At 38.7% G+C, this 115,343-nt stretch carries 110 protein-coding genes, 2 pseudogenes and 1 other annotated feature (2 of these 113 cut by a window edge); of the genes and pseudogenes, 48 read left to right on the top strand and 64 right to left on the bottom strand.

The genetic code is table 11. The annotated features are described in order from the left end of the window. Positions 1-678 carry the 3' end of a DNA repair protein RadA gene (radA, locus tag HWV03_RS10945; protein WP_211679767.1) on the top strand. It extends 717 nt beyond the left edge of the window, so 678 of the gene's 1,395 nt are visible here — the last part of the coding sequence; its start codon lies beyond the left edge, outside the window; the stop codon is at positions 676-678. A 190-nt stretch (positions 679-868) separates the two neighbouring features. Here the strand turns inward: radA and HWV03_RS10940 are convergent, their stop codons facing one another. Genes HWV03_RS10940 through HWV03_RS10920 form a run of 5 tightly spaced genes read right to left on the bottom strand, consistent with a single transcriptional unit; the run spans position 869 to position 3,518 of the window. Continuing rightward, positions 869-1,111 carry a DUF2492 family protein gene (locus HWV03_RS10940; protein WP_211679765.1) on the bottom strand — a complete coding sequence of 81 codons (243 nt, stop codon included), beginning with the start codon at positions 1,109-1,111 and terminating at the stop codon, positions 869-871. A gap of 14 nt (positions 1,112-1,125) precedes the next feature. Then, positions 1,126-1,560, bottom strand: coding sequence for a YcgN family cysteine cluster protein (locus HWV03_RS10935; protein ID WP_211675486.1), 435 nt, complete (start codon positions 1,558-1,560; stop codon positions 1,126-1,128). An 11-nt stretch (positions 1,561-1,571) separates the two neighbouring features. Beyond that, positions 1,572-2,243 carry a fumarylacetoacetate hydrolase family protein gene (locus tag HWV03_RS10930; RefSeq protein ID WP_211679763.1) on the bottom strand — a complete coding sequence of 224 codons (672 nt, stop codon included), beginning with the start codon at positions 2,241-2,243 and terminating at the stop codon, positions 1,572-1,574. A 2-nt stretch (positions 2,244-2,245) separates the two neighbouring features. After that, the gene (locus HWV03_RS10925; protein ID WP_211679761.1) at positions 2,246-3,208 is read right to left on the bottom strand and encodes a lytic murein transglycosylase; all 963 of its coding nucleotides are present in this window, start codon (positions 3,206-3,208) and stop codon (positions 2,246-2,248) included. Between the two features lie 31 nt (positions 3,209-3,239). Continuing rightward, complete coding sequence (locus HWV03_RS10920) at positions 3,240-3,518, bottom strand: YcgL domain-containing protein (protein WP_211675480.1); 279 nt, start codon at positions 3,516-3,518, stop codon at positions 3,240-3,242. Positions 3,519-3,646: 128 nt separating this feature from the next. Between HWV03_RS10920 and minC the strand changes: the two genes are divergently transcribed. From minC to minE, 3 genes are read left to right on the top strand one after another with little or no spacing between them, the layout of a single operon-like run. Further along, a complete protein-coding gene (gene minC, locus HWV03_RS10915) occupies positions 3,647-4,363 on the top strand; it encodes a septum site-determining protein MinC (RefSeq protein WP_211679759.1) in 717 nt (238 codons plus the stop codon). A 15-nt stretch (positions 4,364-4,378) separates the two neighbouring features. Further along, positions 4,379-5,188, top strand: a complete 810-nt coding sequence (minD, locus tag HWV03_RS10910) for a septum site-determining protein MinD (protein WP_211675478.1) — start codon at positions 4,379-4,381, stop codon at positions 5,186-5,188. Beyond that, complete coding sequence (minE, locus tag HWV03_RS10905; RefSeq protein WP_211679757.1) at positions 5,189-5,455, top strand: cell division topological specificity factor MinE; 267 nt, start codon at positions 5,189-5,191, stop codon at positions 5,453-5,455. Between the two features lie 46 nt (positions 5,456-5,501). Here the strand turns inward: minE and rnd are convergent, their stop codons facing one another. From rnd to HWV03_RS10880, 5 genes are all read right to left on the bottom strand, one after another. After that, the gene (rnd, locus tag HWV03_RS10900) at positions 5,502-6,632 is read right to left on the bottom strand and encodes a ribonuclease D (RefSeq protein ID WP_211679755.1); all 1,131 of its coding nucleotides are present in this window, start codon (positions 6,630-6,632) and stop codon (positions 5,502-5,504) included. Between the two features lie 108 nt (positions 6,633-6,740). Then, complete coding sequence (gene fadD / locus HWV03_RS10895; RefSeq protein ID WP_211679753.1) at positions 6,741-8,399, bottom strand: long-chain-fatty-acid--CoA ligase FadD; 1,659 nt, start codon at positions 8,397-8,399, stop codon at positions 6,741-6,743. 224 nt (positions 8,400-8,623) lie between these two features. Then, entirely contained in the window at positions 8,624-9,493 is an 870-nt protein-coding gene (locus HWV03_RS10890) for an alpha/beta fold hydrolase (protein WP_211679751.1), read from the bottom strand. Positions 9,494-9,499: 6 nt separating this feature from the next. Further along, the gene (tsaB, locus tag HWV03_RS10885; RefSeq protein WP_211675468.1) at positions 9,500-10,204 is read right to left on the bottom strand and encodes a tRNA (adenosine(37)-N6)-threonylcarbamoyltransferase complex dimerization subunit type 1 TsaB; all 705 of its coding nucleotides are present in this window, start codon (positions 10,202-10,204) and stop codon (positions 9,500-9,502) included. Between the two features lie 12 nt (positions 10,205-10,216). Further along, positions 10,217-12,127 carry an ATP-dependent DNA helicase gene (locus tag HWV03_RS10880; protein WP_211679749.1) on the bottom strand — a complete coding sequence of 637 codons (1,911 nt, stop codon included), beginning with the start codon at positions 12,125-12,127 and terminating at the stop codon, positions 10,217-10,219. A gap of 342 nt (positions 12,128-12,469) precedes the next feature. Between HWV03_RS10880 and HWV03_RS10875 the strand changes: the two genes are divergently transcribed. Then, positions 12,470-13,573, top strand: a complete 1,104-nt coding sequence (locus tag HWV03_RS10875; RefSeq protein ID WP_211679747.1) for a phosphoribosylaminoimidazolesuccinocarboxamide synthase — start codon at positions 12,470-12,472, stop codon at positions 13,571-13,573. A 119-nt stretch (positions 13,574-13,692) separates the two neighbouring features. On the opposite strand, the gene HWV03_RS10870 is transcribed toward HWV03_RS10875, so the two are convergent. Further along, on the bottom strand, positions 13,693-15,309 hold the full coding sequence (locus HWV03_RS10870) for an NAD(P)/FAD-dependent oxidoreductase (RefSeq protein ID WP_211679745.1): 1,617 nt from the start codon (positions 15,307-15,309) through the stop codon (positions 13,693-13,695). Between the two features lie 223 nt (positions 15,310-15,532). Between HWV03_RS10870 and fdxA the strand changes: the two genes are divergently transcribed. Further along, complete coding sequence (gene fdxA / locus HWV03_RS10865) at positions 15,533-15,856, top strand: ferredoxin FdxA (protein ID WP_211675445.1); 324 nt, start codon at positions 15,533-15,535, stop codon at positions 15,854-15,856. Positions 15,857-16,070: 214 nt separating this feature from the next. After that, positions 16,071-16,514, top strand: coding sequence for a hypothetical protein (locus HWV03_RS10860; RefSeq protein ID WP_211679743.1), 444 nt, complete (start codon positions 16,071-16,073; stop codon positions 16,512-16,514). Positions 16,515-16,571: 57 nt separating this feature from the next. Here the strand turns inward: HWV03_RS10860 and HWV03_RS10855 are convergent, their stop codons facing one another. The 10 genes from HWV03_RS10855 to HWV03_RS10810 all read right to left on the bottom strand — a co-directional run bounded on the left by HWV03_RS10855 (position 16,572) and on the right by HWV03_RS10810 (position 23,902). Further along, positions 16,572-17,417 (bottom strand): MBL fold metallo-hydrolase, encoded by an 846-nt coding sequence (locus tag HWV03_RS10855; protein WP_211679741.1) that lies wholly within the window; start codon positions 17,415-17,417, stop codon positions 16,572-16,574. A 428-nt stretch (positions 17,418-17,845) separates the two neighbouring features. Further along, on the bottom strand, positions 17,846-18,673 hold the full coding sequence (locus HWV03_RS10850) for a hypothetical protein (protein ID WP_211679739.1): 828 nt from the start codon (positions 18,671-18,673) through the stop codon (positions 17,846-17,848). 248 nt (positions 18,674-18,921) lie between these two features. Beyond that, on the bottom strand, positions 18,922-20,166 hold the full coding sequence (locus tag HWV03_RS10845) for an MFS transporter (protein ID WP_211679737.1): 1,245 nt from the start codon (positions 20,164-20,166) through the stop codon (positions 18,922-18,924). 40 nt (positions 20,167-20,206) lie between these two features. Further along, a complete protein-coding gene (locus tag HWV03_RS10840; RefSeq protein ID WP_211679735.1) occupies positions 20,207-20,662 on the bottom strand; it encodes a GNAT family N-acetyltransferase in 456 nt (151 codons plus the stop codon). A gap of 61 nt (positions 20,663-20,723) precedes the next feature. Then, positions 20,724-21,242 (bottom strand): GNAT family N-acetyltransferase, encoded by a 519-nt coding sequence (locus tag HWV03_RS10835; protein WP_211679733.1) that lies wholly within the window; start codon positions 21,240-21,242, stop codon positions 20,724-20,726. A 173-nt stretch (positions 21,243-21,415) separates the two neighbouring features. Further along, the gene (locus HWV03_RS10830) at positions 21,416-21,829 is read right to left on the bottom strand and encodes a GNAT family N-acetyltransferase (RefSeq protein WP_211679731.1); all 414 of its coding nucleotides are present in this window, start codon (positions 21,827-21,829) and stop codon (positions 21,416-21,418) included. A 49-nt stretch (positions 21,830-21,878) separates the two neighbouring features. Then, a complete protein-coding gene (locus HWV03_RS10825) occupies positions 21,879-22,025 on the bottom strand; it encodes a hypothetical protein (RefSeq protein ID WP_211679729.1) in 147 nt (48 codons plus the stop codon). Between the two features lie 183 nt (positions 22,026-22,208). Then, positions 22,209-22,841, bottom strand: a complete 633-nt coding sequence (locus tag HWV03_RS10820) for a LysE family translocator (protein WP_211679727.1) — start codon at positions 22,839-22,841, stop codon at positions 22,209-22,211. A 117-nt stretch (positions 22,842-22,958) separates the two neighbouring features. Continuing rightward, a complete protein-coding gene (locus tag HWV03_RS10815; RefSeq protein WP_211679725.1) occupies positions 22,959-23,399 on the bottom strand; it encodes a GNAT family N-acetyltransferase in 441 nt (146 codons plus the stop codon). Between the two features lie 98 nt (positions 23,400-23,497). Continuing rightward, a complete protein-coding gene (locus HWV03_RS10810) occupies positions 23,498-23,902 on the bottom strand; it encodes a GFA family protein (RefSeq protein WP_211679723.1) in 405 nt (134 codons plus the stop codon). Positions 23,903-24,032: 130 nt separating this feature from the next. Here HWV03_RS10810 and HWV03_RS10805 point away from each other — a divergent pair. Further along, positions 24,033-24,224, top strand: a pseudogene (locus HWV03_RS10805) (IS110 family transposase); the annotation flags it as partial. 114 nt (positions 24,225-24,338) lie between these two features. Here the strand turns inward: HWV03_RS10805 and HWV03_RS10800 are convergent. After that, entirely contained in the window at positions 24,339-24,734 is a 396-nt protein-coding gene (locus HWV03_RS10800; protein WP_211679719.1) for a hypothetical protein, read from the bottom strand. A gap of 219 nt (positions 24,735-24,953) precedes the next feature. On the opposite strand from HWV03_RS10800, the pseudogene HWV03_RS22770 reads away from it, so the two are divergent. Beyond that, positions 24,954-25,210 (top strand): annotated as a pseudogene (locus tag HWV03_RS22770) (IS110 family transposase); the annotation flags it as partial. Positions 25,211-25,342: 132 nt separating this feature from the next. Here HWV03_RS22770 and HWV03_RS10795 read toward each other — a convergent pair. Next, entirely contained in the window at positions 25,343-26,194 is an 852-nt protein-coding gene (locus HWV03_RS10795; protein ID WP_211679717.1) for a PhzF family phenazine biosynthesis protein, read from the bottom strand. Between the two features lie 491 nt (positions 26,195-26,685). Next, positions 26,686-26,805: a sequence feature (His leader region), on the top strand. A gap of 37 nt (positions 26,806-26,842) precedes the next feature. Between HWV03_RS10795 and hisG the strand changes: the two genes are divergently transcribed. The 7 genes from hisG to hisIE are packed head-to-tail and all read left to right on the top strand — an operon-like array spanning position 26,843 to position 33,259. Beyond that, positions 26,843-27,754, top strand: a complete 912-nt coding sequence (hisG, locus tag HWV03_RS10790; protein ID WP_211679714.1) for an ATP phosphoribosyltransferase — start codon at positions 26,843-26,845, stop codon at positions 27,752-27,754. Positions 27,755-27,793: 39 nt separating this feature from the next. After that, a complete protein-coding gene (gene hisD / locus HWV03_RS10785) occupies positions 27,794-29,089 on the top strand; it encodes a histidinol dehydrogenase (RefSeq protein WP_211679711.1) in 1,296 nt (431 codons plus the stop codon). Next, complete coding sequence (gene hisC, locus HWV03_RS10780; protein WP_211679709.1) at positions 29,086-30,153, top strand: histidinol-phosphate transaminase; 1,068 nt, start codon at positions 29,086-29,088, stop codon at positions 30,151-30,153. Before hisD ends, hisC begins: the two co-directional genes overlap by 4 nt. Before the next feature lie 44 nt (positions 30,154-30,197). After that, positions 30,198-31,271, top strand: a complete 1,074-nt coding sequence (gene hisB / locus HWV03_RS10775; RefSeq protein WP_211679707.1) for a bifunctional histidinol-phosphatase/imidazoleglycerol-phosphate dehydratase HisB — start codon at positions 30,198-30,200, stop codon at positions 31,269-31,271. After that, a complete protein-coding gene (gene hisH / locus HWV03_RS10770; protein ID WP_211679705.1) occupies positions 31,271-31,873 on the top strand; it encodes an imidazole glycerol phosphate synthase subunit HisH in 603 nt (200 codons plus the stop codon). The genes hisB and hisH overlap by 1 nt, the downstream gene beginning before the upstream one ends. A 1-nt stretch (position 31,874) precedes the next feature. Continuing rightward, on the top strand, positions 31,875-32,648 hold the full coding sequence (hisF, locus tag HWV03_RS10765; protein WP_211679703.1) for an imidazole glycerol phosphate synthase subunit HisF: 774 nt from the start codon (positions 31,875-31,877) through the stop codon (positions 32,646-32,648). Then, on the top strand, positions 32,645-33,259 hold the full coding sequence (gene hisIE, locus HWV03_RS10760) for a bifunctional phosphoribosyl-AMP cyclohydrolase/phosphoribosyl-ATP diphosphatase HisIE (protein WP_045110493.1): 615 nt from the start codon (positions 32,645-32,647) through the stop codon (positions 33,257-33,259). Before hisF ends, hisIE begins: the two co-directional genes overlap by 4 nt. Before the next feature lie 144 nt (positions 33,260-33,403). Here the strand turns inward: hisIE and rsd are convergent, their stop codons facing one another. Together rsd and HWV03_RS10750 are read right to left on the bottom strand one after the other, a co-directional pair. Then, positions 33,404-33,877, bottom strand: coding sequence for a sigma D regulator (gene rsd / locus HWV03_RS10755; protein ID WP_211679701.1), 474 nt, complete (start codon positions 33,875-33,877; stop codon positions 33,404-33,406). Between the two features lie 279 nt (positions 33,878-34,156). Next, the gene (locus HWV03_RS10750) at positions 34,157-34,801 is read right to left on the bottom strand and encodes a lysophospholipid acyltransferase family protein (protein ID WP_255547163.1); all 645 of its coding nucleotides are present in this window, start codon (positions 34,799-34,801) and stop codon (positions 34,157-34,159) included. 349 nt (positions 34,802-35,150) lie between these two features. Between HWV03_RS10750 and HWV03_RS10745 the strand changes: the two genes are divergently transcribed. The 6 genes from HWV03_RS10745 to cydC all read left to right on the top strand — a co-directional run bounded on the left by HWV03_RS10745 (position 35,151) and on the right by cydC (position 42,255). Continuing rightward, positions 35,151-35,714: a GbsR/MarR family transcriptional regulator gene (locus tag HWV03_RS10745; RefSeq protein WP_211679699.1), complete on the top strand. Its 564-nt coding sequence runs from the start codon at positions 35,151-35,153 to the stop codon at positions 35,712-35,714. 20 nt (positions 35,715-35,734) lie between these two features. Further along, positions 35,735-37,324 carry a cytochrome ubiquinol oxidase subunit I gene (locus HWV03_RS10740; protein ID WP_211679697.1) on the top strand — a complete coding sequence of 530 codons (1,590 nt, stop codon included), beginning with the start codon at positions 35,735-35,737 and terminating at the stop codon, positions 37,322-37,324. Between the two features lie 11 nt (positions 37,325-37,335). Then, positions 37,336-38,475, top strand: coding sequence for a cytochrome d ubiquinol oxidase subunit II (gene cydB, locus HWV03_RS10735; protein ID WP_211679695.1), 1,140 nt, complete (start codon positions 37,336-37,338; stop codon positions 38,473-38,475). A 10-nt stretch (positions 38,476-38,485) separates the two neighbouring features. Next, a complete protein-coding gene (gene cydX / locus HWV03_RS10730) occupies positions 38,486-38,620 on the top strand; it encodes a cytochrome bd-I oxidase subunit CydX (protein ID WP_211679693.1) in 135 nt (44 codons plus the stop codon). A gap of 123 nt (positions 38,621-38,743) precedes the next feature. Beyond that, complete coding sequence (cydD, locus tag HWV03_RS10725; protein WP_211679691.1) at positions 38,744-40,495, top strand: thiol reductant ABC exporter subunit CydD; 1,752 nt, start codon at positions 38,744-38,746, stop codon at positions 40,493-40,495. Then, on the top strand, positions 40,492-42,255 hold the full coding sequence (gene cydC / locus HWV03_RS10720; RefSeq protein WP_211679689.1) for a thiol reductant ABC exporter subunit CydC: 1,764 nt from the start codon (positions 40,492-40,494) through the stop codon (positions 42,253-42,255). Before cydD ends, cydC begins: the two co-directional genes overlap by 4 nt. 81 nt (positions 42,256-42,336) lie before the next feature. Here cydC and HWV03_RS10715 read toward each other — a convergent pair whose 3' ends face one another. From HWV03_RS10715 to HWV03_RS10695, 5 genes are all read right to left on the bottom strand, one after another. Then, positions 42,337-42,822 carry a DUF1499 domain-containing protein gene (locus HWV03_RS10715; RefSeq protein WP_211679688.1) on the bottom strand — a complete coding sequence of 162 codons (486 nt, stop codon included), beginning with the start codon at positions 42,820-42,822 and terminating at the stop codon, positions 42,337-42,339. A gap of 125 nt (positions 42,823-42,947) precedes the next feature. Then, positions 42,948-45,245, bottom strand: a complete 2,298-nt coding sequence (locus tag HWV03_RS10710) for a GumC family protein (RefSeq protein ID WP_211679687.1) — start codon at positions 45,243-45,245, stop codon at positions 42,948-42,950. Continuing rightward, positions 45,245-45,760, bottom strand: coding sequence for a polysaccharide biosynthesis/export family protein (locus HWV03_RS10705; RefSeq protein ID WP_211679686.1), 516 nt, complete (start codon positions 45,758-45,760; stop codon positions 45,245-45,247). The genes HWV03_RS10710 and HWV03_RS10705 overlap by 1 nt, the downstream gene beginning before the upstream one ends. Before the next feature lie 11 nt (positions 45,761-45,771). Beyond that, positions 45,772-46,980 carry an outer membrane beta-barrel protein gene (locus HWV03_RS10700; RefSeq protein ID WP_211679685.1) on the bottom strand — a complete coding sequence of 403 codons (1,209 nt, stop codon included), beginning with the start codon at positions 46,978-46,980 and terminating at the stop codon, positions 45,772-45,774. 59 nt (positions 46,981-47,039) lie between these two features. Then, positions 47,040-48,434: an undecaprenyl-phosphate glucose phosphotransferase gene (locus HWV03_RS10695; protein ID WP_211679684.1), complete on the bottom strand. Its 1,395-nt coding sequence runs from the start codon at positions 48,432-48,434 to the stop codon at positions 47,040-47,042. A gap of 346 nt (positions 48,435-48,780) precedes the next feature. On the opposite strand from HWV03_RS10695, the gene HWV03_RS10690 reads away from it, so the two are divergent. Then, the gene (locus HWV03_RS10690) at positions 48,781-49,797 is read left to right on the top strand and encodes an acyltransferase family protein (protein WP_211679683.1); all 1,017 of its coding nucleotides are present in this window, start codon (positions 48,781-48,783) and stop codon (positions 49,795-49,797) included. Positions 49,798-49,803: 6 nt separating this feature from the next. Here HWV03_RS10690 and HWV03_RS10685 read toward each other — a convergent pair whose 3' ends face one another. After that, positions 49,804-51,255 (bottom strand): oligosaccharide flippase family protein, encoded by a 1,452-nt coding sequence (locus HWV03_RS10685; protein WP_211679682.1) that lies wholly within the window; start codon positions 51,253-51,255, stop codon positions 49,804-49,806. A gap of 34 nt (positions 51,256-51,289) precedes the next feature. Beyond that, positions 51,290-52,549, bottom strand: a complete 1,260-nt coding sequence (locus HWV03_RS10680; protein WP_211679681.1) for an O-antigen ligase family protein — start codon at positions 52,547-52,549, stop codon at positions 51,290-51,292. 187 nt (positions 52,550-52,736) lie between these two features. Between HWV03_RS10680 and HWV03_RS10675 the strand changes: the two genes are divergently transcribed. Further along, positions 52,737-53,828 (top strand): right-handed parallel beta-helix repeat-containing protein, encoded by a 1,092-nt coding sequence (locus HWV03_RS10675; protein ID WP_211679680.1) that lies wholly within the window; start codon positions 52,737-52,739, stop codon positions 53,826-53,828. 62 nt (positions 53,829-53,890) lie between these two features. Here HWV03_RS10675 and HWV03_RS10670 read toward each other — a convergent pair whose 3' ends face one another. Beyond that, the gene (locus HWV03_RS10670; RefSeq protein ID WP_211679679.1) at positions 53,891-54,439 is read right to left on the bottom strand and encodes a DUF882 domain-containing protein; all 549 of its coding nucleotides are present in this window, start codon (positions 54,437-54,439) and stop codon (positions 53,891-53,893) included. 70 nt (positions 54,440-54,509) lie between these two features. Further along, a complete protein-coding gene (locus HWV03_RS10665; protein WP_255547162.1) occupies positions 54,510-55,823 on the bottom strand; it encodes a L,D-transpeptidase family protein in 1,314 nt (437 codons plus the stop codon). Positions 55,824-55,934: 111 nt separating this feature from the next. On the opposite strand from HWV03_RS10665, the gene HWV03_RS10660 reads away from it, so the two are divergent. The 3 genes from HWV03_RS10660 (at position 55,935) to HWV03_RS10650 (ending at position 58,084) form a co-directional block, all read left to right on the top strand. Next, on the top strand, positions 55,935-56,402 hold the full coding sequence (locus tag HWV03_RS10660; RefSeq protein ID WP_446724899.1) for a YaiI/YqxD family protein: 468 nt from the start codon (positions 55,935-55,937) through the stop codon (positions 56,400-56,402). A gap of 32 nt (positions 56,403-56,434) precedes the next feature. Beyond that, complete coding sequence (locus HWV03_RS10655; RefSeq protein ID WP_211679678.1) at positions 56,435-56,908, top strand: LabA-like NYN domain-containing protein; 474 nt, start codon at positions 56,435-56,437, stop codon at positions 56,906-56,908. 267 nt (positions 56,909-57,175) lie between these two features. Continuing rightward, on the top strand, positions 57,176-58,084 hold the full coding sequence (locus HWV03_RS10650) for a TIGR01777 family oxidoreductase (protein WP_211679677.1): 909 nt from the start codon (positions 57,176-57,178) through the stop codon (positions 58,082-58,084). A 21-nt stretch (positions 58,085-58,105) separates the two neighbouring features. On the opposite strand, the gene HWV03_RS10645 is transcribed toward HWV03_RS10650, so the two are convergent. Both HWV03_RS10645 and HWV03_RS10640 read right to left on the bottom strand, forming a co-directional pair. Then, the gene (locus tag HWV03_RS10645; RefSeq protein WP_211679676.1) at positions 58,106-58,450 is read right to left on the bottom strand and encodes a hypothetical protein; all 345 of its coding nucleotides are present in this window, start codon (positions 58,448-58,450) and stop codon (positions 58,106-58,108) included. A gap of 8 nt (positions 58,451-58,458) precedes the next feature. After that, complete coding sequence (locus HWV03_RS10640) at positions 58,459-60,042, bottom strand: ComEC/Rec2 family competence protein (RefSeq protein ID WP_255547161.1); 1,584 nt, start codon at positions 60,040-60,042, stop codon at positions 58,459-58,461. Positions 60,043-60,070: 28 nt separating this feature from the next. Between HWV03_RS10640 and HWV03_RS10635 the strand changes: the two genes are divergently transcribed. Then, positions 60,071-60,589, top strand: a complete 519-nt coding sequence (locus tag HWV03_RS10635; protein WP_211675368.1) for a DUF2062 domain-containing protein — start codon at positions 60,071-60,073, stop codon at positions 60,587-60,589. Between the two features lie 464 nt (positions 60,590-61,053). Here HWV03_RS10635 and lolE read toward each other — a convergent pair whose 3' ends face one another. The 3 genes from lolE to HWV03_RS10620 are packed head-to-tail and all read right to left on the bottom strand — an operon-like array spanning position 61,054 to position 64,239. Continuing rightward, positions 61,054-62,301 carry a lipoprotein-releasing ABC transporter permease subunit LolE gene (lolE, locus tag HWV03_RS10630; protein WP_211675366.1) on the bottom strand — a complete coding sequence of 416 codons (1,248 nt, stop codon included), beginning with the start codon at positions 62,299-62,301 and terminating at the stop codon, positions 61,054-61,056. Further along, entirely contained in the window at positions 62,301-63,020 is a 720-nt protein-coding gene (gene lolD / locus HWV03_RS10625) for a lipoprotein-releasing ABC transporter ATP-binding protein LolD (protein ID WP_211679675.1), read from the bottom strand. Before lolD ends, lolE begins: the two co-directional genes overlap by 1 nt. Then, positions 63,013-64,239 carry a lipoprotein-releasing ABC transporter permease subunit gene (locus HWV03_RS10620; RefSeq protein ID WP_211679674.1) on the bottom strand — a complete coding sequence of 409 codons (1,227 nt, stop codon included), beginning with the start codon at positions 64,237-64,239 and terminating at the stop codon, positions 63,013-63,015. The genes lolD and HWV03_RS10620 overlap by 8 nt, the downstream gene beginning before the upstream one ends. A gap of 218 nt (positions 64,240-64,457) precedes the next feature. Here HWV03_RS10620 and HWV03_RS10615 point away from each other — a divergent pair, with 218 nt between their 5' ends. The 3 genes from HWV03_RS10615 to HWV03_RS10605 are packed head-to-tail and all read left to right on the top strand — an operon-like array spanning position 64,458 to position 69,844. Further along, entirely contained in the window at positions 64,458-65,057 is a 600-nt protein-coding gene (locus HWV03_RS10615) for a hypothetical protein (RefSeq protein ID WP_211679673.1), read from the top strand. A gap of 48 nt (positions 65,058-65,105) precedes the next feature. Further along, positions 65,106-68,582, top strand: coding sequence for a transcription-repair coupling factor (mfd, locus tag HWV03_RS10610; RefSeq protein ID WP_211679672.1), 3,477 nt, complete (start codon positions 65,106-65,108; stop codon positions 68,580-68,582). Further along, the gene (locus tag HWV03_RS10605) at positions 68,579-69,844 is read left to right on the top strand and encodes a CsiV family protein (RefSeq protein ID WP_211679671.1); all 1,266 of its coding nucleotides are present in this window, start codon (positions 68,579-68,581) and stop codon (positions 69,842-69,844) included. Before mfd ends, HWV03_RS10605 begins: the two co-directional genes overlap by 4 nt. 10 nt (positions 69,845-69,854) lie before the next feature. Here HWV03_RS10605 and HWV03_RS10600 read toward each other — a convergent pair whose 3' ends face one another. The 6 genes from HWV03_RS10600 to HWV03_RS22580 are packed head-to-tail and all read right to left on the bottom strand — an operon-like array spanning position 69,855 to position 76,633. Then, the gene (locus HWV03_RS10600) at positions 69,855-71,711 is read right to left on the bottom strand and encodes a sugar transferase (protein ID WP_211679670.1); all 1,857 of its coding nucleotides are present in this window, start codon (positions 71,709-71,711) and stop codon (positions 69,855-69,857) included. Positions 71,712-71,714: 3 nt separating this feature from the next. After that, positions 71,715-72,776: a glycosyltransferase gene (locus tag HWV03_RS10595; RefSeq protein WP_211679669.1), complete on the bottom strand. Its 1,062-nt coding sequence runs from the start codon at positions 72,774-72,776 to the stop codon at positions 71,715-71,717. Next, positions 72,760-74,229: a capsule biosynthesis protein gene (locus HWV03_RS10590; RefSeq protein WP_211679668.1), complete on the bottom strand. Its 1,470-nt coding sequence runs from the start codon at positions 74,227-74,229 to the stop codon at positions 72,760-72,762. The genes HWV03_RS10595 and HWV03_RS10590 overlap by 17 nt, the downstream gene beginning before the upstream one ends. A 2-nt stretch (positions 74,230-74,231) precedes the next feature. Next, positions 74,232-74,717 carry a hypothetical protein gene (locus HWV03_RS10585; protein WP_211679667.1) on the bottom strand — a complete coding sequence of 162 codons (486 nt, stop codon included), beginning with the start codon at positions 74,715-74,717 and terminating at the stop codon, positions 74,232-74,234. A 21-nt stretch (positions 74,718-74,738) separates the two neighbouring features. After that, positions 74,739-75,932: a glycosyltransferase gene (locus HWV03_RS10580; protein WP_211679666.1), complete on the bottom strand. Its 1,194-nt coding sequence runs from the start codon at positions 75,930-75,932 to the stop codon at positions 74,739-74,741. Then, entirely contained in the window at positions 75,929-76,633 is a 705-nt protein-coding gene (locus HWV03_RS22580; protein WP_255547160.1) for an acyltransferase, read from the bottom strand. The genes HWV03_RS10580 and HWV03_RS22580 overlap by 4 nt, the downstream gene beginning before the upstream one ends. A 195-nt stretch (positions 76,634-76,828) precedes the next feature. Between HWV03_RS22580 and HWV03_RS10570 the strand changes: the two genes are divergently transcribed. Continuing rightward, positions 76,829-77,770, top strand: a complete 942-nt coding sequence (locus HWV03_RS10570; RefSeq protein ID WP_211679665.1) for a glycosyltransferase family 2 protein — start codon at positions 76,829-76,831, stop codon at positions 77,768-77,770. Positions 77,771-77,839: 69 nt separating this feature from the next. Here HWV03_RS10570 and HWV03_RS10565 read toward each other — a convergent pair whose 3' ends face one another. Continuing rightward, positions 77,840-78,601, bottom strand: coding sequence for a Nif3-like dinuclear metal center hexameric protein (locus HWV03_RS10565; protein ID WP_211679664.1), 762 nt, complete (start codon positions 78,599-78,601; stop codon positions 77,840-77,842). Between the two features lie 76 nt (positions 78,602-78,677). Between HWV03_RS10565 and HWV03_RS10560 the strand changes: the two genes are divergently transcribed. Further along, the gene (locus tag HWV03_RS10560; protein WP_211679663.1) at positions 78,678-79,595 is read left to right on the top strand and encodes a DUF1853 family protein; all 918 of its coding nucleotides are present in this window, start codon (positions 78,678-78,680) and stop codon (positions 79,593-79,595) included. Here HWV03_RS10560 and fabV read toward each other — a convergent pair. Then, complete coding sequence (gene fabV, locus HWV03_RS10555) at positions 79,582-80,787, bottom strand: enoyl-ACP reductase FabV (RefSeq protein WP_211679662.1); 1,206 nt, start codon at positions 80,785-80,787, stop codon at positions 79,582-79,584. The two genes, HWV03_RS10560 and fabV, sit on opposite strands and share 14 nt — an antisense overlap. Before the next feature lie 266 nt (positions 80,788-81,053). Here fabV and HWV03_RS10550 point away from each other — a divergent pair, with 266 nt between their 5' ends. From HWV03_RS10550 to HWV03_RS10535, 4 genes are all read left to right on the top strand, one after another. Then, positions 81,054-81,710, top strand: coding sequence for a pyrimidine 5'-nucleotidase (locus HWV03_RS10550; RefSeq protein WP_211679661.1), 657 nt, complete (start codon positions 81,054-81,056; stop codon positions 81,708-81,710). Positions 81,711-81,864: 154 nt separating this feature from the next. Beyond that, positions 81,865-84,297, top strand: a complete 2,433-nt coding sequence (locus HWV03_RS10545; protein ID WP_211679660.1) for a YgiQ family radical SAM protein — start codon at positions 81,865-81,867, stop codon at positions 84,295-84,297. A gap of 223 nt (positions 84,298-84,520) precedes the next feature. Further along, positions 84,521-85,039 (top strand): aminoacyl-tRNA deacylase, encoded by a 519-nt coding sequence (locus HWV03_RS10540; RefSeq protein ID WP_255547159.1) that lies wholly within the window; start codon positions 84,521-84,523, stop codon positions 85,037-85,039. A gap of 46 nt (positions 85,040-85,085) precedes the next feature. Further along, positions 85,086-85,367, top strand: coding sequence for a hypothetical protein (locus HWV03_RS10535; protein ID WP_211675332.1), 282 nt, complete (start codon positions 85,086-85,088; stop codon positions 85,365-85,367). Positions 85,368-85,374: 7 nt separating this feature from the next. Here the strand turns inward: HWV03_RS10535 and HWV03_RS10530 are convergent, their stop codons facing one another. Beyond that, positions 85,375-85,683: a carboxymuconolactone decarboxylase family protein gene (locus HWV03_RS10530; RefSeq protein ID WP_211679659.1), complete on the bottom strand. Its 309-nt coding sequence runs from the start codon at positions 85,681-85,683 to the stop codon at positions 85,375-85,377. A 147-nt stretch (positions 85,684-85,830) separates the two neighbouring features. Continuing rightward, complete coding sequence (gene mog / locus HWV03_RS10525) at positions 85,831-86,364, bottom strand: molybdopterin adenylyltransferase (protein WP_211679658.1); 534 nt, start codon at positions 86,362-86,364, stop codon at positions 85,831-85,833. Between the two features lie 249 nt (positions 86,365-86,613). Between mog and dcuC the strand changes: the two genes are divergently transcribed. After that, the gene (gene dcuC / locus HWV03_RS10520) at positions 86,614-87,981 is read left to right on the top strand and encodes an anaerobic C4-dicarboxylate transporter DcuC (RefSeq protein WP_211679657.1); all 1,368 of its coding nucleotides are present in this window, start codon (positions 86,614-86,616) and stop codon (positions 87,979-87,981) included. Positions 87,982-88,065: 84 nt separating this feature from the next. Here the strand turns inward: dcuC and HWV03_RS10515 are convergent, their stop codons facing one another. After that, complete coding sequence (locus HWV03_RS10515; RefSeq protein ID WP_211679656.1) at positions 88,066-88,485, bottom strand: cupin domain-containing protein; 420 nt, start codon at positions 88,483-88,485, stop codon at positions 88,066-88,068. Between the two features lie 158 nt (positions 88,486-88,643). On the opposite strand from HWV03_RS10515, the gene HWV03_RS10510 reads away from it, so the two are divergent. Both HWV03_RS10510 and HWV03_RS10505 read left to right on the top strand, forming a co-directional pair. Beyond that, on the top strand, positions 88,644-89,309 hold the full coding sequence (locus HWV03_RS10510) for an HAD family hydrolase (protein WP_211679655.1): 666 nt from the start codon (positions 88,644-88,646) through the stop codon (positions 89,307-89,309). 94 nt (positions 89,310-89,403) lie between these two features. After that, positions 89,404-89,568 (top strand): hypothetical protein, encoded by a 165-nt coding sequence (locus HWV03_RS10505; protein WP_211679654.1) that lies wholly within the window; start codon positions 89,404-89,406, stop codon positions 89,566-89,568. A gap of 19 nt (positions 89,569-89,587) precedes the next feature. On the opposite strand, the gene HWV03_RS10500 is transcribed toward HWV03_RS10505, so the two are convergent. From HWV03_RS10500 to HWV03_RS10490, 3 genes are all read right to left on the bottom strand, one after another. Continuing rightward, the gene (locus HWV03_RS10500) at positions 89,588-89,887 is read right to left on the bottom strand and encodes a hypothetical protein (protein WP_211679653.1); all 300 of its coding nucleotides are present in this window, start codon (positions 89,885-89,887) and stop codon (positions 89,588-89,590) included. A gap of 229 nt (positions 89,888-90,116) precedes the next feature. Continuing rightward, a complete protein-coding gene (locus tag HWV03_RS10495; RefSeq protein WP_211679652.1) occupies positions 90,117-91,274 on the bottom strand; it encodes an iron-containing alcohol dehydrogenase in 1,158 nt (385 codons plus the stop codon). A gap of 15 nt (positions 91,275-91,289) precedes the next feature. Next, positions 91,290-91,985: a type 1 glutamine amidotransferase domain-containing protein gene (locus HWV03_RS10490; protein ID WP_211679651.1), complete on the bottom strand. Its 696-nt coding sequence runs from the start codon at positions 91,983-91,985 to the stop codon at positions 91,290-91,292. 170 nt (positions 91,986-92,155) lie between these two features. On the opposite strand from HWV03_RS10490, the gene HWV03_RS10485 reads away from it, so the two are divergent. Both HWV03_RS10485 and HWV03_RS10480 read left to right on the top strand, forming a co-directional pair. Beyond that, on the top strand, positions 92,156-93,085 hold the full coding sequence (locus tag HWV03_RS10485) for a LysR family transcriptional regulator (protein WP_211679650.1): 930 nt from the start codon (positions 92,156-92,158) through the stop codon (positions 93,083-93,085). A gap of 86 nt (positions 93,086-93,171) precedes the next feature. Next, complete coding sequence (locus tag HWV03_RS10480) at positions 93,172-93,555, top strand: hypothetical protein (RefSeq protein ID WP_211679649.1); 384 nt, start codon at positions 93,172-93,174, stop codon at positions 93,553-93,555. A gap of 94 nt (positions 93,556-93,649) precedes the next feature. Here HWV03_RS10480 and HWV03_RS10475 read toward each other — a convergent pair whose 3' ends face one another. From HWV03_RS10475 to HWV03_RS10465, 3 genes are all read right to left on the bottom strand, one after another. Beyond that, positions 93,650-94,510 (bottom strand): PA4780 family RIO1-like protein kinase, encoded by an 861-nt coding sequence (locus HWV03_RS10475; RefSeq protein WP_211679648.1) that lies wholly within the window; start codon positions 94,508-94,510, stop codon positions 93,650-93,652. 182 nt (positions 94,511-94,692) lie between these two features. Then, positions 94,693-96,795 (bottom strand): 3-hydroxyacyl-CoA dehydrogenase NAD-binding domain-containing protein, encoded by a 2,103-nt coding sequence (locus tag HWV03_RS10470; RefSeq protein ID WP_211679647.1) that lies wholly within the window; start codon positions 96,793-96,795, stop codon positions 94,693-94,695. Positions 96,796-96,798: 3 nt separating this feature from the next. Next, positions 96,799-98,013, bottom strand: coding sequence for an acetyl-CoA C-acetyltransferase (locus tag HWV03_RS10465; RefSeq protein ID WP_211679646.1), 1,215 nt, complete (start codon positions 98,011-98,013; stop codon positions 96,799-96,801). A gap of 200 nt (positions 98,014-98,213) precedes the next feature. On the opposite strand from HWV03_RS10465, the gene HWV03_RS10460 reads away from it, so the two are divergent. From HWV03_RS10460 to HWV03_RS22765, 6 genes are all read left to right on the top strand, one after another. After that, positions 98,214-99,929 (top strand): DEAD/DEAH box helicase, encoded by a 1,716-nt coding sequence (locus HWV03_RS10460; RefSeq protein ID WP_211679645.1) that lies wholly within the window; start codon positions 98,214-98,216, stop codon positions 99,927-99,929. A 298-nt stretch (positions 99,930-100,227) separates the two neighbouring features. After that, entirely contained in the window at positions 100,228-101,337 is a 1,110-nt protein-coding gene (locus HWV03_RS10455; RefSeq protein ID WP_211679644.1) for an efflux RND transporter periplasmic adaptor subunit, read from the top strand. A gap of 12 nt (positions 101,338-101,349) precedes the next feature. Then, entirely contained in the window at positions 101,350-104,478 is a 3,129-nt protein-coding gene (locus HWV03_RS10450; protein ID WP_211679643.1) for a multidrug efflux RND transporter permease subunit, read from the top strand. Between the two features lie 179 nt (positions 104,479-104,657). Next, positions 104,658-105,212: a molybdopterin-guanine dinucleotide biosynthesis protein B gene (gene mobB / locus HWV03_RS10445; RefSeq protein ID WP_211679642.1), complete on the top strand. Its 555-nt coding sequence runs from the start codon at positions 104,658-104,660 to the stop codon at positions 105,210-105,212. Positions 105,213-105,292: 80 nt separating this feature from the next. Next, positions 105,293-105,742 carry a pilin gene (locus HWV03_RS10440; RefSeq protein ID WP_211679641.1) on the top strand — a complete coding sequence of 150 codons (450 nt, stop codon included), beginning with the start codon at positions 105,293-105,295 and terminating at the stop codon, positions 105,740-105,742. A gap of 340 nt (positions 105,743-106,082) precedes the next feature. After that, complete coding sequence (locus HWV03_RS22765; protein ID WP_446724902.1) at positions 106,083-106,706, top strand: sterol desaturase family protein; 624 nt, start codon at positions 106,083-106,085, stop codon at positions 106,704-106,706. Between the two features lie 8 nt (positions 106,707-106,714). Here the strand turns inward: HWV03_RS22765 and HWV03_RS10430 are convergent, their stop codons facing one another. The 8 genes in view from HWV03_RS10430 to HWV03_RS10395 are tightly spaced (at most 27 nt apart) and all read right to left on the bottom strand, a layout consistent with a single transcriptional unit that may run on beyond the window. Next, positions 106,715-107,110 carry a tetratricopeptide repeat protein gene (locus tag HWV03_RS10430; protein ID WP_211679639.1) on the bottom strand — a complete coding sequence of 132 codons (396 nt, stop codon included), beginning with the start codon at positions 107,108-107,110 and terminating at the stop codon, positions 106,715-106,717. A gap of 27 nt (positions 107,111-107,137) precedes the next feature. Next, positions 107,138-108,754, bottom strand: coding sequence for a type II secretion system protein GspD (locus HWV03_RS10425; RefSeq protein WP_211679638.1), 1,617 nt, complete (start codon positions 108,752-108,754; stop codon positions 107,138-107,140). A 5-nt stretch (positions 108,755-108,759) separates the two neighbouring features. Then, complete coding sequence (locus tag HWV03_RS10420; protein ID WP_211679637.1) at positions 108,760-109,362, bottom strand: hypothetical protein; 603 nt, start codon at positions 109,360-109,362, stop codon at positions 108,760-108,762. Position 109,363: 1 nt separating this feature from the next. Continuing rightward, the gene (locus tag HWV03_RS10415) at positions 109,364-110,578 is read right to left on the bottom strand and encodes a type II secretion system F family protein (RefSeq protein WP_211679636.1); all 1,215 of its coding nucleotides are present in this window, start codon (positions 110,576-110,578) and stop codon (positions 109,364-109,366) included. After that, the gene (locus tag HWV03_RS10410; RefSeq protein ID WP_211679635.1) at positions 110,578-112,254 is read right to left on the bottom strand and encodes a GspE/PulE family protein; all 1,677 of its coding nucleotides are present in this window, start codon (positions 112,252-112,254) and stop codon (positions 110,578-110,580) included. The genes HWV03_RS10415 and HWV03_RS10410 overlap by 1 nt, the downstream gene beginning before the upstream one ends. Next, on the bottom strand, positions 112,255-113,343 hold the full coding sequence (locus tag HWV03_RS10405; RefSeq protein WP_211679634.1) for a type IV pilus twitching motility protein PilT: 1,089 nt from the start codon (positions 113,341-113,343) through the stop codon (positions 112,255-112,257). Between the two features lie 3 nt (positions 113,344-113,346). Beyond that, on the bottom strand, positions 113,347-113,988 hold the full coding sequence (locus HWV03_RS10400; RefSeq protein WP_211679633.1) for a hypothetical protein: 642 nt from the start codon (positions 113,986-113,988) through the stop codon (positions 113,347-113,349). Beyond that, a protein-coding gene (locus tag HWV03_RS10395) for a hypothetical protein (protein WP_211679632.1) crosses the window boundary here: on the bottom strand, positions 113,985-115,343 show its 3' portion. 423 nt of this gene lie beyond the right edge of the window; only the last 1,359 of its 1,782 coding nucleotides appear in the window; the start codon falls outside the window, past its right edge — the gene reads right to left on this strand; its stop codon occupies positions 113,985-113,987. Before HWV03_RS10395 ends, HWV03_RS10400 begins: the two co-directional genes overlap by 4 nt.

The raw sequence follows: 115,343 nt of genomic DNA, 5'->3' as shown, positions 1-115,343 counted from the left end.
CATATTGTTGATACCCTGCTCCATATTGAGGTTAACGACAGTATTATTCGTACAATACGTGCAAGTAAAAACCGTTTTGGTGATGTAGACCAAGTCGGTATCTTCCAAATGCACAGTAAAGGTATGCTCTCTGTCGATAATCCAAGTAAGTTGTTCCTATCTGGTGCCGACGAGCACGTAGCAGGCTCTGCAATTACTTGTATTCGTGACGGTAATCGTAATTTATTACTTGAAGTACAATGTTTAGTCTCTGAATGTGAGGCAGAAAATCAACAACGCGTGAGTATTGGTCTTAGTTTTAATCGATTAAAAATGATTACCGCAGTGCTACGTAAACATGGACGAATTAAGCTGTTCCATGATGTTTATGTCAACTTAGTTGGTGGTTTAAAGCTACCTGAAACAGATACAAGCGCTGACTTAGCCATTGCTGCATCATTAATTAGCTCTCTGAACGATAAAGATATGTCTCGTAAACACTGTTTTATGGGCGAAATCTCGTTAAGTGGTGAAGTTAGACCCATTAATGGCGGTGTTCCGCGCGTTAACGAAGCAATTAAACACGGTTTTGATGTGATCTATATACCGAAAGCAAATTACCACAAATCAATGGAAAATAATGGTGCGAAGATAATACAAATCGAGAAGATTGGTGATCTTTTAGAAGCTCTTAATTAATTACCCTGTTCAACTTTGTATAATTTAACGTTATAGCATTACTTAAGTTGTAGCGTTAAATTAAAGTCTGCGCTTATTTAGAATATAGAAACACTCCTGCATGATGGTCTAAGTCATTACCAGAGTTATTTAAAACGATAATGTTTTCTCTGACTTTGAGAGATTCAGAGGCTAAAAAGCCCCTGAATCATTATTTGTTTTTACACCCACAACTCGTTTCAGCAACTAAAACATTGTATCTCTCAACAATGCGACCTTTCGTCATCATGTTTGCTAGTATTTGTGTTTTATCCATGCCTTTTATTTTGCATGTATGAAATAAATCTTGAGGAAATTGCTTACCTATAAGATTTAATAGTTCAGCCTCTTTCATACCCTGTGACTGCGCAGCTAATAGCGCTACGATTTCTCTACCATGAATAGATTCGCTCATCTTATCCTCAATAATTACAGTTTAAACGTTATGATATGGTCTTCTAAGTCACCTGCTTGTGATTCAGCAACGGCTTTACCACGAATTGAATAACCTAATTTATGCATCTCAGATTGACTACCTGTAATTAGCGGGTGCCATTCAGGAATATCACTCCCTTCAAGTAAACGCTTGTAAGCACAAGTTTCAGGTAACCAATGGAATGCATCTATATCATCTAATGTCACCTTAAAACAATCTGAAACATACTTAAAACGTTTCTCGTACTTCTTACAGCGACATGATTTGGTATTTAATAATTCACAAGCAACATTGGTGAAATGTATTTCATCCGTTTCATCTTCGATAATCTTATGCAAACAACATTTTCCGCAACCATCACAAAGTGACTCCCACTCTGTATCAGACATTTTAGCTAGTGTTTTAGTCTGCCAAAATTTTTCTACCATTTCATTAATCTCTAAATAATCTCGCAGCCGAACTTATAACGGTTTGCTAGCGTTAATGCAAGTTTATCTCCGCTATTTAGCACGCCGACGCCTGCAGGTGTACCTGTGAGCACAATATCACCGGGTAGCAGTGTAAAACAGTCCGTAATTTCAGAGAGCAATGACTCTATTGAACGCATCATTTTAGCAGTACTGCCCTGCTGCCGAGTTATATTATTAATGATTAAACTAAATTCTAGCTGATTCAGATCATGAAATTCATTAATTGGAATAAATCTTGATATCGGGCATGAATAATCAAAGGCTTTAGCCCGTTCCCACGGCTGTCCTTTGTTTTTGAGCTTTGATTGTAAGTCCCTTAATGTTAAATCAAGGCCAAGCCCTACTCCCCATATCATTTCTGTGATATTTATATCATCACCACGTTGAATTGGTGAATTTATCAATAAAGCGACTTCAAGTTCATTATGACATTCACCAAGTCCTGCTGGTAATAGTAATGGCTCATCAAGACTAACAAGTGCTGTAGCGGGTTTCATGAACAATAATGCTTGTTCGGGAACTTCGTTATCAAGTTCACGAATGTGGTCGAGGTAGTTTCGACCGATACAAACAACCTTACCTGTGGGTAAGTCTAACGTATTATCACTGATGCTCTGATGCTGATAAAGGGAGTAGCTCATTTTCAATCCTTGAATTTTATTGCATCAGACAAGTGTGCAACAGAAGTAGCAAAATAATCAGAACGATTCCAACGCATAATGCTTTTGTAGTTGTTATAGACTAAATAAATACGACCATCTTCACCGTCAGGCATAATAAGAGATGCATCTAAATCCACTTTAGGCAGGTTATTCCCTTCATAAGTTCGTATGCCCAGTGACTGCCATTCATTTAATTTCTTTGTTAACTTAAGGCCAGAAACTTGAGCATCATAATTATCAGGCAACAGAACTTGTCTACCCCAAGTATAAGTGTCATCCCACTTTGCTTGTTTTAGGTAGTTTGCAGCAGAAGCCAAAGCATCGGCTGTATTGTTCCAAATATCCTTTTTGCCGTCTTTGTTATAATCAACCGCATACGCATTAAATGAAGATGGCATGAATTGAACCTGCCCCATAGCACCGGCCCAGGACCCTTTCATATCAGCGGGCGTAATGTGTCCTTCATCAATAATCTTTAATGCAGCGAAGAATTCTTTTTTGAAAAATGTTTCACGTCTGCCATCATAGGCCAGTGTCGCAAGTGCAGACAATGTTGAGAAGTTTCCGGTGTAATTACCAAAGTTTGTTTCAACTCCCCAGAGCGCGACAATAAATCTTGGTTGAACACCAAAATCTTTTCCTATTCTTTCTAATAATTCTTTGTTTTCTTCGTATAACTTACGCGCCTTCGCTATTTTCCATTCAGGAACAGCTCTAGGTATATACGCATCCAGTGTTATTTTTTTGCGTTCTGGCTGCGCTTTGTCATGTACGATTGTTTTTTTTCTATAGTTAATAGTACTAAATGCATCATTAATCGTTTGTTCACTGAGGCCTAATAATTCGGATTCAGTGCGTAAGGTCGATAAATATTCATCAAATGTCGGTTTGGCATACACAGATGTTGAACTTAAAGCTAATAACACTAGTCCTGCTAATTTCATTTTATTTCCTTATGTACCCTTTAATGACGTGCTATTTGTTTTCATCACGCCATTTTTTATATTCATCTAAATGATTTACAGGCGGTGGTGGCATCTGTAAATAAAAGCCCGTTGTTGTTAAGTTATCTAATACTTTCTTTGTATCAGCAAATGGCAACTTTCGTGTTTCAGTCAAATTCATCGTGACAACTAACTTAGGTTGACCAAACATACCTAATAAAGTTTCAGGAACTTGGCTAAAATCGTCACGGCGGGAAATAAATAAATACATCTCTTCTTTTTTATTAGTTTTATAAATTGAACACAGCATTGTTTTTCTCTTTAGTTATGAACTTGCCTATTTTGCAAGTAAAATATAACATGGCATAATGAATTATCTAAGTGCTATAACAACAAATGCAAAAACAGGCATGAAAACTAAGCAACCAGGGAAAAATGATGGCAGATCAGTCAATAAAATTTAAAGGGACTAGCTTTACACTTTCAGTAATTCATATCGAGAATGATGCTGCAATGGCTAATCTTCATTCCTTTATTGCCGACAAAGTATGCCAAGCACCTGCATTCTTTAAATCTGCACCGGTTGTTGTTAACGTGGCGAACTTAGCCGACGATATCGACTTTCAAGCTATCGAACATGTCATCACCAATAATGGGATGAATCTTGTCGGTATTGAGGGTTGCAAAACGGCGGAACAAAAACTAAGTGTTCGGGAGGCTGGTCTTTCCGTTATATCGAATACAGCTAAAAAGAATACAAGCACATTTGTATCAACGTCAAAAATAAAACCAGAAATTCAGACAGTTATTGTTGAAAAATCTGTAACTAAGACCATAGTTCATAAAGGGCAGATACGATCTGGGCAACAAATTTATGCTCAAGATGCTTCTTTAACCGTTTTGGGCAATATTAGTGCAGGTGCTGAAGTTATTGCAGATGGTTCAATTCATATATATGGTGCATTACGTGGCCGTGCAATAGCTGGTGCTAAAGGTGACGGTAGCGCACAAATTTTTTGTAACAAATTAGACCCAGAATTATTATCAATTAATGGTACTTATATTTTAAGTGATGCCGTGCAGTCAGAATTTTTAAATGCTCGAGCGCAAATCAATTGTATTAATAACAAATTAGAAATTACAAAGTTCGATTAAATTCAAGGAATTAAAATGGCTGAGATTATTGTCGTAACATCCGGTAAAGGTGGTGTAGGTAAGACGACTACAAGCGCCGCTATTGCAACTGGATTAGCAATGCGAGGGAAAAGAACTGTTGTTATCGATTTCGATATCGGTTTACGTAATTTAGACTTAATCATGGGCTGTGAACGCCGTGTGGTTTATGACTTTGTTAATGTAATCAACGGTGAAGCAAACCTGTCGCAAGCTTTAATTAAAGATAAACGCGTAGCGAACCTGAATATTCTACCCGCTTCGCAAACACGTGATAAAGATGCACTCACAAAAGAAGGCGTTGGTAAAGTATTAGACCAACTTGCTGAAAATCATGATTACATTATTTGCGATTCACCTGCAGGAATCGAAGCAGGCGCTATGATGGCATTATACTTTGCAGATGTCGCGGTTATTACCACAAACCCTGAAGTCTCGTCAGTGCGCGATTCAGACCGTATTATCGGTATGCTACAAAGCCGCTCTCGTCGTGCCGAACAAGGTCTAGAACCGATTAAAGAACATTTGCTTATTACTCGCTACGTACCAGAACGCGTTGCACGTGGTGATATGTTAAGTGTTGAAAACATCACTGAAATTTTAGCCGTACCGCTTGCAGGTGTCATCCCTGAATCGGCAGCCGTATTGAAAGCATCCAACTGTGGCCAACCTGTGATCCTTGACACAGAAAGTGATGCAGGACAAGCATATGCAGATACTGTTTCTAGAATTTTAGGTGAAGAGCGCGAATTTCGTTTTCTTGACGTAGAAAAGAAAGGCTTTTTAAGCAGAATTTTTGGAGGTTAAATGTCGTTACTTGATTATTTTCGCACATCAAAACCGGATGTGTCATCTGCTAATTTAGCGAAAGACCGCTTACAAATAATTGTTGCACATGAACGTAACATACGTGACAGCACGCCAGATTATTTACCACAGTTAAAACTGGATATACTTGAAGTCATCAAAAAGTATGTAGCTGTAACATCAGATCAGGTTAATGTTCAACTTGACCAAAGAGACAACAATCTTTCAGTTTTAGAACTGAACGTGACTCTATCTGAAGACCAGTAAGCATTTAAGCAAGTGTACAACATTCATGTACACTTGCTATTACTTATTACTTATTAGCCATTAAACCTTCAAACAAGTTATTACCGATCAGTTCTGCACGCCAATCACTTAACAACACAGGCTTACTACCGATAGCACGCTCCTCCTCTGTCAATTTCCAGACCCAGTTTAATAATTCATTAATAATTTTCTTTGAGCCAATTAATTCTGCTGGAATATTCGTTTTATCGGCAACGATAGCAATCTTATTACGTATTCCTTGTACTATTTTTTTATAGCCCGGATAATCAGAAATTCGCGTTAACTGTTCAGGCAACTCTTCATCTGAAAGGCTTTGAGCTTGTTTAACAAGATCGATGATCTGTTTACCGTGACGCTTAATCTCGATAGGAAGTAGCCCTAACTTATTTAGATCTCGTAATGATTTAGGCTGCTGTTTCGCGACTTCCAGAAGGTGGGCTTCTTTAACCACAAAATTGACAGCCATATCACGGTTAACCGCATTGCTCTCACGCCACTCGCCCAGCGCTTGTAAGATTGCAAGCTCACGAGGTGATAAAAAAGATGCATTTTTGAATTGTTTATAGACTGTTTTAGGATTCTTATTGATCATTTTTCTGCGACGTAAATTATCTAACTCTTGCAAATAAAAATCATAATAGCCTAGTTCATCAAGTTTGGATTTTAATTCATGCCAGCATGGCAGCAAATGATACACATCAGCAGCGGCATAACTTAGCTGCTTAGCTGTTAATGGACGTGCTAACCAGTTAGAACGAGACTCACCTTTATCTAACGTGATATTTTGAAATTCAGAAACTAAACCTCCAAAACCGAGAGAAGAACCTAGTCCACAAAATGCAGCTGCAATTTGGGTATCATGGAAAAAATCGGGAAATTTATTTGCAACCGTCATGAATACATCAAGATCTTCAGAACAAGCGTGAAGAACAACAGGTTGACGATCGAGGAGTTGCCATAATGCGCTAAGGTCATCAATAGCGAGTGGATCGACTAAATACGTTTCAGTACCATTATATAACTGAAACAATCCTAAGATTGGGTAATAAGTACGCTGTCTGATAAATTCAGTGTCGATAGCTAAAATTTCAACTTCCGCACATTGAGCTATCATCTTCTGCAATGTTATTTGATCTTCAACTAAAATATATTCCACTTATAACCTCAAAAAAAAGCCACTTTCTTACAATTTAGAAAGTGGCTTAATTTTAGCGAAATATATTACCAATGATAAGTGTTTTATTACTTTAAATTAGATCTAGTACTAATCGCGTAATTCACGGCGTAAAATTTTACCTACGTTACTCTTAGGTAATTCATCACGGAATTCAATAATACGAGGAATTTTATACGCAGTAAGGTGCTCACGACAATGCGCAACAATCTCTTCTTTCGAAATTTCACCTTTCTTTACAACGAAGATTTTAACTGTTTCGCCTGATGACTCATGAGGAACACCAATAGCAGCGGCTTCAAGAATGTTGTCATTTAACGTTAGTACGTCTTCAATTTCGTTAGGGAATACGTTAAAGCCTGACACAAGGATCATATCTTTTTTACGGTCAACTATGTAGAAGAAACCATCTTCATCCATACGTGCGATATCACCTGTGTTTAACCAGCCATCGGCAGTAATCACTTCGGCTGTCTCTTGTGGACGCTGCCAATAACCCTGCATGACTTGAGGACCACGAACTTGCATCTCACCAACTGCGCCAGGTTTTGTTAAAACGCCACCGTCTTCATCAATGATACGAACATCCGTCGATGATACAGGTAAACCGATTGAGCCATTGTATTCATGCAGATCGTAAGGATTTACAGTTACAAGTGGTGAACATTCAGTTAAACCATAACCTTCAAGTAAGTGATTACCAGTTATCTTCTTCCATTTGTCCGCAACAGAACGTTGAACAGCCATACCGCCACCGACTGAAAGCTTCAATGCAGAAAAATCAATCTTTGCGAATGTTTCATCATTAACAAGCGCATTAAATAAGGTATTTACACCAGTAATTGCAGTCGGTTTATGGTCGTCAATTTCTTTAATTAACGCAGGAAGATCGCGAGGGTTTGTAATAAGAATATTCTTACCACCACTCAAGAAGAACAACAAACCATTCACTGTTAAGGCAAATACATGATATAGCGGTAATGCTGTAATAACGGTTTCAGTTCCACGGTCAATAATACTACCGTATGCACCTTCTGCCTGTAATACATTTGCAAGCATATTTTTGTGCGTTAATACTGCACCTTTAGATACACCTGTAGTACCACCTGTATACTGAAGAAAGGCAATATCATCAAAGCCAGTTTCAACTTTGGTAAACTTCATTGAACGACCTTTATTCAACACACGATTGAATGGGATCGCATTTGGTAAGTTGAACTTAGGAACCATTTTCTTCACGTACTTAACAACTAAGTTTGTGATAGTACCTTTAACAGGTGAGAACAGATCTCCCAACTGCGTCAAAATTACATGTTCAACTGGTGAGTCTTTAATCACCTTTTCCAAAACGCTTGCAAAGTTTGAGATAATAACAATTGCTTTGGCACCAGAATCGTTTAACTGATGTTTTAATTCACGCGGTGTATATAAAGGATTTACATTAACAATCACCAAACCCGCACGCAATACACCAAATAAGGCAATTGGGTATTGAAGTAAGTTTGGCATCATTAACGCGACACGGTCGCCTTTATTTAATTTAAGCTCGTTTTGAAGGTAAGCTGCAAAAGCACGAGATTTTTCTTCGATTTCACCATAAGTTAATGAACAACCCATATTTACATATGCAGGGTTGTTACCAAATTGTTGAACTGTTTGATCGAATATATCGTTCAAAGAACGAAATGAACCAAAGTCAATTTCTGCGGGGACATTTTCCGGGTATCTATTTAACCAAACCTTTTCCACCTTACCACTCCTTTTTATTTAACTTATTAATTTAACAAAACGACTAAGTATTATTAATCCATTTATAATATTTAGCCGCTATTGATGAAATTATTTATTGTGAACAGATCTTAATTGATTAACACTCAATTAACAAATGAAATATCTATATTAGACGCTTATTTAAATCTTCATTATTTAGAATTAGATAATATAAACTCTATTTTTATCGATTAAATAAACTATTATTTTAATTTATCAACAAATTTAACGATCGCACTTGCAGTTTCGACAGCATTATCCATATGAACATGATGCCCACCGGTAAGTGTCAAAATATCAAAATTTTCTTTATTAAATATGTCTAACTTCAATTTCTCAACAATTAAAGGATAACCTTTATCACCAACAATAATCAGGCACCTTGTTGATATAGATGATAAAACATCAATAACCTGAGGCTCTGTCAACCTAACCAAAGATCGCAGTTTTAGCTTAGGATCAGATCGCCATGTTATTTTTTCTGTATTAATAATTAAATTTCTTCTACATATCAATACAGCATTTTGCTCCGTCAAATCAGAAACAAAACAACGTGCTTTAACGACTTTTTCCAATGTGAAAGCATTAGCACCACAAGTAACACTTTGGTGGTAATTATAACGACTTTCTATCCCTTTGCGCAATAGGTTTACTGTTTGTTCAGCTTCTGCTGAAATTGCGCCCAACCCTTCGATTAGTATCAAACGATTAACAAGTTCTGGAAATGTCGCTGCAAAAATGGAACTTATCATTGCGCCCATTGAGTGCCCAACTATACTGACGATGCCCCAATGCTGTGTTTTAATTATTTGATAAAGATCCTCTACCCATTCAATGAAATTGTAATGACCTCTCTTATGATCAGAATGACCATGACCGGGTAAATCTATCGCAATCAATTGATAGGGTAATGAGCCATCATCTAAATTACACTTTAGTTCTTCAACAAGAGGAATAAAGCTTGCAGCATTGTCTAACCACCCATGAACAGCCAGTAAAATAGGTTTAGACTTATCACCATAGCGTAAACCAGCAATAGTTTTACCATTGACCTCTATACTAAAGCTATTCATTAGAATTTACTCTCTACCCGGTAGTTTTTTCCAGGTTACTGTATCGCGAACATAAACAGGCATAGCATCTTCAACTGAAACCGCATTCCCTTGTTCGAATTCAGCCGCTGCAATAATGAGCATATCTTGTGAACTTGGGAACTGTATACCTTCACATGCTGTTAGTTGAGCAACGCTTAAATCAGCAAGTTGTTCAGCATAGGTAGACCAACCCGTTCCAAGCGTATGGAATGCAGTTTCTGATTTATTAAAATCAGCCAATAGCTGATCTGGCGTAACTACAATTTCTTTATCAACTAATGTCATTACGCCAGCTCCATTGAGCTTGTAATGAGCAAAGTATATTTCGCCCATACGTGCATCAATTGCCGGTAATACGTCAGTTACATTGTGTAAACGATGAGCACCTTGCGCCATCGCTGCCAGGGTTGAAATTGGTAGCATTGGTAAATCAGCACCAAATGCTAAACCTTGCGCAATCCCCGTCCCAATACGAACACCGGTAAAGCTGCCTGGTCCACGACCAAATGCGAGTGCATCTAAATCTTTTAATTTAACCCCTGCTTCAGTCAATAAGCTATCGACCATAGGCAATATACGCTTAGTGTGCTCGCGTGGGCTTTCTAGCTCTCTCACTAATACTTGGCCGTTGATGCTCAATGCGGCAGAACAATTTTCTGTTGATGTATCTAGTGCTAAAATATTACTCATAAAATTCACTTTCTAATTGTTAGTTTTCTTAATAAAAGATAAAACGCTATTTATATCTCTGGTTCGTGGCATATCGGGTAAGCTATTGATAAACGTTGCGCCATATCCACGAGAGACGATACGTGTATCACAAATAATAACACATCCCGTGTCTTTGACATCACGGATTAAACGCCCTACTCCTTGCTTTAAATTAATAACAGCCTTTGGTATTTGCAATGCAGAGAAAGGATCTTCTCCTTTACGCTGGCAATCTTCAATACGCGCTTGTAAAAGGGGATCATCTGGTGACGCAAAAGGCAATTTATCAATAATAACACAGCTTAATGTTTGCCCACGTACATCGATACCTTCCCAGAACGAGTATGTCCCAATCAGTAACGCATTACCGTGCTCAATAAATTGGTCGAGTAAGACTTGTTTATTATCTTGTCCTTGGACAAAGATCGGCATAGTCAGCTGTTGTTGTAATAAACTCGCTACTTGCCTAATCATGTAATGACTTGTGCATAAGAAAAAACAGCGACCTTTATTGGCTATAATAATAGGTGCTAATTTTTCAACCAGTATACGGGCTATATTTGGATCATTTGGCTCAGGTATATTACGCGGTACGCACAACATTGCCTGGTTGTGATAATCAAATGGGCTTGCTAGAATTAACTCTTTCGCATCTGCGAGTCCCATTTGTTGGCGATAATGTGAGAAACCATTATCGACAGCTAATGTCGCAGAAGTAAAAATCCAGGTTGATTTGCTTTTTTCTTGTTCAGCGCTAAAACGTTCTGCAATATTAAGTGGCGTTATATTTAAAGTAAAGTTTCGCTTAGTGCATTCATACCAATAGCTCTCGCCGGTATTATTAACCGCCATTATTTGTTGAAATGTTGCTTTAATTTCCACCACGCGATCAAAGCATTGATCGACAAGTTCCGTTCGACCAAGATTAAGCTTGATCACTTCATATATGAAGTCGAGTTGATCTTGAAAGCGTATAATCGTTTTCATTACCGCTTGTTGAGTGAATAAATGCCGCCAATTTCCACGTCCAGATTCCATCGAAAAACTCAATCTTAAATCTTGCGTAGCATTCGCTAAACCATTCGCAGCTTTAGTTACTTGTATTGAGTCCTTAAGATCTGTTCGCCCTAAATACTGCACATCTTTACAAAGTGCTTGTATCTGTTTACTGGTGATTCTTTTACCAAAATACTCTGAAGCAATATCTGGTACTTGGTGAGCTTCATCAAAAACAATCACATCAGCGTCTGGTAAGAGTCGACCAAACCCTGAGTCTTTAACATTCAAATCAGCAAAGTATAAATGATGATTAACAACCACTACATCCGCTTCAAGCGCCTTACGGCGCGCTTTGACTAAAAAACAATCGTCATAGTCAGGACAATCTCGCCCTAAGCAATTATCATTAGTAGAGGTAACTAAGGGTAAAATTTCAGCGTCGTCTTTAAGACCCGGCACTGAACTCATATCACCGCTAATAGTGATATTGGACCAACCCTTTACTTTAACATAATCACTTAATATAGTTTGATTTTGATATTGAGTTTCTCGCCCTAAACGAGCTAAACGGTCTGTACACAAATAGTTATTACGTCCTTTTAGTAGTGCCGTTTTAGCTTTGCTATTTAATGCATCAATAATAAAGGGTAAATCGCGATTGAATAATTGCTCTTGAAGATTTTTACTACCCGTACTTATAATTGTTGTTTTATCATTAATCAATGCTGGTATTAGATAGGCAAACGTTTTACCAGTCCCCGTTTCAGCTTCAACGATTAAACTTCCCTTGTTTGTGATCACTGAATTAATGGCTTTTGCCATATCTATTTGTGGTTGACGAGCGGTATAGCCATCGATGACCTTGGCTAAAGCGCCACCCGATAAAAAATATTGCTCTATCACAAACAAGTTTCCATATAGTTTTATAAGACAGCATTTAATATCATCACTCGTCGTAATAATCAAATTGATGTTTTATAAAATCGAGTTTATGGTTATTTTTCGACCCTATTTTAGAAAGTCACCTCCTTATAGTTTGTTCTTTTTAACAAAATTAATCAGTAATAGTGGCATCACTCTCCACATCTGGTAAAATCGCCGTCAAATCGACAGCAACACCTCGAATCTAGCTAAATTAGTCCAAAGTAACTTGGAAGAGCCTTCAGGGAAAATGAAAGAAACTCTTCCAAGTTACTTAGGTGTAAGTTTTATTTAAACGATTAAACTCAATAAGGATAGTTAACAATGAGTCTTGCTGATAAAGTATTAGCTGTAAACAATGATTTACCGATCCGTACAGATAAACCTGTTCACAGCGGTAAAGTGCGTTCTGTTTACTGGTTAACTGAAGCTGACAGTCGTCGCTTGATCGAAGAAAAAGGTTACGATGTAGCGGCGGATGCACCACTTGCAATTATGGTTATTAGTGACCGTATCTCTGCCTTTGAATGCATTTGGCACGGTGAAGGCGGCATGCGCGGTGTACCTGGGAAAGGTGCGGCGTTAAACGCAATTTCAAACCATTGGTTTAAGTCTTTCCGTGAAAACGGTTTAGCTGATAGCCATATTCTTGATATCCCTCACCCATTCATTTGGATCGTTCAAAAAGCCAGACCAGTAATGATTGAAGCTATTTGCCGCCAATACATCACAGGTTCTATGTGGCGCGCTTATAGTCAAGGCGAGCGTAATTTCTGTGGTATTGAACTACCTGAAGGTTTAACTAAAGACCAAAAATTACCAGAGCTACTCATTACACCGTCAACTAAAGGTATTTTAGAAGGCATTCCAGGTGTTCCAGCTGTCGATGATGTTAATATCACTCGCAAAAACATTTCAGATAACTACGAAGCATTTAACTTCAAATCGCCTGATGATATTACTTACTACGAAAAGTTACTAAAAGAAGGCTTTAACGTAATCAGTGATGCATTAGCGGATGTTGACCAAATGTTTGTTGATACTAAATTCGAATTTGGCTATGTAACAGACAGTAAAGGTCAAGACAAGCTTATCTATATGGATGAAGTTGGTACACCGGATTCATCACGTATTTGGGATGCAGCCGCTTTCCGTGAAGGTGATGTGGTTGAAAACTCAAAAGAAGGTTTCCGTCAGTTATTACTTAACCACTTCCCTGAGCCAGATATTTTACTCAATAAAAACAGAATGGATGAACGTTTAGCGCTTGCTGAACATAATGTATTACCGACATCTGTATTAATGTCTGTTTCTGAAACTTATTTGAATATCGCAGAGAAGATCACTGGCGAAAAGATTATTTTATCTGATAATCCGAAAGCTGAAATCATTGAAATATTACGTAACGATTATAATCTTATCGACTAATACCTGCGGGTATCAAATCGCAGATTGATTAAAACGTTAAAATGAAAAAGGAGAGCTAATTAGCTCTCCTTTTTTAATACCGATTTTCTAAAACTTATTTAAACTCACTAAATAAGTAATTAAGCTTCTTTTACAAGCATAGAAAGCGCCATTGCTTCCGCTACTTTAATGCCATCTATGCCCGCAGATAAAATGCCACCAGCATAACCAGCACCTTCACCAGCAGGATATAAGCCTTTCGTGCTAACACTTTGGAAATCACGACCACGTTTAATACTTACAGGCGATGATGTACGAGTTTCAACACCCGTTAGTGTTGCGTCTTTCGAAGAGAAACCTTTAATTTTCTTTTCAAAAGCAGGAATGGCTTCACGAATAGCTGCAACAGCAAACGGAGGAAGAGTTTTGCTTAAGTCTGTGAATTTAAGACCTGGCTTGTATGAAGGAACCACATCACCAAACTCACCTTCGCCACGACCAGTAAGGAAATCACCTACAGTTTGTCCTGGAGCGTCGTAGTTGCTACCACCAATAACAAACGCATTTCTTTCCCACTTACGCTGTAAGTCTATACCTGCCAATGGGTTACCTGGGTAATCTTCTGGTGTGATACCAACAACGATAGCGCTGTTCGCATTCATTTCATTTCGTGAATATTGGCTCATACCATTGGTAACAACGTGACCCTCTTCTGACGTTGCAGCAACAACAGTGCCGCCTGGACACATGCAGAAGCTATAAACTGAACGGCCATTCTTACAATGATGAACAAGTTTATAATCGGCTGAACCTAGTAGTGGGTTACCCGCATTTTTACCGAATCGAGCTTTATCTATTGCTGATTGTTTATGTTCAATACGGAAACCTATTGAGAAAGGTTTAGCTTCTAGATAAACACCACGTTTTTGTAGCATTTCGAATGTATCACGCGCACTGTGGCCAATAGCCAGAGAAACATGGTTTGTTTCAATAATTTCGCCACCAGCAAGTTCAACGCCTGTAACTTGATCATTTTCAATTAAAATATCATCAACACGAGCACTAAAACGAATTTCACCGCCTAGCGCAATGATATCTTTTCGCATACGCTCAATCATAGTAACCAGTTTAAATGTGCCAATGTGTGGCTTACTTAAATACATGATCTCTTCAGGTGCGCCTGCTTTAACAAATTCAGTTAAGATCTTACGAGCATGAAATTTAGGATCTTTAACTTGGCTATACAGTTTGCCGTCAGAGAATGTCCCCGCACCGCCTTCACCAAATTGAACATTCGATTCAGGGTTTAATTCACGCTTACGCCAAAATCCGAATGTATCCTTCGTTCTTTCACGAACTTCTTTACCACGTTCAAGTACAATTGGTTTTAATCCCATTTGAGCAAGAATTAGCGCAGTAAATAAACCACATGGGCCAAAGCCAATGACAACAGGACGCTGCTCTAGCTCTTCTGTTTTTTCAGCAACAAATTTGTATTCCATATCAGGGGTAATACGAACATGTTGATCTTTTTCAAACTTAGCCAGAAGCGTTTGCTCATCTACGCTATCAGCCAACGTAATATCTAATGTGTACATTAAGATAATCACATCACGTTTACGTGCATCATAACCACGACGAAAAACAGTATATTCAATCAATTGTTCAGGTTGAAGTGACAATCTCTGTAAAATATATTCATTAATAGCTTGATCATCATGATCTAGCGGAAGTTTTACATCGGTTAAACGTAACATAGAAAATTATCCAAATATCAAAGTGCATCGCGCTGTTAGAGCACTAGCCAGAAAACTAAAATCTTAGGGCGGGTATTTTACGTTATTATTAATAAATATGCATTTTATTATTTGAAATTAGGTTGTTTTTCAAGCCTCTTTTACTGCCTTTATAGGATGTTAATTGCTTTTAAGTCGTGCTTACGTATAATGCCAGCACTTTGAAAATTGAGGAACAAGCATCATGGCTTTTGTCGTAACCGAAAACTGTATTAAATGTAAACATGGTGATTGTGTCCCTGTATGCCCTGCTGATGCCTTTCATGAAGGACCAAACTTTTTAGTCATAAATCCGATAGCCTGTATTGATTGTGGACTTTGCGTACCAGAATGTCCTGTCGATGCAATTTTCCAAGAAGATGAAGTGCCTGAAGATCAAGAGATATTTATCGAATTAAATGAAGAGCTCTCTGAACTATGGCCTGTAATCACGGATAAATGCGAGCCACCAGCAGATGCTGACGTATGGGATGGCGTCGAAAATAAGCTGTCCTTACTCGAGCGCTAATAATTGCTATACCCTATCATGTAACCCAAATCCATCTATTCTAACCTTATGAAAATAGTGTACCCAGTAAATTAGGTATATAAGGACAAAAAATCCAGCTAACTGATGTTGAATCACATTTTTCAATCTTAGTCATATAATCAATAGGTTAGGAGTTATTCTTCGTGATACATTCAGCACGTTAGATATTCTCACTAAAATTAAGGATGATTAAATGGCTGATATTTACAAAAGTGATTCAGGTTACTCAGAAATGGTTGGGGTCTTTGAAACTGCACATTCTACTAGTTACAGTGGCAAATGGGGCAAAGTGTACAAAGGTTCAACCGAAGTTGGACAATGCGAAAGTCAATCAACAACAGGTTACAGTGCTAGATGGGGAAAAGTGTACAAAGATTCAAACGAAGTTGGAAAATGGGAAAATGAATCAACAACAGGTTACAGTGCTAAATGGCACAAAATTTATGATGTTTTTGGTCAAGAAGTAGGTCGATACGAATGTGCGAGCTCTACTAGCTATAGTGCTAAGTGGGGCAAGGTGTATAAAGGTAATAATCCACATTCTTTACAAGAAGTCGGTGTGATTAAAAACGCTAAAGATGATGATGAAGCTTTACAAACAGCAGCTGCGGCCTTGTTATTAGGTCTTTTAGATTGATACTATAGTCCTTCCCCTCTTCATAATTTATGGAGAGGGTCTCAGCGGCCTGTTAAGTCAAATAATTACGCGGCGTCCTGTTGGGAAGTACTCAAGGGCATCACCAAGCACACCTTTTAATATTTCATAGGCTTTCATACCTGTACAATGGCCAGTATAGAGCTTATCTATTGGATAAGTGAGCATGGTTTCACCAATTGCCTCTATGTCTTTCTTTGTTCCGCCAATACTATTAAATAAAGGTAGTCCGACCAAATGAAATCCACCGACAACAGCCTTAACTCTCGTGTTTGGAAACAATTCAATAGCGGTTTCAATCATATTGAGCACCCCACTATGAGCACAACCAGTAAATATTATAAGACCATCATCTTCTTTGATGACTAAGAGTAACTCATGGTCAAATGTGTCGGGTTTACAGCCATCACATGAATCAGTAAAGAGATATTTATTACCTTTTGGCTGTTCATACTTACGACTCAGACTTGTAATAATAAAAATATTTGGCCGTATCTCAGTAGTTTTATTAATGAAGCTGAATCGACCACTAGCCTTGTTTAATAATGCTTTATCAATACCCACATTACTTTTGAAACCAAACGCTTTGAAACTATAATCAGTTTCTGTACATTCGCGGAAATAGACCTGAGCCTGAGAATTTCGGTCAAGGAAATGAGTGACGCCATTACAGTGATCATGATGACGGTGCGAAATAATTGCAGTATCAACATCTTCCATCTTAATGCCTAATAAAATGGCATTATCACAAAAGGCTTTACTGCTACCAGCATCAAACAGAATTTCTTGCCCCATCGTTTTTATATGAAAAGATAACCCTCTTTCAACCGTAAGGTCTGTTCTATCATCTAATCGAGTATTATCAATTAACGCTGTCAGTATCATATTGACTTCCTAAACCATTGTTTAGTTAAGTCTACTATACCTGAATTTTCAGGTGCCATTATTTACACTAGTTTATTAATGTTACTAACTACTTAACAGCCATTTCACCACTCAGATAAAAGCCCTCTTTAATGCTTTAATAATATGAGATACCGTCGCATGGGGGAAGCGCTTTGTATTATATCTAATCAAGGCTTGCCTTCCTATTGAGCTCGCGTGAGCAGTTGTGATATGACAAATCTATCCCATTCCTTACATGATAAAATGTATGGCGAAGTGTCAATATGAATGAGTAGAATCTCTAACGCAGAAAGGGGCAGAATCGAGTTAAAGTTATTGTACTAAGGCGCATATGGACGCCCCCCTGCTTTATAACCATACAGAGTTAGCTATCAATGTTTGATAAGGAAGAATTGCAGCCTTTGACATCACCAACCTAGTGGGAAGCTAATATAAGCGCGGATCACCATATCGTTATCCCAAGCCAATATCGCTTGATAATCAGGTGCACTCGCGGGTTTATTATCATAAGGATCTAAATTATATTTTTTGTACACGGCACTGATAATAGTGCTGCTCTTTTTAATCCAATCAGTTGTATTATAAACTAGGCTAAACGCATATTGATTTTCAAGCCAGGCATCGCCATCATGCCATTGTTGCGCTGATGCGTTCATTTCCAGCTTTTCCCTTAAAGCAAAGCGCACATCCGCACTGAGTGACATTGCCCCGCTTTTATTTTGCAAATCCTCTCGAGCGTAACCACGTTGTTTCGGCGCATCATCATCTATTTCTAAGAAGTAATAACCCGTTAAAAACGCCGAGGCTACAGACAAAGAAGGTGAGTCGTACTGGAGATTAATTCCCGGCATCAACTTAAACTCTTGCTCTACTGCACTTACTGTATTGCACCTCCCCTTGATGTCTATTAACCAATTAACCGATGCGTCTTTAGAAAGCTGCGCGAGTAAGGCTTTACTTAACAACTTAAATTGATACCAAATAGGAATATGGTCTTGATCAAGCTCATCCTTATCTCGATCAATAAAAGCATCAACACTTCCAGTTAACAGAATCTCATTCTCTGTTGTGTGTAATACGACAAGTCCAACCCCAGCACCGAACGTATGCGAGCTTTCCTGAGCGACGAAAAAATCATGCACACCTGCATTCATTTTCCAGTCGGCGGCATAAAGCTGAGTTGTAAAGGGGCATGTCAGGATGAATAAACGGGTACACAATGTTGTATTAAACATCTTAGTTATCACCATTTAGTTATTTTATCTGCTAAGTGTAGGCGAATAAGATTAAATTAGATGGTTTACAGGACTATTACTGTCGGTACACATAGGTAGGATTTTAACAAGTGACTCACTTAAAGCTTGTAGTGCTATGTAGTGGCTAAGTAATACTGTTCCACGCTCAGATATGATCTATACGACGAAAAGCAATACCATAAGTCTTTACAATATTGCCTAATAAAATTGATGACCTTGATTGCTTGTTATGAATATTTTTCAATAGCAACTACAGGACCCTGCTTGTTTTTGATTGTCATTACATAAAGCCCAATAGCAGCAACAATTGAAATTGCGATCACACTATACCAAGTAAAACGGTAACCATAATTATCGATAAAGTAACCGATAACGATAAAACTTGGCATAACCAAAACACTTCGGAGCGTAATCAGTACACCTTGGATTCGCCCTCGATGACGAGATGGAGAGTTATTAGCTAAATATATGCCCTCTTTCGTCAACAGCAGGACTTCACCGGCAGATAGAAATAACCAAGCGAGAAAATGCACGGGAATATTTGGGAACAGCATTACTAGCATATATCCAAATGCAAACATAAAACCTGCATATGCCAAGCTGATTGTTTCAGCTTTATTTGCCGTAAACTTCATTAACATTGGCGTAATAAATACAACTAATACACACGCATAGGTCATTAGCTGCCCAAATACAATGGGCCCCTCGTCTCCAAATATATGGCTCAAATATAGCGGGCTTGCCATCGTCATTTGATTTAATGAGTACCACAATAATCCGCAAAGGAAAGTGAAAAACAATAGTCTTGGTCTTGCCCTCAGGACAGACCAGACAGAGCCAGAAACAGGTTTTTCTAACTCACTTTCCTTTATAGGTTCAGTTTCAGGTTGTACCTGAATAAACATAGCCACAATCAAAACGCCAAACAATGCGGCGAAACCATTACCAAAGAATATCCATTCGGTATAATTCCAGAATAAATACCCCGCCATAATTGGACCTAAAGCTGAACCAAAATTATAGGCTAGATAGCTCAACGACATGACCGCATCACGATTATTCGCATTTGATAGATCTGCGACTAAAGCGTTACTTGCTGGTAATGCCAAACCAATAAAGAAATAAGCACCAAATAAAAATGCTGGCACCAATACAGGAGCATCAGAAAAGAAACCACAGAAAATGAGTAATAGAGCCCCTATAAACTCACCGAAAACCATGACCAGTTTATACCCTAATATATCCGATAACTTCCCACCTAAAAAACTACCCAAAAGATAAGTCCCAGTAACCCCCATAGCTAGAGAGCCTGCGACCGTAGCTGAATAACCCAACTTATCTGTTAAAAATAAAACTAAAAAGGGAATGATAAAATTACCCATTCCTAAAATCATTCTTGCGACCGCTAGATAATAGATATTTTTCGGTAAACCACGATAAATCGAAATCGCTGACAAAAACTTCTGAATCATGAAACGCCTAAAATATTTGGAAAATGTTTTCATTCCGTTTTTAAACTCTGGTTATGCTAAAGGGCAAGCTTGAACTTAAGGTAAGCTCCATTTCTATTAACCCATTCACGTCTACGGTTTGAGTAAACTTCTTTTCTTTATATAGTTTGACGGCTGGGTTTTCACTAAAAACGCGAAGAAGTAACTTTGTCGATTTATGCTGCCTTGCATGTTCAACAATAATATCGAGACTTTTACTTCCAATTCCCTTTCCTTGAAATTCTGGACTTAACTGTAAATCTCGTAGAAAAGTGGTTGATTCGTTATAACTAAAACGAACAACACCAACACGAAGTCCATCCGCGAATATGTCAAAATTATCCAATTGGGCCCAGTTATTTTTATACAAATTGCTATCCCAAACGATATTCCGAGTTAAATAATAACGAGACATATTGGACTGAGTTAGTGACTCTGCATATTTCATCTCAGAAGCACTTTTAAACTGGATATCCATACTTACCCCTTGAGAACACATAGACATTAAGACGCTCTAATCCGCTGTATTCAAGCGTTTGTTAGGCAACATTAGTACACAATTTCAATCTCATTGGTTGAACAGACAGCACTGATATTTCTCGGAGCCTTTCTAATGACCCACAAGGCTCAAACCCAATCGTTTTATATAGATGAACAGCGGCCATATTGGTCGTTGTTACTGCTAAAGAAATATAATCCAAACCACAGTTTTTTGTCCATTCGATGATTTTGTTAAGCAATAATCGACCAACACCTTGACCACGAACACGAGAAGAAACCCACATTTGATAGATATGGGCTGTTTTATCGCTCGGACTGTGAAGCATTCCCCAAGCTAGACCTATTGCAACACCATTTAGCTCTGCAATAAGTGGCCGTGCATATTTCGCCCGATTATCAGGATCAAGACGAGAAACCCACTCTTCATTAGGAAACTGAACCTCATGTTCATAACTACTGCCAAACGAATCTGGCGAGTCTTGTAGAGATAAGAGGCGGAGTTCTTTATAAATTGCCCAGTCTTCCTTATTTAGAACTCTTATATTCAGACTACTCATGTCTATCCTTTGATGCCTAATGCCCAAATAATGGGCTGAAATATATAGCGAAACGTAACCAACTGTTACGTGCCCTCGTTTATTTTCTTGTTATGTGTCGGTTAACGCCATATGGATTAACGGGAAAGGATTACCTTGCCCATCTAATGGCGAACGACCGATAACGCTAAAACCTAAATGAGCGATTTGGTGAGGAATGAAAGCGATGAATCTAAAGGGTAGTTCTCCAACACCATTTGGCATTTGTACCCATGCTTTTCATAAAAGGGTTTGGCTTGGAAGCTTAATGTATCAACAAGTGCTGACTTACACCCTTCTGATTTTGCATACTCTTCAATAAGATGAAGAAGCTCGCTACCGACTTGCTTACCTCTCATGGAATCATCAACCCAAAGGAATTTAATAAGTAACCAATTCCCCCAAAGGTCAGCGACAATGCCACCCATTTTTTTGTCCCCCTCTACGGCGTAGTAGCTAACCTTTGACTTGATAATACCGCCCAAAAATGGAGTGTTATGCTTGATTAAACCACAACGGATCTCATTGATATCATTATCTGATGGCTCTATATCTAATTTATATTCCATATACTACCTAAACTCGAATTGATTGGTTGTGCCTGTGCTAAGACGTGCTCTACAAAGGCTGACTTTTTAAGCGGTACTCAGATGCCTCAATATGCTCAATAACTGCATCAGGAAACAACGTCAGTATCTCCCGGAGGTATCGCTGAAACTGCTCTTCACAAGATACCTGATATTCTTCAGCACGATAAAACTTCATGGCATCTCCTGAAAGACATAGACATAATGACTCCCCACTAGATGCTAGGTGGGTATATTTTAACTAGTTCCATGAATCTACTCCGTGACGCCTAACGTCCACTTAAGCTGACAAAATAGTTGGCTAAAATAGTACAACGAAGTGAAACATAGACAACTGTCTTTGTTCCGTTGTAAGTTATTGTTATATTTCATTTTCCACAGATGCCATTTTTACTCCTGCAAAAATAAGCATCATTCCAGCAGAACGATTAATAAATTTAATAATCGCAGGTTTTACACCAACACTGATTGATTTGAACCCCAAATATCCATAAAAAGAGTAGCAAAAAAGATCTAAAATAAGCGTAATTAAACATAGTAATGCTAACTGAGGCAGGATTGGATTAGATATGTCAATAAACTGGGGTAGCAACGCCGAAAAATATAAAAGAGCCTTAGGGTTAGATAACTCTAAAACAAAGCCTTTTAAAAACACTTTATATCCACTGCCTTTTTTATTACTGGATGTATTTATACTCAAAGGTCCCGCATGGCTGAAAATAACAGTGAAACCAAGATATAGAAGATATGCAACGCCCATCCATTTTATTATAGAAAAAAGAGTATGCGAGGCAATTAAAAGCGCCGCGATTCCGGTTGCTGACAAAACGAAAAATACAACGTTTGCAGTGGCAATACCTAAAATTACTAAAAAAGACCTCTTAAACCCATTAGATACAGATTCGGCTGTTACTGCAATTGCCGCAGGTCCAGGCGAAAGTACAACTACAAATGTAGTTACGAGAAAAAGCATTAGTGTTTCAAATGGAATCATCAGATCTTCCTTGATAGATGTAAATATAACGCCCTAATACTGAGCAAATATCAGTTGGTTAAAATACGCGACGAAGGAGCAAAAACCAACTGTATTTTGTCTTTGTTTAACAGTTTGTTAAGTGTTGTATGCATAAAAATGCCAATTACTCTTACTAGCATCCATTGAGTCGTAAAGCTTTTGTGCGACCTCATTATCTGGAGCTGTTACCCATTGAAGCCTTGACGCATTATTTTCAGATGCGTATTTATGACAATGTTCTACTAGTTTTCTACCGACTCCCTTACCTCGTAAGCCCGACACAGTATATAAATCATTTAATACAGCAACCTTGGAAATAATACTTGAAGCGTAAGAAAAATATACTGTAGCAAAACCAACCACGATACCATTATCACGATAAATAAACTGACAACCCGCAGGGTTAGACTCGCCAAATTGAGAGAAAAACACTTCATTTTTAAAATCTGAAATATCAGCGACATTGTAAAACTCTTGATAAGCACGAATCAAAGGTAATACTTCCATAATATTATTTTTAGATACAATTTCGATCACACTGAACCTCGTAGATAGATGAAGACACTTAACTCTTTTGTAATCAGTTTATTTTGTCGTACGGAGCACCGGTAAATAAATCTGCGTTCACAAACTTGTTATGTATAGTTCGGAAACTGTTTATGCTTCTCAAGATCATCATTAATTTCATGCCAAGGAGCCTTTGAATCTGTAAACATATGCGACCTAGCTTTAAACCCTGGATCAAAATCTAAACTTCCAGCTGAAATCCATATCGATTTTTCTAATTTGTGTTCAAATATTATTTTAGAACCACAGTTTGAACAAAACGAACGTCGTACATTTTCAGAGGATTGAAAATAGCTTAAACATTCACTCCCTTTAATAATATTAAATGAACTGGTTGAGAATGCTGCGAAGGCAGAAAATGGAGACCCGTGAATTTTTTGACATATACTGCAATGGCAATAACCAATATATTTTGGTTTCTCTAGAACTTCAAAATGTATATTCCCACAGCAACAACTTCCCGTCATTTTCATTCTTTAATCCTCATAATTTATTCCACATAGACATAATTACTCCCACGAGGTGCTAGCCTCCAACTTCGTGGGTTAGTTTTTAAAACCAGAGCCATAATATATTTGTTACAAAATATTAATGGAGACTAGCATGAGTAAACATAACATAGTTTTTATTGGCATGGACACACGCAAATTATTTATTGAGGTCGCTTATATTGAAGATGTGCGGGGCGTCAAAAAAATTAACCTAGGCAAGAATACACCAACTAAACAATCGGTTACAAAATTGGCTCGTCGGTTCGAATCAAAATATCCACATGCAACCCTACACTTCGTTTATGTGCTTAGACTCTGGGATTTGGCAATTAATAGTGGTTAAAAAAAAGTATAAACCGGAGTAAATAAAAAGTTGTATTACACAATTTTTTATTTAGCTCTGAGGTTTACATTGTCATTAACTCTCTTTGTTCGTTGATGTGTTTTGCTCGAAATCAATGAACTCAAAAGTGATATATGGAATAAAAATCAATAAACTTGATATAAAAGCAAGGTTATATATACCAGTAAATTGTTCACTCGAAAACGCTATATATCCGAATGAAATTGCTGATAAACAGCTGCTTAAACTTGACATCGCAGGCCATAATCCTCTTGGTTTTTCATTACCTAAAAGCATAGTATCATCAATACTAAACAGTAAAGCTAATATGAAAGTGATAGGAGTAATTATATATAGCAAACACTCACGCTGAAGTGATGGCATTAAACTCATCAATATATATGATATAAAGCCGAGTAGTGCTCCAAGCCCGCTCACAATAGATAGTTTATTCTTTATACATAACTGCATATTACTTTCCTTTATTATCTTTGTATTTGATTGATTGGTTCTAATGTTGCCGTATAGATATTAAAAATACTAATAAAGATCAAAAAACAGTAATAAAACCAAACTAAATAACTAACAAAAGCTTATTTAAATGTTTGTATTAGCTATAAATTAGAAATCTAGCATTGTATTTTTCTTGTTAATTGCTTAGACATAATGACTCCTACAAGGTGCTAGCCTCCAACTTCGTGGAGCAGTGGTGGCAGTCGTAAGTTCGGATCTATCACCAAGAGTGGTAATTGCTGGTCGAAGGGGCACACCTATCGTTTTGCAGCAAACATATCCAAAGAGCTGTAACTTCGACAGGAAGACCTAGGTAAAACCATTGTTGATATCGCATGGAAAGTACAGCTTAGGCTGTGGCGTCGAGGCAACACGATAACGTGATTATCACGGCAATACCGCGGGAGATGATTGCCTATATCAGGGCGATATAGCATGAAATAGTGCTGACACCCGTAGAGCCTAAATTAAGGGTATCGAGAGGGCCTGCATGATAAAATTGTTGAGTTAGCGTATAGGATCAAGCATCGGGTGTGGCACAATCACCGACGGCTTATACCTAAAAACTATACAAAACTTATGTTTGCAACCTTAATAACTTCACCTGATATCCAAATGTTGGATATTGAATTTTCTTTAGTTTCCACAAAAGCTTCTATTTGACTAGGCCTTCCTAAAAAGCGACCTTGTGATATGAGTACCGGCTGCTCTGAAGGCGATAATAAATGTTTAGTCAGGTATGCGGCAGCTGGTCCAGCAGCGCTCCCTGTTGCAATATCTTCTACGGCACCATCATTATCCCACGTTCTACCTTCGAAATTGATTATATCAAAAACATATACAAACTTTGCTCCAAAGCTTTCTAATAACAATTCAAAATCAGAGACCAAAATTTTTGCATTGTCTATACCACTAGATATTGGAACAATTAGATAAGGTAGCCCTGTTGAAATCACTTCTAATGGATAATTAGCCACGTTTTTTTGTGTTAAATTTAAAGCTAAAAGAACCTTTTCTTTTTCGTCATTATTTAGTGTACGAATAAATTCAGGCTTTCCTTGTGCCATAGACGCATAGAAATATTTAGCAGTCTTTTTAGTTTTTACATTAATAGATTTTTTGTTTAAATCTATTTTCCACTCTCTTGGATTACAGTCGCCTGACTCTTCATGTAAATGGGCAGCTAAACCGATAATGGGATGACCAGCAAAATCTAATTCTTCCTCTACAGTAAATATCCTTGCTCTAACGGATAGCTCATCGTCATTTACTGAAACAAATATTGATTCAAATTGGCGCATCTCTTGTGTTAGTGAAAGCATTTTATGATCATCTAATGAGTCGTAATCATAAAATATTGTCAATCCATTACCAGAAAGCTTCTCTTTAGCAAAAACATCCACTAGTTTACACTTCATAATTTATCACTTATTCCTTTAAGATTGAAAAGAGCTCTCAAAGAGTAACCCTAACAGTTTGTTATACAGAATCCCGTATAACATGAAATCCAGTTTAATTTAATTATTATAAACAGTACCAAATATACTATTAATTACAAATAGATAATGGAAAATAGCGGTTTTAAATCAAATAAAACCAGGTCACAGACCTTATCGTGAAATTTATCCACAACAACGTATATGGGAAATTGATATGAGTGACGGCGCTAAAGCGGTTGGTTTGATCCTACGATTGAATATGCACACAAGTCCCTATATTGCCTAATTAAGATAATGCAATAAATAAGTACTTTTAATACTAAATAGCAGTAATGGAAGATAATTTATAAATAATTCGCCAAAAAGCATTGCAATTTTATCCTAGATTGTTATTGTGAACTCAACCACACTTATTAGTAACAATATACTAACTGGAAAAACATTATGAATAACAACCTGAAAGTAAACGTGCATCACCATCATCATATTTGATTAGCTTTCAGGCTGTTGACTGGAGGTGTATGCATGCAAACTTCCGGAACTCATTTAGAAAAACCCTCGGAAGATTGAACTTCCGGGGGTTTTTTCGTTTATAGACAATTATTTTGACAAGGTTAAAGGATTACTATGTTAGAAATCAAAAATGAACAACCAAGACTAAGAATCGCAATTCAAAAATCAGGCCGTCTTAGCACTGAATCCCAAAACCTACTTAAAGCAATGGGCCTTAAAATTAACATGCGCGAACAACGTCTGATCGCACACTGTGAAAACATGCCCGTTGACCTTCTACGTGTACGTGATGACGATATTCCCGGTTTAATCATGGACGGCGTCGCTGACCTTGGTTTCATTGGTGAAAACGAACTAGAAGAAAAAGAACTAGAACGTAAACGTCTTGGTGAACCCGCTGAATACAAACTGCTTAAACGCATGACATTTGGTGGTTGCCGCTTATCTATTGCTGCAACAGAAGAGTTTGACTACCAAGGCCCGCACTCACTAGAAGGGTTACGTATTGCAACATCATACCCTGAACTACTAAAACGCTACTTAGATAAAGAAGGCGTTAATTTTAAATCAGTCATGCTCAATGGTTCAGTTGAAGTTGCTCCTCGTGCTGGTATTGCAGATGCGATTTGTGACCTAGTATCAACCGGTGCAACACTTGAAGCTAACGGCCTGAAAGAAGTGCAAGACATCTTCCACTCTAAAGCCGTGCTAATCCAAGCAAAAGCAGCCTTATCTGAAGAGAAGCAAGCATTGGTTGATCGTTTGATGGTACGTGCTCAAGGTGTAATGCAAGCAAAAGAAAGTAAATACATCATGCTACACGCACCAAAATCACAACTCGATGCGGTAATAGCCCTACTTCCAGGTGCAGAAAACCCTACTGTATTACCACTTGCATCGACTGACGATACAGTTGCAGTACACTTGGTAAGTACCGAAAAGTTATTCTGGGAAACAATGGAAGAACTTAAACAGTTAGGCGCAAGTTCAATTTTAGTATTACCAATTGAGAAAATGCTCGGTTAGTAGCAAGCATGCATAAGCAATGTTAAGGGAGGATCAAGCATGAAGACAGTAGTATGGGATCAACTTAGTCAAGTAGAACAATCAGCATTATTAATGCGACCTGCAATATCAAACTCGGCAAAAATAGGTGACATTGTTACCGATATAATTGCCCAAGTAAGAAATGAAGGTGATACCGCATTAAAAGCATTAACCGCAAAACTTGATAAAGTTGAAACGGATTGTTTACGTGTGACAACGGCAGAAATTGAAGCTGCAAGTCAACGCGTAGACGATGAAACTAAACAAGCTATCAAACAAGCACAGCAACACATTCATCTTTTTCATGAAGCGCAAGTACAAGATACGGTTTGTGTAGAAACGATGCCTGGTGTTATGTGTGAAATGCATACGGTTGCGCTTGATGCTGTTGGTTTATATATCCCAGGCGGCACAGCCCCACTACCATCAACTGTACTTATGCTTGCTACACCGGCTAACATTGCAAATTGTGAACGTATTGTATTAACAACACCACCACCGATTGCCGATGAAATTTTATTTTCCGCCCAATTATGCGGTGTCACCGAAATTTATACACTTGGTGGTGCACAAGCAATCGCAGCCCTAGCCTACGGATCTGAATCTATACTAAAAGTAGATAAGATCTTTGGCCCTGGCAATGCTTTTGTTACGGAAGCTAAACGCCAAGTAAGCATGGATATTAAAGGGGCTGCTATTGATATGCCCGCAGGACCATCGGAGGTATTGGTGATTGCCGATGCTGACGCTGACGCTGGTTTTATCGCAGCTGACTTACTTTCACAAGCTGAACACGGTCCCGATTCACAATCCATACTGGTTGTATCATCGAGCAAGTTAGCGGCAGAAGTTGCTCAAGAAGTTCAGCAACAATTAGCGTGTTTGTCTCGACAGGAGATAGCTGTACAGTCTATTGCATCAAGTTTAATTATTGTGACCAATGATATAGACACATCAATTGCAATTAGTAACCTCTATGCACCAGAGCATTTAATTGTTCAAACTGAGAATGCACGTAGTCTGTTGCCGAAACTGAAACATGCGGGTTCAATTTTCTTAGGTGCTTGGTCACCAGAGTCTGTCGGTGATTATGCAAGTGGTACTAACCATGTATTACCAACCTATGGTTACACCAAAACCTATTCAAGTTTAGGTCTTGCAGATTTTACTAAACGCTTCACTGTTCAGGAGTTAACCCAAGATGGTCTCAAGAGCTTGGCGAAGACGGTCACTTGTCTGGCTGATGCAGAAGGACTCGACGCACACAAACGTGCCGTCACAATCAGAATCGATCGTTTGGGAGCAACGCTATGAGCAAAAAATTAACGCAACTCGCAAGAAAGAGCGTACAAGAACTAACGCCATACCTATCAGCTCGTAGAATCGGTGGTACAGGTGATATTTGGTTAAATGCCAATGAAGCCCCTGATTCAGGCCACTATTCATTAGACTGTAGTCGCTTAAATCGCTATCCCGAGTTTCAACCCGCATCAGTAATTAATGGTTATGCCGAATACGCGGGGGTAACACCAGAACAAATTATCACTACACGTGGTGCTGATGAAGCGATTGAACTGCTGATTCGTACTTTCTGTGAGCCAGGTAAAGATAGTATTCTCATTAATCCACCCACTTATGGCATGTATGAAATCAGTGCTGAAACGTGTGGTGTAAATATCATAAGACAGGATCTAGATGCGAATTTCGACCCTGATTATGATGCGATTAAAGCACAGCTAGACACGGTAAATGTTGTGTTCTTGTGTGCACCAAATAACCCAACGGGTAATCTACTTAGTACAGACCACTTAACTGATTTATTGAACGCAGCAAAAGATAAAGCCATTATCGTATGCGATGAAGCTTATATCGAATTTTGCCCCGAAGCATCACAAGTATCATTGTTGCAAGACTTCGATAACCTTGTCATTTTAAGAACACTATCAAAAGCATTCGCGTTAGCATCATTACGCTGCGGTTTTGCATTAGCCAGTAAAACCGTTATTGGTTTACTGTCAAAAGTAATTGCACCTTATCCAGTACCTGAGCCTGTGGCACAAATTGCCACTCAAGCGTTAACAGAATCAGGCATTAGTACGATGCAAGCCCGCGTAACTCAGCTGAATGGTATGCGCAGTGCATTTATCGACGAGTTAAATCAGTTGCAGGGGGTAACAAAAGTATTCCCAGCCACAGGTAACTATGTATTAATACAATTTAGCGATAGCCAAAAAGTGTTTAGCTTATTAGGCGAACAAGGTATTGTATTAAGAGATTTTAGTTCCAAAGTAAGATTAGAAAACTGTATTCGAATCACCTTAGGCAGCGCGGCTGAAATGCACAATACATTAGCCGCTTTAAAGTCCGTACTCTCTTAATATAAGAGCATTAAAAAATAAAAATACACAAGCAGGAGCCCGATGTGAGCAAGGAAAAATTCTTATTTATTGATCGCGATGGTACATTGATTGATGAACCAATTAGCGATAAGCAAGTCGACAGTTTAGAGAAGCTAAAATTTGAACCTCTAGTGATCCCAGCACTACTTAAATTACAAGCTGCGGGTTTCACACTGGTTATTGTGTCTAACCAAGATGGTCTCGGTAGTGATAGCTATCCACAACGTGATTTTGATATTCCACAAAATGCCATGATGGAGTTGTTTGCTTCACAAGGGGTTAAATTCGAGTCAGTATTACTCTGCCCTCACTTTACCGAAGATAACTGCAGTTGCCGTAAGCCACATTTAGGCATGGTAAAAGAATACTTACAGTCAGGTCGTATCGATTTTGCTAATTCATATGTTATTGGTGATCGTATCACTGATATCCAACTTGCCGAAAACATGGGCATTGAAGGGATTTTCTATAACAGAGATAACTTGAATTGGCCGATGATCGAACAGAAAATACTGAATAAAGGTAACCGCGTGGCGAGTGTAACCCGCACCACGAAAGAAACTAATATTCAAGTTGATGTCGACCTCGACAGCCAAGGCGGTAATAGTATTGATACCGGTATGGGGTTCTTTGATCATATGCTAGATCAAATTGCTACTCATGGCGGTTTTCAACTAAAACTGAGTGTAGCGGGAGATCTGCACATTGATGATCACCATACCGTTGAAGACACAGCACTGGCGTTAGGTAATGCGATCAATCAAGCATTAGGCGACAAACGTGGTATTGGCCGCTTTGGTTTTGTATTGCCAATGGACGAATGCGAAGCATCTTGTTCTCTGGATCTATCAGGCCGTGCTTACTTGCAGTTTAGTGGTGACTTCCCTCGCGATCATATCGGCGAATTTGCAACCGAAATGGTACCGCACTTCTTCCGCTCTTTAAGTGATGGCATGGCGGCAACCCTGCACCTTAAGGTCGAAGGTAAAAATACCCATCACCTTGTTGAAAGTCTATTTAAAGTATTTGGCCGGACACTGCGTCAATGCATTAAAGTCGAAGGCGATGTACTACCAAGTTCGAAAGGAGTGCTTTAATGGATCAAGCAAATAGCAAGGTTGTTATTATCGATACGGGTTGTGCCAACCTCTCGTCGGTAAGATTTGCCGTTGAACGTCTTGGTTATACAGTAACGGTAAGTCGTGAATCCGACGTATTACGCAACGCGGATAAATTATTCTTACCCGGTGTTGGTACTGCGCAAGAAGCGATGAAAAACTTAGCTGACCGCGAACTCATTGAGTTAGTAAAAAGCCTCACTCAACCTGTGTTAGGCATTTGCCTTGGTATGCAGTTACTGGCTGAATTCTCGGCTGAAGATGATGTTGTAACGCTTGGCTTAATTAATGGCACTATTGACTCAATGCCAAATGAAGGTGTTCGACTGCCTCATATGGGCTGGAATCAAATAATACCGCAACAAGATCATCCGTTATTCAAGGATATTCCAAGTGGCAGTTATTTCTATTTTGTACACAGTTATGCGCTTGCCGTTGGCAGTGACACGATTGCAACCTGTACGCACGGCTCACCGTTTACTGCTGCCGTGCACAGAGATAATTTCTACGGAGTGCAATTCCACCCAGAGCGTTCAAGTAAAGCGGGTGCACAATTAATCAAGAATTTCCTGGAGATGTAATATGTTAGCAAAACGCATAATACCGTGTTTAGATGTTAAAGATGGTAAGGTCGTCAAAGGGGTTAAATTCCGTAACCATGAATTGATTGGCGACATAGTTCCACTTGCTAAACGTTACGCTGAAGAAGGCGCTGATGAATTAGTATTTTATGATATTACAGCCAGTGCTGACGAACGAGTTGTCGATAAAAGTTGGGTTAGCCGCGTTGCAGAAGTAATTGATATTCCTTTCTGTGTTGCTGGTGGAATAAAAAGTGAAGAAGATGCAGCGCGTATTTTAGAGTTTGGTGCTGACAAAGTATCAATCAACTCCCCTGCACTTGCAGATCCAAGCTTAATTAACCGCCTTGCAGCCAAATTTGGTGTGCAATGCATTGTGATTGGTATCGACAGTTATTTCGATGAAGACACCCAAGAGTACAAGGTATACCAGTTCACAGGCGATGAAACACGCACGCAAGTGACTAAATGGACAACCTTTGAATGGATCAAAGAAGTTCAGAAACGTGGCGCTGGTGAGATTGTGCTTAATGTAATGAACCAAGACGGTGTTCGTGGCGGTTATGACACTGTGCAATTGTCAAAAGCCCGAAAAATTTGTAACGTGCCATTAATTGCATCTGGCGGAGCCGGTGAAATGACTCACTTTAACAGCGTATTTAAAGATGCCGACGTTGATGGCGCATTAGCTGCAAGTGTATTTCATAAGCAAGTCATCAATATTGGTGAATTAAAAGAATATCTACGAGATCAAGATGTGGAGATCAGAACATGATAACAAACGAACAAATTAACCAACTTGATTGGAAAAAAGTAGATGGTTTAATGCCGGCAATCATTCAAGACTCAGTATCAGGTGAAGTACTGATGCTGGGCTATATGAATGAAGAAGCTTTAACGACAACACGCGAATTAGGTAAGGTGACATTTTTTAGCCGTACTAAACAACGTTTATGGACAAAAGGGGAATCTTCTGAGAACTATTTATTAGTGCAAGAGATCACCAAAGATTGTGATAACGATGCATTACTTATTACCGCTAAACCTTGTGGTCCTACTTGCCACCTTGGCACTGAAAGCTGCTTTGTAACAGAAAACAAACCTGCACTTACTTTTATCGCACAGCTGGATAAAGTATTGGAACAACGTAAGACAGCGGATCCAGAAGAAAGCTATACGGCAAGTTTATTTGCCCGTGGCACGAAACGCTGCGCACAGAAAGTGGGTGAAGAAGGTGTTGAAGTTGCTTTGGCTGCCGTTGCAAAAGATCGTGACGAATTAGTGAATGAAAGCTCAGATCTCCTATATCACCTACTCGTACTGCTACAAAAAGAAGATGTGCCACTGACTGAAGTGGTTCAGTGTCTAGAAAATCGTCATAAATAACGTTTAAACCGACACTAAATAGGTATTTAATCGACCTGAATCAGTTAAAACTCAGGATTTTACGAGCCTTGAGTTTTAACTGTATATTTAAACAGTACTTTTAATTACCGCCAAAGGCAGCCGTAATACAACAATTATTTTTTATTAAGCCGTTTGTGTCACTTGCTCAAATAAAGCAGCAATCAATTTATTCTCTAACTCAAAACGTTGATCAAGACCTCCCATAAGTATCGCTAAATCACTATCTAATTCATTCAATAGTAAATCAGATAGTTCTGAATATTTATCAGTAAAGTATAAGAGAATAGAAGTTGTCTCACTGATCTGAAGCATAATTAGTTGAAGCTCTTCAGGACATAATTTACCGTTCATTTCATATCGTGCAATCAGAGCGTCATAAATTTCAAAGTGCCCCATCGAAATATAATCAACTAATGTATTGCAAAACTCTTCAATTGCAAAACTAGTCGGTAAAGTTCGCTTATCTTGACTAAATGGCGGTAATCCTGCAATTTTATAGTAATTAACGATCAGATTATGGCGCCTAGATAGTAAAAAATCTATAAGTTCGTTCTTCCCTTCCCATTGCAGAACTGCCTTTTTATTTCTAGTTAACATTTAAATACCCCTTTATAAGTAGCTGATTAGTAAACCTATTACAGAAATGACGATCAATCAACTAACAGTATTTAGAAATATGATTTAAATCCTGTAATTCAGGTTAAAAGCTAAATGTACCGAGGAGGAGGTTACAACGAATCAAACATCATTAGAGTCATGATTATTACGGTGGAAGCTGTCATAATGGCCACGAATATTGTAGTGGCCATTCTTTTATAACGCGTTAGCTGTTAATGATTATGCGTAATGGAAGAAGAAAATATCAGTAACCAATATTCATTTAAATTTAGCTAAGCAATACTTCTCTTTAAATTTCGGTGTAACACCTTTAAATACCATATCAATTGCCGCTAGATCTTTTTCAATATTCCCAGTGACCTTTATCACATCACCTATGGTTACGCGCTTATTCTTATAATCTAAACGGTACAAAATAATTGGCACATTTGCTTCTAGCGCAATGTAATAAAACCCTGAACGCCAAAAATCTTGATATTTCCGAGTGCCTTCAGGCGACATCGCATATAGAAACTGCTCTTGAGTATTAAAAATATCAACAACACTCTGAACCATATTGGTCGACTTTGAACGCTCAATCGGCACTCCACCTAAAAAAGTCAGTATATTTTTAAATGGCCAACAAAACATCTCTGATTTTCCTGCCCACTGCACATTCACTTTATTAGCAAATCGCGCGCCCATCAATAACGGAAAATCCCAATTAGACGTATGTGGAGCATAGGCAATGACTGCTTTTTTATATTCGTGTGGGATCGGCTCGCAATACCAGCCCGTTAAATCAAGTACTTTTCTTGCACACGCACTAAAAAACGAATTCTGAGAACTATCCGTACTTATGCTTTTATCGTTTTGGCTATGTACAGGTTCTACTGGGGGTGTACTTTCATTATTTATTGGCATTATTTAATCCTTTACGCACAATTTATATACAGTCGATTGATTCACATAAGAACAGTTGAATATCAGGATAAATAACATAGATATTAACCTTATGTAAATTAACTTAATTTAAAATACTTTATAGCTGCATTAAGTTAGTCTAAATCACAATCACTTACTCGAAAAACACAGGGTGTCATTAAATGCTGTTTATAACAAGTCTTTGATAAATCTAATCCTCTATATAGCGTTTTGATATAAATCAACAAAACTTTACACTTATAAACGTATTTATACAGAATTTGACCTTGATCAAATACAACTAGTGATTTAAACTTTCAGAAATTTCTGAAAGTTCGTTAGGTAGCATGTGAATATCTCCGCACAAAACCAATCTTTTGTTTATCACTTCGGTGAAATGGGCAGTCGTTGGGGCTTTAACCGTACGGTTGGCCAAATGTATGCGCTTCTTGTTATTACAGAAGAGCCTGTCAGCGCAAATGATCTTGCCAGTGGCTTAAATATTTCTCGTGGCAATGTAAGTATGGGCATTAAAGAACTGCAATCATGGCAGTTAATTCAAGTTAGCCACATTCCTGGTGATCGTAAAGAGTACTACAGTGCCATTGGCAGCATTTGGGATATGGCCAATACTGTATTCAAAGAACGCCGTAAGCGTGAAATTGATCCAACGCTCTCTTTACTTCGCACTTCTTTACTAGAGAAGCCTACCGATACTGGTGATGAGTACGCTCAAAGTAAAATGCAAGAGATCCATGACCTACTGGAAATGGTCACTGAGTGGGCAGCAGAATTACAACGGCTTAACCCAGAACAACTCAGTAGATTAATGAAGTTGGGTGCTGGCGTATCCAAAATGTTATCTGTAAAAGAGCAATTGTTTCCAAATAAAAAAAAATCTGATTCTAATTAATCTCGAGGGGTATTACAACAATGATTAATGAAACCTTAGTAGAGTTTTCTCGTTGGCAATTCGCCATCACAGCTCTATTCCACTTCCTTTTTGTACCATTAACAATCGGTATGACTTGGATCCTGTTTATCATGGAAGCGGTATACGTGATGACAGGACGTATTATCTACCGTGATATGACTAAATTCTGGGGTAAACTCTTTGCTATTAACTTCGCGATCGGGGTCGCGACGGGTTTAACAATGGAGTTTGAATTCGGTACCAACTGGTCATATTACTCTCATTATGTAGGTGATGTCTTCGGTGCACCGCTAGCGATCGAAGGTTTGATGGCCTTCTTCCTCGAATCTACCTTTGTTGGCATGTTCTTACTCGGTTGGGATAGATTAAGTAAGCGACAGCATTTAGCTGCTACTTTCTTAATGGCAATCGGTACTAACCTATCTGCAATGTGGATCCTTGTTGCGAACGGTTGGATGCAAAACCCTATAGGAAGCGAATTTAACTACGCAACCATGCGTATGGAAATGGTTAGTTTTTCTGAACTTGTTTTCAACCCTGTTGCACAAGTTAAATTCATTCACACTGTCGCGGCTGGTTATGTAGCTGGCGCTATGTTTGTAATGAGTATCAGTAGTTACTACTTGCTTAAAGGGCGCGACGTTGCATTTGCAAAACGTTCATTCTCTGTAGCCTGTGGTTTCGGTGTTGCAGCCATCTGCTCAGTGTTGTTACTGGGTGATGAATCTGGTTATGAAGTCGGTGAAGTGCAGCGTGTGAAGCTTGCCGCCATTGAGGCAGAGTTCCATACTGAACCCGCACCTGCCGCGTTTACGTTAGTTGGTTTACCCAATGAAGAAACGATGGAAACAGATTACGCGATCAAGATTCCTTATGCGCTCGGTATTATCGCAACACGTTCTTTAGACGGTCAAGTGACAGGTATCAGTGATCTTAAAAAAGAACATGAAGCACGTATCCGTGAAGGTATGATCGCTTATGACTACTTACAAAAGCTGCGTGGTGGTGAAGAAACGCCTGAAAACATTGCCCGTTTTAATGAGTACAAAGACGACTTAGGCTATGGTCTATTGTTAAAACGTTACTCTGAGAATGTCATTGACGCAACTGAAGAACAAATTCAGATGGCCGTTGAAGATTCTATCCCACCTGTTGCGCCAATATTTTGGGCATTCCGCATGATGGTTGGTAGTGGCGTTGTTATGTTTGGCCTATTCATCTTAGCCTTCTACTTTAACGCACGTCGTCAAATTGAGCAGAAGCGTTGGTTATTAAAAGCAATTCTATTTGCCCTACCATTACCTTGGATTGCAATTGAAACAGGCTGGTTCGTTGCCGAAGTAGGTCGTCAACCTTGGGCTATCAGTGAGATTTTACCAACGTTCATGGCGACTTCAAGCCACGAAGCAAGTTCAGTACTCTTTACGATGATTTCATTCATTGCTGTTTATGCCATTTTGTTCGTTATTGAAATGTGGTTAATGATCAAGTTTGCGAAAATTGGTCCAAGCGCGCTACACACTGGCCGTTACCATTTCGAAAAAGAACAGCAACAAGCATCACCACAATTACGTCAAGACAAATACTAAGGGCTTAGATTATGTTTGATTATGAAAGCTTAAAACTTATCTGGTGGTTAATCATCGGTGTTTTACTCATCGGTTTTGCAGTGACCGATGGGATGGATATGGGCGTGGGTGGCTTACTGCCCTTCGTTGCAAAAGATGATACTGAACGCCGTGTTGTGATCAATACGATTGCCGCTCACTGGGACGGTAACCAAGTATGGTTGATTACTGTGGGAGCGTCGTTATTCGCGGCATGGCCAATGGTATATGCGACCGCATTTAGTGGTTTCTATTTTGCCATGATGCTAACACTTTTCTGCTTATTCTTACGCCCACTTGGCTTTGATTATCGCAGTAAGATTGATTCACCAAAATGGCGCTATAACTGGGATAAAGCCTTATTCGTTGGCAGCATGGTCCCGACATTAGTGTTCGGTATTGCGTTTGGTAATTTATTGCAAGGTGTACCATTTAACTTTGATGAATTTATGCGTGTTACGTATACAGGTTCATTCTTTGCTTTATTCAACCCGTTTGCGCTACTTAGTGGTGTAGTCAGTGTTTCTATGGTGTTGATGCACGGTGGAACTTGGTTATCAATGCGTACAGATGAACATGTTGCCGCTCGTTCAGCAAAAGCTGCACAGATATTTGCAGCTGTACTTGTTGTTAGCTTTAGCCTTGCAGGTCTAATGATTGCCACTTCAATTGATGGTTTTATCATTCAAAGCACGATAGACCCATCTGCCCTTGCACAGCCAACAACAAAAGTTGTAACAACAGTAACTGGCGCTTGGTTAAATAACTTTAATGCATATCCTGTACTTTGGTTATTACCAACAACCGGTATTGTTATGGCTATTGTCGCGGGCTTACTTGCACGCTTCAAGCCGGGTGGCCTAGCGTTTACTGCAAGTGCATTATCAATTGCCGGTGTAATTTTCACTATGGGTGTATCTATGTTCCCATTTGTTATGCCTTCAAGTAGCACACCAAATCACAGCTTAACATTATGGGATGCGGTATCGAGTGAAGGTACGTTAAACTTAATGTTGATGGTTGTTGCAGTATTCTTACCTATTATTCTTTGTTACACCATCTGGTGCTATAGCAAGATGTGGAGAACGGTAACTCGTTCAGAAATTGAAAATAATAATCATTCATCTTATTAAGGAGTAAACCATGTGGTATTTCAGTTGGATTCTAGGTGTTTTGCTGGCTGTTTCGCTCGGTATCATTAATGTAATGTGGTACGAAATGGAACAACACACGGATAACATCGCAAAAGATCAGGACGATAAAAAGAATAAAAAGTAACTAAGCATAATTAAAGTTATAAAAAGTAAGGATTAAGCTCTGCGCCCAAGGACGGGCGTCTGTTTCTAAACCTCCAATTTCAGGGTCTATTCTTTCAATATTCCTCCAATTTCAGGCTACCCAATGACAGAATCAGTAAAAACAGATTACACACAAAAAGAACTTCTAACTTGGCTAAAAAGCCAGCGACCCCACGCCCAAGGTCGTTTAAGCAGAGCGATTGCATTAGGCTCGTTGAATGGCATATTAATGATCGTTCAAATGGCTATTTTAGCTGGTATCATCAACGAAATTATATTCTCAAACAAAGCTATCGCAGAAATAAAACCATTATTATTTGGCTTAGTTGCCATCATCATTATTCGTACTATATTCGGCTATATCAGTGAGCGATACAGTCGCCATGCAGCCATGCTAATCAAAGTGTCAATTAGACAACAGTTGTTGCAGCACTTGTTCGCAATGGGTCCCGCAAAAACACAAACTATCGGCAGCGCTAAAATAGCCCAACTGCTGCATCAAGGTGTTGACTCACTCGAAGATTACTTCTCCGGTTACTTACCTATTGTCGCTTATTGTTCGGTGATCCCAAGCGCTATTTTATTTGCCGTATTCCCGATGGATTGGCGTTCTGGTTTAGTCTTAATGTTAACAGCACCAATGGTACCGATGTTTATGATCATCATTGGCCATAAAGCGCATGATTTAAACCAAAAACATTGGACTAAACTACTGCGCATGAGCAGCCATTTTCTTGATATTATTCAAGGGCTGACTCAGCTTAAAATATTCAACGCATCGCGCCAAGAAATGGCTGCAGTAAAAACCATTAGTGAAGACTATGGTAACCAAACCATGGGGATCTTAAAGGTCGCCTTTCTTTCTTCATTCATGTTAGAGTTTTTGGCCTCTATTGCCATTGCGCTTGTTGCTGTGATCTTAGGTTTTAGACTTTATTATGGTGGTGTTGATTATTTATTAGCGCTGTGGGTATTGTTACTGGCCCCGGAATTCTATTTACCATTTAGACAATTAGGTACTCAGTATCACGCCAAAATGGCGGGGGTTACCGCAGCCCAAGATATGCTACAAATTCTCAGTACACCAATTAAAGAAAACCAAACTGAAACGCAGTTTAAAGCACCTTTCGATATCACCTTAGCAGATGTTAACTTCACCTACTCGGGTCGTAAAAACACGCTTAAAAATATTAACTTAACACTATCTAATCACGGTTTATATGCTGTTATTGGCGAAAGTGGCGCGGGTAAGTCAACGCTGATCGATACCATCTTAGGTTTTAATACCCCTGATAGTGGTTCAATGACGATCAACGGTACTAAACACACATCCGCAGAGCGTGATGCTTGGTTAAATCATTGTGGTTGGATCGCACAACAAGGCCACGTTTTCTACGGCAGTCTTGGTTTCAATATTGCGTTAACAGAAGACTATGACGACGCTAAAATACAACAAGTATTAACCAGTGTCGGCCTTGCTGATTTCGTATCGCAATTAAAAGACGGGTTAAATACCCATGTTGGTGAAGGTGGTGTTGGTATTTCTGGTGGTCAATCTCAACGGTTAGCATTAGCACGCGCATTTTACCACCAGCCGGATGTACTCATTCTTGATGAGCCAAGCAGCCATTTAGATAAAGATACGGAACAAATTGTCAGTGATAGCATCGCTGAATATGCAAAACAGCATTTGGTTATTGTTATTGCCCATCGTTTACATACCGTGATTGACGCGAAACAGATCATTGTATTAGAACAAGGTCAAATTATCGAACAAGGTAGCCACACAGAATTACTTGAGCTAAATGGCAGCTATGCAAATACTGTTAACATCGATATGGAGATAAGCGTATGAATCCATTAGTTAGATTAATGAGACTCCTTAAACCACAACTCCCTTTAATGTTACTTGGTACCTTCTTATCTATTATTACCGTGATGGCTAATATTGGCTTACTCGCGATTTCCGGTTGGTTCATTACTATCATGGCCATTGCAGGACTGTCTGGTGTAACAGCTAACTATTTCACGCCTGCCGCCATTATCCGTTTTTTAGCCATCGTACGTACAGCAGGTCGATATGCTGAACGTTTGTTAACTCACCGTGCAACATTTAATACTCTTGCTGCATTACGTTACTATTTTTATACACGCTTAGAGCCTTTATTGCCCTACTACCGTGTTAACTTTAAGTCAGCAGATATCCTTGCTCGTTTGCAGCAAGACATCGATGAACTTGATAACTTTTACTTAAGAGTGTTACTACCGGCATTACTTGCTATTTGTAGTATTCCACTTGTTGGCTTAGGGGTGAGTTTTATTTCATCCGATCTCGCGTTTGTTATTGTCGGTGCATTAATTCTTGTCGGTTTTGTTTTACCAATATTCATTTTATTATTAAGTAAAAAACGCGCACAACAACAAGCAAAACTTTCGAGTGAGCTAAAAGTTGAATTAGTCGACGGCATGGCATCAATGCGTGAATTATTGGTTTATCAAATATCACTGCAATATCAAAAGTCGATTCATCGTGTGTCTGGAAACTATCACCGCGCTGAATTACATTTACACCGCCTGCATGCATTAGCCACTGCTTTAACATTTTTAGCCATTAATACAACCGTGTTGGCAAGTATATATCTACTCGTACCTCTGGTACAAACTGGCGATTTAAAACCGGAATTTGTTGCCAGCGCTGCGTTACTTATTCTAGTCTGTTTCGAAACAGTCATTAATATGCCCCTCGCCTGCCAGATTTTACCTAAAGTGCATGACAGTGCCGCTCGCTTGTTCGAGATTATTGATAAACCTATCCCCGATTTAGGTGGTGATAGATTAGTAACAACAGGTCCAATTAAGTTTAATGATTTGAGTTTCACTTATCCTGATGGCCATGACTGTGTATTAAAAGATATTGACCTTACCATTCAACAAGGTGAGAAAGTTGCGATTATCGGTGCCAGTGGTGCGGGTAAATCAACCTTAGTAAATCTATTAATGGGATTCTGGCCTGTTCCCCCATCGAACAATACACCAAATTCAGATATGGTCAGTAAGTTAAAGCCTGGTATCACCATTAATGACATTGACTTAAATGAGTTGAATACAGAATCATTACGTGAACACATTGCATTAATGAGCCAAAACAGCCATCTTTTTCATGCAACGATTGGGGATAACCTTCGCTTAGCAAACCCGAAAGTAACAGAATCACAAATGCGTGGTGTATGTCAGGTTGTGGGGTTAATCGATTTTATTGATGAACTAGAAAATGGGTTTAGCACTTGGTTAGGAGAAACAGGTTCTGGTTTATCCGGTGGTCAAAAGCAACGTTTATGTTTAGCGCAAGTGTTATTACGAAATGCAAAGGTACTCGTTCTCGATGAGCCAACCAAAGGACTTGATCGTCATAGTGAAAGAACAATCATAACAAGCCTATTTGAGCAGCTTGAGCAATCACGACAAAGTTTACTTCTAATCACGCACAAACCATTAATGTTACAAAAAATGGATAAAATCATCGTTATGGATGCAGGGACGATCGTTGCACAAGGGGATCATAAAACCTTAATGGAAACCAATGATTATTACCGAAAACTGCTAAATTACTTCTAAGCACAGTTCATTAATATGTTATAGCAACAACCTATTAATCAAACAAAAATGGGTAATACAATTAAATGTATTACCCATTAATCAAATTGGCTTAGGCGCCTCACTGACTAACCCTCTATCATTCAACGTCTTATATAAATCATCAACACGCTGCTTATTTACACCAAAGTCTGACTTACCTAATCGCGATGCTGACCTAACCGCAATGATGCCATCTTTTAAACGAAGATGAAGTTCAAAGTCATCGACAAATCGCATTAAAGTACTCGTACTTTCGACATAAATATAATCGGTCGTTTCTATCATAATTTCCATATTGTGTTGCGCTTGTAAATAGACTTTAATTTCAGACCAAACCCGCTCAGCGTTCACTTCTAATTTGAAAGCTGGCACATAATGACTTTCGTCTAGACTGTCACTTGATACGCAATTCGGTGATTCAGGGCAAGCAGCCAACTTTGAGTTAACAACACCAAGGTTATCAGGCGGAGTGCCTGAACAAGCGGCCAGTAATACACTCCAAGTCAGGACGAATGTAGAACGAGTGAACATGCGAGAGGTGAACATTTTAATCCTTGTAGACTAATTTATAATTTACACCATTTAACCATAAATTGAATAAACAGCAAACACGTCATATTTATCCAAGTGCTTGCTGTAAATATTAACTCACTGATTAAGATTGGGATAAACTATGACTTAGTCGGTTTTTCTGCATAATCATTATCACTGTAATAACCGTAATAATATTCAGAATCAGCAACACCATCGGTATTAACGTGGTTCATCACAATCCCGACTAAATTGGCGTCTACTTTAGCAAGACGACGAATGCCGTTTTGCACTAATCTTACTCGTGTCGCTTCGCTTTTAATGACATAAATAATCGCGTCTGTGTGTAAAGATATAATCAATGAATCACTGACAGCTTGAATCGGTGGCGTATCAATAACTATCCGATCATAAGATTGTCTGAGGCTTTCCAATAATTGCTTAAAACGTTTTGAGGATAGTAATTCTTGCGCATTCTTCGGTGTTGGGCCGCACGTCATTACATGAACACCCGAGGCTGGATCCACGGTAATACAATCAGATAAATTAGCATTACCCGTTATCACTTGTGCAAGTCCAGGTTTATCTTTTGGAATACGAAAGTTCTTTGCCAAACTTGGTTTACGCATATCAGCATCTATCAGTACTGTTTTTTCGATCTGAGCTAACGAGAACGCAATATTTGTCGCGGTTGTAGACTTACCTTCATTAGGTTGAGATGAAATGATCCCAATCACTTGATTAACCCGCAGACCCTGTGCAAGTAGGAAACTCGTGCGTAATGTCCGCACTGATTCAGAAAACTGGCGGCCATCGTCATTAAAAAAATAATGTAAATCTAAATCTTGATTTCGTTTTCTAGCAACCTTGGGTAATACACCTAACACAGGTAGTCCAAGCTTAGTTTCTATATCTCCCACAGAGTTGAAGTTGTCGGTAAAATATTCTTTAATGAGTAAATAAGTGATATGTAATAATACCGTTAATATAAATACAATAATAACTACTATTTTAGTACTTAACGTAACCGGTTTATTTGGTGCTTTAGCTCTGTCAGTAAAACGTGCTACAGCTGCATTAAAATCACTCGTTAGCGCCGTTTCTTTAGAGCGTTCTAGAAACGTATTATATAATTTCCGGTTACTTTCTACGTCTCGCACTAACTTTTGATATTCATTATCTTTACCGATAACATCTTGAAATTGATTCTGAATATTACTGTATTGCCTTTCTAATGCCGAAACATTACTTTTCTTGGTTTTTAGTTCTCTCTCCAAACCTCTTACTAATTTAGAAATTTGTGTTGTCAGATGCTTGTTCACCGTATAGAGCTCTGATTTTGCTGCAATAAGATCGGGATGCTTACTACCATAAATTTGTGATAATTCCGAAACTTTTAATTTAGCTTTTACCTTTAAACTTTTGATACTTTGAATGACCGGGTGTGATGTAATCTCTGGTATTGACTCTAATCTCTCCAGGTTTTTAACCCCAAATTCATTAATCGCACGAACAATACTCCGTAGCTGATTCACCTCATTCTTAGCTTCAACTAATTGATAAGACGTTTGCTCAAGTTCATTACTCACTAAACCGGTTAATCCTCGTCCACCTCGATCTTGTAAATCAATGATATTTTCATCTTTACGATATGCTTGTAATAGCGTTTCAGATTTATCAAGACTCTGGCGTAAACCCTCAAGTCTTTTTGTTAACCAGTGAGCTGCATTTTTATTAATAGATGATTTTATCTCAAGGTCTTGTGCTATATACGCCTCGCCGACAGCATTGGCAATCATTGCAGCAAGTGCGGGATCTTCACTCTCAAATGAAAGCTTAACAAGCTGTGTTTTTCTAATTGGCGTCACGGTTAAACGTTTTGAAAACTGCCTTAAACGCGAAATTTTCACTTGTTGACTTTCAAGTTCTTGATTACCTATATCTGTCGCTGATTGTGGTACGCCACTGATATAACCCGCACCAATGTTCTCCGCAAATTCACTATCAATATTCATAATAAATGATTTAAGCAGAGGTGAAGCATCAAGAATATACGCGACGGCTATATCACGCCAACTCTCACGTTTTTGAAATGATGGTTGCTGTTGTAAATTTAAGCGGTCAAATACAGTTTCCGCAATTGATCCCGATTTAAGAATCTCAAACTGAGTTAGATAATACTCTTTTCTATTTGAATCAAGACCTTGCACTGAATCAAACGAAACAGCTTGCGCTTGATTTGCTTCGATTAATAACGTGGCAGAAGCGCGGTATAGCGGTTGTTCTTTTGATAAATACAACGCGGCACAGAGAGAGACAAAGACAGACAGTAAAAGAATTCGCCATTTATAGCGCTGGATAACATGCCAATGTGGTGAAGGTAGCACAATGTCTTTATTGACCGACGATTTATTGAGACTCTGTTCAAGTTTATCCATTAGAAAAACCTTTGCTTAATCAAAATGGTATCACCAGCATTAACTTTATACGTTAAGCTTGCGTTTATTTGCGTGTTTTTATTCTTTTCTTTAAATAAATATATTTTTTGTTTTGATGCGCGTTCAGTTAGTCCGCCAGCCAACGCTATCGCTTGGTTTACCGTTAAACCAGGCTGATATGAATAACCTCCAGGTTTATTAACTTCACCGTGTATATAAAAAGGTCGGTACTCAACGACATGAACATAAACATTTGGATTAACGAGGTAATCTCCTTTCAAACCGTTATAAATCAATTGTTCAACTTGCTTAACCGTTAGACCTGTTACCTTTATTTCGCCAAAAAACGGATAATTAATTTGACCACTATTACTCAGTAACGTCTCTACCGTCAGATTTTTTTGTCCGAAAACTTTAATTTCGACCTTATCACCAGGCCCTAAAATATAAGATCCCTTTGCCAATACAGGTGTTTGTATTAAGAGCAATAATATACAAAAAAAGATACTTTTCATTACACTGTCCTTTAAAGCGTCAATGTTAAACTAGCGCCGACAACATTTTTATCATATTCAAATATCGTATTTGTTGAAGTATTTCTATCCCAAAGTCCAAATAGGGTGATGGCAATATTATCGGTAAAGTCATAGTTAAATTTAATCTTGTAACCGTCCGTATCATCAACTCGAGATATACCACTGTAATCGTCTGTGAATTTATAAACCCCTACAGATGAATAAAAATACGATGTCCAGTTATGCTTCCAATCAAGCTTGTACTTTGTTTCAAGCACATAATCTCCATCAACATCAGGGTCTTTCGTTGTTTGAGACGTTGACAACGTAATTTTTGAATAAGTCAGCGGACGCCAAACACCACCAATATTCCAGCTAAAACCCGTAAAGTCTTTACGGCCTTTATCATCAAATTCTTTTGCTTGTCCACCCAATTTAATGAACCCATGGACGACGGAAGATGCTTTCCACTGCATACCTAACAATGCAGTATATACATCGGAATCGCGATTTAGATCCCCAGGTTTGTTATAATCATAACCAATAGTTTCGGCATTTATTTCAATAAATACATCGGTATGTGCTCTTGTAGAATAGAAAAATATTGAGCCCAATAACAATGAGTCGTGATTACTTCTTCGGGTAATAGTTTCAAAGTTAGAATATTCTTTTTCGTAAAATTTTGCGTTAAATGCAAGGCGCCCTTTTGTTTGCAAGGCGCCATATTCATATTTTGCAGACAGCGTCTTTTTACCATATGTAATAGGTTCGTTAGTTAATTCATAATTCAGCTCTGTCAAACCACTGCCGCGCGGTTCCGCTAACCATTCAGCTTTAAGGTTTATGTCTAGACGGTGCGTGTCACTGGGTTCTAAATGCACATTAAAACCCAACAATCCGTCCATATAATTATCAGCAGAGCTTGCTTCATAGATACCTTTTTCAGCTTTAGCATCAAGGCTAAAGTAATTAATACCATCATCAAGTTTTAAATTTATCATCGGAATAACTGTGATGATAGAGCTACTTGTGCCGTTATTTTGTTGCTTATAAATATTATCATCTTCTACAATACTCACTTCCAATGACGGTTTTACAAATAGCCCACCATCAGTAATGTATGTATCTTGGGTGTATGCAACAGCCCCTCCACTCAACAAAACTAAGCCTAAGCCTAAGCCTAAGCCTAAGCAATAGTAGTTATCTTTGAATGCTTTCATTCTGGCTCACCTCGTAGGTTGATATACCGAGTTTTGTTCATACTTTACCTCTCAAATAGCTAATATGTGTTCTCGCTTTTTAAGCAGGTCAATACAGTTAAAAGCATAATTTTGAAATCAAACCAAATTGACCATTGCAAAATATAATAAAGATCAAACTCAATACGTTTCTGCATTTTATCTAATGTATCAGTTTCCCCTCGCCACCCACTGACTTGGGCCCAACCGGTAATACCAGGTTTAACATGATGTCTTAACATGTAAAATTGAATGAGTTTACGATATTCTTCATTGTGTGATACAGCATGAGGCCGAGGGCCAACAACTGACATGTCTCCCATCAGTACATTAAAGAATTGCGGGATCTCATCAAGGGAACTGCGACGTAAAAAACCACCGAAAGGGGTAACACGTTTATCGCCTCTTGTTGCCTGTGTTAGCTTCCCGTCAGATTCCATTACTGACATACTTCTGAATTTGTATACAGTAATTTTGTCACCGTGTAGTCCATAACGACTTTGCTTGAACAATACTGGACCAGGGGATGTAAACTTTAACGTTATTGCGATAGCAAGATACACAGGGGAAAGTACTATTATGGCGATTAGACTTACTAAAATATCTTCAAATCGTTTTAACCAAACTTTGGCACCTAAATAAGGGGATTCAAAAATACTTAGCGCATCAACTTTACCAATATGGGTAACACGGCCATGCATAACATCAGAGAGCATAAATGCGGGTAAAACATAAACATCGACAGTTGTGTCTGATAATAAGTTAATAATTTCTGCGATACGTTTCTCGGCTGAAATAGGTAAAGCAATGAACAAAACGTCAATTGAGCCATTTTTAGCTTCAAAAATACCCGCAGAGATACTACTCACTACCGTCATGCCTTTAGGTAAACGTTCTGCGTTTCTATCATCAAAGAAACCCACAAAATCAAACCCAAGTTCATCACAATGACGGATCTCATGATATAAATTAGCCCCTGTTGACGTTGCCCCTAATATAGCCATTTTTCGTAAGTTTATGCCCAATTTACAGCGTACAACAGACCATTGATACTTCAATACTCGCCACGTAAAACAACACAAAAATGCCACAAAGTACCAGACATTTAAGACATAACTCGGAAACTCAAAGGATGCTTCCAGCCATGTACCAATACCAAACAATATTAAAAATGAAGATATAAACACAGCAACGACAGTCATCAGGACTGCAATAAACCTGCCTACACGCCATGATTGATATAAATTAAGCGCTTCTGCAATATATAAAAAAACGACGGCAGTCGTTAACGCTATAATTATATATTCTTGTGTCATTCGAAGGTTATAGCTGTGAATTACAATAAAAAAAGAAAACGTAACACAACTTAAATCTAAGAAGCGATAAACAAAAGAATAATTGGCAGTACTTACCTTAAATGTATTAATAGGTTTCAAAATACGATTCCTTAACAAATTTAAAGTAGTCACATTTTGAAAATGAACTACCGAGCTAAATAAATAATTCGCTCATCCAATGAATATGTCATTGATAATCCATTAATTATTTTCTTCAATGAAGATAGTAGCATTAAGTTTAAAATACTAATTAAGCATCTCACTAAATATAGCAGCGATTTTTTTTATGGCAGTAGCATATATCACTTTTTAGAAGAATATATGTAACATCAGCAGCCTGGGTGCAGCATAATAATTCAGAAATAAAAGATAAAGCAGTCGATAACTTTATATAATCAGTGACTCAGCTATAATCCTAAATCCGGTATTAAGAAAAAGATTTAATATGTTTATAACTTCTTTTCACTACTTTCGAGGCTTTGCCATATTAATTATCATCGCAGGACATGTCCATGTAGGTAATAGTGAAGCGGATTATCCAATATTCACAAACCTAGTTTCAGGGTCTACTGCTTTATTTGTATTCATTAGTGGTTATTTATTTCAACATTTACAAAGAGGTGTGTTTAACTATCCCTTGTATTTAAATAAGAAGTTTAAATATGTAATTCTGCCATATTTAATCTGCTCCAGCCCTGCTGTTATTAACATAGCAATGACTGGTAATTTTCACCCACTCCTAGGAAATGTAACGACTATCGAAGGCAGTGCAATAAATATATTAACAGGTAGGCATGTTACTGCGTATTGGTACGTCCCCTTTGCTGTATTGCTATTCATGAGCGCACCAATTATAGTGAAGTTCTCATCATTAAAACATAGTATGCAATTATCAATACTCTTTATATTTTCAATTATCGCAGTCTATGCTCACCGCCCTATAGGCGGACTCAATCCGTTTCATTCTTTCCTCTATTACATCCCATTTTATTTATTTGGAATTTATGCGGTGGTAAATCGACACCTAATTTCAAAAATAAAGAAATACAATATTATTTTTTTCATAACAACGGTACTACTCGCTTATTTTCAAGTTAACGTCATGGATGTAATTGGTAGTAGCCATAAAGACTTATTTACATTCTCAGGCATTGATATTATGTATCTACAAAAGGTTTTTTTATTGTTGTTTGTGATGACATCGTTAGACTTAATTGAAAATAAAAATGTTAAACCTCTTTCCTTCTTTGCTAATATATCTTTTTCACTCTATTTCATTCATGGTTATGTATTAATATTGTTGGCACGTTTATCTATCAACGACATATTGTTAAATTATGGTTTCAATGAAATTAGCGCGATGCTTATAAAGTTCACTCTTGTAGTTGCAATAAGTTCGTTATTATCTATTAGTATCATTAAACTATTAGGGAAACGAAGCCGGTATTTTATCGGAAGTTAATATATATTATAAATAGTCATTTAAAAACAACCTTACTTTTCTTCTTATAATAAAAACGAATAGAAATATTAAAGCCAACGGCACGATTACATTCGCGATATTATAAAAACTGTCAGCATAATTAAAACTATCAGGCTTTATGCTTTCTGTTTGATCAAAAAAAATATTGAGTAAACTAGTTAACACAAAAGAAGATAAAATAATGAAAGGCTTCAACCTTTTGACCTTAAATACAAAGCGATGTAATACATAGAAACATTGTATGTAGTTGAGGATAAAAGCTGCCACTAGACTGGAACACAATACGGTCATATCCCCGATATAAACACCGAATATAATGGCAGACACATTAACAATCGATGAAAATATACCACAATAAAACATATGTTTTGTAGCTCCCATCGCTTGGTACAAGCCTCCAGTAGAACTTAAAACCATTTGCACAGGGATTGATAAGGCTAATATTTTCAATAGCTCACTCACTGCTAACCACTGAGAACCAAATAGAATGAAGATAATATCGTTTGCATACCAAAACATGATTGTAGCCGTCAGTATCCCCAAAAAAGACAATTTATAGGCCAATTGGTAGTAAGCAGTAAAAATTATATCAGGCTGACTTTTATATCGTGTCAGTACGGGTTGAAGTGCAGGTGTGATCGCAAAAGTAAATAATTGCAATGGATAACGCATAATTTGGTATGTTTTTTCATAGAAACCAACGGTCGTAACACCAAAATATTTCGCCACTAATAAAGTATCTAAATTTCGCGAGAAAAAATTAAGGATATTAAATCCAAGTTGAAATTTAGCTATCGCAAACAAGGGTATAATACTTGATATTTTGATGCCTATTTTGGCTTTACCTATTTCAGTATTATTTGAAAAACGATGATAAAAAATGAAACGTCCTATTGGCGTAACTAATATTTTTATCGCTAAGGCTACAACCCCTAGCCCCATAAAATAAAGTAGAATACAAACCATTAGTGCAATTAACTCTGCCATTATTTCTGCTTTCCCAATAATAATAAATTGGGTGTCCTTTTGTAACGATGCCAATGGCAGCATTGAAATTGCAGAAAAAAAGACACTCAAGGCTAAAACATATGTGAGTAAATTGACATTCATTAACTCAAGCCAATTCGCTAGAACAGGCGTAATATAAATAAATAATAATGACAACATAAGACCAATGATTAATGTCGCACTAAAGATACCATCACGCTCTTCATCATTAATCGAGTCTTTGTGTATAATTGCAGGCCCAAGACCTGATGTGGCTAACAGTTGAAAGAATAAAATAAGAACTTGTAACGCAGCTAACGTACCAAAGTCATTGGGAGTGAATAATCTTGCTAAAATAGCCAGAGATGTGATTTGTAGGATATAAAGTGAATACTTGCCTATCAGACTATGAAGAATACCTTTGTTTAATTCGTTATTTATTTTACTCATAATGAGATAAACCTATCACTAAGTGAATAATCGGTCACTCAGCACCGTGAATTACTTCATGCTCATTGATAACTTCATCCCTAATCATATAAACACCAGATGAAATAACAATCATCACCATCAAAAACCACGCCATATTAGCGTCCCTAAATATACTGGACTCTGTTACATTTTGTAAAATGGGGATGATTAATGCCGTATGGATAAAGACACTATTCGATTTCAGCATTGAGAGCACAAAAAATATAAAGATAAGCGATGAACCAACAACGCCAAACTGTAGAAGTAATTGCAAGTAACCATTATGAGCCGATGATATATATTGTAAAAAGCTATATTTATCATCTAATACAAAGGGGATTACACCTACTTCAAAGTAACTACCGTAGCCATAACCAAGTGTCATTTTGTCAAAAAACTCAAGATCATAATACAATGAGTCCCAAATAATACCCCGGCCAGTAAAGAAATCTGCATCAACATATAATGCAATATGCTGATAATCATTCATGTGATAACTGACGCCTGGTATAAAAATAAACACCGAAAAAAACGTAATCGCGAGTATCGACATTACTACTTTTATTTTAAAAATACTAAGTTGAATTAATATAAAATATGTCATACATAATACAATACTCGTCTTACTTTGGGTAATTAATAAAAACGCAAATAAAATAACAAGTAAAACGTTGATAAAACGACTATTTACATCAAAAGACTTAATCCACATATAGCTAATAACAATCAGCACAGCTAAATTGACGCCCATCGTATTCTTGGACTTAAAATAGCCTGCCAAATTTAAACCATCATTAAATCCGGCGCCTTTAAAAATAGAAAAAATGATCATTAAAATACAGATGACGATCGCGACTTTAAGATTAACATCAATACTTTTGTGATAAAATGAAAAGCAAAATGCAATTGATACAGACGCACAAAATACCATTTGAAATATAGCTCGCTTCATTGTTATTAACGGATAACTTGACCAACTAGCACTCAGCAAAGCAATGAAACAGATGACTAGTAAAATAGAAAGCTTGTTTATCAACACCAACTTAAGATTATTGAATTCTTTATTTATAAAAAACCGAAACGAAAAAAACAAGAACAGAGAAATCCAAAAAAGTTGTTTAAATATATTACTCTCTGCAAGACTACCAGTAACCACGTCTAATTCATGATCCATCATACTAATCTTACTTGTAAAATCAGGTGTGAAAACACCTAAACAATACAATAACATAAACAACAAACCATATTTTTCAAGCCAAATAAGCACATTCATACAGAACCAACTAGGACGTTATATCTAAAGCAAGAGTAGATAAATACATTTAAGGAGACAGATATCAATTATTTCAGCATAAATATGATATTAGACGTTAGGTATGATTTTGGCATCAAACTAAAGCCAATGTGCAGCTAATACACTATTATTAACACAGTTACATTACCGATAAACAAGGTTCTGTATGACATATAAGGTAATCAATAAGCAAAATAATATCGTCATTATTTTTATAATGGCTGTATTCATCAACACAGCTAAAGCTGAATCAAATCCCACGACACGTAAGTGCACAAAAATAATTTCAAATGAAAAATTAGCAAATCTCATCCCTACGTATAAAAATATCAATAACGCCTTAGAAAAGTATGTAGACGGTGATGTCATATGCCTAGCGGACGGCGAGCAGCCAGCGATAACAATTGAAAATTTTGATAGTGGAAGCAAGCCGTTAATAATACGCCCATGGCATTATTTAAGAACAAAAATAAAAAACAGGCATTATACTGGCACTGGAATAACAATAAAAAACTCACAAGGAATAATTATTAAAGGGTTAATCATAACAGGAGGCTTAACTGCAATTTTGGTGCAAGATTCATCAAACATATCAATTCTATCAAATAAGGTATTTAACACGGGTAACCAAGCTATATCGATAAAACCACGCCATCATGGTGGTAGCCATTATTTAGTTAAAGATAACGTGATTTTTAACACCGGACTTTTAAACCCACGCTATGGTGAAGGATTATATATTGGCGATGGTTCGTATACTGAAGATAAGAGCAGATTGAAAATACAGTACACTGTTGATGACGTTATAATAAAAAACAACATAATTCATCATACTAGAAATGAAGCTATTGATGTAAAAGCAAACGCATACAATGTTAAAATAATCAGTAATAGCATCAACGATATAAACTTAAAATTCAACGCTGCGATCACCATAGCAACTGAGTCATCCTTTGCTGAGCTAGGAGGCTATGAGATAATTGATAATGTAATTACAAATGTCGTTAACCGTTCTGGTTACCGACCTATTGGTATTGCGGTCGGACACGGTGATACGCTAATTAAAAACAACTTGATTATCGATAATAATGATAATGATAATTTTCTTGCGACTTGTCTGTTTACTACATTTCTAAATCCAAAATTAAATAAAGTAACATTAGAGAATAATCAATTAATTGGTACGGGAACTCCGTTTTCTGCAGGGTGTAGAGGCGGAACAAATGATAACGCGAAGGCAGTTGTCCTATTCAAATAAAATAACTGCCTATCGACACTCCTTTCACGATTAATTCGGTTACGCCGATTTGTAAAACAAAACTACCAAATTCTAACAGGACCTGTATCAACATGTACAAAACCCGACTTAGGGTAATAACCTACCCCACCTAATTTTAATGAGATAGCAGCTTCACGTAAATGAAGTAATTTAACATCTGGGATAGCAATATCAATAGCCATGCCTCGCATATGGTAGCTATTGGTTGCTACTTCATTGCTCTTACCCGCTAACATCTGGTTAGTTTTAGGTGAACGATAACCAGAAATAACATGGAACTCTTCTGATACATTCAGTGTTCTGTTTAATCTATAGAGTAGGTCGTATAAACGCTTGTCCATAGGTACAGACAAGTTTTGCCTATGATCACGTAATAAATGGCTGAAACTTTGAAGTGTATCTTCTTGATACAAGCCATCTATCCAGTAATTACCTTGGTCATGCTCTCCCGTGTGTATGTTGTAAAAACCGAGTTCTCTCATGCCTAACACACCTTGACTTGCTTGAACTTTAACTGGTGCAACAGAGTACGCCGCTAACCCCCCAAGACTTAATAACACTTTTCTACGTGTTGGACATTCTATTGACACTACACCACCACCGATCACTTTTTGTACAGAAACAGGGGAATCTATATGCTAGGAAGTATTAAATCAAGTTTTATTTCTGTAATGCATATATATCATCGCGAAATTGGCTTAATCCACTGTCGTCAATCCATGCTGTCCAATACACCAAGTGAACCGGTAGTGCATCATTCAAAGGGAACCATTTTGTTATATCTCGACTGAACCTTAGTTTTGACCACAACGACTTATTATCGACTAAACTATGTGCAATCCAATTAGCCAATTCATCCACTTTTTCGATACGAATACAGCCGGAAGACAGCGCTCGATTCGAATGACTAAACAATTTAGGATTGGTTGTATCATGTAGATAAACACTGAAGTTATTAGGAAAATAGAATTTATAACGACCTAACGTATTCTTTACACCAGGCATTTGCTCAAGTCGATATGGAAATAGACCATTTGCTAGCATTTCCCATTCTTCAGGTGACTTTTCAACTCTTTGATTTTGATAATTGTAAACACTAAAATCGCGCTGATTAAAGAAATCACCATTGAGTTTTACTTTTGGCAGTAGATCATCTTCTAAAATACTGCGGGGTACACGCCAGATTGGATTTATCACCATACTTTTAATTTCACTGGTCAGTATCGGGGTTGGTTTTTTAGGTTTACCGACGATAACACGTGAGCGCAGTGCAATTTCACCATTATCACTCAGTAATAATTCGTAAGCAGGTATATTAACTAGGAGATAACGAGCGCCAAGATTAGCCATGAAGTTAATCTTTCGTTGCATATTATGAGTGAGTAATTCTGCTCTACGATGAGGATTTAAATTTAACCACTTTAATGTATTTGGACCAATTATAGCGTCAGGGTTAAGGCCGTGTCGACGCTGAAAACTGCGCACTGCACTGGCTACTTTATCTGTATAAAGATCTGACAATTCTAACGATTCATCACTATCGCCAAGTAATATTAATCGTGAATGTATATCATAAATCACCGCGTCACGATCACCAACACGTAATAACCTTGATATCTTGATTTCATCCCACGTATATTGCGAGGAGAGCCTACTGAGATAGGTTGCACGACTCAAAAATTGCAGTTCTGTTTTAGACATAGGCACAAAGATATTACCACTCATAAAAGGCAATACACTGTGCGGTTGTAACTTACGGTGATTTACAACCGCATACCGATCACTTATGATTTCATTTGTACTTTTTGATTCATTAAAATTGGGCCCTACAATCGAGATCTGATGTAACGGCAAAGCAGATAAAGAATGGTAATAGACTAACAACATTACGAATAGCTGCGATAATGTTATTTTATTTTTAAGCCCACGTCGAAGTACATATTTTAATCCCTTAAAGGGATACCTTTTAAACATGGTAATCCCTCCACTGAATATAATTAAGTATGGTAAATAAATACCAACTGACCAACAATTTTGGTTGTTAATACGCTAAAATAAAGTTTATTAAACTAACGAGAAGGTTATATGCAAAACAATATTACAATTTGGGTTGACGCAGATGCTTGTCCGATCCCAATGAAAGAAATACTTTTTCGTGCAGCAGTTCGCGTTAAAGCGCCATTAGTATTAGTTGCCAATCATTGGATACGAGTCCCTGCCTCTCCTTATATTTCGATGACACAAGTACCTGCTGGTTTTGATGTTGCTGATGATCACATTGTCTTAAAAGTAGCGAAGGATGATCTCGTTATTACCTCTGATATACCACTTGCAGCAGAAGTCATCGAAAAAGGCGCACATGTAATCACCTCTCGTGGCGAAAAATATACATTAAGTAATATTCGTCAACGTCTTAATATGAGGGACTTTATGGATACGATACGAGCAAGTGGTGAAATGACTGGTGGTCCAGCGGCTTTAGGAGCAAAAGATAAACAGGCGTTTGGTAATGCTCTTGACCAATATCTTGCTAAGTATGCGAATAAATCATAACTCTCATTAATATCGAACCCTAGGAATCATTTGTGCAAAAAATTGCTGTGTTTGTTGATGTTCAAAATATCTATTACACCACTCGCCAAACTTATGGTCGCCAGTTTAATTACCGAAAACTCTGGCAACATTTATTATTACAGGGCGACGTAGTAACAGCGTATGCTTATGCCATAGATAAAGGTGATGATCAGCAACGTAAATTCCAAGATGCACTCAAACATATCGGTTTTGACGTGAAGCTTAAACCATTTATCCAACGCAGTGATGGTTCGGCAAAAGGTGACTGGGATGTTGGGATCACAATCGATGTACTACAAGTCGCAGAATCGGTCGATACTGTTGTCCTGCTCTCTGGAGATGGTGACTTTTCTATCCTGCTTGATACGATAAAAACCCGTCATCAAGTGAGAACTGAAGTTTATGGTGTGCCCGCCTTAACCGCGAATGCTTTAATCAATAGCGCAACCGTATTCAATCCTATTTATGATGATTTTTTATTGTAACATCGGGGTAAATTTTCGAACATCTATTTAATTACTCACAATGAGTGCCATTGTGTTATTTACATTTTTCGACATGTTTAGTGCTAGATTTTATATTTGTAGATTTATTGGCGTGCATTAAACATGAATACCAAATACATTAAAGCAGTAAAAAGCAAATTAAACGCTAATCCTAGCTTGATTTTTGTTAAACCAAAGTCTAACAATTTTATAAAATAGGCCAAAATGGCCTACACTGAAAGTAGCATAACGAACTGAGTAACAAGCATGCATATATTGATAACGGGTGGCACCGGCTTTATTGGCCAAGCATTTGTTAATACTTTCCAAGCTGATTATGACTTTACTGTATTAACCCGTGATATTAGCAATGCACAAAATATCTTTTCACATATTTCTTCGGACAGCATCAAGTTCATCTCGGAGTTACATGAGTTACCCAGTGCAATCCATATCGATGCAGTGATCAATTTGGCTGGTTCCCCTATTATGGATAAAATGTGGAGTGCAAAGCACAAACATGTTTTAGAGTCGAGCCGCTGGGAAATAACACAACATCTGGTTGATTTTATTACCACAAAGACGATCACACCCGACGTCTTTATCAGTGGTTCAGCCGTTGGCGTTTATGGTCGACAAGGTGATAGCAGCATAGATGAAAAACACCTCAATCATTATCCTGAATATGCGAGCAAGCTATGTGAACATTGGGAGGAAATAGCCCGTACGTGCTGCCCGTCGACCCGCACTGTTATATTACGCACGGGTATTGTATTAGGTAAAGATAAAGGAGCATTACAAAAAATGGCATTGCCTTTTAAATTAGGACTTGGCGGTCCAATAGGAAAAGGTCATCAATACATGTCATGGATACATATTGACGACATGGTTGCTGCAATTAATTATTTATTACAACATGAATCAGCCAGTGGCGCCTTTAACCTTACCTCACCAAACCCGGTGACGAATACTGATTTTGCCCAAAAATTAGCCGCTTGCTTTGGTAAAAAGGCGCGTTTAACGACACCAGCGCTTCTTTTACGATTATTACTGGGCGAACGAGCCGACCTCCTTGTGTATGGTCAACGCGTATTGCCAACTCGATTACTCGATGCTGGTTTTACGTTTAGTTTTGATGTACTAGATCAAGCGTTTTCAGCTATCTATGATGCATGATTGGCTAAATATTGATGAAATTTATTCATGCCCAAGTTTTCTTGCTAATCTAATTGCATCCAATATATTAACAAGCCATACGCAGAGCAACACAATGGTTGCAAGGTGCATGTTTTGTGTATCTATAGATGCCGCCTGCTGTGTAACTAACTGGTTAATATTTAGCAAATCGATATTACCACCTGATAACATCACTTGATCTACAATTAATTGCGTCTGCGTTATAGTGATATCCATAATGTAATACAGTGGTAGCGCTGCTGCAACGGCAAAGACAGCCGCCGCCATATACTTCTTTAACCACAAATGCCCAGCTCCTGGAAATAAGAACGCGGATAATAGGCCTGCTTTAAGGGTTTTATTCATAACATCTCCTAACTCAATATGTAGCTATAACAAACTAAGGGTAATAATAACAAGGATAAAGAATGAAATGTCACTTGTAACGGTTTAAATAGTAAACCAGCCATCAATAATATGAAAATTAGCAACAAACAGTTATAAAAGACCGTATTTAATTCCGCTCCAACATCAATCCAAATAACGTCATTAAACGTCAATTTAACCCATATCTCCTGAATAATATTCAAGAATGTATTAACAGTGCTCATGAATACACGACTAATCATCGGCATGACAGGCAATAGTATGACTGCAAACAACAATGCCGGTAATATTAATACACTAAATACGGGTATGAAAATCAGATTTACGACAGCAGACAACCAACTAAACCCTGAAAAAACAGCAATTTGAATGGGAAGCAAGAGTAATGTTAGCAACATCTGGTTACAACATACGATTGTCAATTTACGGTAACCATTCTTTAACGCCTGTTTAATTGGGCTCTCATCCCTGATTTCAGTCTTTTTTTGATAAATCCAAACTAACATAAATACGGCAGCCATTGCTGAAAATGATAGCCAAAAACTAATCGAAAATGCCATTAAAGGATCAAGTAGTAAGGTAACTAAGAGCATTGTTGCGAACAATTGAAATAGTGTCACTTTGTAATATTGAATGCGATATAAACAATGTATACACAGTAAAACAATAGCCCGTAGCGCAGGTAATGAAAAACCCGCAATCCATGCATAAAAGATGGCTGCAACAAGACTTATCGATAAACTAATCACAAGATTATAAGGGGGCTCAAATAACCTCAATAATCGCCGTGAGCAGAGATAACAAAACCCAAAAATAAGCCCAATGTGCAAACCTGATATTGCAACTAAGTGGCCAATACCGAGTAATTTAAACTGAGTCCAAAGGGCATTATTGATATAACTGCGATCACCAAATGTTAATGCGTACAACATAGGGTTTGCATTAATCGGTGATACCGATTTAAACATCTGATACAAGTCACCACGTAAATTTAATTGAGGTCGAATCACCTCCCCCTTTTCAATTAACCCTATATATTGAATATGCCGAGATAACAATCTAGATTTAAAGGAAGGGAAAGCATTATCATCCGCCTGAGTCCTTGGCTTAATTAATCGTACTTTAAACCGCCATACTTGACCGATACCCAGTTCCCCTGGATAGTAGTATTCTGGACTTGGCCACTTCAAGGCAAGTTTAGGTTGTATAAAAGACAACACTGTATTATTGATCTCGATAACCTTTACATCAAACGAAAGTAGGTTTTTTTTATTTACTAATGTTATTACCTCAGCTGTTATGATATTGTCTTGTGCAGCTTCCACTTGTGGTGGTTTGTGTCGCGATGTCGTATTATTAAATAACGTATTCGCTTCATTTATTACGCTATTTTTATACAAAATGGACCAGCCCAATGTAACAAACAGAAGAACTAATATAGTTGGTACTTTCACATAAACAAGGATAAAGACCGCGACCGTCATTATCGTTAGAAATTGAATACGTTCAAGATCAACAAAGAACATACTTATTAATATGGTAATGGAAAGTAGTATGGCCTTAACGGTCATTCATTACCCCTGAGAATTGATTAGAATTATGCCTAAGAATTTAATTAAGAAATATCTCCCAAACCCAGAATCAATCAAAGAACATAAGCACCTTAAGATCTTTGGTGATCTGTTACACAACCCAAACCTCTGGCACCTAAATCGCCGCTCTGCAGCTGGTGCTTTCGCTGTCGGTCTTTTTATGGCGTTTGTTCCCGTGCCTTTTCAGATGCTATTAGCCGCTGGTTTTGCCATTTTATTCCGTGTAAATTTACCATTATCAGTAGCGCTCGTATGGTTATCAAACCCCATTACCATGCCACCAATGTTTTTTGCCACTTATGAGTTAGGTGCATGGATATTGCAAGAACCAGTCCATCCATTCTCATTCGAACTAACAATAGACTGGTTAATGCAGGCGATAAACTTATATGGTCCTGCATTTCTACTTGGCTGTTTTGTATCCGGCACACTCTTTTCTATTGCTGGTTATTTTAGTATCCGCTGGTTATGGCGTTGGAAAATTATTAATGCTTGGAAGAAACGTAAAGCATCACGCACAAAATAAGTGTTAAAAATGAGAAGGCCACATCACTTAATCAGTAATGTGGCCTTTTTTATTCTTACCTATTTCTATAAACTGCCAACAAGACAGAATTGTACGGGTTGCCCGTAATCACCTTCATCCCAAGAGCTAGGAGCACTGACACAGAGTCAAACTCTTCTATCTATATCTCTTCATCCGATGCTCTTCCAGAACAGACCATTTGTACTATAAGAAGTACGATACCAATACACTATCAACACAGAACGGTGGCGGTATTACATAATTAAGCCCTCACTATTTACCCGATACTGGCTAGTATTAATGTACATGGTAGTACAAATCTGATATTCATATCGTCCTCAAATATGGAGAGTTAGAACAACCTATTGTGGGTTTATCAATTAAGCATGAATTCGAGACAAAAAAATACACCTCTCGAGGAAGTGCATCCAATTACTTGTTGGTGTATAGCGAATTTTATTTAACTACTTGTTTCCGAGTTCACGCGCAGGCTGTACCGAACACGCTTTATTTGCAGGGTAGATAGTTGCGAGTACACTCATAGCCATTGCAACACCACCGACCACCAGCACGTCATTTACTGCAAGCTGAGATGGTAGAAAGTCGATAAAGTATATATCACCTGATAAAAATTCATGACCTATTAAGCCTTCAATAAATTTGATAATCACAGTTAAATTTTCTGAGATTAAAATACCCAGTATCGTCCCTGAAACAACACCAAGAATACCGTTAATACCGCCGTGCACGATGAAGATCAAACGTAATAACGTATTTGACGCCCCCATCGTTTTTAAAATGGCAATATCTGCTCGCTTATCATTAACTGCCATCACTAATGTGGTCACAATATTAAAACAAGCCACGGCAATAACTAAAATTAAAATTACGTACATCAAACTTTTAACCATCTGAATATCTTGATATAAGAACCCCTGACTTGTCATCCAACTGCGAATGTACAAGTAATGATTTAACTTATTACCCGCTTCACGGACAATACGGTTCGCCGCAAAAATGTCAGTCACTTTAATACTCAAGCCATCTGCTTTAAACGCTTTATCCTGAATATCTTGAGCTGCACTCAAAGGCACATAGGCAAGGTTGTTATCTAATTGACCACTTAGGTGAATAATACCTGATACAGTAAAGTTAAAACGGCGTGGTGCTTTAAAGGATTGCCCTGATTGCTGCGATAATAATACCGTGACCGTATCTCCAAGTGCTAACTTAAGCTCTTTTGCAATGCCTCGACCGAGCACAACTTGTCGGTTATTAGTCGGGTCATTAAGACTATCCCACGTCCCTTGCGCAACATACCGGTATACTTCAGAGACTTGCTTTTCAGCCTCACTGTCGACCGCGCGAAGTTGAACCGCCTTTAACTCATGGCCTTTTTGTAATAAACCATTCAGTTTGATAAAGGGTGCTGCGCCGACAACTTCGGGATGGTCGAGTAATGTCTTCTGTGCACTTTGCCAATCATCAAAAGGTTCACTCACCCCTTCGAGCTCACCATTAGGCACAACCGCTAAAATCCGGTTTTTAAGCTCATACTCAAAACCGTTCATTGCAGATAAACCAATGATCAATACCATCACACCTAATGCAATGCCTACAGTTGAGGATGCTGAGATAAACGCAATAAAGCCATTTCGACGCTTAGATGATGTATACCTCAATCCGATATAAGCCGCTAACGGACGAAACATTACACCTCCTCCTTCACAGTACTTACCTGCAGATTTTCATTCTCGTTTGTTAATACGCCGTCAGCCATATGCAAAGTACGCCCTAACCGATTAGCGAGCTCTTCATCATGGGTAACGATAATAAAGGCCGTATCACAAGTCTCATTTAACTCTTTAATCAAATTGAAAATCGTTTCAGCACTACTTTGGTCTAAGTTACCCGTTGGTTCATCCGCGAACACAATATTAGGTTCGTTAATCAAGGCACGTGCAATCGCAACACGTTGACGTTCACCACCAGAAAGCTCGCTTGGTTTATGTTCAACACGATGAGATAACCCGACTCGATCTAATATTGCCAATGCTTTTTGTTTCGCTAAGGACACTTTCATACCGGCAATCAACAACGGCATACACACATTTTCTAACGCCGTAAATTCATTAAGCAGGTGATGAAATTGATACACAAAACCCATGTTCTGGTTACGCATTGCCGCTTGTTTCTTTTCTGACATGCTGTGAATATCAACACCGTTAAGGTGTACCGAACCTGAAGTCGGCGTATCTAACGCGCCCATCAAATGTAATAATGTGCTTTTACCAGAACCTGAACGACCAACAATCGCAACCAACTCACCTTTTTCGACCGTTAATGACACTTGCTTTAATACGTGAGTATCAAGATTACCTTCTTGGTAAATTTTTTCGAGATTATTGCAAACTAATAAAGAATTATTCATAACGTAATGCCTCGGCAGGTTTAATATTTGCCGCTCTAAATGCAGGATAAAGTGTTGCGAGTAGACTTAATGCAATCGCACCGAAAATTATGGACGCGATCTGCGACCAATCAAATAAAACAGGTAATAAACGCGCACCGCCAGATGCTTGCGCTAAAAGATTAAGACCAATAAGGGACATAAACTCATTTAAATTAGCCGCTAATGCAATGCCCATAATGCCACCAACCATTGCGCCCAGCACACCGGTCCAAGCACCTTGGATAATAAAAATTTGCACAATAGTCGGTCGGTTCATACCTAAGGTTTTCATAATAGCAACATCCGTTTCTTTCTCTGTGACCAGCATAACCAGTGATGAAAGAATGTTAAACACAGCAACGGTAATGATTAAGAACAGCAATAAGCCAATCATATTTTTTTCCATTTTCACTGCTTGGAATAACTCACCACGCGCAGTCTGCCAATCCATTGAATCAAAATCATTAAAAAAGTCCCGACTGGCTAATTCATTAACAGAAAACGGATCATGAACAAACACACGATGTTGCATCGGACTCGAGGGTTTTAAGCGCGCCAATTTACCCGCATCGGTAATATTAACCAATACCTGCGTGGCTTCAACATCAGAGCCGACAGAATAAATCCCAACCACTGTAAATTTGCGTTGGCTCGGCACACGTCCCATCGGCGTAAAGACACTGCCTTTAGTTGAGATAAGCCTAATTTTATCGCCAAGCTTAACATTTAATGATTTTGCCATGCTGCGGCCAATAATGATGTTGTACTTACCCGGTTGCAATAATGAAATATCACCAATGAGCATATTCTGACGAATGACATCCCATTGCGGGTAGGAAGATGGGTCAATTCCCTGCAGCTGTGCACCTTGTATCTCACTTTTACTTTGCACCATAGCATCAGCTTGTAAAAACGGCGTAACAGCGGCAACCAACGGATCATTAGCCAATGCAGACAAACTTTTTTCTGCATCAATCGCATCTGTTTTTGGGGTGACAATTACATGGGGAACAGCGCCAAGAATACGGACTTTCAAATCTTGTTCAAAACCGTTCATTACCGATAAAACAGTGATCAGCGCTAATACGCCAATGGTGATACCAGCTGTCGAGAATAAAGTAATAAATGATACGAATCGATTGTTGCGCTTCGAGCGAGTATAACGCAAGCCGATGAATAAACTTAGAGGGTGATACATAAATATAATTAAGAATACCTTGCTAAAAACTGTCTTTCATTCTAAAGACATGACCACTAATGAGCAAGTAAAATCACGTCTTCACACCAAGTTGTGATCGATTAGGTATTCTGGTTTCAAAGCAGCGTCTTAAAGTGCAATACAATAAACTAAACAAGATAAATAGAAATAGATATGCCACAATAACAGGTTCGTAATCTCGAAAAGGATGACAGCAAGTGGCTCAACAATATTTTTCTATTCAGCATAGTTTATCTGTCAATATTGAACCTGTTTCTATTGATCAAGTCCCAACGTCTCGATTGGCGCTCGAAAACGAAATGCCAGTTCCATTTAAAATGGCCAATGACGTTGCCGAAATCGACAGTAATGCCTTACGCTCAATTCGAAACATCGGCGAACAAGCTGACGCACTTGCTGATTTTTTACAGATGCAAAATAATAAAATAAATTTGATCATGGGTTATGTTCTCGCACAACAAGATCACCCTGAATCTCGCTTTAACTCAACCATGTTTGGTGCGGGTGAAGTCAAGTTTCTAGCGCATACTGATTTAGCACTCGAGCAAGCAGTACGTATTAAGATATTCTTACCTAATGACTCTTCGGCTATTTATTGCTATGGCGTTATCTCTGAACGTGAAGAACAACATTCTGCACGTGATGAGCTAGACACTGATGATACCCTCATTGAATATACCGCATCATATACTAGGATCCGTGATATCGACCGAGAAATATTAATCCGTGCGACATTGCGAATTCAGCAGTTACAGCTTAAACAACGTGCCGAGCTACGCCAAGAAAATGGTCAATAAATAGACTAAAACACAATCCCTAACAATTCGATTAGATTACTGATAACTATGAAATCAACAGCTATTCTTTCTTTACCGTTACCGAAAAAACAAGGCGATAAGATCGCCTACGGTAACCTTGTTGGCAGTAGCCTCGCATTCACACTTGCAGAGCTCTGTTCACAAACAAATACCCCTATCCTTGCGGTTGTTGCAGATACCCCAAGTGCCTTAAAACTTGAACAAGAAGTACGCCATTTTTTAGCGGATGATAAACCCTTAATCACCTTCCCTGATTGGGAGACATTACCCTATGATAACTTCTCGCCACACCAAGATATTATTTCGCAACGTATTCATGCCCTGCACCGTTTTCAGCAGACGACCAGTGGGCTGATCATTGTATCAGTCAATACTTTGATGCAACGTATCGCTCCGGTCAGTTTTTTAGCCCAGCATAGCTTGATCGTCAAAACTGGCGACAGAATTGATATGCATGCGATGCGCCAACGTTTAGAAACCAGTGGTTACAATGCTGTTGAACAAGTATTAGAGCACGGTGAATTTTCTGCGCGCGGTTCGATTCTTGATCTGTATCCGATGGGCAGTGATTCACCGTTCCGAATCGACTTTTTTGATGATGAAGTCGAAGAAATTCGTGGTTTTAACACCGAGACGCAGCGTTCAGAGGGTACACTTAAAGCCATTAATTTATTACCTGCACACGAATTTCCAACAGATGATAAAGCGATTGAATTATTCCGTCAGCAGTTTAGAGCATTGTTCACGCCATCTCGTGAAGCTGAATCCATTTATCAGCAAGTAAGCAAAGGTTACTTACCTACAGGTATTGAGTATTATCACCCGTTATTCTTAACTGAAACTGCCACGTTATTTGATTATTTACCTAAACAACTTACGATTGCGCAAGTAGGTGAATTACATCAAGCATCAGAAGTGTTCTTCCAAGACGTTGAAAAACGCTACGAAGACCGCCGCCATGATATTCAACGCCCATTACTTACGCCAAACTCACTTTATTTACCTGTTGCAGAACTATTCCAAGCACTTGGCCAGTACAGTAAAGTAAGCTTAAGCAATAAATGCCTGAATGAAAAAGCAGGTAATACCAACTTAAGCTTTAGCACTTTACCTGAAATATCAGTTAACCATCAGAAAAAAGCCCCGCTTGCGCCGTTGCTTGAATTTATCGAAGGATTTGACGGTAAAATAATTTTCAGTGTTGAATCTGAAGGTCGCCGTGAAACACTATTAGATCTACTTGGAAAAACCAAGATAAAGCCTAAAGCAATCACCAGTATCGCCAAGTTTTTGAAAGCGAAACCTGCGATTGGTATTTGGGTGAGCCAGTGTGTAAACAGCTTTATTATTGACGATCTAAATGTCGCTATCATTTGTGAAAATGAACTGCTTGGTCACAAGATCATCCAGCGCCGTCGTACCGATAAAAAAATACAAGCAAACAACGATGCGCTAGTACGAAACCTCACTGAGTTAAGTATTGGTCAACCGGTTGTGCATATCTCTCATGGTGTCGGTCGTTATCTCGGCCTGCAGATTATTGCTAACGCTGGGATGGAAACCGAGTTTTTAACCCTTGAATATGCCAATGCAGCAAAGCTCTATGTACCGGTTTCTGCACTGCACCTTATCAGCCGTTATAGCGGTGCCGGAGAAGCGTCAGCGCCACTACATAAACTAGGCAGTGATAGCTGGGTAAAATCCAAAACCAAAGCAATGGAGCGTGTTCGAGACGTTGCTGCAGAATTATTGGATATCTACGCACAGCGCGCCGCTAAAAGTGGTTTTCAATATAAATGCGACAAAGAATCATATGCTGCCTTTGCCGATGGATTCCCGTTTGAAGAAACAGACGATCAGAAAACGGCGATTCAAGCCGTGCTGGATGATATGCGCCAAGACAAAACGATGGATCGTCTTGTATGCGGTGATGTGGGGTTTGGCAAAACAGAAGTAGCAATGCGCGCTGCCTTCATGGCAATGATGAACGACAAACAAGTCGCCGTACTGGTGCCGACCACCTTACTTGCTCAGCAGCATTTCGAAAACTTCAAAGATCGTTTTGCTAACTGGCCTGTACGTGTCGAAGTTATCTCTCGTTTTAAAACAGCTAAAGAACAAAAGCTGATTTTAGCTGATGTAAAAGCCGGTAAAGTTGATTTACTCATTGGTACGCACAAGTTACTCAGTAATAAAATTGAGTTTGCCGAGCTTGGTTTGCTTATTATTGACGAAGAACATCGCTTTGGTGTGCGTCAAAAAGAAAAAGTAAAAGCGCTACGTGCCGACATTGATATTTTAACGCTAACCGCAACGCCAATTCCAAGAACACTGAATATGGCCATGAATGGCATGCGTGATTTATCTATCATAGCAACACCACCAGCAAAGCGTTTGGCCGTTAAAACATTTGTCCGCCAGTACGAGGACAATGTGGTAAAAGAAGCAATCATGCGTGAGATCATGCGTGGTGGTCAGGTTTATTTCTTGCATAACAATGTCGACTCAATAGATAAAACAGCTGAAGCATTGGCGTTACTCCTACCGGAAGCGCGTATTGTTACGGCTCACGGGCAAATGGCAGAACGTGAATTAGAATCCGTTATGACTGATTTCTATCATCAACGTTTCAATGTGTTGGTATGTACAACCATTATCGAAACGGGTATCGACATCCCTACTGCCAATACAATTATTATGGATCGTGCAGATCATCTCGGTTTAGCACAACTTCATCAATTACGTGGTCGTGTTGGTCGTTCTCATCACCAAGCCTATGCCTACTTATTAACGCCCCACCCTAAACGCATCACCAGTGACGCTAAAAAACGTCTTGAGGCTATCGCATCATTAGAAGATCTTGGTGCAGGTTTCACCTTGGCAACGCACGATCTTGAAATCCGTGGAGCTGGTGAACTATTAGGTGATGAGCAAAGCGGTCAAATAACCTCTGTTGGTTTCTCCTTGTATATGGAAATGCTCGACCAGGCAGTGAAAAGTATCAAAGAAGGTAAATCAGTTTCGCTTGAAGAAGCCCTTAAAAATCAAACCGAAATTGAACTACGTGTGCCAGCGCTATTACCGAATGATTACATTCATGACGTTAATATGCGTTTATCTCTGTATAAACGTATCGCAAGTTGTCAAAGTGAAGAGCAGTTACGTGAAGTTCAAGTTGAACTTATTGATCGTTTTGGATTATTACCTGACAATGCTAAAAACTTGATCCGTCAAACCGAGTTAAAATTACAAGCAGAGCCTTTAGGTATTAAACGACTTGAAATAGGTCCCGCTGGTGGCTATATTAGCTTTGGTGAAGATAATCAGGTTGATGTAGGCTATCTTATCCGTCTAATCCAGCAACAACCTCGTGTGTATAGCATGGATGGACCATCAAAATTGAAGTTTGCAATCAAATCACCGGATGCAAAAGATCGTGTTACATTAGTAGAAGCAATGCTAGTTGAATTTGCAAAAAATAAGATTGCAGGAGTTAAACGTTGAAAAAATCGTTAATCAGTTTATTAGTTGGTTTATCTGTTGGTAGTTCATTTGCAGTAAATGCCGCTGAAGAAGAGCGTTGGTTCGAAGTCGAAGTTATTTTATTCGAACGGAATGTCAACCCAGATAAAGTGATAGAGCATTGGGATCAAGCCGTATATCCAACTTATTCCAAACAGAATAAAGACCCGATGTCATTGTTCATTAACAATGACAATTTGATCACACCAAACGGCGATACTAAGACCAATGCACAAGCTTTCGCAAACGATACAATAACAGCAGGCTTACAGCCTACGTTTATCGACGATAGCGATACGTTACCTATATACGGTGAAGATAGCGGCCAGCAGGCTGTCGCTAAAACAAATATAAACAGCGATTTAATTAAATCGACGCATGTTGTCATTGATGGTGCAAATTTAAAAGATAACATCAAAGACCCAGCCTTACAAATTGTGCCAGCAAGTGAATTGCAACTTAATAAACAATTTGCAGCACTTAACAATCATGCTAACTACAATGTTGTTTTGCATACAGCATGGCGTATGCAACCTCAAACACGAAAAGACGCAATACCAATTCGTCTGTTCGCGGGTCAAAATTACCAGCAACAATACCAGTTGAATGGTAATGCTATAATCCAGAACCTCACACCGACAGCCATTACTGCCAATGCAAGCACGATGACCAATGAATCAAATGTAATTGATTTAGATAATGCAGCGACCATCAATGATGGCGTTATCATTCAAACAGGCGGCGTTGAAACGATGACCCCCCCTGTTACACCAGTAGAACCGACAACTCCTGTTTGGAAGATTGATGGTGAATTAACGATATACCTAGAACATTATCTTTATGCAAAAACAAACTTGTTTGTACGTAAAGAAGGTACTAAAGTTATTCCTGCAACTCAAATTGAAGGTGTAAAAACAACTGAAAAAGTAACAACGAACGCTGAAAATGTCGATTTATTGAAACTACTCGATATTCATTTAGAACCTAAGCAAGCAAAGCACAACGAAATAGCGTTAACAGATAAAAAAATTAAAATCAATGATGATACATCACTTGGCGAAGCCGTTAACAATGTACAACCACGTGATAAAACGGTGCCTTTCTTAAATAGCTATCCAATGCAACAATTACGCGTGATCCGCAGTGGCGAAATTCACTACCTTGATCACCCAATGTTTGGCATGCTAATTCAAATCAGAAAGTATGAGCCACCAGTACCTGAAAAAACAGAGGCGGCCCAATAAGGTAACGTTTTTAGTGACCTTTGGACCTAACCATAGTTAAAAAGGTTTTTAATATAATAATCGTATCTGCTTTAAGCCAGCGACTAAAACTCGTTAGGTTTAAAGCATATGTATGATCCCAATAGAGCTTATTTTGCACATCTTCTATGCAAGTATCTGCACCTTGAGATATTTGTGCTAACCCGGTTATACCCGGCCTAACACCGTGAGTACGCTCTAAATAATACGGGATTTTTTCTTCTAATTTACCACAAAAAATAGGCCGCTCAGGTCTTGGTCCTACAATCGCCATGTCGCCAAGTAACACATTCACCAGCTGCGGTAGCTCATCTATCCTCGTTTTACGTAAGAATCGACCTACAGACGTAGCTCTATCATCTTGTTCTTGTGCCCAAACAGGACCTGATTTCGATTCTGATTCTAGCACCATCGTTCTAAATTTAATGAGCATAAACACTTCTACATATTCATAACGAATTTCACCGACGCGTAATTGACGATAAAAAACAGGCCCTTTAGAGTTCAATTTAATGACGAGTGCTATAAATGGCACAAAAGGGGCGATAATACACAATGAAACTATCGATATGAGCATGTCAGAAATTCGTTTAGGAATAACCACGCTTTTTCTCTGAAAATCATTGCCATGATCTTGCTCACTATTAATTTTAACCCAAGCCCCTCGCTCTAAACCAAAGATATAACGAATTCCACCATAAAAACTAGCCATATAACCTACTGCTATATAATAAAGTGATGCCCAAGGTTGACGAACAGGCGCGATATCAAACAGCAAACCCACAGCCGAACCACCATACAAACAGCATTGACTAAAGCATAAGAACCAAGCTACGTTGGCAACAATGACATATTCACTATTTGTTAGAAAGAATGTAAACACAAATAAAACCAATAAATTAAATGGCATTAACGTCCGTAAGAATTTACCACTAAAAAAGTTAAACCCCGTCAGTCCATGCCCTGATGATAATAAACTACTAAGCCGAAGTACTTGTTGAACATTACCAGCGCCAATGCGGGTACGTCGCGAAAAATCATCAGACTCACTTGTTGCCTCCATTTCAATAATCGAAATGCGTTCATCCAATACAGCCCTATATCCACGACTTACTAATAACATAGGGAAGACAAAGTCATCATTAATGGTATCAAACGGGATCTCTTCAAATAACCTAGCTTTAATTGCGTATAAGGCACCAGGAGGTCCAATAATTGACCCCGTTACACTTTCTGCTTTACGAATATTTCGTTGGTACTTCCAATAATGAGTTTCACCTTTCGAACCATCCTCATATAGCTGATAGTCACCCGTTACAATCCCAACATCGTCTTCAGCCATCCGATAAGCAAATATCTGCATCGCATCAATGGAAATTAACGCACTCACATCACTCAAAACTAAAATATCGGACTTTGCTTTATATTGCCTTAATAGTTTATTGATAACATAAACCTTGCCATGATTTTCTTCGTGCACATCTAATTCAATGTGTATGTTATGCAATTCAAACTGATCTAAGTATTGTTCCGCAACTTGTACAGAATTATCTGAACAACCATCAAACCCGAGCACAACATGTAATTTATCGGCCGGATAATCAAGCATAAGTAGATTCGTCAGCTTGTCCCCTAAGTATTTAGCTTCGTTATAGACAGGCATAACGATCGTTATTATAGGAAGTTCATTATCAACATCATTTGAAACATATTTTCGTGATTTAAATGTGTCATTTTTTTTCCCTCTCACCTTACACTTTGCGTAGAGTTGCAAAATTTTAGGGTAAGCCCAGTGATGGTAAATGAATAAGTTAATCGATAATATTGCACCAAACAGAAGCCAATCCATAGGCTACTCCTCAATAAGCTTGTTATAAGCTTTGATCATCTTTTTAATATCAAAATTTTGCGTAATAAAATCACGAGGTTGATACTCACTACGCTGCTTTATCTGTGCTTTTATCGCAATATGAAATTCATTAACAGAATGGCGTTTAATTAATCGACCCGTTTGTTTACATACCCCCTCATGCACACCGCCAACATCACTACAAACGACAGGAACATTACACGACTGAGCTTCTAATATTGACAAAGGTAGTCCTTCATTTGACGAAGTAAGTACGAATAAGTCTAACTGATGATAAAAACTAACTATATCATCTGTATAGCCAATGAATTTAACTTTAGTTGACAAGCCTAATTCCTGCACTAAATTAACAAGGTTATGCTGTTCAGGGCCATCGCCAGCGATATATAGTTCCACATTAGGAATATCCGCGATAGCTTGAATTAATACGTCCAAGGATTTTTCAGTGACAAGCCTTGCTGCGCAACCAATTTTGAAAACACGGGTGTTATTTTTATAACGTTTATGATTTAGGCTAGGTAAAAATTTTTCTGTATCAATGCCATTTAAGATCGTGACAGGATTAACATTACTGCCAAGCATTTCAGATAGCTTTATTCCAACCGTTGACGCATCGGCAACTAACGTGATTCGACTTAACCGCAACATTAACTTTGTCATCTGTAACTGCTTATTATCAAGCAAATGCCACGTATCATGTTCTGTATGAATATGCTGTATGTTGGTTGATTTTAGCGTTGCCATACAACCATAAAGCAAAGGACCAATGTGATGAGTGTGTATAACATCAGCCTCTAATGTCCTTAATATTTTACGCAGTCGCCTTACCGTAGAGAGTGTAAACCCCGGTTTCTTGTCTAAAAAAACTAATCGTTCTTGATACCGTTTCAATGCAGGCCAGAGCGCTAAACAAGCCGACTTATCCCCCTCTAACGCTACGATGTAAACCCTAACATCTGAATCTTGTAATCGCATGATATCAATCACTAACTTTTCAATGCCACCCGGTTTTAGATGTTGAATAATTTCAACCATGATTTTCATTATCAACATCCTTTTCATAATCAATCGAAGGTAATCGTACGATAATGTCAATACCATCAAACAAGCTTATTTTTCTGATGTGCCATAACGTATCGTCTAATAACTCGACTATAACCGCCAAACCAATACCACCACCTATACCACTAAATAGACCAATAATTATGTATACGAACAGAGATAAATTAGAGGGATAACCTGGCGTAAAAGGCCTATCAATTACTTTAATTTTTTCAGGTTCTTCATGACGACCTAGCTCACCAGTCACTTTTGCCATCTCGTGACGGTTTAACAAGTCATGATATAATTTGGTGTTAACGGTCAGATCACGCTTTAGAGCACTCAGCTCTTTCGCCACATCCGCTTCCATCGCGACGTTACTTGTTAAATGCTCCGATTGTTGTCGTAACATTGCAACTTCATTTTCTAATTGTATAACGCGCGATTGAGCGGCTTGCAGATTCTCTAACTGAGATAATAACAATGACGGCACTTTACTTTCGCCATTCCCCTTATCAGCAACAGAGACCAAATTCCATAGCTGTTCTAGCTGTTCATCTGTTAATGCCACGTTTTTACTTAGTAATTTATTTTGCTCATTTCTTAAATTATTTAACTGCAATTCAACAGATTGAACTTTAGAATGGCTACGGGTGTAACTTGCTTTTAAGAGTGACAGTTTTGCTTCTGCTGCTACGATTTGCTCTTCAACTACACCGATCACGGGATTCGTTTGCGCCAATTTAAGCTTTAGGCTATTCAACTGACCATAAGCGCCTGACAATTCAATATTTTTCTCTCTAATTTCACTGTAAATAGAAAATAGCGTCTGATTATTTTGAATAAATAACTCAGGTAAAACTCCGATATGTTTACGACGAAATGAAGCCATTTTTTCCTCTGCTACGACCAACTTATCACGCCTTAACTCTAGCTGTGCAAGTAGAAATTCCTCTGATGAAACAATTGATGCTCTACTGGGTGCCATTAAACTATCAATAAACAATTGACTAACAGAGCTCAAAATCGATTCCATTTTATTTGGATCATCCCAACTCAAAGAGATAATCACCAGATCTGTGCCAGATAGCGTCAATAGGATTGCATCTGACAGTTGTTCAACAATTAAGTCTCTTTCTCGATAACTGCTGCTGGTATCGATTAACTCATTTTGCTTAGCAACGGTTAATAGTATGTGCCGGCTATGTACTAACACGCGTAAAGCCACGATCCTTTGTTCAAGATTAAATGATACTGATAAGTCTTCTAAAAATGGATTAAGCAATGCACTTTCCTGAACTAATATCGATGTGTGTGCATCGTATCGCTTATCCGTGATAACACTCATGAAAGATGCACTCAGCATTGCGATTACAATAGCAACACCAAGGTAATAACGTCGGCGCCACATTGTCTCGATAAATCGATAAATATTACCCCATACAATAATACCCATATTTACAGCCTAGAGTTCTCAACTAAATCCGTTTTTTTATCAGTATCTATACGTGTTGTTTGGACAATATTTTCTTTAACCACTACAGAGTCCGCAGCCAATTTCGGATCATAATTAACCTGACGTATTTCCTGATTTTTAGCTAAGGCTTGGCTAACAGCTTGCACACGTTTATGTCCGATAAGCAAACCTGTATAGTCATTTTCGGCTTTTGCTTTACCATAACTAATGATCGCGCCGTGCTGCCAGTCATAAAGGTAAAGTAACTGATTTCGCTGCTCTCTGCTTAACTCTACTTGCTTGTATTCAAAAATAAAATTTAGTTTTCTCGGTTCTACTACTGCCGGTTTATCACGTTCTGATACCGATGCTATCCCAATCATTGCCATTGGAATAACCGTTGGTGAATTCGCACATCCGAACTGCGATATTAACGTGACGAATAGTAATGCTATTCCTCTATATTTATTCTGGATAAGTCCTTTCATAACATACTCCCAAGACCATTGTTAATTACATGCAATGTTGTCTTTATCTGTTAGTTTCTGCATTAATAACGTAGAAACATAATCACACCTCGCTTCCCAAGTTGAGCTTTCAACCATTTTCCGAGATACGTCTTTAAGCTGTTTAAGCTCTGCCTGCGATAAAATTAATGCTGTATTTAACTGCTCTAGCATCTGTTGCTGATTTTCTGCAATATAAATACATTCTGAAAATTCCATGACTGCTGGATATTTAGTGCTTAGAATTGGGTGTCCAATGGCTAGATATTCTCTTAATTTTAAAGGATTACATGCTCGAATCTGTTCATTATCAACGAATGGGATTAATGACACTTGCCAATTAGCTGCATATTTAATCAATTCTTCATGAGGCATATCGACCAGATGAACAATATTTTCATACCCAAACATTGGACAATCGTCGATCTCAATTTTCCCAATAAATAGAAATGTAATATCGGGTCTAGCACGCGCGAGGAACGTTATTAATTCAAAATTTAACCAACGGGTAATACTGCCATAATAGCCTACGACAAGATCGGAGTCAGGATAATGATTCGGGCGTTTGTACACTGACGAAAAGTGCTTTAAATCTACGCCATGTGGTAACAAGTAGGTTTTATGCTGAGGAAATTGACGAGCAATATTGTCACTTGCGGCAAAAATAATATCAGCACATTTTACCAGTTCAACCTCTTCAAAATTAACCTTATTATGATCAACACCGTGCAACGCACTAAAGTCATCACCGACATAATAAACGACAACATCTTCTTCTAATGCATCGATAACACAACGCCCCGTCGGTAATGATAACCATAAAATACGCGATAAATTTTTATCCGTTACATGCCGACCCAACAGTGCTCGAATTTGATACGTTAATAACAAACGATTAATCACATAAGCGATATAACTTCCAGGCCAAGGTAAGGCGATTGGAGCAAGGATTTCTAACGGCTTCATCTCAACATTCGACAGCGTTTTATTCTGGTTAAAATCATTCGCACAGGCATCCTTCAGTTGTTTTAGTTTTTCAATAATACGTTTACCATCCGTTAACTTAGGACGTCTCAAACCTATTGAGTTAACCCAGTATACCTGATGCTTACGCGTGATTGATTTCATCAAATGCTGTGTACTGCTTGGGTGGCGCCCCCAGTCTTCACCAAATACAATCCATTGCCAATTGTTCATAGTGATTTAATTACCTTAGCTGGTATGCCACCAGCAAGTACACTTGAGGGTAAATCTTTGGTCACTATACTGCCTGCAGCAACAATTGTGCCTTCTCCAATAGTAACCCCAGCCATAACACTGACACCCGTTGCTAACCAAACATCTCGCTTTAAAACAATATCACCGACTTGATGTTCATGATCTGCTAATCCCGCAGCGCGCTCTTTTGCATCAACAGGGTGACCAGGGTAACCTGCCAAAAAAACCCGTCCTGCTAGCCTGACATTATCTTCAATCACAATATTACCACCTACCGCAATATTATTTTGCCAGTTTATATCGACATTGTTTCCGATTATTAGACGAGATGGCCGCCCGTCCATACTACGTCCACTTAATGTTGAAATACCAGATACACGGCAATTGTCGCCCATTTCAATAGTTAAATGTCCCAATACCAACGGCATTCCTGAATATAGGTATAAGTTACTCGGTCTTGTTACTAAGCGACATTTAAATAAAGGGGTCCAATATAAAACCCGCAAGATATTTGCGAATAAGTGGGTAATAAGAAGGTGTATTCGAAGCATACAAGGATGAATAAAAGGAATAACGGGTATAGAAAAATGCATCAGTTCACGAATACAACGATGGCACGCTTTAGCTATCGCACTCTCGTCATTTTTTAGCCATAGCTTTATTGATCCAAGCATATCCATATAAGAGCTGTCCTTGTAACCGTTAACTATGTATCAAGACTAGACTATATAAAAACAATAGATTAAATATGCTTAAAAAATGTTCTATATTAAAAAGTACAAAATTGAAACACAGGTCTGCCGTAATTAATTAAATCGACTAAGCTATCTATTAATGCAAAGGATTTGTAACTTATAGATTCAGTAGGGGCGAATATGAAACCAACAGTGAGTGTCATTATTCCAAACAAAAATTGTCTTCCCTCTCTACCTCAAGCAATCGAGAGTATCTGGCAACAAAATATAGATAATATAGAAGTCATCATTGTTGACGATGGTTCAACTGATGGTAGTTGGAAATGGATTTGCCAGCTCTGCCGAAAACACAATAATATTATCGCCTTAAAATTAAATGGTGAAGGTACTTCGACTGCTAGAAACCATGCGGTTCGGGTGGCAAGTGGGACATATATTGCCTTTCTTGATGCCGATAAATTCTGGTATAAAAACAAACTACAACAACAAATTAAATTTATGAAAGAAAAACCACAGCTTGGTATTTGCTTTACTAACTGCGAATTAATAAATGATAAAAGTGAAGTAACCCATGATAGCTTTACCCATAGTAACTATTTTAAACAACAAATAGTCCAACATAGCGCGGATGCATTTGTCATCCCTAAAGGTGCTGCCGCGATCTTCTCCGAAAACATCATTGGCACATCGACCGTACTTGTTAGGCGAGATTTATATTTAGCACTAGACGGTTTTGATCATAATATAAAGCTGGTATCAGATTGGGACTTGTGGTTAAAAATAGCATTACACACTGCAATCGGTTGTATTAAGAAACCATTAGCAGCTTGCCTACGCAAAAAGACCATTATAACGAATCGAATTAAGCAGTTAAAAGCTGTTGAACAGGTTATCAGGCGCTACGAAAGAAAAATTAAAACCATTGACCCTTATGCGGTACGCTCTGCTCATGCACATTTATCAGAATCGTACGCAGAATATTACCGCCAAGTAGCCCGTCCAACTCGAGCATTGGCCTGTGATATCAAGGCTCTGTGTGAACAACCTGCATCACGCCGTTTTCGAAATATCCTCACCGATTTAAAACTGACTATCCAGATGTCCGGGTATGCCACAATCTAAATATGTAGTTTATACATGCATAAAAGGCTTACTCAGCAACATATTTTGTTAATGAGTAAGCCCATTAAATTACACAGGATTATCAATATCAATAAAAGTTACGTCCAAACCTTTTTCTTCTGCTAACCATTCACCTAACGCTTTAACACCATAACGTTCTGTTGCGTGATGACCCGCAGCAAAAAAACTTATACCGGCTTCACGAGCCAAATGAATGGTCTGTTCGGACGCTTCACCACTGATAAATGCATCAATTCCCTGTTCAATTGCTAATTCAATATAACTTTGACCACCGCCAGTACACCAAGCCACCGATTTAATTGGTTTACCCGCATCAACAACCAAGGGAGCACGGTTAAGTTGGGTTTCGATACGTTGAGTGAGTTCTTCAGTTGAGATCTCATCTTCGAATTTACCCACCAAAGCAACACTCGCTTTATCCCACGGTTCCAAACCACGACGAACTGTAATACCTAATAGCTTAGCTAATTCAACATTGTTACCCAACTCAGGGTGTATATCTAACGGCAGGTGATAAGCATACAAGTTAATATCATGCTTGATCAGCGTTTTAATGCGATTATATTTAATCCCCGTAATCGCTGGTGATTCATTTTTCCAAAAATACCCATGATGCACTAAAATTGCATCTGCTTGCTGCTCTACTGCAGCGTCAATTAATGCTTGAGATGCTGTGACCCCCGTGATCACTTTAGTCACTGTGTCTTTACCCTGAACCTGCATACCGTTAACGGTAAAATCACGAACACGATGTGGCTGCATAAAGTCAGTTAAAATATTTTCAAGTTTTTTATTATTGAGTGAGGCCATGCCCGCTCCTCGTTATTTGTTGAATCCTAATCTAAGGTTATATGTATACGTTAAGTTTGAGCTTGAAGCAAATAACATGCCGATAGAAAGTGTTTTAGACACCTATAACTATAATTTTAACCATCCGATAGTACGTGATCTAGCATGGTCGATTGCAAGTCCTCCAATGGTTAACGTAAAGAGCAACGTCCTTATTTCAACAGATTGGTTAGCTCAACAATACACAGACTACTTACCGCGGCTCTTTGCTTTAGATGTCGACCCTGCGCCATTACTCAATTTTATACGACCAGCTACAAGGTTAGGTTTATATTTTGAACAACTTTGGCACTTCTTTTTTACCGATAATCCAAACTTTGACGTGCTGCTCGCTAATACGCAAGTGCGTGATGATCATTTTACCTATGGAGAGTTTGATTTTATTGTCAAAGACAACACCACTAATCAAGTCACTCACTTTGAAGTCGCAGTAAAATTTTATCTTGGCTACCCTAGCACAAATAATGAACCACCATTATGGTATGGCGCGAACATGAAAGATCGTTTCGATATTAAATTTAACCATATGCTAGAACACCAGATTAAGTTAGGTCATCAAGAAGCAGCACAAAGAGTATTACGCGAACACAATATCAATATTGATGATGAGAAAATAATACTCAAAGGCCGTTTATATCAAGCACACCCTGCTCTTGAGCTAACAAACCAGTTATTACCGAATAGCTGTAATTGGCGTTGGATAACACATCATCATTTTAAGAAAGAGTCCATAGATTACCGTTGGTATCAAATTATGAAGCCTAATTACCTCGCAACACGGACCAAGACCGAACTTGATATTTATCAACACCGAACAATGGGCGAAAAAAAACCGCTACAGCTCCTTAGATATAACAATCAAAAAGAAGCAGAACGGTTAATACTTGTTCCCGACGAATGGCTAGCTAAAATTAAGCTGGACCGTTCAAAACAGGCTAAAATTAGTCAAGTGTAATTGGAGCAAAATCAACAATCGGATTAACGTCAGCATCATAATCAACGCCGTCGATACCAAAGCCAAACAATGCTAAAAACTCATCTTTGTAATACTGATAATCAGTCGTTTCAAATAAGTTCTCATCGGTAACTTCGTCCCATAGCTTCACGCAAGTAGCTTGAATGTCTTCACGAAGTTCCCAATCATCCATACGTAGACGATTTTCCTCATCTAATTTAGCGTTGCTAATACCTTGTGGGTAAAGTGAGCCACGGAATAGACGTGAAATTTGCTCTAAACAACCTTCATGTAAACCATGTTCTTTCATCACACGGAATGCCATTGCGATATAAAGCGGCATAACAGGAATTGCAGCACTTGCTTGTGTGACTACACTCTTAAGTACAGCTACGTTTGCACTACCACCTTTTACTTTTAGGTCAGCATCGATCGCATGAGCAGCACGATCAAGATCTTGCTTTGCCTTGCCTAAGGCACCATCCCAATAGATAGGCCATGTAATTTCTGTACCGATATAGCTATAAGCAACGGTTTTACATCCGTCAGCTAATACACCGGCATCAGATAATGCAGACATCCAAAGTTCCCAATCTTCACCACCCATAACGGTAATGGTATCTTTGATCTCTTGCTCTGTTGCAGGTTCAACACTTGCTTCAAATATTTTATTTTTATTGGTGTCAACCGCTTTCGCTGTATACGTTTCACCAATTGGTTTCAAGCAAGAACGTACAACTTCACCAGTGCTTGGTAACTTACGTACTGGTGATGCCAGTGAATAAACAACGAGGTCAATTTGGCCTAGATCTTCTTTAATTAGGTTAATTGCAGTTTGTTTTGCTTTGTCAGAGAATGCATCGCCATTAATGCTCTTTGCATATAGGCCTTCTTCTGCTGCATATTTTTCAAATGAAGCACTGTTATACCAACCTGCTGTACCCGGCTTTCTCTCTGTTGCCGGTTTCTCGAAAAACACACCAATAGTTGAAGCGCCACCACCGAATGCAGCAGTAATACGAGACGAAAGCCCGTAACCACTTGATGAGCCGACTACCAGAACACGTTTTGGTGCATTTTCAATAGCACCTTGCTCTTTATTATACTGTATCTGTTCTTTAACATTAAAATCACAACCAGTAGGATGAGTTGTGGTACAGATGAAACCGCGAGTTTTTGGTTTAATTATCATATTATCTTCACAATGTTGAGACACAGTAGATAGGATAAAAGTTTATGAAAAATTAAGCACCTATTTTTTAACGTTTTTCATCTGGTTGGAGTTCTAACCACAAAAAGAAGACGCTATTTAAGCAAACAAAATAGGATACATTTGCATTATTGTACTTTTACACTAATATTGCAGCCTTATAATGCGTACTGCTCATTCAGATTTATCATCAACACACAAAATCCACGATTAATGCATTGAGCAGCGTAAAATTTGAGAAGAGTAATATGCAGAAAATTAACCAAGCCAATACTTACTTGTTCGATCTTGATGACACGCTTTATTGCCCTTCGTTAGGCATATTAAAGCAGGTCGAATCACGAATGCACCGGTTTATAGCTGACGCACTGTCTCTACCACTTCCTGAGGCCACACTTTTATCTAACCAATATTACAGACAATATGGCGGTACAGTAAAAGGGCTAATCAAACACCATCATGTGAATCGTGATGATTTCATCCATTATTGCCACGACATTAATATGACGACGCTGAAAGCACAGCCCAATTTAGGATTACAAATCGACCAACTGGCTGGCCGTAAAATAATTTATACGAACTCACCAAAACATTACGCGACTAAAATTCTAAAAGAATTAGCGTTAATCGACTGCTTTGATGATATTTTTTCATTAGAAGATGCAAATTATGAGCTAAAACCACACAATTCAAGCTATCAAACACTTTGTGATACACACGCGATTGATCGCCATAACACGGTCTTCTTTGATGACCAACTTCGCAACCTAAAACCAGCCAAAACCCTTGGTATGACTACGGTTTGGCTGTCAGGTTCTGAGCAAGTTGTGACGAATATAGATTACAAAGCCGATTATGAAGCAAATAATTTGACTCAGTTTTTCAACTTGTTACAAGCAAGCTAAATATTTATTGCTGCTTTTAATCGCAAAAGGCGTTGTAAGTGGCTATAATCCGCCCTCAGTAACGGCTGGCTTTCCTTTGTTGTATTTATTCCAGCCGTGAAAATAGCCTTCGCAATTAACTTTGCGCACTAAAATTAATACCCAAGAGTACTTTATGCAAACTGCCAAAAATCTTTTTTCATATCCAAAATTTCAGAATCGGGTGACAAAACCCGCACCATTTTTGCCAATGACACGTGCAGAGATGGACAAGCTCGGTTGGGATAGCTGTGACGTGATTGTCGTTACAGGTGACGCGTATGTCGATCACCCAAGTTTTGGTATGGCTATTATTGGCAGAACCTTAGAAGCACAAGGCTTTCGTGTCGGCATCATCTCTCAACCCGACTGGGAAAGTGCAGAACCGTTTAAAGAATTAGGTCGTCCAAATCTTTTCTTCGGTGTTACATCGGGCAACATGGACTCGATGATCAACCGCTATACATCTGATCTTAAGTTACGTCATGATGATGCTTATACAGCAGGTGATATCGGCGGTAAACGTCCTGATCGTGCCGTATTAGTGTATACCCAGCGTTGTAAGCAAGCATTTAAAGATGTACCCGTTGTGATTGGTGGTATCGAAGCCAGTTTACGTCGTATTGCGCACTATGATTATTGGTCAGACAAAGTACGTGGGTCAGTATTACCTGATTCGAAAGCCGATATGCTGATTTACGGTAATGCAGAACGCCCATTAATCCAAGTTGCACATCGTCTTGCAAGTGGCGAATCAATTAAAGACATTCAAGATGTTCGTGGTACAGCGGTTATGTTAAAAGAACCACTACCGACTTGGAAAGGTATTGACTCTCGTACATTAGATACCCCAGGTAAAATTGAACCGATTATAAGTCCGTACACAGAAATTGATGAAACTTGTTCAAAACAAGATAAAGAAGAAGTCATTGATAATTCTGATGCGGATGTAGCGAAACCTATCGTGATGCAAGCGCCTAAGCAAATGCCTTGGCACGAAACCTATATTCGACTACCAGACATGGAAACGGTAAAAAAAGATAAAATGTTATATGCGCATACATCGCGTGTATTTCATCTAGAAACTAATCCTATTTCATCACGGGCTTTGATCCAAAAACACGGCGCACGTGAAGTATGGTTAAATCCGCCTGCGACACCGCTTGCAGAGGGTGAAATGGACGGTGTATTCGATTTAGAATATGCCCGAGTTCCACATCCAAGCTATGGCAACGAAAAGATCCCTGCTTATGACATGATCAAAACATCGATTAATATCATGCGCGGTTGTTTTGGCGGTTGTTCTTTCTGTTCAATTACCGAACATGAAGGTCGCGTAATTCAAAGCCGTTCAGAAGATTCTATCGTAAAAGAAATGGAAGCCATTCGCGATAAAGTACCTGGTTTTACTGGTGTTATCTCCGACCTTGGTGGACCAACAGCAAACATGTATAAGCTTGGCTGTATGAGTGCAAAAGCGGAAGCAACTTGTCGTCGCCTTTCGTGTATCTTCCCAACCATTTGTAAGCACATGGACACAGACCATACACCTACAATCGATCTCTACCGTCGCGCACGTAAAGTTCCGGGGATTAAGAAGATCTTGATTGCATCAGGTGTACGTTATGATTTAGCGATTGAAGATCCTCGTTACGTGAAAGAATTAGTAGAACATCACGTCGGTGGTTACTTGAAAATTGCACCTGAACATACCGAAAAGTCACCACTTGATATCATGATGAAGCCAGGTATGGGCACGTACGATAAGTTTAAAGAAATGTTTGATCGTTTCTCTGCTGAAGCGGGCAAGAAACAATACCTTATTCCTTACTTTATCTCTGCACACCCAGGGACTAATGACAAAGACATGCTTACTTTAGCCCTATGGTTAAAACAGTATAAGTTTAAGCTTGATCAAGTACAAAACTTCTACCCTTCACCACTTGCTAATGCAACAGCCGTGTATCACACAGAGCTTAACTCATTACATAAAGTACGTGAAACAGATGAAAAAGTCGTTGTGCCTAAAGGTGCCCGTCAACGTCGTCTGCACAAAGCGCTTTTACGCTATCACGATCCAGCTAACTGGCCACAAATTCGCGAGTACCTGCTTAAAACAGGTAACCGTCATCTGATTGGTCGCGGTCCAAAACACTTGGTACCACCAGAAAGCTTAGCTGAAAAACAAGCAATACAAGCGAAGGCGAAACCACACTTAGGTAAAGGTGGCGCGAACAGTAAGAGCAAGCCGAGTACCAGTAATAAAGGTGTTAAACAGCAACGTGCTCAACCAGGTACTAAGCAGTTCACTAATGCGTTAACTAAACACACAGGTCTAGCGCCACAAGAAGGTGTTGGCATTAACGAAAACGGTAATAAAGGCGGTAACAAACCTAACCGTAAAAAAACCACTGTAGGTGGCAATAGCAGCACCAACGGCAGTAAAAATGCGAATGGCAGTGTCAAAGGTGGTGGATTCAAGAAACCATCAGGCAGCCGTCCAAGCGCTAACAAGTCAGCAAATAAAGGCGGTCAAGGCCAGCAAGCTAAACGCAGTAACAAACGTTAAGCATTAACGCACTTATTGCCTAAGTTAAATATGTAAATACTAAAGGGTAAAATGTTTATACATTTTACCCTTTTTCTATTCACCACCCACCGGCCAAAACGTCATGATTTCTTTTACTGAGCTTATCTCGTAACCCGTCATTAAAATAATTAACAACTATAATTAAAGCTCCTAAACATTCTTGATAAATGTATTAGCGCATTAACCGCTAGGGAGGTTGATTATGCTCATGCGAAAAATCACCCATTATTTAGATCAGGCTTATATAAACTACCAAAGTGATCATCACCCACCTGGCTATACTGCTCAGCATGTTGCTGAATTTAGCAAGACTAACGGTATGTCTTTTGCTAAAACTGTCATAATAACAGCTGATACTAAGCTTGTTATGATTGTTATGCCCGCCCCTTACCTCATTGACTTCGATAATATTGCTTTTTCTATTGGTGCTCGTTACGTTAACTTAGCCTATGAACACCAGTTCAGTAGTATGTTTCCTGATTGTGAAACAGGTGCAATGCCTCCATTTGGTCACTTGTTTAACATGCCTGTTTATATGTCAGAAGAACTAGTGAAACAAGAGGAAGTAAGTTTTAATGCTGGCGATCATGCTGAAACCATTAAAATGAAAACAACGGATTTAATTGGATTAGTACAACCAACAATTATCAGTTGTGGTTTTCATAAATCTGGTAGTGGTTATCATCATGAACATGCTAGGCAAGGTAAATTAAGACATTAAAAACACGCTAAATAATTCCTATCAACTACCAGAGGAACTTTAAGTCATGAGGATTTGCGGCACGTTATTAACAAGTTCAGAAAGTACATTAGCTAAAATAAAAGGTCAATCAAACTGGCAACAAGAGATCGATGCACTTAAATCAAATTCTGATGAACAAGCGGTGATAGACATCATCACCGCCAATATAGTCCTCACGATTCAATGCAGCGGAATAACAATGATTGGTGAGCTATACAAAAATATCAACGCCTATGCCCAAGACGCATCACAACATATTAAAATTGATGTAGATAATGTCATTCACAAGGTAATGCGTAATCTATAGGTTTAGACTATAACTTTTCATCTGCCCAACTCATTGCAGCCATGACGCAGGGAAAACCCAATGTGCTTGTGAGCAGCAGTAATGCATGGCGAATTTCATCAACGCTTGCGCCAGCTTCAAGCGCTCTTTTGGCATGGCTATGAACAGCACCTTCAGAACGAATGGCTGCAGCGGCAGCTAATTGAATTAACTGTGCGGTTTTTTCATCTATCGGTCCTTCCTGTTTTGCCACTTTACCAAGAGATTCGACAGCGCTAATCAACTGTGGGTGTCTTTGTTTTATCTTTAAATATTGAGTAGATGGATTTGCGGCCATGAAGTGATCCTCTATTTATTATGATTGGTATCACTACAAAATTAGTTCAAGATGCAAAAAAGCTAAACCCCTTACACTAAAAAACATTACAGGTGATTAGCGACAGCTAATCGTCGACTTTCATTGGGAGATGGAATAAATGGTCTATTATTTCGCTTTTGGGCGGAACGGTTTAACCACCGACTCATCACATTCAAGAAAAGGGCCATCCATCAAATCAATACAATAAGGGATCGCTGGAAATACAGCATCTAAACATTCCCGGATTGATTTTGGTTTACCCGGCAAGTTAACGATTAATGAATCTGCACGTAATCCTGCCGTTTGACGAGAAAGAATTGCAGTTGGAACAAATTTTAGCGATTCTGCACGCATTAACTCGCCAAATCCTGGCATCATGCGATCACAAACAGCTTCTGTCGCTTCTGGCGTTACGTCACGCTTAGCAGGGCCTGTGCCACCTGTAGTAACAATCAAACTGCAGTTTTGCTCATCGGCCATTTTGATCAATGTTGCTTCAATCACATCTTGCTCATCTGGAATAACTTCATAAACAGGTTCCCACTCAGAAGTCAGGTACTCATTCAATACAGAGATAATGGCTTTACCAGAAAGATCTTCATATATGCCAGCACTGGCTCTATCACTTACTGTCACAATACCGATTTTAGCTTTAGTCATGTTTATTCCATATAGCCTATTTGATTAATGCACTAATTTTAACCGAAGCTAATGAGTCTGTAAAATCAACGAATTGATCTGGCTCAAACTATCCTTTGAGAGTTTATTAAACCCTGATTTAGATCATGAATAGTGGTGTTAGCTATCGCGATGACATCTCTTTATAGGTACATTCAGCTGCAAAGGAAACATTATTTCAAAGGTTAAAATAATGTTAATTACGCATTTGAATACAATAAAGAGGTTTCAATGTTAGAGTTATTCATTGGTTTAATCGTGACTGTCGGTGTCGGTTACTTCATCGTCAAAGAATACAAGGCAACGGGAGTATTACTCACAGCTGGTATTACACTACTTATCATAACAGGCTTACTTGGCAAGACAATTCTCCCTTCAAGTATAACAAGCACAGGGAATACCATTACAGACTCATTAGAATTTGTTAAATATATGCTGCAATATCGTGGAGGCGGCTTAGGCATGCAAATCATGTTGTTATGTGGTTTTGCAGCTTACATGACTAAGATTGATGCGAACAATGTTGTTGTTAAACAGTTTTCAAAACCCCTATCGTTTATCAAATCACCTTATACCCTACTTGTTGCTGCTTATATTGTGGCTTGCTTAATGTCACTAGCGGTAAGCTCTGCAACTGGACTTGGCGTATTGCTCATGGCCACTTTATTCCCAATGATGACTGCAATGGGGATATCAAGACCAGCCGCAGTTGCTGTTTGTGCATCGCCTGCTGCTATTATTTTGTCACCAACATCTGGCGATGTTGTTGTTGCCGCAGAAAAATCAGGATTACCACTACATGTGTTTTCTGTTGAAACCGTACTACCCGTATCAATTTGTGCCATCCTAGTGATGGCAGCTGCGGCATTTTTCTGGAATCGTTATTTAGACAAAAAAGAAAACACGCCAATGGTAAAAACTGACATATCAGAAATAACAGTAACTGCGCCGGGTTATTATTCCATCTTACCATTCCTACCTATCATAGGTGTTTTTGTATTTAATGGCTCAACAATTAAAGGTCTAGAACTTGATATCTACACTATCGTAGTTTTTTCCATTTTCATTAGTGCTGTTATCGACTTTATCACTAAACGGTTAGATGGGAAGGCAACCTTAGAAGACTTAGAGTCTTGCTATGAAGGGATGGCAGATGCTTTTAAAGGTGTCGTCATGCTATTAGTTGCTGCAGGTGTCTTTGCACAGGGCTTGATGTCGATTGGTGCTATTGATAATTTAATCGGCCTTGCGGAGGCAGCTGGTGCAGGCGGATTTGCATTAATGCTCATTTTAACAGGTCTCACTGTAGCTGCAGCAATAGCAACAGGCTCAGGCAACGCCCCTTTCTATGCATTTGTTGAACTTGCTCCTACACTGGCCGGTAAAATGGGCTTAAACCCAGCGTTCTTAATTATCCCGATGCTACAAGCATCGAACCTTGGTCGTACTGTGTCTCCGGTAGCGGGTGTAATTGTAGCGACAAGTGGTATGGGAAAAGTCAGTCCATTTGAAGTTGTTAAGCGAACGTCAGTACCCGTATTAGCAGGTCTAATTACCGTTATCGCAGGTACTATGGTTCTTGTTCCTATGTATGCTTAGCTTGAAGCCTTCATTAAAAAAACAAGATAATAAAAAATTAATTTATCAAAAGGCTAGGATAAAAAACCTAGCCTTTAACTTTAATTATTTATGCTTAATTGTTAAAGGCTCCCCTTCAACGCCAGCATAAAAAACAACAATTTCAGCTGGTACATCACCTTTATTTATTCCGTAATGCCATTTGTTGATAACTTCAACAAGCGTATCGCCTGCTTTAAGCTCCAAAACCTCACCGTCTTGAGTTACAACCGTTAATTCACCACTCACTAAATAACCAGCATTAATCACCGGATGCTCATGCAAAGGCAACTTAACACCAGGTGCAATATCAATTTTTAAGATCGTGACTTCCGGCTTACCCTTTGGGTAACTCGGAAGCATAGAACCGTCCCAGCTCGTTGTCGACTTAGCTAATACTTCAACCGCCACTGGTTTGGATTCAGTTGCTGATACATTACCAGCAACTAAGAGCGCCAAACATAAACCACTCATTAAACCTTTCATAAATTCCCTATCATTCAAATTGTTAATATTGTTCTAGTCCATTACGATATTAGCGATACTTTATAGGTAGTACAAACAGTATGTGAACTTAATTATCGCAATTAGATTTGTTATACTCATTTCATTAAATAAGTTGTCATCGATATAGGATACATAAAGTGAATTACCAAGCAGCTATTTTTGATATGGATGGACTTCTTCTCGACACAGAGCGTGTTTGCAAAGGGATCTTTGAAGAAGCATGTGCATCATTATCGATTCCATTTTTAGAAAATGTTTATCTCGATATTATCGGTCGTAATTCTCAAGGCATAGAAAAAGTAATCCGTGCGGGTTACGGCAGTGATTTAGATTATCCAGTACTTCATGATGCATGGCGTATACGTTACAACGCGGTCGTTAAACACCAAGCTATTCCAGTTAAAGACGGTGTTGTTGAGTTACTCACTTGGTTAAAAAATAATAATATTCCTACTGCGGTTGCGACGTCAACACAACAAGATGTTGCAACAATCAAATTAAAGCTTGCTGGCTTAGACCACTTTTTTGATAATTTGACAACAGGATGCGAAGTTAAGAATGGCAAACCCGACCCAGAAATTTACTTGCTTGCAGCAGGTCGTTTAAATATTCATCCGGAGCAATGTTTAGCCTTTGAAGATTCAAATAACGGCGTTTTATCTGCCGTAAGCGCTAATATGCAAACATTTCAAATCCCAGATCTCGTGCAACCAAGTGCTGAAGTTTTAACATTGGGTCATACTGTAAGCGCATCTTTATTAGACGTTTTAAAGATTCTAAAACAAAGTAAACAAGGGGCTTAATCAATATAGTTCAATTATCAGCTCTACCTCTAATAACGCTTCTGTCTAAAATCAACTAAAATTATTAATATGCAGGTTATTAGAGGAAATCAATATGTCAGTGTTTAACGAAGCGATGCGCCAGAAAGGCCAAGCCGAAGAAGATATGTTCTATGCGAAGTTAGACCTGGAACTTATTGCCGCGCTACATAAAAAATACGATAAAGAGCAGCGACAAGTATTACGGCAAATACCAACGAATTCAGGTTACGATCGTTAGCGCTTAAATCAACAAGACATTATACCGAATCAAAAAATAAAGAGACCAATGCTTTTAAAGCACCGTGATCGACTAGTGTAGCGCTACCAAATAGAAAAATAATCATGCCAGCAATAACATATTTAAATAATTGATGAACACCATTATCTAAAATAACTTCGGGCGTTGTGTTTTTTAATTGCACTTGGGCTTGTTCCCTATCCACGCTCGTCAATATTTTTTTCTGCTGTAAATACCGGTGCAAATTGAATCTCGTGATAGCGGCAAATAAAAATCCCGATAACATAATTACACCCAACATCCATTCTAAATCAGCCATTACTCTTCCTTAAATATCGATAACAACACGATAAGATTATTTAATAATAACAATATCATTGAGTTATAACACCGTTGAATTAAAAATGTATGACACTGGGACTAATAAATGACTAATCGTCATTTTGTAATAAAAAAAAAGGCTGAAATGAATAATCATTCCAACCTTTACTATTAATACGTTATTTACTGCTAGTTAACTATTTAAATAAAGTAACTATACTAAGTATTTACAATGCAGCTTCTAAAATCTGACGGCTTACTTCCAAAGTGATATTTTTACGTTCACCTAGTGCCACCATACCGTGTTTCTCTAATTTAGCAATTAAGTTGTCAATATCAGTAGACGTAATACCCGCCTCCGTAAGCGTTGTCGGAACTTCCATTGCTTTAAAAAATGCTTCTGTTTTTGCTATCGCTTGATCGATTTTTTCATCTTCATCGGCAACGGTAATATTCCAAACACGTTCAGCATATTGCAGTAATTTACTGCGCTTGTCTTCACGTAGTACTTTCATTACTGCAGGTAACACGATTGATAAACTACGCGCATGATCAACACCGTGTGCAGCTGTTAATTCATGACCAATCATGTGTGTTGCCCAATCATGCGGTACGCCAGCACCAATAAGACCGTTTAACGCCATCGTTGCCGACCACATAATATTACCGCGGATCTCTAAATCATCTTTAGTCTCAGGTTTTAATGCTTTTGGCCCTTCTTCGATCAGCGTCAGCAATAGCCCTTCAGAAAAACGATCTTGAACTTTCGCGTTGATGCTATATGTCATGTACTGTTCCATAATATGAACAAATGCATCTACAACACCATTACTAATTTGACGATCAGATAGGCTCAAGCTCACTGCAGGATCTAAAATCGCAAACGTTGGACGAACTAATGGACTACCAAATGATAACTTGCTGCCATCACGTGTAATAACAGCACCACCATTTGACTCTGAACCCGTTGCAGGTAACGTTAATACTGCACCCAATGGTAATGCTTTAGTAATTGGTGCGTATTTACTTAGGATATCCCAAGCATCATCGCCTTCAAATACAGCTGCAGCAGCAATAAACTTACTGCCATCAACAACAGAACCACCACCAACTGCAAGAATGTAATCAACATTATGCTCATTAATAACATCGACAGCTTTAATTAATTGGTCATAAGTTGGGTTTGGTTCGATACCTGAAAACTCAACCCAGTTATGTTCAGACAATGCCGTTACAACTTGGTCATATACACCATTTGACTTAATTGAACCACCGCCATAAGTCACTAATACTTTAGCGCCTAGTGGGATTTCTTTGCTGATCGCTTTAATCTGATCATCACCAAAGTGAATGCGAGTTGGGTTTTGAAACGTAAAATTCAACATATTTGTTTCCTAGTATTAAGCGTGTGCGATTAGTTTTTCTGCGACTAATGCTGAAGACGCTGGGTTTTGACCTGTGATGATTAAACCATCTTGTACCGCAAATGGCGTCCAATCAGCAACTTTCTGATAGTCTCCGCCACGCTTTACAAGCTCATCTTCTAATAAAAAAGGTACGATATCAGTTAATTGTACAGCATCTTCTTCTGTATTTGAAAATCCTGTTACCGCTTTTCCTTTAATTACATACTCACCTTCAGGCGTTTTAACGTTTAGTAGCGCCGCACTTGCATGACAAACAGCTGATACTGGTTTGTTATTCGCAATAAACGCAGCTAATAAATCAATTGAAGTTGTGTTGTCAGTTAAATCCCATAATGGACCGTGGCCTCCAGGATAAAATACCGCATCAAAGTCTTGTTCTTTAACATCCGTTAATTTAACTGTTGTCTCTAGGGCTTTTTGTACGACATCATCAGCATCAAAGCGACGAGTTGCATCCGTCTGCATGCTCTCATCTGCACTTTTAGGGTCAATTGGTGGCTTACCACCAGCAGGTGATGCCAGCGTAACAGTCATTCCAGCATCAACAAATACATAATAAGGTGCAGCAAGTTCTTCAACCCAGAAACCTGTTTTCTCACCTGTATTGCCCAAATCTGCATGTGATGTTAATACCACTAAAATATTCTTACTTGTGCTGCTCTTATTCATGATAGTTCCCCTCTCTGTCTGAGCTGCTATGCATACTGTATGCGTGTTAACAACGAATAGAGACAGTTTATATCTCAATGTAAAACCTAACAATGCAGAGTAAATCGATTACACTGTTCAGAATTTTGATACAATCTATTTATTATCATTATAATTATCAGGATTCATTTATGCATGTTTCTTTTGAGCAGTTAAAAAGTATGGTTGTATACGCACAAATTGTCGAACAAGGCACGCTCTCAGCGGCCGCTCGGCATTTAAACCTATCTCGGGCTGTCGTCAGTTACCATCTTAAAAAGCTTGAAACTCAATTAGGACTCAAGCTGCTTAACCGAACTACTCGCAGCTTTACACTCACCGAAGCAGGACAACAGTACTATCAACACTGTCAAGAAATAGCGCAACAAGCTGAAGCTGCAAATCAACAAATCGAGAATTTAAAGCACGAACCTGAAGGACTGATAAAAGTAACATGTCCGGTTAATGTCGGATTACAGATAATTGTCCCAGCTTTAAACATGTTCAAGGTCCAATTTCCGAAGATTGAATTGGACATCATGCTTACTGATGATATCGTTAACATTATGCAGGAGGGCATTGATTTGGCGATCAGAGGCGCCCCGCTTACTGATTCAGGTTTACAAGCTCGTAAATTAATATCGATGAAAACCTGCCTATGCGCATCACCTGATTATTTAAACAAGTACGGTCGGCCAACAACCCCTACCGAACTTGTCGAGCATAGCTGGGTGTTATACAAATTAAGTTCAAGTACATTAACACTAACGAAAGGAAGTCGAGCTTACAGCGTAAAACCAAAAGGAAGTGTTAGCACCAATAATGCAGCAGCAAGAACAGCGTTTGTAGAAGGCGGTCATGGCATTGCACGTATTCCTTTCTACGATGCAGCCCCAAAAATCGCAGCCAACAAACTCGAACAACTGTTGTCTGATTATGAACTCTCGAACATTGATCTATATGGAGTTTTTCCACCAGGAAGCGCGGGTTCGAAAAAACATAGGGTGTTATTGAGTTTCTTAAGGGAACATTTTAATCATTTGGCGAAAAAATGTGACAGCGATCGAACTATTACTTTTTAGGCATTATTTGTACGGTCTAAACCTCTCTAAAAGAAAGTTTGAGGCTAGACTTAAAATTAGTTTTAAACATAAGTGGAGATAAACCAATGCAAGCAGTAGCATTTATAAATGAGAAATCTTTATTATTAACCGACAATGTGAATAAATTTCTCATGCATAAAATCAGTTACAAAGTATTAAGTAACTTGGTGTGGGATGTTTTACAAGATTGGCAATCTCTAGATGTCATCGACGAAAAAGTATCAGGGGAGAAAGAGCATATATTTTGGTTTCTAATTTTTGAATTACACTATTGGGAGGAGAACAAATTAATAAAGGATGCAGAACTGCGTAAAAACTTATACGCCTGTGCCTTGTATCTAGAACGTGAGCAAGATTTACCTAAATTCTGTGTTGGTTTACGCCCAAATCGATATGTGTCAGAGGAAAGCTTAACAAATATGGAGAAAGATATCGTTACATCAGATTAGATTGAAAACATAAGCAGCTAATAAATATGTCTAATAATAGAATGAATACATTAAAAAACCCCTTAGTTTTAATTAAACGAAGGGGTTAATGGTTTTATTCGACTTCTTCTTCCGCAAATTGAATACGCGCTAAGCGTTCCAATTCTTCTTCTCTTGCCGCATTGATTTCATCTAAAATACCATCTACATCTGCAGATTCTGTATTTTCAATAAACTGACCAGTCAATTCAACATCAACTGTGAGCTCTGCAGCTTCGTATAAAGCCCACATTTCTTTTGCATATTTTGTCTTAAGTAATTCTGGTGCATATTGCCCGTAATATTGTCTCATATTATCAACATCACGTTCTAACATCCATTTCGCATTGTTGTTTGCAGACGCATCAACCGCTTGTGGCAAGTCAATAATAACAGGACCATATTCATCGACAAGCACATTAAATTCGGATAAATCACCATGAATAAGACCCGCACAAAGCATCAATCTTGCGTAATGGATCATTTTTCCATGATCAATCACAGCCTGCTCTGGCGTTAATGCAACATCCGCTAAACGCGGTGCAGCAAAGCCATCAGCATCCGTTACCAACTCCATGAGTAATACACCGTCAAAACAACCATAAGGTTCAGGAACACGAACACCTGCATTATCTAAGCGATATAACGCATCAACTTCGGCATTTTGCCATATTTTTTCTTGTTCGTTACGGCCAAAGTTAGAGCCTTTTTCCATTGCACGAGCACGTCGACTATTACGAACTTTACGACCTTCTCGATATTGCACCGCTTGTTTAAAACTGCGGTTCTCTATGTCTTTGTAAACTTTCGCGCAACGGATCTCCTGACCACAACGCACAACGTATACCGTCGCTTCTTTACCACTCATTAACTGACGTAATACTTCGTCAACAAGCCCGTCATCAACAAGAGGTTGTATTCTTTGAGGCACTTTCACTAGTTATTATTCCCTAGTTAACCGTTACATGAACCTAGGATCATAACATTAAGTGAATTTGTTTTAAAAGACTACCGCCTAATTTATAAACGGTCATCATCGTATTTATTCACCAACTCGCTCAAATTTACCTTCGTAGACTTCGCCAGCCTTGGGTTTTGTCGTACTAAGGCAATAAAATTTCAGCCTTTCCACTGAGATAATACGGCCGGAGGCATAAATTGCGGACCAAACTGCTCATATAATTGCTCTGCGCGCTGCTTAAATTTATCCGTACCATAATGGTCAACGAATTGTAAGACACCACCCGTCCACGCAGGAAAACCTAATCCCATAATAGAACCGATATTAGCATCACGGCAACTGGTGACGACACCTTCATCATACGCTCTAAGCGCTTCGAGTGATTGCACGAACAATAATCGCTCTTTAACAATATTAATATCCCAGTCATCCGTTGTCGGAAATAAGTCGACTAAACCAGACCACAACCGCTTTTCCCCTCTTCCAGTATAATCATAGAATCCAGCGCCAGTCGATTTACCGAGTCGTTTTAGGGCAAGTAATTGATCTAACACTCCATCAGCAGGATTATCAAGTCGTGTTTTCCCCTTGGCTTGTAAATCAATTCGAGCTTGATTACGTACATTATCAATCAGTGACAAGCTAACCTCATCAAGAATGGCTAAAGGCCCTACGGGTAACCCTGCTTGAATTGCTGCATTTTCAATGATTTCTCCTGGAATACCTTCACTTAGCATGCGCATACCTTCCGATACATAAGTAAAGAATACGCGTGATGTAAAAAAACCACGAGAATCATTAACGACAATGGGGACTTTACCAATCTGCAGCACTAAATCATAAGCAGCGGCCAAAGTAGCTGATGATGTTTTATCACCTTTAATGATTTCAACAAGTGGCATTTTGTCCACTGGAGAGAAAAAGTGCAGACCAATAAAGTTTTCAGGCTTAGTAGACGAATTAGCTAAACTGGTAATCGGCAATGTTGATGTATTGGATGCCATAATAATATCATCACCAACAGCTTGTAATATTTCAGTTGTTGCTTGTGACTTTACTTTGCGATCTTCAAATACCGCTTCAATCACCATTTCACAACCAATTAAGTCAATGGGATATTTTGTTGGAATAATACGTTGTAATATTCTACTTTTCTCTGCATCAGACAATTTACAATTCGCTAAAATAGAAGCTGAATATGACTTGGCAAATACTGCTTTTTCAAGACTAATATCTTTTAGTATGACAGTAATACCGTGGCTTGCTAAAGCATAAGCAATACCAGCCCCCATCATCCCCGCACCTAATACACCTATTTTACTGAATATCGTTAACGCATGTTCCTTTGGTCGCGACGCACCGGCTTTAATCTCGTTATGCTGATGCCAAAACGTATTCATCATATTTTTAGCGACTTGACTGCGGATGACATAAATAAAGTATCGTGTCTCTATCCGTAATGCGGTGTCAATATCAACGTCTGCTGATTCAATCATCACTGATAATATCGCTTCAGGTGCGGGTTGGTTCCCTTGTGTTTTTTTCTTCAGTATTGCAGGGGCGGTAGCGATAACAACAGCCATATGCGGATCGCTAACATCACCGCCTGGCAACTGATAACCCTTATTATCAAAACATTGTCTCACTGGCAGTGATTGCGACAAGATCCAGTTTTTTGCTTGCGCCATCATTTGAATATTTGATGTCGCTATTTGATCTATTAATCCAAGCGCTAAACCCTCTTGGCAATCAAATAGTTTACCCTTGAGTAAGTAAGGTAATACAGCCTCGACACCCAGCAGTCGAGTCATTTTGACAACACCACCAACACCAGGCATTAAGCCCAATGTAACCTCTGGTAAGCCTAGCACTACTTTTTTCGATAATGCTATACGATGGTGACAGCCTAACGCGAGTTCCCAACCACTACCAAGCGCTGCACCATTAATGCATGCAACCAAAGGCTTACCGCATGTTTCTAGCCATCGCATTTCCGCTTTCAGGGAAGACAATAATAAGTAAGTGTCCTCCACACTTTGCTCTGCACATGCGCTAAGCACCGCTATATCGCCACCAGCAAAAAAGCTTGATTTTTTTGAGCGTAATATAACCCCTGTGAACTGCATATCCTTTAGTTTATTAATCGTCACTATATAGTCATCAATAAACACACGATCAAGTAGATTAACCTTTGAGCTAGGCTTATCAAAAATCAAATGTACTATCCCTGCATCGTCTTGCTCTAAACGGATTGATGACATACTTTACCCCTCTACACGTTCAATAATTGTTGCGATCCCCATGCCGCCACCGACACATAAAGTTACAAGGCCACGTTTCAAGTCACGCGCTTCTAATTCATCTAACAATGTCCCTAATATAATAGCCCCCGTAGCCCCAAGTGGATGCCCCATGGCAATAGAACCACCATTTACATTGACGATATCTGGCGAGACATTAAGTTCGTTCATAAACCGCATCACAACGGCGGCAAAGGCTTCATTGACCTCAAATAAATCAATATCGTCTATGGTTAATCCTGCCACTGCTAATGCTTTTTGGGTCGCGGGTACAGGTCCAATCAACATAATTGTGGGATCAGCACCAACAACTGCAGTAGCAACGACTTTTGCTCTTGGTTTTAATCCCCATTTAACGCCGACTTCAGCACTACCGAGTAAAACCAACGCCGCGCCGTCGACAATCCCAGAGGCATTACCTGGAGTATGCACATGTTGAATTTGTCCTACTTGTGGATAATGACGTTGAGCAACACTATCAAAAACAGTTTGACCAAGACGACTAAAAGAAGGGTTTAGCTTTGCTAATGTAGCGAGAGAACAATCTGGACGAACAAGTTGGTCTTTATCAAGTAATAACATACCATTACGATCACATACAGGAACAACTGATTTATCGAATGCGTTATGCTGCCAAGCCGCTGTAGCACGTTGATGGGAACGAACAGCAAAAGCATCAACATCTTCACGACTATAACCATCAAGTGTCGCAATAAGATCAGCACCAATACCTTGTGGCATATAGTCTGTTACTAGGCTGGTTTCAGGATCCATCGACCAAGCACCACCATCGCTGCCCATTTTTACACGCGACATAGATTCAACACCGCCAGCAATGACGAGGTGCTCCCAACCCGATCGTATTTTCATTGCTGCTATATTGACTGACTCTAGGCCTGACGCACAAAATCTATTTAAGCTAACCCCTGCAACGTTATCTTTCCAACCAGCAACTAATGCCGCTGTTTTTGCAATATCAGCACCTTGATCCCCAATAGGCGTAACACAGCCTAACACTATGTCGTCCACCGCATCAGTATCAAAACCATTGCGAGTCTGTAAATGATTAAGTAAATCAGCTAATAGGTTAACAGGCTTAACTTCGTGTAAAGCCCCCGTTGGTTTACCTAAACCTCGTGGCGTTCTGATCGCGTCATAAATGAATGCTTGGGGTATCATCAATAACTCCTAAAATGCACATTGTTACTTAACCATAGGCACTAAATTAACAATACGTTAAGGCCGAGTTCAAAAATAATAAAATACCATCACAATTTATACCTTATGTAATAACACTATGAATTTTAGCCCAAAGATATTTATCTTTGCGTTATACTGTATTTCTCTTTATGTCCTAACCTAATAACGATAGATTCGATATGCCTCTTCGCGATTACCAACAAGCAGCAGTAGATGCAGCTTTAGCTCACTTTAGAAAATCAGACCAGCCCGCAGTTATCACCTTACCAACAGGCGCAGGAAAAAGTCACGTATTGGCAGAATTAGCACGTCTAGCGAGACATCCAGTACTTATCCTTGCCCATGTAAAAGAACTGGTAGAACAAAATCACAGTAAATTTGAACATGATGGTTTTGAAGCTGGTATCTTCGCGGCAGGTTTAGGTAAGAAACAAGACAGCTTCAAAACGACCTTTGCAAGTGTGCAGTCTTTAAGCCGTAATCTAGATAAGTTTGATGGTTTTTACTCATTACTCATTATCGATGAATGTCATCGTGTTAGTTTAAGTGAGGATAGCCAATACCAAAAAGTCATCAACCATTTAAAAAAGACTAATCCAAAACTGAAAGTACTTGGCCTCACAGCGACGCCTTATCGTTTAGATAAAGGTTGGATATATAAAAAGCATTATCAAGGCTATGTTAGGACAGAAGATAAAACACCCTTTGAAAGTTGCATATTCGAGCTGCCTTTACGCTATCTTGTGCAAAAAGGATTCTTAACCACACCCGCAGTGATTGATGCGCCAGTTGCACGTTATCAGTTTGACGATTTGCCACAGGAATATAACGAAGTTCAATTGGATCAATTTTTAGCCAAGAGCCCGCGCGTAACACAAGCTATCTGTAAGCAATTGATCGAACTTGCCAGCAATCGTGAAGGCATCATGATCTTTGCCGCTAGTATTAAGCATGCTCAAGAAATATTTAAGCTATTACCAGACGACCAAGCCGCTATTATCACAGGTAAAACCGCCATTAAAGAACGTGATGAACTGATCCGCCAATTCAAAGCCAAAGAAGTGAAATACCTCGTCAATGTATCTGTATTAACGACAGGTTTTGATGCCCCACATGTCGATGTTATTGCCATTTTACGCCGCACGGACTCAGTAAGCTTATACCAGCAAATCGCAGGTCGAGGTCTACGGCTTGCGGAAGGAAAAACAGACTGTTTAATCATTGACTACGCCGGTAATGGATTTGATTTATATCAGCCAGAGATAGGATCAACCAAGCCAAATAGTAATAGCGATCTGGTACAAGTACCCTGCCCGAGCTGTGGTTTTGCCAACTTGTTTTGGGGGGTAACGGATGCGGACGGTGATATCATTGAGCATTATGGTCGGCGTTGCCAAGGGTTAGTTGAGCTCAGTAATGGCAGTGAAGGACAATGCAATTACCGTTTTAAATACAAGCAATGCCCACAATGTAATGCCGAAAATGATATTGCCGCTCGTGAGTGCCAACAATGCCATGTCGATTTGATCGACCCTGATAATCAATTAAAAAAAGCGCTGCAACTTAAAGACCGTAAGGTGTTACGCTGTTCGGGTATTTCAGCGCTAGCTGATGGCGACAAAATCAAAATAAATTACCATGATGAAGATGGCGATGTTGTCAAAGAGACCTTCTATTTCAGTAATAACAAGCAACGCCAACGATTTTTCAGTATTTTTTCTAGAACCGTTACAGGGTCACCGATTAGCGCGACCACTGCCGAGCAAATAACAGCCCAAATTCAAAGCTTTGTCGCGCCGGACTTTGTCATTGCAAAAAAAGAAAAATACTTCTGGAAAATCGAACATCGTATATTTGACTACAAAGGGAACTACCGAAAAGCCAATCAGCAGTAAAGTATTCCTAAGTCACAAAAGATTGAAAAACAGTCATAAAAGTTTAAAAAAAAAGCAGTCGGCTATCACTCTTTTAGAGGTATTGTCAACAGAAAAAACCACTAAAATTACCTATTTGGTAAATATACGTAAATAAGCACTTTTAATCTATAAAAGACTTGATTGGGACCCGTTAACATCTAGAATGAATAGAACAAATACATCATCTGAACGAGCAATGGTAGATATTTATAGACCAGCGCAGTCTCATCTCAGAGCTTATATAACGTTTATATAAAACCCCGGAGTTTATCAATTCATGAAAAAGTGGACCTTTGCCATGTTACTAATCGCACTAGCCTTATTTGGTAGTGTAATTGGTTTTAATCTTTTCAAACAAAAAAAGATTGCAGAATTTATGGCCAGCATACCTGAAGCAGAATTCCCAGTTACTGTTATTGATACTAAAACAACTGATTGGATCCCAACAATTCAAGCTATTGGTTTCATTGAACCTAACCAAGGTGTCGATATTGCTAATGAAATTGCTGGTAAAATCGATCATATTGCGTTTGATTCAGGAACTAAAGTAACCAAAGGCCAATTATTGGTTAATTTAGATTCGCGAGTAGAAAAGGCAAATCTAAAAAGTTCACAAGCAAAACTTAACGCAGCTGAATCTAAATATTTACGATACAAAGCACTTTACAAGAAAAATGCGGTATCAAAAGAAGCATTGGATGAATCAGAAGCGTCTTACTCTTCACTACTTGCTGATATCGAAAGTCAAAAAGCAGTGATTGAGCGCCGCCAAATTACAGCACCGTTCGATGGTGAAGTTGGTTTACGCAATGTGTTCTTAGGTGAGTTTTTATCTACTGGTACAACGATTGTTCGCTTAGAAGACACGAGTGTTATGCGTTTACGCTTCACTGTACCTCAAACACAAATATCTAAAATTTATTTAGGTCAGGTCGTTGAAATTTTCGTTGATGCTTATCCTAAAACAGCATTTAGCGGTAAAATCAGTGCAATCGAACCAGCGGTTAATTTCCAAAGTGGTTTAATTCAAATTCAAGCAGACATTCCAAATAATGATTCACAACTGCGTTCAGGTATGTTTGCTCGCGCTAACATCATCCTACCAACAGTAACAGATCAAATTACACTCCCACAAACAGCAATCACGTTCACACTATACGGTGATAATGTATACATCGTTCGTGAAGATGAAAACGGGGATTTACGTGTAACGCAATCTGTTGTTAAAGTCGGTGAACGTATTGATTCAATCGCTCATATTTTAGAAGGCGTTAAAGCAGGCGATAAAATTGTTACATCTGGTCAAGTTCGTTTAAGTAATCACGCTAAAGTGCGTGTTGTTGAAAACGACACATTGAATGTTCCAGCTGAAACACCAATGCTTTAATTCGGAGTATATATGCGCTTTACTGATATTTTTATTAAGCGTCCTGTTCTAGCGGTATCTATCAGCTTTTTGATCGCTTTGCTTGGTGTACAAGCAATTTTCAAAATGCAGGTTCGAGAATACCCTGACATGACCAATACGGTTGTTACCGTAACGACTGGCTACTACGGTGCCAGTGCCGATTTGATCCAAGGCTTTATTACTCAGCCCTTAGAGCAAGCGGTTGCCCAAGCCGACAATATCGACTTCATGACCTCATCGAGTGTATTAGGTAGTTCAACTATTACTATTACGATGAAACTGAATACCGATCCTAATGCAGCCTTATCTGATATTTTGGCTAAAACGAATTCAGTTCGCTCACAGCTGCCAAAAGAAGCTGAAGATCCAACCGTAACCATGTCTACGGGCTCAACAACTGCGGTATTGTATATTGCTTTTAGCAGTGATGAGCTATCTTCAAGCCAGGTAACCGATTATCTTGATCGTGTAATCAATCCTCAGCTATTTACTATTAATGGTGTTTCTAAAGTTGACATGTATGGTGGTATTAAATACGCACTACGTGTTTGGCTGGACCCATTAAAAATGGCAGCTTATGACCTTACCGCTACCGAAATAATGGGAGTACTGAATAGTAATAACTATCAGTCAGCAACAGGTCAATCGATTGGTGAATTCGTTCTTTATAACGGTAATGCCGATACTCAAGTTAAAGGTACTGAGGACCTTGAACGCCTTGTGGTTTCGACTGATAAAGGTCAAGTTATCCGCTTAGCAGACATAGCTAAGGTAACGTTAGCAAAGAGCCATGATGTTTATCGAGCCTCAGCGAATGGTAAAGAAGCCGTTGTAGCTGCCGTTAACGCAGCACCAACAGCTAACCCAATTAACATTGCGGCTGACGTATTAGAATTACTACCTGAACTTGAACGTAACTTACCGACTAACATCAAAATGAACGTGATGTATGACTCGACAGTTGCGATTAACGAATCAATTCATGAAGTAATTAAAACGATTATCGAAGCAGCGCTTATTGTGATCGTGGTAATTACCCTGTTCCTTGGTTCATTTCGTGCGGTAATCATTCCTATTGTTACGATTCCATTGTCACTGATTGGTGTTGCAATGGTTATGCAGATGTTTGGTTTCTCATGGAACTTAATGACACTGCTAGCAATGGTACTGGCAATTGGTCTGGTGGTAGATGACGCGATTGTTGTATTGGAAAATATTGACCGGCACATTAAACTCGGCGAATCCCCTTTCCGAGCAGCCGTTATTGGTACACGTGAGATCGCAGTGCCTGTTATTGCAATGACATTAACGCTGGGTGCCGTATATGCGCCAATCGCGTTAATGGGTGGTATTACTGGTGCGTTATTTAAAGAATTTGCCCTTACTTTAGCGGGAGCAGTATTCATTTCAGGTATTTTAGCACTGACATTATCGCCAATGATGTGCTCTAAAATATTGTTAGCAAATGCTAAACCAAGCAAGTTTGAACAAACTGTTCACGCTTTCCTTGATCGCATGACCAATGGCTATGAAAAAATGATCAGCGCAGTAATGCAAAAGCGCCCTGTCATGATCGCATTTGCAATTATCGTATTTGCTGCTTTACCTATGCTGTTTAAATTTATTCCAAGTGAACTTGCACCTGCCGAAGATAAAGGTGTAATGATGATGCTGGGTACTGCACCATCAAATGCGAACTTAGATTACATTCAAAATTCAATGAATGAAGTTAACGAAAAACTAAACGAGCAACCTGAAATTGCCTACGCACAGATTTTCTCTGGAGTGCCGAGCTCGAACCAAGCACTTGGTATTGCATCTATGGTGCCTTGGAGTGAACGTGAAGCAAGTCAAGCTGAAATAGTTAAACGTGTAACGGGCTTAGTTAAAGATGTACCGGGAATGTCAGTTATTGCTTTCCAAATGCCTGAGTTGCCTGGTGCGGGTTCGGGTCTGCCTGTTCAGTTTGTTATTACTACACCGAATAACTTTGAAAGCCTATTCCAAGTAGCGACTGACGTATTGACAGAAGTACAATCTAATCCACTCTTCGTTTATTCTGATTTAGATCTTAACTTTGATTCAGCAACAATGAAGATTAACATTGATAAAGACAAAGCCGGTGCTTACGGTATCACCATGCAAGACATTGGTATTACATTAAGTACGATGATGTCTGACGGTTATGTTAACCGTATCGATTTAAATGGTCGTTCATACGAGGTTATTCCTCAAGTGGAACGTAAGTATCGTTTAAACCCAGAATCAATGAACAGCTACTATGTACGCGCAGCTGATGGCAACGCGGTTCCACTAGGCAGCCTAATCTCTATTGATGTTGTAGCAGAACCGCGTTCTCTACCTCACTTCAATCAGCTTAACTCTGCAACTATTGGTGCAGTACCAAGTCCTGGTGTTGCGATGGGTGATGCGATTAGTTGGTTCGAAAACATTGCAGCAACTAAATTACCAAAAGGTTATCGTCATGACTTTATGGGGGAATCTCGCCAGTTCGTAACAGAAGGTAATGCCTTGTATATGACGTTTGCACTTGCACTCGCAATCATTTACTTAGTACTAGCTATTCAGTTCGAATCTGCACGTGATCCATTAGTTATCATGGTATCTGTTCCACTTGCGATATCAGGCGCGCTAATATCACTAGCTTGGGGCCTTTCAACCATGAATATCTATTCTCAGGTTGGTTTGATTACCCTTGTCGGTCTTATTACTAAACATGGTATTTTAATCTGTGAAGTAGCAAAAGAAGAACAGCTACATCACGGAAAAAGCCGAACAGAGGCTGTGATTGAAGCGGCTAAAGTACGTTTACGCCCAATTCTAATGACAACAGCGGCAATGATTGCGGGTCTTATTCCGTTAATGTATGCAACTGGTGCAGGTGCTGAACAGCGCTTTAGTATTGGTCTTGTGATCGTATCTGGCCTTGCAATTGGTACTCTGTTTACACTATTCATCTTACCTGTAATTTATTCATTCCTTGCAACGGAACACAAACCATTACCGGTTTTCGTTGAAGATGAAGAATTAGAAGAAAGTGATAAACAGCATGCAATCGCATGTGCTAAAGCAGCTTGTGAAGAAAAACCAGCAAGTTAGTTTGTACATATAATCGGCAGCTAAATCATGCTGTAATCAGTTCTAAATCAATATCTATGTAGAATTGATGTAAAGAGGTCGCTTATGCGACCTCTTTTTTTACCTATAACCTAAATTAAAAGGTATATTAACTATCTCCGTTAATTTTGTCTTCTTCATCCTGTAATTGAGTATTCATCATGACTTCTTTAGAACACTTCCCTATCCCGTTACTTGGCTTTGCTGCGTTTAGTGGGACAGGTAAAACAACGTTAATCACCCAGCTACTACCCGAGTTAACGAAACGTGGCCTACGAATTGGCATGGTGAAACACAGTCATCATGACATCGAAATGGATAACCCTAACAAAGACAGTTATAAATTAAGAAAGGCTGGTGCTTGCCAAATGGTACTCGCATCGCCACACAGAACTGTTTTATTTGTAGAACAAGATGAGCCTACAGAACCCGCATTAATCACTCAGTTGAATTGGCTGAACACCAATGAATTGGACTTGGTATTAGTCGAAGGATTTAGGCATGAAGCCTTTACCAAGATAGAACTCCATCGCCCTAGCTTAGGCAAACCTATATTAGCAAGTGAAGATAAACACATTATTGCCATCGCGTCAGATACAGCCAAAAATGAATTAATATTAAACAATATAGAATTAACCAGTAAAAATTTAGACTACTTAGACATAAATGACATTAACCAGATTTGTAAGTATATCATTAATTACATTAAGCGATAATGCAGTAACCATTGATAAATTAGCCTCTTACGAATATAATACGAACAGTTATCATTTAGATTAAATTACAAGGAATGTTGATGTCTACGATAATAAAAACCAGTGCAATACTTGGGATAGTTGCATTAAGTGGCGTATATTTTGGTAAACCAGCCTATGAGAGTTACCAGATAACGAAAGCCTTAACACAACCCATTAATTTTGGTGAAACATTATTACCCAAAATAGATAAACTCATCGCTGATTATGATTATTTTCCGACTACAGAAGACATAGCTAAAGCCGGTATAAATAGTAGTAAAATACCGATTGTCGCCTACATATCTTCAACCGGCGATACATTAAACACCGAAGGACAACTCAAGCTGGTTCTGATCAATGATGGTATAGATCCCGAACTCATTAACCAAAAAGTTATTTTTGTGAAAGACACTAATGGCGAGTGGACATGCTCCATGACTGTTGAAGAGCAATATAGACCAAGTAACTGTAGTATAAATCCTCCTCCACAACCTGTTTACGCTGGTTAATAACTTGCTCGACGATTTAATAATACAAGTAAGCCTACTGCATGATGGTAGGCAAGCTACTTATTGGCTTTATCTTCTTTCGTCCCTTTTAATCGCCATTATATATCTCGAACCTAAAGCCAAATTGAAAACTATTCATATACTTACACACAGATCTGCCAGAAGAGATTATGGCTGGTTCATTATCAATAACATATTCACACTTTTCTTATTACTGCCTTTAGTATCTGGATACTCACAATTTATCGTTGCTACATTTGATGAGTTCCTACCATTAAGAACAAACACTTTACTCAAAAGCACACCATCAATCTGGATTGACTTAATTTATACATTCACTATGTTTATTAGCTACGACCTGACTTACTTTTGTATTCATAAGCGGTTTCACACAGACCCTATGTTATGGCTTTTCCATCAAGTTCACCACAATGCCGAAGTACTTACCCCTGCGACAGTATTTAGAGTACATCCCGTAGAAACACTTATAAAAGTCATCTGTATAAGCACTGTGTTATCACTTACCCACCACCTATTTTCTTATATTACAAACGACACATTAACCTTGTTTAGCATTACAGGCGCCAATGTATTTCTCTGGTTGTTTTTTATTAGTGGCTATCACCTAAGACACAGCCATATAGCGGTTCATTATCCTCGTGTTATCAGTTTTATTTTAATGAGTCCAATACAGCATCAATGCCACCACAGCAAAGTAAGGAAGCTGAGTAATTGTAACTATGGTTTTGCACTGTCTATCTGGGACTCACTTAATCGTAGTATATACATCCCTGAAAAAGGGGAACTTGTCGAACTTCCCCTCAAAAATATATCTGTTAGCGAACAATTGAGTTTACCGTGTAAAACAGCAATCAAACACTATCCTTTAAAAGCGGTGTTTCTATTTTCGTGCCTTTTGGCGCCAGCGATAATAAGTATTTATCACCAATACCATCATGAGTAAAAACAAAGCTAAATCAAGTTAGTCATTTCAGCCACACCTATTCCATTTTTATTCATATGAGCCAACATAAACTGACCATGATTGTGCCCCCTTTCAGCCGCCTTTTCATACCAGTAATATGCTTTTTTTAGGTCTTTATCACGCCCAAGTCCTAAAAAATAAAGCTCCCCCATTAGCGTCATTGCGTTGGGGTTTCTTTCAATAATTGATTTTCCACACCAATAAAAAGCCTTGTCATAATCCACAGCAGCATTGTAATCACCATACATATATTGATAACAATATGAATGTGTCATCTGTTGGTGTAGCGTGACTTCAAGCTGTGTATTTGTGTTGGACACACTTTCGCAACCACTCAACATCAATAACCCTAATAATAAAGTCCGTTTTAAAATTATATTCATGATATCCCTATCTTTGTTACTCTCTATTTAGCGGCATAAAAGTACGCATTGTAATGCTAAGTCTTCTAGCGATAATTGCTTACCTTCCCGTGATAAATTATTTTTATTAAACTCACCCTCTTCAGGAGAAGTCAGTAACCTCGGCGTAATTAACAAGATAAGTTCACTGCGTTGTTTCTTATCTGAGATCGATTTAAATAAATTCCCCAAAAAAGGAATATCGCTCAAGAAAGGTACTTTAGTTTGATCATCACTGATGGTTTCTCGGATCAATCCGCCAACCGCAATTGTGTGATTATCTTTGACAATAATGGTGCCTTCGAGCCTGGCTGTATTAATCGTATCGATAGATAGCACCTTAATTTCACCTTGAGCGTTAACTAAACTTACATGCGCACCCGCTTGTCTAATAGTGGAGTTTTCTTGTTTTATATTGAGTGTAATAGAACCATCTAACATATTAATAAAAGGCGTTATTTCAATACTGTTACCCACCTCTTCTATTTCTGTCAGAGGAATAATTCCACTGCTACTTGCCGTAATACCATTCGTTGTCGTTGTCGTTTCAGAAGATTCATAACCTTTAACAAGTAGCTGTTCTTCACCCACAAACAACTTAGATGGTCGATTATTTGATGCAAGAATCATTGGCGTTGACAGCACATTTACTTTCTTGTTTTTTTGTAACAACTCAATGTTTGCTTTAAGATAATTGTTCATATATTCAAAAATAAATGAACCACTGTTTGTGAGTGGGTTATTCCCAATCAATATCGGTGCTTGGCTTTTTCCTTGGATGGATACACCATTAATGTCAAAGTTAAATACCGAGCTAAAGTTATCGTCGACAAGTACATCAAGGATCTTCATTTCAAGAAGTACCTGAGGCACAGGCCTATCTAACTCTTTTATTAATTTACCTATTTGTTCAAGAGCCCTTCGATCCCCCGTGCGAATAAGCACCAAGTTGTGCTCCTCAGCAACAGTGACATAGATAGGTTCTTGCTGATCAAATAGCTGTTGAACCTGACTTGCCGAAATAACATTATTACCTAAACCATTTGTTTTAAGTGAGGATAATTGGTCGATACTGAGTTCACCTGAAATAGTATTTTTAGAAGACGAAGTACCTTCTCCATCTGATTGGCCTTCGATACCACGCCCTGTAGAAAACTGTTCTCCGGAATTACTTCGTTTAACTCGCTCTCCGTATAAATTTCCAATCGCATCGGCAGCAAGGTTCACGTTTAAATTATTAAGGTTAAATACCTTGGTTTCTTCATCTCTATGGATCACTAAATCCTGCGCGTACTCTTCGTTTGTCATAATACGATATGTTTCTGTCAAATCCTCTTTTCGATACCACAAATTATTTACACGGCAAATTGTTTCAATTGCATGTTTAACACTGACATGACGTAAAAACACCGTCACTTCAACTTCTTTAGCGCCCGGTGTTATCACAATATTCACATCCGACAACTCAGATATGATCCGAACAGCATCGATTAACGCCGCCCCTTTAAACTCTAACTCTTCCAATATTTGTTCATCAGTTGGTGCTGCGGATTTAGCTGGACACGTGAAAATAAACAGTGTTAAAACCAACGTCATTACCCCGGTATATAATTTTTTCATCATCATATTAATTATCTCACCACAATTAAATCGCCGAGCGTGCCGACTTCGACAATCACATTGAGCCGACTGATTTTTTTTATTTTTAAAACTTGTTTAGGCAAGGCCGGATTAAATCCAATTTCATCGCCAATTCTAACCATATGAACACCATGTCCACCTATATCAAGCAAGGCTAAAGGTTCTTCAATATTTTTCTTAAAGACCACGCCTTTCAAAGTCAATTTTGGTAATGACATAGAGAATTCACTATTTTTAAAATCGTATCCAGCATAGGATGTGTCTTGCGCTACTGATTTGTCAGGTTCTGTTAATTTGGCTAATGATTTAGTCATCGAAAAAGGATCTCTAACACCATCAAGAAAAGCGTTAATATTTGCTGTAAATCGTGCAGTATTCGGTTTTAAATGCCTTTGAATTTCAGGTTCGGCGAGATCTCTTTTGGACATTTTATCTTTAAGTATTGAATTATGATCTTCTATAACCTGAAGTAATCCCGTCACTTGTTCTTTTGCTGTTTCACCATGTGAATGAGCACTCCAAAACAATCCTAAGATAACAACTAAATAAGCCCATAACTTGTAGGTAAACAGAGTGGATATTATGGCATTCATACTAGGTCGATGCCCCCATCATGGCTTTGAAAAAGCCGATATAAACCGCCATCACCATACCGCCAATCAACAAAATGGAAGCTGGTTCAACAAGATTTGCCATTGTCTTGCTTAATGCCTTCAGGCCTTCTTCATAAAAACAGCCCGCTTCAAACATGATTTCAACCAAGCCACCCGTTCTTTCCCCCACGGATGCGAGTTGTGAGATGAGCGGGTCTATATAAGGCGAGGTTAGACTTGAACCTAGATCTCGTCCAATAAGTACATTGTCTGTCGCTTTTTTAATTTCTAACGCAATGACTGAGTTTGGAATAAGTTTCTCTACAATTTTTAGTGCTTCAACCAGTGTTAAACCACTTTGTAATAGCATCGATAAACCCCAACCAATTTGTGACATAGCGCCAACTCGGACTACTTTGCCAAACACAGGAGTCATAAGGACTATTTGATCGGTAATATATCGACCTTTTACCTTTGTTCTTATGTAATGAAGTAATGCAAAACCTGCCGCGACACCTAAGATTATGAACAAGCCATAGGCATTAATGAAGTTAGAAATATCAATTAATCGTTGTGTATCAGGCGGGAGTTTTTTACCCGAATTTTCAAAAATTTTGGCAAACTTTGGGATCACAGTTGCAACGAGAAAATACCCCATAAATACCGCTATCAGCATGGTTATTCCAGGATATAACATGGCGGCCATCATCTGACGTTTCATCTCGGCTTTACGACCCAGATCATCCGCGACCCGTCCCATTACAACATCCAGCTCACCTGTGGCTTCAGCACTCCGGATCATATGTTCTGACATACTAGGAAATACACCCGCTTGGGCAATACCATCTGAAAAACTACCACCGCTTTTAATGTTATTGCTGATATCGGTGACAATTAACCCAATTTTTCCGCCCATGATATTCGCGACCATGTCTAAACTTTCAGTGAGCGCGAGACCAGAACGGAGCATTAAAGCCATTTGTCTAAAAAAGAATATTTTCTTATTGCTTGATACAATACCGACTTGTGCCAAGAGTTTACTTAACTCACCTTTAACGCCTGCATCCACTTTTGTTTCTGCATCATGGGTGACTTCTAATCCAAATAGCCCAAGTTGGCGTAACTGTGCATTTACATCACGTTTATCCTCGGCTTCAAGTGTACCAAACTGCTCATTTCCTTGTTTATCAAGTGCGACATAATTAAATAATGGCATTAGTTAATCGCCTCTTCACGACCTAAAGACAAACGCTCAAATTCAGCAATGCTTGTATGTCCTGCTCGTATTTTTTCTCGGCAATCATCCGCTAAACTCACAAAATCAGTAGCATTATCGAGAATTTCTTTTTCAGTCGCACCATTACCAATCACTTGCGCTAAATGATCGTCAACCCACAGAGTTTCAAACAAGGCTATTCGCCCTTTGTAACCACTGTCATGACAGTTCGAACAACCCTTCGCTTGATAAACCGTCCCCTCAGCAAAATTCACGTCATCAGCCTTAGTTTCATCCATTTTGTTTTCATTAACATAGCCATTCTGCTCATAAGTTAGGCGTAATAACTTTCGATCATCGTCAGAAAGTTCAACTGATACTTTACAAAAAGCGCATAATCGACGCACCAAACGCTGAGCAATAATACTGACTAACGTTGAACCGATTAAAAATGGTTCTGCGCCAATATCGACCAAGCGACTAACGGTTGAAACAGCGGAATTGGTATGCAAGGTTGAAAATACCATGTGACCAGTCAATGCGGCTTTCATGGCAATCCCCGCCGTTTCACCATCTCGAATTTCCCCGACCATGATCACATCAGGGTCATGGCGTAGAAATGATCTTAACGCACTGGAAAATGATACTTTCGAGCTGACTTGAACCTGAGAAATGCCTTCCATCACATATTCAATAGGGTCTTCAACAGTCAGCACATTGATATCGTTACTGGCAATTTGCTGTAGCGCAGAATACAAGGTCGTTGATTTACCCGAACCCGTTGGACCCGTGATTAAAATCATGCCATGAGGGCGTTTGATGACGTCTGAAAATCGTGCTAAAGCCCGTTCAGAGAACCCTATTTTCTTCAACGATAATGCTTCACTGTCAGAGCCTAATAAACGTAACGTCGCCCTTTCTCCAAACTTAACAGGTACGGTTGCGGCACGAATGTCAAAAGCAATATTATTATCTAATTCATAAGCCATCCCGCCATCCTGCGGCATACGTTGTTCTGAAATATCCATACCTGCAAGTACTTTCATACGACTCATGAGAGCTGCGCCTTGCTCTGCACTAAAAATCTGTGCGTAAGGCTGTAAGCAGCCGTCAATTCTAAATCGAATATGGAATGTTTCTTTTGCAGGTTCAAAATGTATATCCGAGGTACGGTACAAATAGGCTTCACGGATCATCTCATCCAAACTAATAACAGGATCAAACTCAGGTGGTTCCTCATCGTTTGTCGCTTGTGTAACCCGAATAACGAGTTGCTGTAATAAATTCGGATCCGTCATACAGATTTCTATATCTGGCGGAAGTAATCTTTGTACCTGAGATAACCCCGCTCTATCTTCAGGATTATCCACCAGCAATAATGCGGTCTCGTCGATAGGCATTAATGGAATAACTAATCGACGCTCAATAATTGAAGGCGATATTTTTCTTAGTAATTGTGGATCGACACGTATTTCATCATTAGTCAAAAATCGAATACCTTGCGTTTGTGCATAGGCCCGGTATAGATCGGCAATAGGGAATCGTAATTTATAACTTAACAAATACAACAAATCGACACGTTCTCGTCTTGCTGCAAGTTTGTATTTCGCAATCTCAGTTTCATCTAACATTCCAGTTTGAATACCCGCATTGATTAATACGTTATCTCTGATCATTTAGTTATATCCCTTTAATAGTTGATTAACTAACTCATTAAACGCATGCGGTTTTCGGGCAAGTCTAACGCCTTGATCTCGCGGGATTAACTTTTCTTTCACCCGCAATGCCAGCGCATAATCGTGAGTTTGATTACCTAATGCACGACCCGACTCCATGACAGAATAAATTTGTTCCGGTTTATGATTTCTGATCAAGTTAGATACAGCTGAATTTACAATGAGGATTTCATTAACAGGTACACGCCCTGTCGCGTTATCAGGGCGTACTAAGGTTTGTGTGACCACGGCTCGAAGTACCATTGATAATTGTTGACGCACCCCCGACTGTTCCTCTCCTGGAAACGAGCCAACTAAACGGTCAATAGCACCTATCGCATCATTGGTGTGTAACGTAGAAAAAACTAAATGACCCGTTTCAGCCGCCATTAACGCTGCGTTCATGGTTTCGAGATCTCGCATTTCACCGAGTAAGATCACATCAGGATCTTCACGCATAGCGGCTCTGATCGCATCAGCAAAACAGTTCACATCTCGGCCTATTTCTCGTTGATGTATCATTGCTTGTTTATTGTGATGTAAAAATTCCACAGGGTCTTCAATCGTTAAAATATGACAGGGTCTGGTTTCGTTTATCTCGTTGATTATACTGGCTAGCGTCGTTGACTTACCACTGCCCGTCGCGCCTGTGACTAATACTAATCCATCTTTTAATTGCGCTAATTTTATTAGTTGTTTTGGTAATCTCAACTCTTCTAAACTATGAAAACTGCCATCTAACCAACGTATTGCAAGGGCTGGACATCCTCGCTCAAAATAGATATTTACACGATACCTTAATCCCGCTTTACTCGTAAATGCGAGGTCTATACTTCGATGTTCAACTAACTGTTTATACTGTCTATCATCGGTAATGACTTTACAAAAACCTTGTAGTGTTATCGGTGACAATTGGTCTAAATCCGTCTGTTCAACTAAACGACCAGAAAGCCGAAATGTAGGGTGACAGCGGTCTGATAAATGAATGTCTGAAGACTGTAATTCATCGGCGGCGATTAGAATTGATTCAAAATATACTAATTTACTCATAAGTTAAAAGCTCAAAGTCAGTTGAATAAGCAGTTCTTTTCGTCCATTAACTGCTTGAAATGTATTACTGCGGGAAGACAATGAAAAATGCGTTACGACAACTCGGTTAGGTAATGAATCTAGCTGCTGAATAAAATCAAGTAAGTTGTGATAACGCCCATAAAGCTTTACATTGAAAATCGGACGTTCTAAAAAATCAGATAATTTCTGCTGATTCGCCTCCGTAAATTTAGTGAGATCTTGATTTGACCGTGCAACGCCTGCCATTTGCAATGAATGATTCAGTAAGAGTTCAGTTAAACGACTGCGCATATCCGCAACCGCTTTTTTACTGTTTAAATCAATGAATCTCCCTTCTATACCGGTTACATTATCTTTCGCTTTGTTTATGAGTAATTCAATTTTTTTATTTTCTTCCGCCAATTTATCTGAATCATTGTTATTCGCCCTATGTGGACGCGCAGATTTACGATCATCCTGACTATCTGTTAACTGCTCTTGCCAAACTTCACGTTGGGTTATTTGCATTTTTACACGCAGCATTAAATAACCACCGATAATACAAGCTATAACAAGCACACCAATTAATAATTTTTCGCGGATACTTATCGGCTGCTTTACTGATTTTGTTGTTTTATCCGTCATAATCCTGCAGGCTCCAATGTCATCATAAATTGGTAACCATCAAAACCAAAATCACTACGACCTTCTCGGCTTGAGCTATTTGTTAACTGCATGTTCCAAGGTTCTAGCTCAGCCGTAAGTTGTTGATTAAAACTATCAATGGCAAGCTGATCTGACGCCCAACCACTTAATTCAAAATGATACCAGCTCCCTTCTTCAACCATTTTCAATATCAATTGGTCATTAATACTACGAGAAATGAGCGGTAATAAATTAGCAATGAACTCCTGCCTTTTAAGTAATACTGTATTTAATCCTTGTCGACGAACAGAGAGTACCTCAAGCTTTTCTTCTAGTTGTTTTTTTTGCTTTTTTAAACGAATATATCGTTCATTTTTGCTATTAAGCTTTTCATTTATGTCGTCTATTTTTTCAACTGCAATCTCATTCTGCTGAATTTCTAAGAATACACGTTGCTCGGTATAATAATAATGTCCTTCATTTGCAGCGATAAAGGCGAATATGCTGAAACAAATTAACCCACCTTGTACAGATGTGTTTTTATACCAAGCGGGTGGCGGAGGTGTGCCAATTAACCGACTTTGCTGCTGTAAAGAATATTGATTAAAATAATGATTTGTAGCACCGACTATGGCAGCATCGCCAACAATTAATGTTTGTTTATCTTTCGCTAAGACACCATCTAGACATATCCATGTAGCATTTAATTGCGGCATTACTTCAGTAATTAAGTCGTTTATCTGAGGATGATAGCCACTATAATAGATAGCACTCGATTCATCCGCTATATCGGTTTGAAGTTGAACGTTTAAATGCTCAATTAATAAAGTAATGACTTCATCACTCGTTAATGCATGATCACTGCATCTATACTGCTTAGTTGCTGTCACTAAATTATTTTTAACAACAATGCTAGTAACCAATCCCACATTGAGAATGACAAGTAATTGTTCGTTTTCACTTATTGGCAGCTGGCTAACAGCACTGTGATGTTGCGAATAAATACCCGAAAGAAATATCTTGTTATGACTAAATGCATCGACCCATTGTTGTCGAATTGGCGCACTCATGGCCGCACATAACCAGAGCCCCCCCTGTTGATCGGTTGCTATCGGTTTATCACTCCAACTACAGTCAATCGTTGGATCTAATAATTGTGTTTCTTCATGAATACGTAAACATTCATCAAGTTGTTCCTTAGTAATATATGCAGCTCGAATGGCCAGTTCACCAAATCGTGCAGGTGCACGCCCTCCTCTGCCTGCTAATTTTTCCTTTTGTTCACCAAGGTCAACAAGCAATTGCTTACGCTGAGATTCAGCTAAGTAACCTTTGGCGATTAATAATCCCCCAAT

The sequence above is a fragment of the Moritella sp. 36 genome (genome assembly GCF_018219415.1).
Classification (GTDB): domain Bacteria; phylum Pseudomonadota; class Gammaproteobacteria; order Enterobacterales; family Moritellaceae; genus Moritella.
Note: the sequence above shows the minus strand (reverse complement) of the source record. Positions and strands in the feature narration are given on the sequence as shown.

Bases quoted from the DNA above. Each gene is read 5' to 3' on its own strand.
- HWV03_RS10675 (WP_211679680.1), top strand. From the start codon at position 52,737: ATGACATATAAGGTAATCAATAAGCAAAATAATATCGTCATTATTTTT.
- HWV03_RS10470 (WP_211679647.1), bottom strand. From the start codon at position 96,795: ATGTCATCAATCCGTTTAGAGCAAGACGATGCAGGGATAGTACATTTG.
- HWV03_RS10650 (WP_211679677.1), top strand. From the start codon at position 57,176: ATGCATATATTGATAACGGGTGGCACCGGCTTTATTGGCCAAGCATTT.
- HWV03_RS10800 (WP_211679719.1), bottom strand. From the start codon at position 24,734: ATGCAGTTATGTATAAAGAATAAACTATCTATTGTGAGCGGGCTTGGA.
- HWV03_RS10405 (WP_211679634.1), bottom strand. From the start codon at position 113,343: ATGAGTAAATTAGTATATTTTGAATCAATTCTAATCGCCGCCGATGAA.
- HWV03_RS10840 (WP_211679735.1), bottom strand. From the start codon at position 20,662: ATGGATATCCAGTTTAAAAGTGCTTCTGAGATGAAATATGCAGAGTCA.
- HWV03_RS10560 (WP_211679663.1), top strand. From the start codon at position 78,678: ATGCCGATAGAAAGTGTTTTAGACACCTATAACTATAATTTTAACCAT.
- HWV03_RS10870 (WP_211679745.1), bottom strand. From the start codon at position 15,309: ATGTTACGTTTAACCGATGTAAAACTTCCGCTAGATCATGATGATCAA.
- HWV03_RS10850 (WP_211679739.1), bottom strand. From the start codon at position 18,673: ATGTTTAATACAACATTGTGTACCCGTTTATTCATCCTGACATGCCCC.
- mog (WP_211679658.1), bottom strand. From the start codon at position 86,364: ATGACTAAAGCTAAAATCGGTATTGTGACAGTAAGTGATAGAGCCAGT.
- HWV03_RS10490 (WP_211679651.1), bottom strand. From the start codon at position 91,985: ATGAATAAGAGCAGCACAAGTAAGAATATTTTAGTGGTATTAACATCA.
- rsd (WP_211679701.1), bottom strand. From the start codon at position 33,877: ATGTTAACTAGAAATAAAAAGGCAGTTCTGCAATGGGAAGGGAAGAAC.
- HWV03_RS10640 (WP_255547161.1), bottom strand. From the start codon at position 60,042: ATGACCGTTAAGGCCATACTACTTTCCATTACCATATTAATAAGTATG.
- fabV (WP_211679662.1), bottom strand. From the start codon at position 80,787: ATGATAATTAAACCAAAAACTCGCGGTTTCATCTGTACCACAACTCAT.
- lolD (WP_211679675.1), bottom strand. From the start codon at position 63,020: ATGAATAATTCTTTATTAGTTTGCAATAATCTCGAAAAAATTTACCAA.
- HWV03_RS10710 (WP_211679687.1), bottom strand. From the start codon at position 45,245: ATGGATAAACTTGAACAGAGTCTCAATAAATCGTCGGTCAATAAAGAC.
- HWV03_RS10930 (WP_211679763.1), bottom strand. From the start codon at position 2,243: ATGAGCTACTCCCTTTATCAGCATCAGAGCATCAGTGATAATACGTTA.
- cydX (WP_211679693.1), top strand. From the start codon at position 38,486: ATGTGGTATTTCAGTTGGATTCTAGGTGTTTTGCTGGCTGTTTCGCTC.
- HWV03_RS10460 (WP_211679645.1), top strand. From the start codon at position 98,214: ATGCCTCTTCGCGATTACCAACAAGCAGCAGTAGATGCAGCTTTAGCT.
- cydB (WP_211679695.1), top strand. From the start codon at position 37,336: ATGTTTGATTATGAAAGCTTAAAACTTATCTGGTGGTTAATCATCGGT.
- HWV03_RS10705 (WP_211679686.1), bottom strand. From the start codon at position 45,760: ATGAAAAGTATCTTTTTTTGTATATTATTGCTCTTAATACAAACACCT.
- hisC (WP_211679709.1), top strand. From the start codon at position 29,086: ATGAGCAAAAAATTAACGCAACTCGCAAGAAAGAGCGTACAAGAACTA.
- HWV03_RS10590 (WP_211679668.1), bottom strand. From the start codon at position 74,229: ATGGGTATTATTGTATGGGGTAATATTTATCGATTTATCGAGACAATG.
- hisG (WP_211679714.1), top strand. From the start codon at position 26,843: ATGTTAGAAATCAAAAATGAACAACCAAGACTAAGAATCGCAATTCAA.
- lolE (WP_211675366.1), bottom strand. From the start codon at position 62,301: ATGTTTCGTCCGTTAGCGGCTTATATCGGATTGAGGTATACATCATCT.
- HWV03_RS10505 (WP_211679654.1), top strand. From the start codon at position 89,404: ATGTCAGTGTTTAACGAAGCGATGCGCCAGAAAGGCCAAGCCGAAGAA.
- hisH (WP_211679705.1), top strand. From the start codon at position 31,271: ATGGATCAAGCAAATAGCAAGGTTGTTATTATCGATACGGGTTGTGCC.
- hisD (WP_211679711.1), top strand. From the start codon at position 27,794: ATGAAGACAGTAGTATGGGATCAACTTAGTCAAGTAGAACAATCAGCA.
- HWV03_RS10540 (WP_255547159.1), top strand. From the start codon at position 84,521: ATGCTCATGCGAAAAATCACCCATTATTTAGATCAGGCTTATATAAAC.
- HWV03_RS10860 (WP_211679743.1), top strand. From the start codon at position 16,071: ATGGCTGATATTTACAAAAGTGATTCAGGTTACTCAGAAATGGTTGGG.
- fdxA (WP_211675445.1), top strand. From the start codon at position 15,533: ATGGCTTTTGTCGTAACCGAAAACTGTATTAAATGTAAACATGGTGAT.
- HWV03_RS10415 (WP_211679636.1), bottom strand. From the start codon at position 110,578: ATGCCATTATTTAATTATGTCGCACTTGATAAACAAGGAAATGAGCAG.
- cydC (WP_211679689.1), top strand. From the start codon at position 40,492: ATGAATCCATTAGTTAGATTAATGAGACTCCTTAAACCACAACTCCCT.
- HWV03_RS10795 (WP_211679717.1), bottom strand. From the start codon at position 26,194: ATGAAGTGTAAACTAGTGGATGTTTTTGCTAAAGAGAAGCTTTCTGGT.
- HWV03_RS10400 (WP_211679633.1), bottom strand. From the start codon at position 113,988: ATGACGGATAAAACAACAAAATCAGTAAAGCAGCCGATAAGTATCCGC.
- HWV03_RS10515 (WP_211679656.1), bottom strand. From the start codon at position 88,485: ATGAAAGGTTTAATGAGTGGTTTATGTTTGGCGCTCTTAGTTGCTGGT.
- minE (WP_211679757.1), top strand. From the start codon at position 5,189: ATGTCGTTACTTGATTATTTTCGCACATCAAAACCGGATGTGTCATCT.
- tsaB (WP_211675468.1), bottom strand. From the start codon at position 10,204: ATGAGTAATATTTTAGCACTAGATACATCAACAGAAAATTGTTCTGCC.
- minD (WP_211675478.1), top strand. From the start codon at position 4,379: ATGGCTGAGATTATTGTCGTAACATCCGGTAAAGGTGGTGTAGGTAAG.
- HWV03_RS10595 (WP_211679669.1), bottom strand. From the start codon at position 72,776: ATGAAAATCATGGTTGAAATTATTCAACATCTAAAACCGGGTGGCATT.
- HWV03_RS10920 (WP_211675480.1), bottom strand. From the start codon at position 3,518: ATGCTGTGTTCAATTTATAAAACTAATAAAAAAGAAGAGATGTATTTA.
- HWV03_RS10545 (WP_211679660.1), top strand. From the start codon at position 81,865: ATGCAAACTGCCAAAAATCTTTTTTCATATCCAAAATTTCAGAATCGG.
- HWV03_RS10820 (WP_211679727.1), bottom strand. From the start codon at position 22,841: ATGATTCCATTTGAAACACTAATGCTTTTTCTCGTAACTACATTTGTA.
- HWV03_RS10635 (WP_211675368.1), top strand. From the start codon at position 60,071: ATGCCTAAGAATTTAATTAAGAAATATCTCCCAAACCCAGAATCAATC.
- HWV03_RS10565 (WP_211679664.1), bottom strand. From the start codon at position 78,601: ATGGCCTCACTCAATAATAAAAAACTTGAAAATATTTTAACTGACTTT.
- HWV03_RS10680 (WP_211679681.1), bottom strand. From the start codon at position 52,549: ATGAATGTGCTTATTTGGCTTGAAAAATATGGTTTGTTGTTTATGTTA.
- HWV03_RS10660 (WP_446724899.1), top strand. From the start codon at position 55,935: ATGCAAAACAATATTACAATTTGGGTTGACGCAGATGCTTGTCCGATC.
- HWV03_RS10500 (WP_211679653.1), bottom strand. From the start codon at position 89,887: ATGGCTGATTTAGAATGGATGTTGGGTGTAATTATGTTATCGGGATTT.
- cydD (WP_211679691.1), top strand. From the start codon at position 38,744: ATGACAGAATCAGTAAAAACAGATTACACACAAAAAGAACTTCTAACT.
- HWV03_RS10465 (WP_211679646.1), bottom strand. From the start codon at position 98,013: ATGATACCCCAAGCATTCATTTATGACGCGATCAGAACGCCACGAGGT.
- HWV03_RS10530 (WP_211679659.1), bottom strand. From the start codon at position 85,683: ATGGCCGCAAATCCATCTACTCAATATTTAAAGATAAAACAAAGACAC.
- HWV03_RS10935 (WP_211675486.1), bottom strand. From the start codon at position 1,560: ATGGTAGAAAAATTTTGGCAGACTAAAACACTAGCTAAAATGTCTGAT.
- HWV03_RS10440 (WP_211679641.1), top strand. From the start codon at position 105,293: ATGTCTACGATAATAAAAACCAGTGCAATACTTGGGATAGTTGCATTA.
- HWV03_RS10550 (WP_211679661.1), top strand. From the start codon at position 81,054: ATGCAGAAAATTAACCAAGCCAATACTTACTTGTTCGATCTTGATGAC.
- HWV03_RS10585 (WP_211679667.1), bottom strand. From the start codon at position 74,717: ATGAAAGGACTTATCCAGAATAAATATAGAGGAATAGCATTACTATTC.
- HWV03_RS10685 (WP_211679682.1), bottom strand. From the start codon at position 51,255: ATGAGTAAAATAAATAACGAATTAAACAAAGGTATTCTTCATAGTCTG.
- HWV03_RS10750 (WP_255547163.1), bottom strand. From the start codon at position 34,801: ATGCCAATAAATAATGAAAGTACACCCCCAGTAGAACCTGTACATAGC.
- HWV03_RS10420 (WP_211679637.1), bottom strand. From the start codon at position 109,362: ATGAATGCCATAATATCCACTCTGTTTACCTACAAGTTATGGGCTTAT.
- HWV03_RS10485 (WP_211679650.1), top strand. From the start codon at position 92,156: ATGCATGTTTCTTTTGAGCAGTTAAAAAGTATGGTTGTATACGCACAA.
- HWV03_RS10830 (WP_211679731.1), bottom strand. From the start codon at position 21,829: ATGGAATATAAATTAGATATAGAGCCATCAGATAATGATATCAATGAG.
- HWV03_RS10495 (WP_211679652.1), bottom strand. From the start codon at position 91,274: ATGTTGAATTTTACGTTTCAAAACCCAACTCGCATTCACTTTGGTGAT.
- HWV03_RS10715 (WP_211679688.1), bottom strand. From the start codon at position 42,822: ATGTTCACCTCTCGCATGTTCACTCGTTCTACATTCGTCCTGACTTGG.
- HWV03_RS10480 (WP_211679649.1), top strand. From the start codon at position 93,172: ATGCAAGCAGTAGCATTTATAAATGAGAAATCTTTATTATTAACCGAC.
- mobB (WP_211679642.1), top strand. From the start codon at position 104,658: ATGACTTCTTTAGAACACTTCCCTATCCCGTTACTTGGCTTTGCTGCG.
- HWV03_RS10845 (WP_211679737.1), bottom strand. From the start codon at position 20,166: ATGATTCAGAAGTTTTTGTCAGCGATTTCGATTTATCGTGGTTTACCG.
- HWV03_RS10535 (WP_211675332.1), top strand. From the start codon at position 85,086: ATGAGGATTTGCGGCACGTTATTAACAAGTTCAGAAAGTACATTAGCT.
- hisIE (WP_045110493.1), top strand. From the start codon at position 32,645: ATGATAACAAACGAACAAATTAACCAACTTGATTGGAAAAAAGTAGAT.
- HWV03_RS10700 (WP_211679685.1), bottom strand. From the start codon at position 46,980: ATGAAAGCATTCAAAGATAACTACTATTGCTTAGGCTTAGGCTTAGGC.
- HWV03_RS10740 (WP_211679697.1), top strand. From the start codon at position 35,735: ATGATTAATGAAACCTTAGTAGAGTTTTCTCGTTGGCAATTCGCCATC.
- HWV03_RS22580 (WP_255547160.1), bottom strand. From the start codon at position 76,633: ATGGATATGCTTGGATCAATAAAGCTATGGCTAAAAAATGACGAGAGT.
- HWV03_RS10875 (WP_211679747.1), top strand. From the start codon at position 12,470: ATGAGTCTTGCTGATAAAGTATTAGCTGTAAACAATGATTTACCGATC.
- HWV03_RS10940 (WP_211679765.1), bottom strand. From the start codon at position 1,111: ATGAGCGAATCTATTCATGGTAGAGAAATCGTAGCGCTATTAGCTGCG.
- HWV03_RS10425 (WP_211679638.1), bottom strand. From the start codon at position 108,754: ATGATGATGAAAAAATTATATACCGGGGTAATGACGTTGGTTTTAACA.
- HWV03_RS10855 (WP_211679741.1), bottom strand. From the start codon at position 17,417: ATGATACTGACAGCGTTAATTGATAATACTCGATTAGATGATAGAACA.
- HWV03_RS10410 (WP_211679635.1), bottom strand. From the start codon at position 112,254: ATGATCAGAGATAACGTATTAATCAATGCGGGTATTCAAACTGGAATG.
- HWV03_RS10835 (WP_211679733.1), bottom strand. From the start codon at position 21,242: ATGAGTAGTCTGAATATAAGAGTTCTAAATAAGGAAGACTGGGCAATT.
- HWV03_RS10600 (WP_211679670.1), bottom strand. From the start codon at position 71,711: ATGGATTGGCTTCTGTTTGGTGCAATATTATCGATTAACTTATTCATT.
- dcuC (WP_211679657.1), top strand. From the start codon at position 86,614: ATGTTAGAGTTATTCATTGGTTTAATCGTGACTGTCGGTGTCGGTTAC.
- HWV03_RS10665 (WP_255547162.1), bottom strand. From the start codon at position 55,823: ATGTTTAAAAGGTATCCCTTTAAGGGATTAAAATATGTACTTCGACGT.
- HWV03_RS10825 (WP_211679729.1), bottom strand. From the start codon at position 22,025: ATGAAGTTTTATCGTGCTGAAGAATATCAGGTATCTTGTGAAGAGCAG.
- HWV03_RS10450 (WP_211679643.1), top strand. From the start codon at position 101,350: ATGCGCTTTACTGATATTTTTATTAAGCGTCCTGTTCTAGCGGTATCT.
- mfd (WP_211679672.1), top strand. From the start codon at position 65,106: ATGAAATCAACAGCTATTCTTTCTTTACCGTTACCGAAAAAACAAGGC.
- minC (WP_211679759.1), top strand. From the start codon at position 3,647: ATGGCAGATCAGTCAATAAAATTTAAAGGGACTAGCTTTACACTTTCA.
- HWV03_RS10810 (WP_211679723.1), bottom strand. From the start codon at position 23,902: ATGAAAATGACGGGAAGTTGTTGCTGTGGGAATATACATTTTGAAGTT.
- HWV03_RS10620 (WP_211679674.1), bottom strand. From the start codon at position 64,239: ATGTATCACCCTCTAAGTTTATTCATCGGCTTGCGTTATACTCGCTCG.
- HWV03_RS10890 (WP_211679751.1), bottom strand. From the start codon at position 9,493: ATGAATAGCTTTAGTATAGAGGTCAATGGTAAAACTATTGCTGGTTTA.
- HWV03_RS22765 (WP_446724902.1), top strand. From the start codon at position 106,083: ATGTTTATTAGCTACGACCTGACTTACTTTTGTATTCATAAGCGGTTT.
- HWV03_RS10690 (WP_211679683.1), top strand. From the start codon at position 48,781: ATGTTTATAACTTCTTTTCACTACTTTCGAGGCTTTGCCATATTAATT.
- HWV03_RS10925 (WP_211679761.1), bottom strand. From the start codon at position 3,208: ATGAAATTAGCAGGACTAGTGTTATTAGCTTTAAGTTCAACATCTGTG.
- HWV03_RS10570 (WP_211679665.1), top strand. From the start codon at position 76,829: ATGAAACCAACAGTGAGTGTCATTATTCCAAACAAAAATTGTCTTCCC.
- HWV03_RS10645 (WP_211679676.1), bottom strand. From the start codon at position 58,450: ATGAATAAAACCCTTAAAGCAGGCCTATTATCCGCGTTCTTATTTCCA.
- HWV03_RS10455 (WP_211679644.1), top strand. From the start codon at position 100,228: ATGAAAAAGTGGACCTTTGCCATGTTACTAATCGCACTAGCCTTATTT.
- HWV03_RS10580 (WP_211679666.1), bottom strand. From the start codon at position 75,932: ATGAACAATTGGCAATGGATTGTATTTGGTGAAGACTGGGGGCGCCAC.
- hisF (WP_211679703.1), top strand. From the start codon at position 31,875: ATGTTAGCAAAACGCATAATACCGTGTTTAGATGTTAAAGATGGTAAG.
- HWV03_RS10430 (WP_211679639.1), bottom strand. From the start codon at position 107,110: ATGAATATAATTTTAAAACGGACTTTATTATTAGGGTTATTGATGTTG.